General features: G+C 63.5%; 91 protein-coding genes, 1 tRNA gene and 2 pseudogenes (1 of these 94 only partly in view). 41 read left to right on the top strand and 53 right to left on the bottom strand.

Translation table 11 applies throughout. The features are described from left to right. The first annotated feature begins 160 nt into the window (after positions 1–160). A complete protein-coding gene (locus C8D95_RS13350; protein ID WP_241239714.1) occupies positions 161–532 on the top strand; it encodes an H-NS histone family protein in 372 nt (123 codons plus the stop codon). Between the two features lie 1,537 nt (positions 533–2,069). Then, positions 2,070–3,299: a PAS domain-containing protein gene (locus C8D95_RS21740; RefSeq protein ID WP_126918603.1), complete on the top strand. Its 1,230-nt coding sequence runs from the start codon at positions 2,070–2,072 to the stop codon at positions 3,297–3,299. A gap of 795 nt (positions 3,300–4,094) precedes the next feature. On the opposite strand, the pseudogene C8D95_RS13325 reads toward C8D95_RS21740, so the two are convergent. The 3 genes and pseudogenes from C8D95_RS13325 to C8D95_RS13315 all read right to left on the bottom strand — a co-directional run. Next, a pseudogene (locus C8D95_RS13325) lies at positions 4,095–5,188 on the bottom strand (site-specific DNA-methyltransferase); the annotation flags it as partial. A gap of 169 nt (positions 5,189–5,357) precedes the next feature. Beyond that, positions 5,358–5,915, bottom strand: coding sequence for a hypothetical protein (locus C8D95_RS13320; RefSeq protein ID WP_109759668.1), 558 nt, complete (start codon positions 5,913–5,915; stop codon positions 5,358–5,360). 76 nt (positions 5,916–5,991) lie between these two features. Further along, positions 5,992–6,345 (bottom strand): hypothetical protein, encoded by a 354-nt coding sequence (locus tag C8D95_RS13315; RefSeq protein ID WP_109759667.1) that lies wholly within the window; start codon positions 6,343–6,345, stop codon positions 5,992–5,994. 420 nt (positions 6,346–6,765) lie between these two features. Between C8D95_RS13315 and C8D95_RS13310 the strand changes: the two genes are divergently transcribed. From C8D95_RS13310 to C8D95_RS13300, 3 genes are all read left to right on the top strand, one after another. Then, on the top strand, positions 6,766–7,116 hold the full coding sequence (locus tag C8D95_RS13310) for an OB-fold nucleic acid binding domain-containing protein (protein ID WP_109759666.1): 351 nt from the start codon (positions 6,766–6,768) through the stop codon (positions 7,114–7,116). Positions 7,117–7,743: 627 nt separating this feature from the next. Then, the gene (locus C8D95_RS13305; protein ID WP_109759665.1) at positions 7,744–7,947 is read left to right on the top strand and encodes a dodecin family protein; all 204 of its coding nucleotides are present in this window, start codon (positions 7,744–7,746) and stop codon (positions 7,945–7,947) included. Between the two features lie 28 nt (positions 7,948–7,975). After that, positions 7,976–8,479 (top strand): hypothetical protein, encoded by a 504-nt coding sequence (locus C8D95_RS13300; RefSeq protein ID WP_109759664.1) that lies wholly within the window; start codon positions 7,976–7,978, stop codon positions 8,477–8,479. Between the two features lie 259 nt (positions 8,480–8,738). Here the strand turns inward: C8D95_RS13300 and C8D95_RS13295 are convergent, their stop codons facing one another. Continuing rightward, on the bottom strand, positions 8,739–9,284 hold the full coding sequence (locus C8D95_RS13295; protein ID WP_109759663.1) for a peptidoglycan-binding domain-containing protein: 546 nt from the start codon (positions 9,282–9,284) through the stop codon (positions 8,739–8,741). Between the two features lie 382 nt (positions 9,285–9,666). On the opposite strand from C8D95_RS13295, the gene mscL reads away from it, so the two are divergent. Next, on the top strand, positions 9,667–10,095 hold the full coding sequence (gene mscL, locus C8D95_RS13290) for a large conductance mechanosensitive channel protein MscL (RefSeq protein WP_109759662.1): 429 nt from the start codon (positions 9,667–9,669) through the stop codon (positions 10,093–10,095). Positions 10,096–10,328: 233 nt separating this feature from the next. Here mscL and C8D95_RS13285 read toward each other — a convergent pair whose 3' ends face one another. Both C8D95_RS13285 and C8D95_RS13280 read right to left on the bottom strand, forming a co-directional pair. After that, positions 10,329–10,868: a sensor histidine kinase gene (locus C8D95_RS13285; protein WP_241239914.1), complete on the bottom strand. Its 540-nt coding sequence runs from the start codon at positions 10,866–10,868 to the stop codon at positions 10,329–10,331. Then, a complete protein-coding gene (locus C8D95_RS13280; protein ID WP_126918605.1) occupies positions 10,811–11,317 on the bottom strand; it encodes a hypothetical protein in 507 nt (168 codons plus the stop codon). The genes C8D95_RS13285 and C8D95_RS13280 overlap by 58 nt, the downstream gene beginning before the upstream one ends. 439 nt (positions 11,318–11,756) lie before the next feature. Between C8D95_RS13280 and C8D95_RS13275 the strand changes: the two genes are divergently transcribed. The 9 genes from C8D95_RS13275 to C8D95_RS21735 all read left to right on the top strand — a co-directional run bounded on the left by C8D95_RS13275 (position 11,757) and on the right by C8D95_RS21735 (position 17,227). Next, entirely contained in the window at positions 11,757–12,065 is a 309-nt protein-coding gene (locus C8D95_RS13275; protein ID WP_346243137.1) for a response regulator, read from the top strand. 249 nt (positions 12,066–12,314) lie between these two features. Next, on the top strand, positions 12,315–12,947 hold the full coding sequence (locus tag C8D95_RS13270; RefSeq protein ID WP_109759658.1) for a trimeric intracellular cation channel family protein: 633 nt from the start codon (positions 12,315–12,317) through the stop codon (positions 12,945–12,947). Positions 12,948–13,569: 622 nt separating this feature from the next. Then, positions 13,570–13,878, top strand: coding sequence for a DUF1127 domain-containing protein (locus C8D95_RS13265; RefSeq protein ID WP_109759657.1), 309 nt, complete (start codon positions 13,570–13,572; stop codon positions 13,876–13,878). A gap of 85 nt (positions 13,879–13,963) precedes the next feature. Further along, the gene (locus tag C8D95_RS13260) at positions 13,964–14,245 is read left to right on the top strand and encodes a hypothetical protein (protein ID WP_109759656.1); all 282 of its coding nucleotides are present in this window, start codon (positions 13,964–13,966) and stop codon (positions 14,243–14,245) included. Between the two features lie 101 nt (positions 14,246–14,346). After that, positions 14,347–14,829 carry a Dps family protein gene (locus C8D95_RS13255; protein ID WP_109759655.1) on the top strand — a complete coding sequence of 161 codons (483 nt, stop codon included), beginning with the start codon at positions 14,347–14,349 and terminating at the stop codon, positions 14,827–14,829. A 308-nt stretch (positions 14,830–15,137) separates the two neighbouring features. Continuing rightward, the gene (locus tag C8D95_RS13250; protein ID WP_109759654.1) at positions 15,138–15,605 is read left to right on the top strand and encodes a hypothetical protein; all 468 of its coding nucleotides are present in this window, start codon (positions 15,138–15,140) and stop codon (positions 15,603–15,605) included. Positions 15,606–15,686: 81 nt separating this feature from the next. Further along, entirely contained in the window at positions 15,687–16,130 is a 444-nt protein-coding gene (gene rnk, locus C8D95_RS13245; protein ID WP_109759653.1) for a nucleoside diphosphate kinase regulator, read from the top strand. 579 nt (positions 16,131–16,709) lie between these two features. After that, on the top strand, positions 16,710–16,952 hold the full coding sequence (locus tag C8D95_RS13240) for a hypothetical protein (RefSeq protein WP_146203000.1): 243 nt from the start codon (positions 16,710–16,712) through the stop codon (positions 16,950–16,952). Beyond that, positions 16,949–17,227 (top strand): hypothetical protein, encoded by a 279-nt coding sequence (locus C8D95_RS21735; RefSeq protein ID WP_126918606.1) that lies wholly within the window; start codon positions 16,949–16,951, stop codon positions 17,225–17,227. The genes C8D95_RS13240 and C8D95_RS21735 overlap by 4 nt, the downstream gene beginning before the upstream one ends. Positions 17,228–17,259: 32 nt before the next feature. Here C8D95_RS21735 and C8D95_RS13235 read toward each other — a convergent pair whose 3' ends face one another. From C8D95_RS13235 to C8D95_RS13220, 5 genes are all read right to left on the bottom strand, one after another. Beyond that, entirely contained in the window at positions 17,260–18,057 is a 798-nt protein-coding gene (locus C8D95_RS13235) for a universal stress protein (RefSeq protein ID WP_109759651.1), read from the bottom strand. Next, a complete protein-coding gene (locus C8D95_RS13230) occupies positions 17,985–19,043 on the bottom strand; it encodes an SLC13 family permease (RefSeq protein WP_241239915.1) in 1,059 nt (352 codons plus the stop codon). Before C8D95_RS13230 ends, C8D95_RS13235 begins: the two co-directional genes overlap by 73 nt. A 50-nt stretch (positions 19,044–19,093) precedes the next feature. Then, positions 19,094–19,291 carry a hypothetical protein gene (locus C8D95_RS22540; RefSeq protein WP_241239715.1) on the bottom strand — a complete coding sequence of 66 codons (198 nt, stop codon included), beginning with the start codon at positions 19,289–19,291 and terminating at the stop codon, positions 19,094–19,096. Between the two features lie 865 nt (positions 19,292–20,156). After that, on the bottom strand, positions 20,157–20,906 hold the full coding sequence (locus tag C8D95_RS13225) for an anti-sigma factor (protein WP_109759650.1): 750 nt from the start codon (positions 20,904–20,906) through the stop codon (positions 20,157–20,159). A 40-nt stretch (positions 20,907–20,946) separates the two neighbouring features. Next, positions 20,947–21,438 carry an RNA polymerase sigma factor gene (locus tag C8D95_RS13220; protein ID WP_109759649.1) on the bottom strand — a complete coding sequence of 164 codons (492 nt, stop codon included), beginning with the start codon at positions 21,436–21,438 and terminating at the stop codon, positions 20,947–20,949. Between the two features lie 81 nt (positions 21,439–21,519). On the opposite strand from C8D95_RS13220, the gene C8D95_RS13215 reads away from it, so the two are divergent. The 4 genes from C8D95_RS13215 to C8D95_RS13200 all read left to right on the top strand — a co-directional run bounded on the left by C8D95_RS13215 (position 21,520) and on the right by C8D95_RS13200 (position 25,055). Then, positions 21,520–22,947 carry a S8 family serine peptidase gene (locus C8D95_RS13215; RefSeq protein ID WP_249033319.1) on the top strand — a complete coding sequence of 476 codons (1,428 nt, stop codon included), beginning with the start codon at positions 21,520–21,522 and terminating at the stop codon, positions 22,945–22,947. Positions 22,948–22,962: 15 nt separating this feature from the next. Further along, entirely contained in the window at positions 22,963–23,673 is a 711-nt protein-coding gene (locus tag C8D95_RS13210) for a DUF6065 family protein (protein WP_109759648.1), read from the top strand. Positions 23,674–23,774: 101 nt separating this feature from the next. Beyond that, the gene (locus C8D95_RS22055; RefSeq protein WP_164721745.1) at positions 23,775–23,966 is read left to right on the top strand and encodes a hypothetical protein; all 192 of its coding nucleotides are present in this window, start codon (positions 23,775–23,777) and stop codon (positions 23,964–23,966) included. Between the two features lie 570 nt (positions 23,967–24,536). Beyond that, the gene (locus tag C8D95_RS13200) at positions 24,537–25,055 is read left to right on the top strand and encodes a GFA family protein (RefSeq protein WP_109759647.1); all 519 of its coding nucleotides are present in this window, start codon (positions 24,537–24,539) and stop codon (positions 25,053–25,055) included. Positions 25,056–25,069: 14 nt separating this feature from the next. Here C8D95_RS13200 and C8D95_RS13195 read toward each other — a convergent pair whose 3' ends face one another. Together C8D95_RS13195 and C8D95_RS13190 are read right to left on the bottom strand one after the other, a co-directional pair. Next, on the bottom strand, positions 25,070–25,768 hold the full coding sequence (locus C8D95_RS13195) for a glutathione S-transferase family protein (RefSeq protein ID WP_109759646.1): 699 nt from the start codon (positions 25,766–25,768) through the stop codon (positions 25,070–25,072). A 608-nt stretch (positions 25,769–26,376) separates the two neighbouring features. Further along, positions 26,377–26,592 carry a hypothetical protein gene (locus tag C8D95_RS13190; RefSeq protein ID WP_109759645.1) on the bottom strand — a complete coding sequence of 72 codons (216 nt, stop codon included), beginning with the start codon at positions 26,590–26,592 and terminating at the stop codon, positions 26,377–26,379. A 433-nt stretch (positions 26,593–27,025) separates the two neighbouring features. On the opposite strand from C8D95_RS13190, the gene C8D95_RS21730 reads away from it, so the two are divergent. Further along, positions 27,026–27,658 carry a hypothetical protein gene (locus C8D95_RS21730; RefSeq protein WP_146202999.1) on the top strand — a complete coding sequence of 211 codons (633 nt, stop codon included), beginning with the start codon at positions 27,026–27,028 and terminating at the stop codon, positions 27,656–27,658. A gap of 12 nt (positions 27,659–27,670) precedes the next feature. Here C8D95_RS21730 and C8D95_RS22955 read toward each other — a convergent pair whose 3' ends face one another. Then, positions 27,671–27,826 carry an excalibur calcium-binding domain-containing protein gene (locus C8D95_RS22955; protein ID WP_428842850.1) on the bottom strand — a complete coding sequence of 52 codons (156 nt, stop codon included), beginning with the start codon at positions 27,824–27,826 and terminating at the stop codon, positions 27,671–27,673. 791 nt (positions 27,827–28,617) lie between these two features. On the opposite strand from C8D95_RS22955, the gene C8D95_RS13180 reads away from it, so the two are divergent. The 3 genes from C8D95_RS13180 to C8D95_RS13170 are packed head-to-tail and all read left to right on the top strand — an operon-like array spanning position 28,618 to position 30,966. Then, positions 28,618–28,929: a DUF3489 domain-containing protein gene (locus C8D95_RS13180; RefSeq protein ID WP_109759644.1), complete on the top strand. Its 312-nt coding sequence runs from the start codon at positions 28,618–28,620 to the stop codon at positions 28,927–28,929. Then, on the top strand, positions 28,922–29,329 hold the full coding sequence (locus C8D95_RS13175; RefSeq protein WP_109759643.1) for a DUF2924 domain-containing protein: 408 nt from the start codon (positions 28,922–28,924) through the stop codon (positions 29,327–29,329). The genes C8D95_RS13180 and C8D95_RS13175 overlap by 8 nt, the downstream gene beginning before the upstream one ends. Next, the gene (locus C8D95_RS13170) at positions 29,326–30,966 is read left to right on the top strand and encodes a recombinase family protein (RefSeq protein ID WP_109759642.1); all 1,641 of its coding nucleotides are present in this window, start codon (positions 29,326–29,328) and stop codon (positions 30,964–30,966) included. The genes C8D95_RS13175 and C8D95_RS13170 overlap by 4 nt, the downstream gene beginning before the upstream one ends. A 172-nt stretch (positions 30,967–31,138) precedes the next feature. On the opposite strand, the gene C8D95_RS13165 is transcribed toward C8D95_RS13170, so the two are convergent. The 7 genes and pseudogenes from C8D95_RS13165 to C8D95_RS13140 form a co-directional block, all read right to left on the bottom strand. Then, positions 31,139–31,213: transfer RNA gene (locus C8D95_RS13165), tRNA-Gln, on the bottom strand. Positions 31,214–31,275: 62 nt separating this feature from the next. Beyond that, the gene (locus C8D95_RS13160) at positions 31,276–32,937 is read right to left on the bottom strand and encodes a KpsE/RkpR family capsule polysaccharide export protein (RefSeq protein ID WP_109759641.1); all 1,662 of its coding nucleotides are present in this window, start codon (positions 32,935–32,937) and stop codon (positions 31,276–31,278) included. Continuing rightward, entirely contained in the window at positions 32,912–33,574 is a 663-nt protein-coding gene (locus tag C8D95_RS13155; RefSeq protein ID WP_109759640.1) for an ABC transporter ATP-binding protein, read from the bottom strand. The genes C8D95_RS13160 and C8D95_RS13155 overlap by 26 nt, the downstream gene beginning before the upstream one ends. A gap of 200 nt (positions 33,575–33,774) precedes the next feature. Beyond that, positions 33,775–34,176, bottom strand: a pseudogene (locus C8D95_RS22535) (Na+/H+ antiporter NhaA); the annotation flags it as partial. Then, complete coding sequence (locus C8D95_RS22530; protein WP_241239717.1) at positions 34,173–34,379, bottom strand: hypothetical protein; 207 nt, start codon at positions 34,377–34,379, stop codon at positions 34,173–34,175. The pseudogene C8D95_RS22535 and the gene C8D95_RS22530, both read right to left, overlap by 4 nt. Positions 34,380–34,444: 65 nt before the next feature. After that, complete coding sequence (locus C8D95_RS13145) at positions 34,445–35,500, bottom strand: permease (RefSeq protein WP_109759639.1); 1,056 nt, start codon at positions 35,498–35,500, stop codon at positions 34,445–34,447. Beyond that, positions 35,493–35,837, bottom strand: a complete 345-nt coding sequence (locus C8D95_RS13140) for an ArsR/SmtB family transcription factor (protein ID WP_109759638.1) — start codon at positions 35,835–35,837, stop codon at positions 35,493–35,495. The genes C8D95_RS13145 and C8D95_RS13140 overlap by 8 nt, the downstream gene beginning before the upstream one ends. A 72-nt stretch (positions 35,838–35,909) precedes the next feature. On the opposite strand from C8D95_RS13140, the gene C8D95_RS13135 reads away from it, so the two are divergent. Next, the gene (locus tag C8D95_RS13135) at positions 35,910–36,506 is read left to right on the top strand and encodes a uracil-DNA glycosylase family protein (protein ID WP_109759698.1); all 597 of its coding nucleotides are present in this window, start codon (positions 35,910–35,912) and stop codon (positions 36,504–36,506) included. Further along, positions 36,503–37,276, top strand: coding sequence for an SseB family protein (locus tag C8D95_RS13130; protein WP_109759637.1), 774 nt, complete (start codon positions 36,503–36,505; stop codon positions 37,274–37,276). Before C8D95_RS13135 ends, C8D95_RS13130 begins: the two co-directional genes overlap by 4 nt. Before the next feature lie 4 nt (positions 37,277–37,280). Here the strand turns inward: C8D95_RS13130 and C8D95_RS13125 are convergent, their stop codons facing one another. The 14 genes from C8D95_RS13125 to C8D95_RS13060 all read right to left on the bottom strand — a co-directional run bounded on the left by C8D95_RS13125 (position 37,281) and on the right by C8D95_RS13060 (position 54,056). Beyond that, complete coding sequence (locus tag C8D95_RS13125; RefSeq protein ID WP_109759636.1) at positions 37,281–38,219, bottom strand: 2-hydroxyacid dehydrogenase; 939 nt, start codon at positions 38,217–38,219, stop codon at positions 37,281–37,283. Further along, entirely contained in the window at positions 38,216–39,361 is a 1,146-nt protein-coding gene (gene rodA, locus C8D95_RS13120) for a rod shape-determining protein RodA (RefSeq protein WP_109759635.1), read from the bottom strand. The genes C8D95_RS13125 and rodA overlap by 4 nt, the downstream gene beginning before the upstream one ends. Continuing rightward, positions 39,358–41,301, bottom strand: a complete 1,944-nt coding sequence (mrdA, locus tag C8D95_RS13115; protein WP_109759634.1) for a penicillin-binding protein 2 — start codon at positions 41,299–41,301, stop codon at positions 39,358–39,360. Before mrdA ends, rodA begins: the two co-directional genes overlap by 4 nt. Beyond that, the gene (locus C8D95_RS13110; protein WP_109759633.1) at positions 41,298–41,828 is read right to left on the bottom strand and encodes a rod shape-determining protein MreD; all 531 of its coding nucleotides are present in this window, start codon (positions 41,826–41,828) and stop codon (positions 41,298–41,300) included. Before C8D95_RS13110 ends, mrdA begins: the two co-directional genes overlap by 4 nt. Beyond that, positions 41,821–42,738, bottom strand: coding sequence for a rod shape-determining protein MreC (gene mreC, locus C8D95_RS13105; RefSeq protein WP_109759632.1), 918 nt, complete (start codon positions 42,736–42,738; stop codon positions 41,821–41,823). The genes C8D95_RS13110 and mreC overlap by 8 nt, the downstream gene beginning before the upstream one ends. 64 nt (positions 42,739–42,802) lie before the next feature. After that, on the bottom strand, positions 42,803–43,840 hold the full coding sequence (locus tag C8D95_RS13100) for a rod shape-determining protein (protein WP_109759631.1): 1,038 nt from the start codon (positions 43,838–43,840) through the stop codon (positions 42,803–42,805). Positions 43,841–44,065: 225 nt separating this feature from the next. Further along, on the bottom strand, positions 44,066–44,857 hold the full coding sequence (locus C8D95_RS13095) for a hypothetical protein (protein ID WP_109759630.1): 792 nt from the start codon (positions 44,855–44,857) through the stop codon (positions 44,066–44,068). A gap of 16 nt (positions 44,858–44,873) precedes the next feature. Next, positions 44,874–45,263 carry a hypothetical protein gene (locus C8D95_RS13090; RefSeq protein WP_109759629.1) on the bottom strand — a complete coding sequence of 130 codons (390 nt, stop codon included), beginning with the start codon at positions 45,261–45,263 and terminating at the stop codon, positions 44,874–44,876. Between the two features lie 110 nt (positions 45,264–45,373). After that, the gene (locus C8D95_RS13085) at positions 45,374–46,387 is read right to left on the bottom strand and encodes a dynamin family protein (RefSeq protein WP_109759628.1); all 1,014 of its coding nucleotides are present in this window, start codon (positions 46,385–46,387) and stop codon (positions 45,374–45,376) included. 22 nt (positions 46,388–46,409) lie between these two features. Further along, positions 46,410–48,473 (bottom strand): dynamin family protein, encoded by a 2,064-nt coding sequence (locus C8D95_RS13080; RefSeq protein ID WP_109759627.1) that lies wholly within the window; start codon positions 48,471–48,473, stop codon positions 46,410–46,412. 142 nt (positions 48,474–48,615) lie between these two features. After that, positions 48,616–49,899, bottom strand: a complete 1,284-nt coding sequence (locus C8D95_RS13075; RefSeq protein ID WP_109759626.1) for a P-loop NTPase family protein — start codon at positions 49,897–49,899, stop codon at positions 48,616–48,618. Continuing rightward, on the bottom strand, positions 49,896–50,969 hold the full coding sequence (locus C8D95_RS13070) for a PP2C family protein-serine/threonine phosphatase (RefSeq protein WP_109759625.1): 1,074 nt from the start codon (positions 50,967–50,969) through the stop codon (positions 49,896–49,898). The genes C8D95_RS13075 and C8D95_RS13070 overlap by 4 nt, the downstream gene beginning before the upstream one ends. Further along, complete coding sequence (locus tag C8D95_RS22525; protein ID WP_241239719.1) at positions 50,962–52,713, bottom strand: FHA domain-containing protein; 1,752 nt, start codon at positions 52,711–52,713, stop codon at positions 50,962–50,964. Before C8D95_RS22525 ends, C8D95_RS13070 begins: the two co-directional genes overlap by 8 nt. 11 nt (positions 52,714–52,724) lie before the next feature. Further along, positions 52,725–54,056 (bottom strand): serine/threonine protein kinase, encoded by a 1,332-nt coding sequence (locus C8D95_RS13060; RefSeq protein WP_206508357.1) that lies wholly within the window; start codon positions 54,054–54,056, stop codon positions 52,725–52,727. A 269-nt stretch (positions 54,057–54,325) separates the two neighbouring features. Here C8D95_RS13060 and C8D95_RS13055 point away from each other — a divergent pair, with 269 nt between their 5' ends. The 3 genes from C8D95_RS13055 (at position 54,326) to C8D95_RS13045 (ending at position 56,723) form a co-directional block, all read left to right on the top strand. Further along, the gene (locus C8D95_RS13055) at positions 54,326–54,925 is read left to right on the top strand and encodes a thymidine kinase (RefSeq protein WP_109759624.1); all 600 of its coding nucleotides are present in this window, start codon (positions 54,326–54,328) and stop codon (positions 54,923–54,925) included. Between the two features lie 77 nt (positions 54,926–55,002). Next, entirely contained in the window at positions 55,003–56,364 is a 1,362-nt protein-coding gene (locus tag C8D95_RS13050; RefSeq protein WP_109759623.1) for a sensor histidine kinase, read from the top strand. Further along, positions 56,364–56,723, top strand: coding sequence for a response regulator (locus C8D95_RS13045; RefSeq protein WP_109759622.1), 360 nt, complete (start codon positions 56,364–56,366; stop codon positions 56,721–56,723). The genes C8D95_RS13050 and C8D95_RS13045 overlap by 1 nt, the downstream gene beginning before the upstream one ends. A gap of 101 nt (positions 56,724–56,824) precedes the next feature. Here the strand turns inward: C8D95_RS13045 and C8D95_RS13040 are convergent, their stop codons facing one another. The 4 genes from C8D95_RS13040 to C8D95_RS13025 form a co-directional block, all read right to left on the bottom strand. Continuing rightward, a complete protein-coding gene (locus tag C8D95_RS13040; RefSeq protein ID WP_109759621.1) occupies positions 56,825–57,157 on the bottom strand; it encodes a tRNA-binding protein in 333 nt (110 codons plus the stop codon). Further along, positions 57,154–57,969, bottom strand: a complete 816-nt coding sequence (proC, locus tag C8D95_RS13035; RefSeq protein WP_109759696.1) for a pyrroline-5-carboxylate reductase — start codon at positions 57,967–57,969, stop codon at positions 57,154–57,156. The genes C8D95_RS13040 and proC overlap by 4 nt, the downstream gene beginning before the upstream one ends. A 143-nt stretch (positions 57,970–58,112) precedes the next feature. Further along, positions 58,113–58,610 carry a type III secretion system chaperone family protein gene (locus C8D95_RS13030; protein WP_109759620.1) on the bottom strand — a complete coding sequence of 166 codons (498 nt, stop codon included), beginning with the start codon at positions 58,608–58,610 and terminating at the stop codon, positions 58,113–58,115. Between the two features lie 249 nt (positions 58,611–58,859). Beyond that, entirely contained in the window at positions 58,860–59,111 is a 252-nt protein-coding gene (locus tag C8D95_RS13025; protein ID WP_109759619.1) for an accessory factor UbiK family protein, read from the bottom strand. Between the two features lie 97 nt (positions 59,112–59,208). On the opposite strand from C8D95_RS13025, the gene lgt reads away from it, so the two are divergent. From lgt to C8D95_RS13005, 4 genes are all read left to right on the top strand, one after another. Then, positions 59,209–60,105 carry a prolipoprotein diacylglyceryl transferase gene (gene lgt / locus C8D95_RS13020; RefSeq protein WP_109759618.1) on the top strand — a complete coding sequence of 299 codons (897 nt, stop codon included), beginning with the start codon at positions 59,209–59,211 and terminating at the stop codon, positions 60,103–60,105. Continuing rightward, complete coding sequence (locus C8D95_RS13015; protein ID WP_241239720.1) at positions 60,102–61,169, top strand: class I SAM-dependent methyltransferase; 1,068 nt, start codon at positions 60,102–60,104, stop codon at positions 61,167–61,169. The genes lgt and C8D95_RS13015 overlap by 4 nt, the downstream gene beginning before the upstream one ends. Then, complete coding sequence (gene pgeF, locus C8D95_RS13010; protein WP_109759617.1) at positions 61,166–61,918, top strand: peptidoglycan editing factor PgeF; 753 nt, start codon at positions 61,166–61,168, stop codon at positions 61,916–61,918. Before C8D95_RS13015 ends, pgeF begins: the two co-directional genes overlap by 4 nt. A gap of 291 nt (positions 61,919–62,209) precedes the next feature. Next, the gene (locus C8D95_RS13005) at positions 62,210–62,995 is read left to right on the top strand and encodes a Hint domain-containing protein (RefSeq protein WP_109759616.1); all 786 of its coding nucleotides are present in this window, start codon (positions 62,210–62,212) and stop codon (positions 62,993–62,995) included. Here the strand turns inward: C8D95_RS13005 and C8D95_RS13000 are convergent, their stop codons facing one another. After that, the gene (locus C8D95_RS13000; RefSeq protein WP_109759694.1) at positions 62,996–63,496 is read right to left on the bottom strand and encodes an Lrp/AsnC family transcriptional regulator; all 501 of its coding nucleotides are present in this window, start codon (positions 63,494–63,496) and stop codon (positions 62,996–62,998) included. A 188-nt stretch (positions 63,497–63,684) separates the two neighbouring features. Between C8D95_RS13000 and trxB the strand changes: the two genes are divergently transcribed. Continuing rightward, positions 63,685–64,689: a thioredoxin-disulfide reductase gene (trxB, locus tag C8D95_RS12995; protein WP_109759615.1), complete on the top strand. Its 1,005-nt coding sequence runs from the start codon at positions 63,685–63,687 to the stop codon at positions 64,687–64,689. 66 nt (positions 64,690–64,755) lie between these two features. On the opposite strand, the gene C8D95_RS12990 is transcribed toward trxB, so the two are convergent. Then, entirely contained in the window at positions 64,756–65,313 is a 558-nt protein-coding gene (locus tag C8D95_RS12990; RefSeq protein WP_109759614.1) for a fasciclin domain-containing protein, read from the bottom strand. Between the two features lie 322 nt (positions 65,314–65,635). Here C8D95_RS12990 and C8D95_RS12985 point away from each other — a divergent pair, with 322 nt between their 5' ends. Beyond that, positions 65,636–67,342 carry a bifunctional sulfate adenylyltransferase/adenylylsulfate kinase gene (locus C8D95_RS12985; protein WP_109759613.1) on the top strand — a complete coding sequence of 569 codons (1,707 nt, stop codon included), beginning with the start codon at positions 65,636–65,638 and terminating at the stop codon, positions 67,340–67,342. 135 nt (positions 67,343–67,477) lie between these two features. Here C8D95_RS12985 and C8D95_RS12980 read toward each other — a convergent pair whose 3' ends face one another. Together C8D95_RS12980 and C8D95_RS12975 are read right to left on the bottom strand one after the other, a co-directional pair. Then, positions 67,478–68,818 (bottom strand): ammonium transporter, encoded by a 1,341-nt coding sequence (locus tag C8D95_RS12980; protein ID WP_420902677.1) that lies wholly within the window; start codon positions 68,816–68,818, stop codon positions 67,478–67,480. A 36-nt stretch (positions 68,819–68,854) separates the two neighbouring features. Further along, positions 68,855–69,193, bottom strand: a complete 339-nt coding sequence (locus tag C8D95_RS12975; RefSeq protein ID WP_109759611.1) for a P-II family nitrogen regulator — start codon at positions 69,191–69,193, stop codon at positions 68,855–68,857. A 269-nt stretch (positions 69,194–69,462) separates the two neighbouring features. On the opposite strand from C8D95_RS12975, the gene C8D95_RS12970 reads away from it, so the two are divergent. Then, the gene (locus C8D95_RS12970; RefSeq protein WP_109759610.1) at positions 69,463–71,601 is read left to right on the top strand and encodes a transglycosylase domain-containing protein; all 2,139 of its coding nucleotides are present in this window, start codon (positions 69,463–69,465) and stop codon (positions 71,599–71,601) included. Here the strand turns inward: C8D95_RS12970 and C8D95_RS12965 are convergent. The 5 genes from C8D95_RS12965 to C8D95_RS12945 all read right to left on the bottom strand — a co-directional run bounded on the left by C8D95_RS12965 (position 71,598) and on the right by C8D95_RS12945 (position 74,359). Beyond that, positions 71,598–72,047 carry a GNAT family N-acetyltransferase gene (locus C8D95_RS12965; RefSeq protein ID WP_109759609.1) on the bottom strand — a complete coding sequence of 150 codons (450 nt, stop codon included), beginning with the start codon at positions 72,045–72,047 and terminating at the stop codon, positions 71,598–71,600. The genes C8D95_RS12970 and C8D95_RS12965 overlap by 4 nt on opposite strands. Next, entirely contained in the window at positions 72,044–72,685 is a 642-nt protein-coding gene (locus C8D95_RS12960) for a phosphoribosylanthranilate isomerase (protein WP_109759608.1), read from the bottom strand. The genes C8D95_RS12965 and C8D95_RS12960 overlap by 4 nt, the downstream gene beginning before the upstream one ends. 21 nt (positions 72,686–72,706) lie before the next feature. Beyond that, complete coding sequence (locus tag C8D95_RS12955) at positions 72,707–73,051, bottom strand: LapA family protein (RefSeq protein WP_109759607.1); 345 nt, start codon at positions 73,049–73,051, stop codon at positions 72,707–72,709. 1 nt (position 73,052) lies between these two features. Then, positions 73,053–73,334, bottom strand: coding sequence for an integration host factor subunit beta (gene ihfB / locus C8D95_RS12950; protein WP_109759606.1), 282 nt, complete (start codon positions 73,332–73,334; stop codon positions 73,053–73,055). A 221-nt stretch (positions 73,335–73,555) separates the two neighbouring features. Then, a complete protein-coding gene (locus tag C8D95_RS12945) occupies positions 73,556–74,359 on the bottom strand; it encodes a sulfotransferase family protein (protein WP_109759605.1) in 804 nt (267 codons plus the stop codon). Between the two features lie 140 nt (positions 74,360–74,499). On the opposite strand from C8D95_RS12945, the gene C8D95_RS12940 reads away from it, so the two are divergent. The 3 genes from C8D95_RS12940 (at position 74,500) to C8D95_RS12930 (ending at position 76,739) form a co-directional block, all read left to right on the top strand. After that, positions 74,500–76,077: a DUF5928 domain-containing protein gene (locus C8D95_RS12940; RefSeq protein ID WP_109759604.1), complete on the top strand. Its 1,578-nt coding sequence runs from the start codon at positions 74,500–74,502 to the stop codon at positions 76,075–76,077. Positions 76,078–76,085: 8 nt separating this feature from the next. Further along, a complete protein-coding gene (locus C8D95_RS12935) occupies positions 76,086–76,463 on the top strand; it encodes an HIT domain-containing protein (protein ID WP_109759603.1) in 378 nt (125 codons plus the stop codon). A 96-nt stretch (positions 76,464–76,559) separates the two neighbouring features. Beyond that, a complete protein-coding gene (locus C8D95_RS12930) occupies positions 76,560–76,739 on the top strand; it encodes a zinc-finger domain-containing protein (protein ID WP_109759602.1) in 180 nt (59 codons plus the stop codon). A gap of 6 nt (positions 76,740–76,745) precedes the next feature. Here the strand turns inward: C8D95_RS12930 and C8D95_RS12925 are convergent, their stop codons facing one another. The 4 genes from C8D95_RS12925 to ilvD all read right to left on the bottom strand — a co-directional run bounded on the left by C8D95_RS12925 (position 76,746) and on the right by ilvD (position 80,355). Continuing rightward, positions 76,746–77,120, bottom strand: a complete 375-nt coding sequence (locus C8D95_RS12925) for a hypothetical protein (protein ID WP_338143068.1) — start codon at positions 77,118–77,120, stop codon at positions 76,746–76,748. Between the two features lie 20 nt (positions 77,121–77,140). Next, complete coding sequence (locus C8D95_RS12920; RefSeq protein ID WP_109759600.1) at positions 77,141–77,902, bottom strand: DUF6478 family protein; 762 nt, start codon at positions 77,900–77,902, stop codon at positions 77,141–77,143. 106 nt (positions 77,903–78,008) lie between these two features. Beyond that, positions 78,009–78,608 (bottom strand): hypothetical protein, encoded by a 600-nt coding sequence (locus C8D95_RS12915; RefSeq protein WP_109759599.1) that lies wholly within the window; start codon positions 78,606–78,608, stop codon positions 78,009–78,011. Beyond that, entirely contained in the window at positions 78,589–80,355 is a 1,767-nt protein-coding gene (ilvD, locus tag C8D95_RS12910) for a dihydroxy-acid dehydratase (protein WP_109759598.1), read from the bottom strand. Before ilvD ends, C8D95_RS12915 begins: the two co-directional genes overlap by 20 nt. Positions 80,356–80,496: 141 nt before the next feature. On the opposite strand from ilvD, the gene C8D95_RS12905 reads away from it, so the two are divergent. The 3 genes from C8D95_RS12905 to C8D95_RS12895 all read left to right on the top strand — a co-directional run bounded on the left by C8D95_RS12905 (position 80,497) and on the right by C8D95_RS12895 (position 83,680). After that, complete coding sequence (locus tag C8D95_RS12905) at positions 80,497–81,384, top strand: CPBP family intramembrane glutamic endopeptidase (protein WP_164721746.1); 888 nt, start codon at positions 80,497–80,499, stop codon at positions 81,382–81,384. 57 nt (positions 81,385–81,441) lie between these two features. After that, entirely contained in the window at positions 81,442–82,377 is a 936-nt protein-coding gene (gene accD, locus C8D95_RS12900; RefSeq protein WP_109759596.1) for an acetyl-CoA carboxylase, carboxyltransferase subunit beta, read from the top strand. A gap of 64 nt (positions 82,378–82,441) precedes the next feature. Then, on the top strand, positions 82,442–83,680 hold the full coding sequence (locus tag C8D95_RS12895) for a bifunctional folylpolyglutamate synthase/dihydrofolate synthase (protein WP_206508543.1): 1,239 nt from the start codon (positions 82,442–82,444) through the stop codon (positions 83,678–83,680). Between the two features lie 3 nt (positions 83,681–83,683). On the opposite strand, the gene C8D95_RS12890 is transcribed toward C8D95_RS12895, so the two are convergent. After that, positions 83,684–84,282 carry the 3' portion of an amino acid aminotransferase gene (locus C8D95_RS12890; protein ID WP_109759594.1) on the bottom strand. 586 nt of this gene lie beyond the right edge of the window, so 599 of the gene's 1,185 nt are visible here — the last part of the coding sequence; the start codon falls outside the window, past its right edge; its stop codon occupies positions 83,684–83,686.

Genomic DNA, 84,282 nt, shown 5'->3' with positions numbered 1-84,282 from the left:
ATGGCAATGAAGGGGCTGGAAATGCGCGCCGCGTAGCCCCAGAAATCAACCTGCGGATTCTCCGAATGGCCGGGGGAGAGTCGGGTCTCGGGTCACAGCCGCAGAAGGACCTGAAGATCGTCCGATCGGCGAGAACTTAGCTCCAATTGATAAGCCATGAATGGCGCTGTATCGTCGTTGCTGGGACAACAAGGACATCATCATGGCGAAAACTCCTGACCTCGAGAAAATGACGCTGACGGAACTCACGAAGCTAAGTGATAATGTGGACCAGGCCATTGCAGACGCCGAGAAGGCTCGGCGAACAGATGCGTTGAAAGCGGCGAATGAGGCGGCGAGGAACTATGGTTTCAGCCTTTCGGATCTAACCAAGAGATCACGGTCGAAGTCGCCCAAAGCGAAATCCGCGCTGCCACCAAAGTACCGTCACCCTGAGAACCCGGCGGTGACCTGGACGGGACGCGGACGTCGGCCTGCATGGATCGCCGAAGGTCTGGCATCGGGGAAAGGGCTTAAGGACTTCGCGCTTTAGCTTGGCACATCTTGACGCCGCGCAAGTGAGGGTGCCGGACGGTATCCACGATGGAGCTCGAAATGCGTGCAACACCGCCCGGCGATGAGGGTGATGAAGACCCTCCTGTGCTGACTTAGCGCAGCGGCCCCGCCGATCATCGACATAGGCAAGAAAGCACCCACTCATCATATGAACGGTAACTGTCAGGCGGCTCCGCGTTGAGTCTCTTGCCACAGAGCCGCCTGACAAGGCGGAACACTCTTCCGCCAAGACGGACGCTAACTTTCCCGAGACGCTGGTCAATTAGGTCGTACCGCTCGGCGCGGAAACAGCTTGTTTCGTCACTGGAACGTGCCAGGTGCAAGAACTGGACGGTGTCGCGCCTAACGAGAACGTACCTAATCACGCGGCCGAGTCGCCCTCACGCGATGCGGGAGATTGGGATTTCGTCCGGGCGGCTCAGCACAAAGCGGGCTGATATGTATTAAAAGCGAGCCGCCCGGCCAGACAGGGATGTCTTGAGGATTTAGCTAGACCGCTCATCAGCGGGTGCAAATCGGCCGGCGAGATTGAGCCGAGAGGCGGATTAATCGCGCCCGATGACCTCCGCTCATGACGGGTTACTGTCATTAAGGATCAGGGTTTCGCGGAGCAGTAGCAGCCGCAACACTCAGGAATGGATACCTTCCTTTGCACGAGCCGGGCGGCGCCCCACCAAATTTGCGTGACGAGGCATCGCCCGGGGGACAGGAGAGCGCAGTGTCGTCCCGGAGAAGATACTAGAACTAAAACTTGAGCGAGCAAGGCTTTAGAGGTATTCCGCTCAGCCGTATTGTTGCCAGTATTGCGCCTAATTCCCGCCGCGGAGCGCCATCAGTGACAGACTGCTGTTCCGAATTGACCCGTTCGGACCGGGGCGCAAGGCCTGTCTCCAACTCCGTCTTGCGCCCCAACCCGAGTGCCTCGGCCAAGGTCTCAGCCGGGCTCGCTGTCGTCTTTTGTACGCAATGCATACCGGAACCCCTTGCCCGCACCGTACAGACCGCCTCTGTAGGCTGTGACGAGACCGCGATCCACCAGACGCGCGAGCGCCCTCGATACGCTTGCGTGCTTGGCTGGCGTCGGTTCGCCTCCCAGAGCTTCGACCACGTCTGAGGAGCGTGCGAGGTTGCCCACAAACATGTGAGCGTTCTCGTGGATTTCTGTGCGAGGATACTTCGACAGCACGTCCAATATATCCCGCTGCATCTGACCAAGTCTGGTCCGCGATCTGTATCGAGCGGTGATGCCGGAGTTTAAATCTTTCTGGCCATATTCTTACCTGAACGTCACGCCGTTCCAGCTTTCAGCAAGCGCCTCAGTCTCCGCGAAACTGAGAGTGGCTAGCCCACCGAGCGTCGGAGGGTCTGGAGGCGCCTCCGTAGCGAAGGATGGACCGCCGACACAGTCGGCTCAAGATCGGACGGCTGCTACTGGACAAAAGATCGTCGCTTGCAGAATGGCTGAACTCTTGTCGTATCTGCCCGTGACGCTCCTCCTAACTTGCTTGGAACCGATGGAACAGACAGTCGACCGCCCCGTTTCACTCGACGATGCTGACCAGTACGAGCTTGCCTGTCGAGCGGCAGGTATCGGTGTCTGGGAACTGCATGTTGGTGACGACCGCCTCGCCTACTCGGACATCGCCCGGTCGATCTTCAGTTTTCCACAAGAGGGTCCAGTGACCCGGGAGATGGTGCATGGCTCGATACATCCGGACGATCTCGATGTGGTCCTGTCTGCGGCGCGACGTGCAATGGATCCCGGTGTCCGTGCAAACGAGCATTATGTGTATCGTGTCAGACGTCTCGACACCGGCGAACTGCGTTGGCTTCGCGGCCGCGGCATCGCTCAGTTCGATGGCGAAGGAAGCAACGCCAGAGCGGTGCTTTACGCCGGGTCCGTTCAGGATATCACTGGTCGGGAACTGACCCGGCAGTCGCTTGCCGCAAGCGAGGAGCGGCTGCGGCTTGCGATTGATGCCGCGGAGATGGCGGTCTGGGATCTCGACCTCGAAGCCGGTGTGGTTGCGCATTCGCCGGAGTTGAACCGTCTGCTCGGCTTCCCCGAAGACGCAAGCCCTTCTCTCGACGAACTGCGCTCACGATACGCTCCAGGAGAACGCGAGCGACTGGAAGCCGAGGGCGCCGCCGCGCGCGCCCGCGGCGAAACCAGCTTGCAGACAAGGGTCCGCTACATCGTACCCGGCAGGGGCGAGGTCACCTACGTCTTGCGTGCTGCCCTGGCGCAAACGCCCATGCTGAACTCGAGCCGGCAGCGGGTGATCGGTGTTCTTTTCGATGCCACCGAGGAGGCTCGAGCGGAGCGACGGCTGGTCACGATGACCCAGGAGTTGCGTCATCGTCTCAAGACATGGCAAATATGGCAGGAATATTCGCGCGACAAACCTGGCGCGGAGATGCGAAGCTCGACAGCTACCTGGGCCGCGTTCGCGCCCTTACGATGTCGACAGAGCTCATGTTTGGAGAGCGAGGCGACAGCCTGCGGTTATGTGATCTTGTCGAGCGGTCGCTCACGCCCTTTCGCAGCGACGGTCACGATCCGTTTGAGGCGAATGGCCGGACACCGACCTTACCGATGCCGCGTTCACCGGCATCGCGCTGGTCATTCACGAACTGGCGACGAACGCACTGAAGCACGGTGCGCTATCCACGACGGATGGGCGTGTGGTTCTAACCTGGGATGTGAAGGAGAACCTCCTTTGCATGGAGTGGCGGGAGCTTGACGGTCCTCCCGTTCAGGAGCCGGAAAAGCGCGGCTTCGACTTCACACTCCCGTCGCAGGGCGCACTACCCCCGCCGGACTCGGTCGCGCTCGACTTCAGGCCCGAAGGTGTGGTGGCGACAATTACAGCCAGACCGGATCGTTAGCCACGGTACTGCCGTCGCTCGCTGAACGGGGAATTTCAGGTTCAGATTGCACAGTCGATAGGAAGCTTCGGAGGTCTTTTTTTATGGACCTTGGGAACCGGACGGCCCGGCCCCGGGGGAGATTGGGCCGTCCGAAAAACAATTTACGATCGTACAACTGTCGCGAAGGGTAGACCGAGTCTGCGTGGGATCAACTTGGTGCACGACCCCTCAAAAAGAGTATGTCCTTGTTCCCAACTTGCTTGTGGGTGAACGCTTCCGCTGAGCCCGTCAGAGCGGTGAGATAAGCAACTCGGCGAGCGGACAGCGGTGGAATTCGCCCGGGCCTGAACTCTCGGACCTCGCCTCCGAGCAAAGAAGCAGTCGAGCGTGCGGAAATTCGCCGGCTTCGGCTGTTCTACCTCCGAAATCTTATGCTGATGCCGTTCATAATACGCTTCAAGACGACCTTGAGGGCGAAGGGCGTCAGGACGTCAGGTTCGACATCGATCTTCTCGCCGTCACGACCCATCAGAAAGTGAGCCATGAAGGCGGTGCCTGCTGCGATGAAGAACACCAAAAAGACGGCTGTGGCCTCCGGCGCTGAGGCAGACGACAGATCTCCAAAGGCGAAGACGCCTGCGATCAACGCGATGACGCCAAGGATGGTAGCTCTCCGCGGCGATGATCGAGGTTCCCGACCCGGAGAAGGGCTCGTAGACCGCCTGGCCCGGTGACGAGTTGTTCAGCATCGGGCGGCGCATGCACTCCACCGGCTTCTGCGTCCCATGGATGGTGGCAGCGTCCTGGTCCCGGCTGGGTATGGACCAAAGAGTCGACTGCGTCCGGTCCCCGCTCCAGTGGCCTTTGCCACGCACGGCGTACCAGCAGGTCTCGTGCTGCCAGTGGTAGTGTCCCCGGGAGAGAACGTGCCGCTCCTTGGCCCAGATGATCTGGCTCCGGATCTCGAAGTCGCAGGCGAGGAGGCTGTCGGCCACCGTGCCGGCATGCAGCGCGCCGTGCCACACATAGGCCACCTCGCCGGGGAAGAGCGCCCAGGCTTCCCGCCAGTCGGCCCTGTGGTCGTTCAGGACCTTCCCCGTGCGCCTGGTCTCCGAGGCCCCGGCACGGTTGCGCCAGTCGGGGTCGTAGTTCACGCCAAAGGGAGGATCCGTGGCCATGAGATGCGGCCGCACGCCGTCGAGGAGACGCTCGACCGTGGCCCTGTCCGTGGCATCGCCGCAGATGAGCCTGTGCTTCCCCAGCATCCAGAGGTCGCCCGGACGGGAGACGGGAACCTCCGGCACCTCCGGCGTTGCTTCCTCCCTCGCGTTAGGGGCGCCGTGGTTCAGGAGCGCGTCGAGCTCTGCCCCGTCGAAGCCGAGGTCGCCTATGTCGATGCCGAGGTCGCCGAGGTCCCCCAATTCGAGCGCCAGGAGCTCCCGGTCCCAGCCGGCCTGTTCCGCAAGCCGGTTGTCGGCGAGAACGTAGGCCCCGCTTCTCAGCCTCCGAAAGGTTGGTGAGCTCGATCACAGGGACCTCGCTCAGCCCGAGCTTCCGCGCAGCCAGCACCCGACTATGGCCCGCGATGATGCCGCTCGCGCCGTCGATGAGCACCGGTTGAAGCGAACTCGCGGATGGAGCCTGCGATGAGGGCAACCTGCGCCTCGGAGTGGGTACGGGCATTCCGCGCGTAAGGGATGAGGCTCTCGACCGGCCTCTGTGCGACCGCCGTCGCGCCGTGGAGTTGTCTCTGTCCTGCCATGCCCCGCCCCGGGAAATAGGTTGCCTGTCCGGGCCAGTATATCGCGAGGCTCAAGTCATTGAAAATATCAGATTAAATGACAAGTGGCGACACGGGACGACATGCCGCCCGAAAGGTTGAAAGCGGCTTACGGCGCGGCGGTCTGGCGATACCGCTCACAATGCGCGCGTCAGGAGGTCCGGACGACAGACATCCTCTCGAGTACCCAGCGGCTCAGGTCCGGCGAACGAGGGTTGGGCGTGAACACGACGTTCGGCAGGTCATCCTCGCGCCTGGAGATCTTCCAGAGCGAGGTCCGGTGCACCACGACAAGCCGCTCTCCTCTGGCAGCCGCGGGAATCAATTCGTTGCGAAGCCAATCTCGATGCACCTGCGTCGAGGGCAGCCGCTCGGCGATGCGCCGGTTCTCCGGCTCGCGAGAGATGCCTCGGGAACGATACGGCACCGCATTCACCACGGCCAGTCGACCAGAGGCGATGAGCGAGCGGTAGTTCCGCTTCCCGTAATATGGCGCGATGGACGCGGGCTCGACGGGACAGGGCTCGTGAAGCAACTGGACGAACCGCACGTAGGCTTCACGATTGGAAAACCCAGACGGTGTCAACGTGGGGTCGTATGCACAATTGGCATCCAGCAGAACGACCGGCGCATTGACGATATCCCCGATGAAGGCAGGAGGCGGGTAGTCGACATTGAAGCTGTGAGGCAGGTTGGCGAGCACGTGCATGTCGTCCGGATGGACGGGCCCGTGAAGGCGTCTCCAGTGTTCGACGAGTGAATTCCGACCCATCCTCCGAGGCCGCTCAGTCGCAGCCCAGGATCGCGGTCCTGTGCGCCTTCCCGATGTCGTTCGTTGTCTTCAGCAGGGCACGTCGGTCCATGCCACGTTCGGAGGCTGTCTCTGCAATTGCCCCGTCCCATGCCTCCACCATGGCTTGGCCCGATGACAGCTTCTCCAGGTAACGCGTCCCCACGGCGTCATAGAGGTTCAGGGCGTCCGCTTCGACTTCGCCAGCCAGAGCCTCCGTCGCGCAGGCGCATCGCTCGTCTGTCATTCCAGCCATGTTGAGGCACATGCCGGTCGTGTCCGTGAAGGCCGACTGCGCGCTGCTAACCATGAAGGCGGTCAAGATCACGACCTTCGTAACGGTGCTCATGCGTCTAACTCCCTTCGTCGAAGACACACTACCCAACATCCGCGCAAAATCGAGCCTGGATTGGCCGGCCGACAAACAGGTCTGAAGACGACATGGCCGCGTCAGGGTCGTAGGGGCGCGGAGGCGGCCGCTTTGGGCGAACAGATGAAGGAAAGGGGACACGTGGGACAGATGAGACAGAAGAATCCATTAGGTCTTTCGTGCGCGCGCGTGAGGGACAAACGAATTCTCGTGTCCCTTCTGTCCCATCTGTCCATCCGAGACGCAGAATTGGTAATGTGCACAGCCTCTAGAGCACGGGGAACAGCGCTGCTTGCTGGTGCGGCAATGCATGGCTGCTTCCATCGTCCTGCTTCGGCCTCACTCTCGTCAAATCGATGAGCTACTCGAACCCTGAGTCTGGAGCTTCAGGAGATCAGCATGTTTCGTATCGCCCTCGTATCGCTAGGCATCGCTTTGATGGTTGCCACTTCAGCCCATGCTGAGAACGTCCGCCCCAAAGACGCCGGACACTACGTTGGCGTCCATTCGACTATCGAGGGCGAAGTCAGCCAGGTATCGCGCAGCGGCGGCGGCACAACCTTCATCAACTTCGGCGGCAGGTTTCCAAATCACGTCTTCTATGGCGTGATCTTCCGGGACCACGCAGATCAGTTCCCAGACGTTTTCGCGCTGGAGGGACGGACGATCGTGATTGAGGGCGAGGTGCAAGTGTATAAAGGCAAGCCTCAGATCATTCTGACCTCGCCGAGCCAAATTCATGTTCGCTAAGGGCTAAGGCCCGATGCGCCTCCTGTTGCTCGTTGCCGCGTTATTGTCCGCGGCACTCCGGCGGCCGGTATCGGAAGTACGCAAGAGGCGAGGCGTTACATCAGACAGGCGAAATATTGTTAGGCATGTACGTCTCCCCTGCGGGACGAAGTTGCCGAACGTTGCAGACTTTGACACCCTCAACGATTTCCCTCCAATTCTACGAGAGTCAAAGATCCGCATGAATTCGATCAAGATCAAGAATCCTTATTGGGATCTATCGTTCTGGTCATATAGACTGGGGGCAGAGGCGGAACTTCAGCACAGGAGCACAACACTCAACAAGGTTCATCGGTGACTTTTCTCTCCTGACGATTATCCCTCAGCACCTCGTGACGTCGGGAGCCCTTCAGAATGAGCCGCTGGGCATGCGTGTTGCATGTCGAGCATTGTATTTCTGACTTACTGCCCTAGGTCTCTTGCTTACATCTGAGCACCGCTACGAGAAGGCGGCCGAAATTCCTACCAGGACCGTAGGAAATTACTTGGATCTGACGACGCCCCCCCAACCGCCAGCTGAAAGTCGGCGTGGAGGTAATAGGCGAGCTCCGCAGACCGGGGCCGCTCCGACAGCAAGGGAGAATGAGAATGAGCGTTGCACGCGTAACCGAGATATCCGCGACATCGACGACGGGATTTGAGGATGCCGTTCGTGTGGGCATCAAACGAGCATCCGAAACCCTTCGTGGCGTTCGTTCGGCCTGGGTAAAGGAACAGCAGGTCCGCGTCGAAGACGGAGGAGTCATCGAGTATCAAGTCAACATGATGGTGACCTTCGTTCTCGACGACTGACGAGATCAAAATCACAGGACGAATCAGAATGACTTTGAAGGACAGATTTTCGAGTGACGACTGGTCACGCGTCCTCGAAGCCCCGATGTTGGCGGGGTTCTCGATCACGGCCGCCGATCCGGGCGGCCTGATCAGCGCGGTGCAGGAGAGTGCCGCGATGGCCGGATCGCTAAGATTGGCCGCCAAGGACGGCGGCGAGGGATCGTTGGCTCACGCGGTTGCCGAGGCCTACACGACGTCGGAAGGTCGGTCCGCAGCGACGGACGGACTGAAGTCGTTGGTGAAGGGCAAGCGTCCAGCGGAGGCCTCGGACGCCGCCGTCTCGCGGCTCGGCGAGATTATGGCCTTGGTCGAGCGCACAGTCCCGGAACATGCGGCGGGGTTCAGGAAGTTCCTGATCGACACGGCAACCAAGACGGCCGAGGCAAGTACCGAGGGCGGCTTCCTCGGATTTGGTGGCGCGAGAATCTCTGAGGCCGAGCACAAAACTCTCGCCCAGCTTAGGACGGCTCTCGGCGGTCCCGTCACTTGACCTAATGCACGGTCCCGGGAACGTGTCGAGGACCGCCTTCACTTTGCGGGCGTCGCAGACCAACCATGGCAAGAAATGCAACAAAGGGAGCGCCAAACGGTGTTGTCGGTTGCGCCGGCCTCAAGCGCGTCCGACGTAAGCCTGATCGGACCCGATGAGCGTTCAGGACTGGCCAGGCGCACCTGAGCCGCGGTGCTTTTCCGGTCCACCGGTCGAGCACGATGTCCGCCCAGCGTGTCATCGATCCGATGCCTGAATTTCAGGAAAACCAGCCCTTTACCTTGCCCCAGACCGACTTCGATTCAGGAACTTCTATGGTAGAGCCGGCCACCGCGTCGCCTCCCTTGATTTCAGGCAGGGGCTCGCCTTCGAATTTTTCCTCACCCGGCTGAACCGCTGCCTTCTTCGCGACCTCCGGTGTCATTTCATCAAAGTCATCAAGCTTTGTCAGTGTCTCCGGCCCGGCGAGCCCGTCGGCCTCCAAGCCGTTCCTGGTCTGAAACTCCCGCACCGCCTTCTCCGTCCCCGCGCCAAATATCCCATCAGCATGGATGCCAAGGGCAGACTGAAGCTTCTTCACCGCAGCGCCACCCAGCCCCCGGCGAAGTAGCACGAGCTCCGGAAGTCCTAGGGCGGAGAAAGTATCGGGGCCTGCGATACCGTCCACGGCAAGGTCGTGCGACGCTTGAAAGTCCCGAAGTGCCCTTTCGGTACCTGGGCCGAAGTCTCCATCCGCCTCGATGCCAAGTTTCGTTTGAAGCCGCTTGACGGGCGCTCCCTTGAGGCCGCGTTTGAGAATCGACATGGCAAAACCTTTCAGGTTGGGTGCTCGCTTGCGTCCCGCGACGCGATCGTGCCCCACGGAGCAAAGGAATGGTAGCACAACTATGATGGAGACAAAATGGACAGGGGACGCGGTCATCTCGATTGTCCGAAGACATCGAATGCTGCGGAAGCAGTGCATCGCACGCTGACGATGTAGTAACGGAAGATGTGAGATCCTCCCCCTTTTTTGTTCGCGAAGCGACCCCACCCTGCCGTAAGCGACGCCAAAGAGCTGTTAACGTATTTTAATAGTATTGCGGCAAGTGGGCATGAGGATGCAGTCTTGTCGGCGTTCGAAAGCGGTTCCTGAGACTTGGAGCGCCCGGACAAGAACGATGTCGGAACACAGGGAGAGGGAGAACATGATACAGGAGTTCAAGGACTTCATTGCCAAGGGCAATGTCATGGACATGGCTGTCGGCATCATCATCGGTGCGGCCTTCACGGCCATCGTGACGTCGCTCGTCGACGACCTGATCAACCCGCTTATCGGGCTCTTCACCGGCGGGGTCGACTTCTCTAACCTTTTCGTCACGCTCGATGCCGGCGAGTATGCGAGCCTGCAGCAGGCCCGCGATGCCGGGGCGTCCGTGTTTGCCTACGGTTCGTTCATCACGGCGATCATCAACTTCCTGATCATTGCCTGGGTGGTGTTCATGCTGGTGAAGATGGTGAACCGGGTGAAGGCGTCGGCAGCGAAGGACGACGATGTCGCGCCCGCGGTCGATACAGGTCCGTCCGAAAAGGATCTTCTCATCGACATTCGGGATGCGCTCCGCGTCCGCGCCTGAACTAATGGAGACAATGGCCTGCGTGAAAGCGCGGGCCAACTTTCCAAAAAGCCGCTAAAGGTATTCTGACCGAAGCTGATAGAAGGTTGGATATCGCAGCCTTTCCCCGGCCCGTGTCATTATTCTTGAGGAAGAACCTTCGTTGGCAAGAGCCAGAAGGTCGCACCTGGCGATCTACATCTCGCTTAGTAGGTTGGCCGTGCTGCAGATGCCGTTCATCCGGAGAATTTCGTCTAGGCCGTTCGTTCAGAGGGTGACGCGGCCACGAGGGAGGCGTCCGGCCAGGAAAACTCGGCATGCACGCGCCCCGCGGCCACATTATACTCGACGCGCCCCCCCCCCCGCACCCCCACAAGCGAAGATCGAATGAGACGCGTACCGAAGCTCTCGCTTGCGTCGGGATCAGTGGGAGCGCTCTCCTCCCATTCCAGGACGACAGTCTGACCATGAACGGACCGCGACAGGACGACGGGGCCACGGCCTTCAGCGAGCGCCCCATACTTCATCGAGTTCGTGCACAGTTCGTAGAGCGCCATCGCGAGCCCGCCGACCGCCTCCGCCGGGATCGTCGCATCGGGTCCGCGATCAAGAGTCAGACCCGGATTACTCAGAAAAGGTGCGAGGGAGGTGTCGATGACAGTGTTAAGTGAAGCTGCCTGCCAGTCGCCCTGCACCAGCACTTTTTGGGCTACATCAACGCCATAAAGACGAGCGGTCATGAAATCCCGGAACTGGTCGACGCTGTCGACTTCACGCGAGACCTTCCGAACCAGCGCGAGAACGACCGCGATGAGGTTCTTGATCCTGTGGACCGACTCCCGCCGGTATACTCCTGCCGCTCACGCAACGCACTTGCTAATTCCAACGCCAGACGGGCCCGGCCGACGGACCACGCCAAGAAGACAGACGTGACCGTGTAGATCATCTCGGACGAGAGATTCACGAGCGCCTGCGGAACGGATCCGTAAAGTACCCAAGCGGCAACGACAGTTCCGAGTGCCGTGACGACGCCGACGATCGGCCCGCCGCCGAAGGCCGCGATGACGACTGCCGGATAGAAGGTAATGTAGGGCGGCAGGGGCTCCCCGCCGGCGTACTCGAGCAGAGGCTTGAGGATCGACGCCGCAACAATCAGTCCAGCAGCCCGGAGCCAGGCCGGCCAAGATCCCGGAGGCGGCCAATGAACGCCGAGCACGTTCTCTGCCGGGTGCAGCTTCTTCAAGATGACGACCCCTGGCGTTGGGTAAGACCACAATGGCTGCAGAAGAGCAGACGCAAACCGAACCGAGTAGAAAGAAGCGAAGCTGAAAAATACCTTGCACCCAAAAATACAGGGGCCCCAGACAAGCACAACCACTTTGGCAAGGTGTGAAGCCATCCAGCCTCTCAAGGTTCAGCGTCGGATCTGCAATGACGGTGGAGCAACCCGTGCGGGAGCATTTCTCAGACGAAGCGTGAGGCCAGGCCGGGTAGTGCAGGTCTCGCCGAGACCGGAGCCTCGCTGAGACGCACCATCCGGGCTGCAATGCACATCTGGGAACCGCGAGACATCAGGGCTGTTCAAGCTCTAAGCGTCGCATTTCCCTCATCCGTCGACGGACCAATAGGGTGGCACGGCGAGCTGGAGGTTCAGGTGAAAATCCTTCTAGGACGAGTCTCTCATCCGTATGGACATGGCCTGGACCCTGGAAAGAGAGGGATTCGAGGTGTGGGAGGCAGGAGATGGTGGCCAGGCCCTTGCCATTCTCGAAGATGTCGGGACCTTTGACTTGGTCGTGACCGACGTGGACATGCCTGGACCGGTGAATAGGCTGACGCTTGCGTTCAGAATCTGCGATCATCTCCCGAACTGCCGGATCCTCATCCTTTCCGGTGGCAGGGAACCGACAGCGAGTGAGATGCCGGAGGGTAGCTTGCTCCTCTCGAAGCCGGTGAGCCCAACCTCACTGAAAATGGCGGTCGGCGCCTGAGCGCAAGGTGGCGGCCGAGGTGATCGAACATGCGTTGCATCGCAGAATCCTTACAGGCCGTCTTGTCGATTGGACAGGTAACTTGCAGAATGATGGCTGAGACTTCGTGCCGGCCTCCCAGGCGAATGCCAATCTGGAGAGTGGGCCGCAACGAAGTAGTTGTCTCCGCTATTCCTCCATCGGGTGTATCGTTCCGGGAGTGTTCGTGACGGCAACCATCATGTCCATCTTTTGCCGAGGAGTGCAGCGATGAATGCCATGGTGGTGCTTGATTTCGTTGGCGTCGGTCTATTCGCCGCCACAGGCGCCCTTTCCGCGTCCCGTAAACAGCTCGATATCATCGGTTTCCTGTTCCTGGCAGCCGTTACTGGTGTCGGCGGAGGAACTGTTCGAGACCTCATCCTTGGCGTCAGCGTTTTCTGGGTCATTGAGCCCATCTACATTCTGGTCTGCGGAATCACGGCCACGATGATCTATTTCACGGCGCATCTCTTGGAGTCACGCTACCGATGGCTTCTGTGGCTGGATGCCGTCGCGCTGTCCGCCTACTGCGTCTTCGGCGCCTATAAGGGTCTTCTCGCAACGGGTTCGCCCGTCGTCGCCATTGTCATGGGTACGCTGACGGGCACCCTAGGCGGGATTCTTCGCGATGTGCTCGCGAATGAACCCTCGGTCCTTCTCCGGCGTGAGATCTACGTAACAGCTGCCCTCGCCGGAGCCGTTGCTTTCGTTGTAGCTGACGTTGTGGGTCTGACAGAACCCGTTTCTGCTGTCGCAGGATTCGTCGCCGCCCTTGCAATCCGAGGCATCGGGCTGGCACTAGGCTGGGCCTTGCCGACTTACAGATCGCGTCCGGGCTGCAACCCCGACAATATGGGCTGAACACCATTAGTCGTGACACAGCTTTGTTCCACGCCCCCCGGTACGACCACCACGCGGATGTAAATCCGCCAGAGTGCCTTGGCCAGGACGCCCTCGACATCCCTGCTTTTTGCCCACGGACGTAAGATAGTTATCTGCGAGAGGAAATGTCTCGGAGGACGCCAAAACCAACCGGCCTCCGAAAACGTATCAAACCCGACGGTTCTTCTGAGAAGACGCTTGAAGGGGTCGCGTCGTCATCGGGTGACGGAAGGTGAGGTCATTGGACGGTCTCCAAGGCAATTGGCCAAGACCCTCACACACAAGCACTGGTGGAATGGCGCCAGAACGTCGCAGGCCGCGTCGCGCCCTTGATAAGCATTACCGGATGGCCGATATGCAAGTCATGACCAAGTTCAGTCTTCATACGAGGTTCCTGCTTTACGCAGGAAACACACTGAACCGCCGGTAGCCCCGGGCCGGACTGGGCCGCTTGCCTGTCCGCGCCACGGGGTATTTCTCGATCTCATACAGATCAGTCGGAATGACGAACGTGCCAAAGTGGCCGGTTTGCGCCTGTGCGGCCGGACCGTCGGTCGTTGCGCGAGCGTCTCGGTTGTAACTCCTTGTCACGGAGCACGTCATGCACACCTACATCTTCAAACCTCACACTCCTCCACTGCCCCGATCTCGCACCTCCGGTCAGCGCGACGGGGTCTGCAGGCCCGGCGCCATACGTCTCTGGTTCCGGACAGCCATCCGCAACTGGAAGCGCCGCAAGATGTTCGCGACGCTGCAAAGAATGGACGACCATCTGCTGCGGGACATCGGGATAGAGCGAGGCGATATCGCGCGCGTCGTTGACGGTTTCACCAATCGCGAGCTGGGCATGCGCCCGGTCTCTTCGGAAGTGGAGCGCGTCGAGACGCGTTGCGTCCGTCCCGCAACTTAGCATTCACGGACAATGCGAGCGCCACTGCATAGCAGCGGGCGCTCCCATCGCGTGGAAACGCTGTTCGAACGAATGGAGTGTAGAAATGATGATCTGCAAAGCAGATTTCGAAGATCTGTTTCCGCTAATGTTCCAGCCAGAGGACAAAGTCTGGGTTGTGGAGCCGAGCGCCAAGGCCTTGGCCCGGTGGGAAGATGATGGTGGTCGCGCCGCCCCGGTGGAGCCCTCCTGCCGACCCGCCACGAACTGTTCGAGACCGCTCTATCTGTCTCACCCCGCCATAACCGCGCTCACGATGAGCTTCATCGCCTACGGCGTCATTGGCGGTATGTTCGGAGTCACCGCCGCGCATCCAATAGCACGTTAATTCGCGAATGCGGCAAGCTTTCCGCATTCCAAGAGCATCACGGCTAAAAATAGAGGCCAGGTCTCTTTGCAGATCTGGTTCGTAGATGACTGGAGAAACAAATGCGAATTGATCATGAGTTGGGTGAAAAAGAGCTGCCAAACGTTTACAATACAGCAGCTGTGGCACGAAAGCTGGCAGAAGCCCTTGTCGAGACATATCAACTCGTTCTCGAGTCTCAGCTTTGTCGCTGGAACGTAACAGGGTCGCTATTTTACTCGGTTCGCCGAATGACCGAAGTCCACGTAACAGATATGTTTGCGGCAGTGGATGCGATGGCTGAGCGAATAAGGACACTGGACCATCCCGCGCACATCGGTTCGGCAGCACTTTTCGGACAAATGGTCGGTTCGCAACATACTGAAGTAACGGCAATCGAAATGGTCGAAAGTCTTGTGTTCAGTCACAATCGGCTGGCAGCGCGTCTACGCGCGCTCGTCGAGACCGCCGAGTGCGCGGGCGACCCCGTGACCGCAGATCTCGCGGCAGCGCGGGGAGCCTTCCACGAGAGGGCCGCCTGGATGCTGGGCGCCACGGCTAAATGAACTCAAGGCACCGATCACGGATAAGGAGAATGCCACGAATTCGGTCTGTTTTTTCTTGCGACGCGTGCAAGTGAATGGCGTTTTGGAAGTCTCATGTAATTGATGTCAGGTTCGAGTCTTTGGGATTGACAAATTACGCTTAGTGTTTACGTTCTTCTGATGGTCAAGCATGAGAATCTTTTCCGGTTTCTGCTTCTGAACCGCCCGCGTCCCCGGGTGGTCCGCGCATAAGTGCGCCTTCCACCACCCGGGGCTTTCTCACATTCTTGAATTGAGAACGAGGGCTTCGTCGCCCCGGGAGATACATCATGACCGTCACCAGGATCACTCACCTGCCTTCAGGCAGTGACTTTCGATCACTATTCGAACCATCTGCTATCGAGACCGGGTTCTACCTCACGGTTGACGACCGCGTCGGTATCGAGCGCCTGCTGCGTCATCTGAAGACCAGGAATGCGCCAAATCCACCCCTTCTGAACGGGCTCCTGCACCACAAGCTGCGGATATCGCGCGGCGCAAGGGAACCGGCCCCGCCCGAGATGGTCGTGGCTGGACGCCAGGTCACCTACATGATCAGCGGCGAGGGATCGCGCTCGGGCGTGCTCACCATGCGTCCGGTGCCGCTGCCAGGACACGTTCTCGTTGCATCCCTGCTGGGGGCAACCCTGATCGGGATGCGGAAGCTACAGAAGGTGCCACTGCTGCGAGACGACGGGAGTATAGACGTGCTCGTCGTGCTCGATGTGAGCCCGCCGTCAGATCAAGACGCTGGCTGACCGTCATCCGCCACCGGCGGTCTCAGTAGTCTGCATACCCACATCACATTCCGCGCCAACGGTGCCGGAAAGGAGAACTCAATGACCTTACCACGCTCCGCCTCACGCGATACCGCCCGGCGACCCAGGATCATCATCGGCGCCAACTGCCTGGATAGGCTCGAGGCACTTGCCGAGGGCGCGATCCGGCGAAACCCAGACCTCGCCGACAGGCTGCTCGACGAGATCGTCCGTGCCCGTATCGTTCCAATGGCGAAACTTCCGCCTTACGTAGTGGCAATCGGCCGCGCGGTCACTTACCGCGACGAAACTACCGGTCAGGAGAAGACGGTCACCCTGGTTTTTCCCGAGGACGCAGACATCGCGCGCGGCCGGATTTCGATCCTGACGCCGATCGGGGTCGCCCTGATCGGCCTGGCCGAGGGTGCCTCGCTTCACTGGGAGATCAGGGATGGTAAGCGTCGGGTGCTGACCGTGCTTCGTGTAGATCCCCACGATGCCGCTGAAGGGCAGAAGGTCCAATGATCTCTTATTTCAGAAGCCCTGCCGACTGACACGATCTCCTCGGAAAGAGCCGTTCGGTGGGTACTGTCATTTGAAGACGGTTCCGTTGTTGCTAGGGTCTCGTGAGCATGGGGAGCGAAGCAGGTTGCGGTCATTTCTCCCGCCTTTATGCGGGTACATCTGACCGCTGGCCCTGATGAAGTCCGCTTGCAGGTCTCGATCAGATCATCGAACTTTGATTTCCGGGTAGAAGCTCGGGTGTCCTGGCAGCAGCCTCGCTCGATCATCACCCCTCACGTCTGCCCTTGTATCTCGTCGCGGTGCCCGTGGCGCCGCCGTGTCCTCATACCGTGTTTGCGGGTGCGTTCAGGGCGATCGCCAATCCGCGCCAACTTCCGGCAACGCCGCCTTCCTCCCCGCTTTCGTCGCCGAGTAGAAGGTCACGTCCTTCGTCCGCGCAGTACACCGTTGGCGTGGTGTCAATCGATGTAATCTGGTAAGAAAGAGGCATGAACAAGACGAGACTTTTGGGGCGGGCTCGTGGAGCGACTGCAAAGAACTGGGATTGACGCAGGTACGCTACCTGCCACCGGCGCGTTGGTGTGGCGCGGCATTCTGCTTGGGACGGCGCTCTATCTACTTATCGGTGAGGATGCAGAAGCCAACCTTAAGCTTAACGGCGTTTCCTACATAGTGGCGCTCGTCTGGGCCTACTATGACGGCATGTTTATAAGGAGGATCTGGGCAATGGCTTTCGTGGAGGCGGCCTTCATGCTTCTTATCGGGGTCCAAGTTGCCAATCTCCTCGCAGCGGTCTTCGGCAATCCGATGCTTGGGACATGACCGGCGACGGCCGCCACAAGGGCGACGACGTTCCCCGATCGCTAACGCGTATCAGGAGGTTGCATGATCGGTTGATTGATGAAGGCAGCAAATCACGCCGAGAGACATGGTCTCTTGTGGAGGCGGACGGCAAGCGTAAGGTGCTCTTTGAGGCCCACGAGTCCGGGAAACCGAACGCTTCTCAGCCTATCGAACAACGGCTCATGACCGTTCGCGAAGCACTACGCGGGCCCCGCAAGATCGCGCGACGGATCTGGCTTTCCCTCGAAGATTGAACGGTTCTCCACTGCGGTCCAGATCGTGCCCTTTACCTCTGTCGCCGCAACGGGACGGCGAGGACGTCCACATATGAGTTCCGGAGTACCCGCTCGGTGACGCTGCCAATCAGTACCTTTGCGATCCCGCCCCTGCCGTTCGTGGACAACACGATCAAGTCAGCGTGTTCTTCTTCGGCTACTTTCAGAATCTCGTGTTGCGCCGCCGTTGCCTCGTAACGCGCAAGATGACGAACATCGTGCAAACCAGCCAAAGCAGAAAAAGCTGCGAGTTCACGTGCGGCATCGGTCAATTCGTCCATGAGATACTTTTTTTGGTCGTCCTGAGGCATCGTATGCACCATGGCTAGTCGAAGCGCCGGCGCGTCGAACAGGTACAGCAATGAATTGCGGGCTCCCTCGCCTACGCCGAGGGCCCTAAACCTTTGCAAGCCGTCGCGAGAAGGATCGGATAAATCGGTCGTCTGCAGCACATGCCGGTAGTGCCCGGCCGGTGTGGCGTTCACCATCAGGACGGGGCAATCAACCGACCGGATCGTCCGCTCCGCAGTGGTTCCGACAAACACGTCCCTGAGCACCTGCCGTCGATGCGACCCGAGGACAAGAAGGTCGGGTACTGTGTCGGCCACCGCCTGAACGATGCCCACGAAGGGGGACGCGAGGATTATGCGCGTCTCGCACGCCACGCCGTCAACATCTCGGAGCGTCGACGCCATCTGGCGCAGAAGCCTCGAGGCCACGTCCCGCCCTGCGTCCACTAGCCGGCGCGGCTGATCGTCGTCGACGACATGGACGAGCCGGATGGCGGCTTCGAACTGGCGGGCAAGCAAGGTCGCGCGCCGTAGAGCCCGATCGCGACAGAAATCCCTGCCTTTCCTCGCTGAATGACTTCGGTACTGCGACCTTCGATCGGCAGGACGCCCAACCATTCTGTAGCCGCCGCGACGCGTTCAGGGTCGCCCAGAAGGAGCAGGACGTCGCCGCTGCGGATCGGCAGCAATCGGACGCGGTCACGAAACCTCTTGCCGCTGCGTGCGACGCCAAGCAGCGTGACCGAATGACGTTGCAGAAGGCCCAGGGCGCGGGCCGTCCGGTTTTGAATCCTCGCGCCGTCGGGCACGATGGCCTCAACCAGCGCAAGTCCCGTCGATGTGACCCCGCCCTCATGTTTCTCGGATCCCGCAAAATCGAGTCTGACCTGCCCCATGAAGCTCTCGATTGACTTCGGCTCGCCTTCGACCACCAAGAAGTCACCTGGAAGCAACACCTCTCTGCGAGCCAGCCCCGGGCGCCGACGACCTCTGCGGATGAGGCCGAGAATATTGATGCCCGCATTTTCCGCCTGCGGGTAGAGGTCCTGCACCATCAGGTCGCCGTCGGCGGCCTCATCGCCTATGCGGAGCTCAGCGACGTAGCGCCCCTTATTCAGGTCGACCTGATGTCCTGCCAACTGCGTGCGCGTCGGCAAGAGCCGCCAGCCGACAAGGGATACGAAAGCGATACCAGCAATGGCGACGGTCAGTCCCACCGGCGCGAAATCAAACATGTCGAACGGAGCGCCAAGGGCGTCCTGACGATACTCTGAGATCACGATGTTCGGCGGTGTGCCGATCAGAGTGATCATGCCTCCTAGAATGGTCGCGAAGGATAATGGCATCAAGCTTTGGCCAGCCGCTCGTTTTGCCTTCTCCGCGGCCTCGACATCGAGTGGCATCAAGAGGGCCAGCGCAGCGACGTTGTTGATGATCGCTGACAATCCGGCCGCAAGCGTTGCCAAGACCGCGACGTGGAGGGGAAGAGGTCGCTTGGGATCGATCAGGCGCGCCGCGATAAGTTCAACGGCACCGGAAGCGGACAGACCACGGCTCAGATGAGGACAAGTGCGATGATCGCGACGGCGGAATGCCCGAACCCCGAAAACATCTCATCGGTAGGCACGAGCCCGATGGCGGTGGCGACGATCAGGGCCGAGAAGGCAACAAGATCATACCGTATGCGCCCCCAAATCAGCAGTACAAAGACGGCTCCGAGAACAACGAAGATCAGCATTAGTTCGGTTGTCATGGGTTCTCTATATTGGCTTCCAGATCGGTGGTCTCTTGTTCTTTTATGCCGATTGTCAGTTGTGTCCTGAACTCCAGGCGAAAACTCTCGAGCGTCATGCGCGCGCATCTCGAAAGCGACGGGAGTTAGAGACCATGCCCGATAAGGGGTCAGCTCCAGCGAAGCACGCAGTGCCACCTTAAGACCTTCGTTGCGCAGCGTTGCGATTGAATTTGAGCGTACGACCGGGACCGCGGATACGGGGTGCGGGCATTCCGAGCGTCATATACTGTTACGGCGCGGCCCTATGTATAACGCGCACGAAGACGTGCCTAAGAACGCCAGACTCACAACAGCCCCGCGCCGGGATGATGAAGTGACGCGGGGCTGTTGGGTTGGAATCCGCTCAATTGCCTCGGGGAAATGGTAGTGCACGATAGGACCATAAACAATGGGCTGTTGGCGCTGCGTAAGCAGATCATCTGTGGCGACGGTGAGAATTTGGCGCACGTGATGCTGCAGGCGCGCGGTGTGGCCATGCCAGCCGTACTACCCGCGAAGAAGAAAGAGGCCGCTCGGCACGGCCGGATGTAAAGGTTTGTCGCTTGGTGCCCTTGATTCATATGGCTGTTGCGTCGTGCTCTTTGCTGCTGGCTGAGCAATCCTGCGAAAGAGGAGCTTTGTGCCACCCACCAATCGTTCAGGGCAAATTTGACATCTCTGGCTCAGATTCCATGTGTTGCGGCGCGGTCCAAAGCGAACTGCAGCGAAACCTCTCGGCTCCCGATCTGTCCCGTAAGTTGCCGTTAACTCCTTCTGCGGCGCAATTTCTCTTCGTGACCCAACGCAAACAGCCGAGCGGCTCAAGACGATTTCGCCGCTTCAGTCACAGGAGGTCGTCGAGTGCCGCCGCTTCTTCTTCGATGGGCAAGGGTGCGCTGGCGCCGATGGCAGCCAGATAGGCGTCCAGAGTCTCAAGCGACGAGGCCGGCGCGTACTGGGTTCCATCATCGGCCGGGGCGACCACGGCGAGCTTCGGATCCCAGCCTGCTTGGGAGCGACAAGCGACAGAGACGACGGTCGTCGCATCCGGGGAGTCCACCTCGAACTCGCGACAAAGCGCACCGGTTGCATCGCGGAAGGAGGCTATGATGGCCACCTCTCCACCTTCGATGGCAGCCCGCCCCCCCGCCGGAAGCCGGTCCAATTCTTCGGACAGGCCCGTGGTGCCCAGGATCGCGAAGCGAGGGTCTTGCGGCTCTACCCGCGCATAGGGGGACAGGACGTATCCGCCAAGAAAGCCTACAACCGCAAGGCTGGCAGCCAGCGACATCGGCAAGAAGCGAAGCCGACGATCCGGGCGGGCCAAGGGCACAACCTTGGCATCGCTCTCCAAATCTGCCGCCGTCTCGATCGCGACCTGGGCGCGGGAAAGAACTTGCCCGGGCAGTGGATCCGCACGTCGGACAGCGGCTGCGGACACCAACGCCTCGCGCGTCCGCGAGAAGACAGCGAGCCGCGTGACAATGCTCGGATCGTCGCTAAGCACCGCTTCGACCCTTGCGGCATCGTGCTCATCAAGCTCGCCGTCGGCGTAGGCCATCAGCATCTCGTCGTCGATGTCGGTGCCGGTCATGGCGTCGCTCCTTGGCCCCCGTAGGACAACGTTCCTGTCTTCAATTTATTCCCAGCCTCTCCGCGAGCGCGATCCGCGCTCTTGCTAGACGGCTCATCACGGTACCCTTGGGTATGCCCAGAACCTCCGCCGTCTCGGCATAGGAAAGCTCCTCGAAACAGACGAGGTGCAAGACTTCTCTCTGGTCGTCCGGAAGCGCCGCCATCGCCCGTTCGGTCTCGTGCAGGAACAGAACGGCTTCGGTCACGCGAGCTCCATCCTGGATGGCGGCCTCCGGCGTTTCCGTGACGTCGATCTCGGTGCCTCTCGTCACCATGCGGCGGGTCATGTCAAGCCAGGCGTTTCGGAGGATACGGAACAGCCATGGATCAAGGCGCTCTCCGGGATCATAGCGGACCCTCGCCGCCAGCGCGCGTTCCACGCAGGTCTGAACAAGGTCGTCGGCAATGTCGGATTTCCGGCACAGTGACAGCGCATAGCGTCTGAGAGCCGGGAGAGCGGCAATGAGATCGCGTTCGAAGCTGTTCGTCATTGTTCTCCGATCCGAATTGCCGCGAGACTGACACGGAATATCTTCCGTTGCGACACGTATACTTGGAAGACCCTGGGCGAGTTGGAGAAGAACCGGATGAAAAATCGCTTTCTTGCCCTCTGGATCGCGCTGGTGGTCTCGGCGGCGCAAGTTCTGCCGCTAGCGTTCGTCGTGACACTGGGAACGGCATTTCCGACTTTCGCGCAAGACGACGATGATGACGGCGATGACGATGACGACGATGATGACGATGACGACGACTACGACGACAGTTGGTCGGGCCGCGATGACGATGACGACGACTCTGGTGTGAGACGGCCGTCTGGCGGCAGCGGAAATGCGCTTCGTAATCTCTTCAATCCCGGACAGCGTCGCCAGATGGCTCCTGCTCCCCTCGCGTCAGCACCTCTTCAGATTTCGGCACCAGGAGAAGTCGTCGCCCTAGCCCTGAGCGACGAGGACCTGGGGGTCCTCACAGCCCAGGGCTTTGCCGTCATCGAGGAACTGCAGCTTGCGGCTTGGCCCGGCGTCTCCCGCCGTCTTCGTATCCCCGCAGGGCTGTCGCTGAGTGAAGCACGTGCGGCGGTTCGCGCCCTGCCAACGGGCGAGGACGCAGATTTCAACCATTTCTATCGCTCGGAACAGGGCTTCTCCCAGACCTGCAGCGGGGCCGAGTGCCCGGCGCGGCTGTCTATCGGCTGGCCCGTACTTCCCGACCGGCGATCGGGCTGCGGTCGCGGCGTCACAATCGGGATGATCGATACCGGCATCAACGAAGGCCACGAAACGTTTGCTGGGGCGCAACTCGACGTGCATCGGCTGTCGCCGCAGGATTTCGATCCCTCTCGTGCCGTCCACGGCACAGCGGTCGCGGCGCTGCTGGTCGGCGATCCTGGAACGCGTTCGCCTGGCCTCGTCCCTGCTGCACGCTTGGTCGCCGTCGACGCTTTCCACCGGCGAGGGTCGGACGAGCGTGCGGACATCTTCACGTTGGTCGAAGCTTTGGACTTCCTGGCGGACCGGGGCGTCGAGATTCTCAACCTCAGTCTCGCCGGTCCGGAGAACGCGGTGCTGGCGGAGATTGTGGAGCGGCTTGTCGTCGAGCGGGATATCGTCATCGTCTCTGCCGTTGGCAACGATGGCCCTAGGGCGAACCCAGCCTACCCCGCGGCTTACGAAAAGGTGCTCGCGGTGACCGCAGTCGACCGTGAAAGGCGGGTTTATCGTCGCGCTATCCAGGGCGAACACGTCGACATCGCCGCCCCCGGCGTAAACGTCTGGACCGCCGCCTCTATCAGCGGGGCGCGACACAAGACCGGAACCTCGTTTGCCGTGCCGTTTGTTTCGGCCGCCGCGGCGATCCTGAGAGAGGAACAGCCAGAACTTAGCGCGACGCAGATCGCTGAGACCCTGCGCGTACGCGCCCTCGACCTCGGTGACAGTGGGCCCGATCGGGTCTTCGGTGCGGGTCTCCTCAACCTCGATGCTTCCTGCCTTGGCAGAACCTGATCTGGAGACAACACGATGAACCTCTTTCAACGCTCCAACAGCAAGATCCGTTTCCTGTGCGCGCCCGAGGACGACGGCGTGATCGCGCCGCCGGTCCCGGCCAAGAACTATCTCCCGGACTGGTTTCGCAGGCTGCCGGCCGTCGATGAGGCAAAGCTCGGGACCACCGATACGGGCCTGACGATCAAGCGCTGCCTGCCGTTTCTCGACGCGATGAGCACCGGATGGATCATTCCGCTTCCGGCCACTGTCCGGCTCGACGTGAGGGACGCAGGAGCCCTTGTCGACGCGGGATGGGACTTCGACCGACCGCTCGTCAGTTTTCATGGCTCTCACCAGGTGAAGGGTAATCCATGGGGCAAGCGCGCTGCCTGCAAGTTCCACAACTTCTGGACCATCGTCACGCCGCCGGGCTGGAGCTGCCTGTTCCTCAATCCCCTCAATCGCCCCAATGGGCTTTTCGAGGTCCTGGCGGGCGTCGTCGACACAGACACTTACCGCGCGCCGGTGCATTTTCCTTTCTTCCCGGTGGCGAAGGACGGACTTCACGTGATCGAGAAGGGCTCGCCGATGGTACAGGTGATCCCTTTTCGGCGCGATATGGTCGAGCTTCAGGCCGAGATCCGCGTGGAGCAGAGCGATGAAGCTGCGGACCGGAAGACGGTCACCCGCAGTACGCAGGCTTCTCCCGGCTGGTATCGGACCGAGGCACGCGCCACGCGCTGACGGCCGACAAACGAAAAGCGCCGGCCCATTTTCGGCCGGCGCGCTTTGTTTGGGTTTTCAGGCCGCCTCAATCGTCGTCGTCGGAGCTGTTCGAAGACGAGTTGCTGCTGCTGTTCGAACTCGAATTGGAACTCGAGTTGGACGACGAGTTCGAACTGAAATTGCTGTTCGAGTTCGAGTTGCTGTTTGAACTGGAGTTGCTGCTGGAATTCGAATTGCTGTTGCTGTTGCTGTTGCTGTTCGAACTCGAACCGCGCCGGCCCCGGTCGTCATCGTCGTCGTCGCGGTCGTAGCTCCGACTGCGGAACTGGGTCTCGCCGCGATAAACGGTCTGACCCGACAGAAACTTCTTGAAGAAGCCGCGGATCGTGTCGTCAAGGTCGTCGGCCTTCGCCGGGGCAGTCAACGCTGACGTGGCCACAACGGCTGTGGCGAGAAAAGTTGCGAGAGTTTTCATGTCTGCGGTCCTTCTGATGATGGAACTTGTTTCGACAAAAGGACTACGATTGGGTGATCGCTTTATTCCATGCCGATGAGAAAACGGTTCGCTCGCAGTTGTCGCTCGTCACTGAAAGTCTCAAAGTGCGCTTGCTAAGGGTTCAAGGTAATTCTGCGCAGCACTCCAAGAGCACTTGGGTCGAACGCACTGCCAGACGAAGCTTCCTGCCTATACCGGACCTTCGAGGCGCTGGCCGATGGGGCCCGCTCTCGGCCTGACCAGACCTTGACGACCGCGGCAGTGGCCGCAGTGCGAGACCTCTCAGTAGCGGTCGTTCGCTGCATATATTTAGTCTGCGGATCGGCCACCCGGACGAAGCGGCCGTTTTGTGCTATGATCGCTGCGGCAATTCCGGGGTGAGTGGATGCAACATGGAAGATGTCTTTGCGGAGGCCTTGAATTCACCGTCGAGGGGCAGCCCAACGAAGTGGTTCACTGCCACTGCCACTTCTGTCAAAGGGCGACAGGCAGCGCCTACTTGATCGAAACTTTGTTCGACAAGAACCGTTTCCACCTCCTGCGTGGCACGCCGCGTGTGTTTGGGCACGTGAGCGAAGGAAGTGGCAAACTCGTCCACATTCATTTCTGCGGCACCTGCGGGACGAAGACCCACATGCTGTTCGAACGGTTTCCCAGCTCGGTCGGCGTCTATTCGGGCACCTTTGACAACAAGGACTGGTTCGAGCGTCGCCCGGACAACAACCTACATTTCTATCTGAGTTCCGCCCCCGTAGGCACGGTAGTCCCTGCCGGGCACCGAGTCTTCGATGCCCACTACTGGGAATCCGATGGCGTAATCGCAGAGGCTCAAGTCTTCGACACCCACACTCTCGTGACAGAGCAACTGAAGGCCGCGAGTCAAGGGCGCTTGCGGGACCGCTAACCCATGCTCCCAGTTCAGTATATTGGGGTTCCGTCCGGCGCGTAATCGAGAACGTCCGGGTCCCACCATAAAATCCGATTCGAGCGGAAGCTGGACCTGCGGTCCAGCTCGTCTGCAAGAATGCTGATCTTCTCGTGCCGCGAGAGGTCGAACGTAATGCCGAGCGGGCGAGCCTGAACAAAACGAATATGGCAGATCAGGAAGATGTCCTGCATCGACACGCAGTTCGGGAAGAACCCACCGCCATCTGCCAATGCCAGTTCTTCTTCAAGCCAACCGAGAATTAAGGTCATCCGTTGCGCACAGCGCCGGAGATGAGGGTTCCCGTCGACGTGCACACCCGTCCAGGTCATTTGCGATATCGTCGTCACAGCAGTCCCGAACGTCTGGATGGTCGAGAATAGCAGCTTGTCCTTCCATAGGAACTCGGGACGCCAGGGAACCAAAGCCAGGGGGCGGTCGTCCTGTGGTCGATGGGTGTAACGGGTCATCAGATATTCAGCGATCAGCCCGCTTTCCCAGAGCGTTACGTCACCATCTCGTAGTGTCGGAACTTGCATTGTGGGCGTGACCGTACCGAGTTGGATCTCAGCCGGAGAATCGTCGGGTTCGTGGCCGTCATAGGCCAACCCAAGCTCGTGGAGTAATATCCGGACGGCGCGCGCAAATGGCGAGCCGCGGGAGAACATGAGCGATCGCGTTTCGTTCCGCATGATGCCCGGTAGCTTACTACAAGTCTATTGATTGGCGAAAAAGAATGCCGGAATGTCCGTTGCGGGCTCTGCGGGAAAATTGTGCCAGCGGGCGACCGTCAAAGTAGGGAGGGGCCCTGAGCGGACGTCCGGAAGCGCGGAGCTCCCGGGCGCTTCCGGCCCTTAGCCGACGTTCGGCAGTCCTACGATCCTCGTCCGCTTCGGCCCTAAGTTGCCGTCCAGCGTTCAATACATCGCGTCCGCTTCCCGCCCACTAGACCTTCGCGCCGCCCGCCATGAAGGACAGCGTCGGCCCTTCCCCGACCTTTACCTCGCCCAGCACGCTTACGCTCGTCTCAGGCGGCGGAAAGCGTTTACATCTCTGTCGCAAGTTGTTGACAAGTCGATGCCGAAGTTGATTCCCGTTTACAGGAAAAGGTTAGTCGGTACACGGCATGTAGCGGATCGCAAATCCGTGCACACCGGTTCGATTCCGGTACTCGCCTCCAAATCTTTTCAATGGGTTAGGCGGTTGTCGCTTCGCGCCCGGAGGCGAGTCTAAAAATTCGTCTAAACATTCTGTTTTTGTTCCGTTCTCTTTCTCTACTCAGAACGAGGCTCACGGGGACCTATGCGTCCGGGCCAGGTCCGCGCCTGCCGAGGTACAGCAGCGCCAGGAGCGAAAGGGCGGGGCTGACAATGAGCGAGATCAGAATCCAACCGAAGACGCTGCGGTTGCGTGATCGTGCCATCTGAGCGGGGAGGATGATGTAAAGCCAAACGGTTCCAATGAGAACGACGAGGCTTAAGCCTATGATGACTGCGGCGTCCGCTGCGTTGTTCATAGGTTCTCCTGTTTTCGCTCAACGCCGTCGCGCCAGACGGAACAGGAGCTAGGCTAAACTACACTTGGCTTTGTTCAGTACGCTTCTGTTGCGCCTGAATGGCCCTGATCCTCTGCCGAACCTTCTTAGTGTAGTGCTGGACCATGGCAGGACTTTGACCGGTCACGGCCGCGATCAGGTCGTCCGAGCATCCCGCTTCCAGAAGCTCACAAGCGGCGTTTTAGCGCCATGAGTGGATATCGTATTCCGAGGCCCCTATCCCGAGCTTGATGGATATCCCGACACCGAAATAGAAGCTGAGCCAGTGAGGGGTTCAGCTGATGGGTATGACGACTACGATCAGGGCTATTACGAATGGCTAGAGCAACAGGAACAGTTGTCTCGCCCGGTACTTCGCGCCTTTAAGTAAACGATCAATGACGTAAGATCATGGGTGGTTGAGGTGCACGCCGACACGAAATCTCAGATGCTTGCGCGAATGCTATTGGCTCAAAGCATTACAGCGCTCGAAGTATTCTTGTCGGACTCACTTATTGTCACAGTGGCGAACAGTCCGCATGCTCAAGGAAAGTTGCTTGCATCCAAGGATATCGGGATTGGCAGTAAGCAAATTCGACTTTCTGACGCCGTTGGCGTCGAGGATTTCGCGACGACCGCGCTACTAGAATATCTGCGCGCGGTTTCCTTTCACGAACTAAAGAAAGCAAATGCATTCTATCGTGTTGGCCTTGGTTTCAACATACTACCTGAAGCAGATTCACTGGAGGCGATCCAAAGATTTACACGAATGCGTCACGATTGCGTTCACAAGAACGGTGTCGACAGAGAATCGGGTGAGCTGCACCAGATTGACCAAGAAAGCCTATTACAATTAACAAATGAATTATCGAAGATGGTGGAATCGGTGGACGAGAACGTGGAAAATTGCAGCCCCCCCCCAGTAATTTTCCTTCCAATTGCCTTCAGGCAATTGAGACTTCCGATAGCCTTTCGCAAATTTACATTTTTTTCCAACGCGATCCACAATTTGTTTCGCAGGGCGAACACATTCGTTCTGCAATATTGATCTTACTATCGGTCATCTCCATCTCTGCGAATTGAACCTCCGAACAAATGGCTCGCACGCTACCCCGTCTTGATTCCTATCGTGCCTCGGATAGTAGCCAGGTTGCCCTCGATTGGAGGGCGCCAAGCCCACCATTCGCGCAAAATCGCAGTTTGGCGCCGCAGCCATATGCCGAACTGTCGTCCATGCTGGCCATTGGCTGACGTAGAACTTCCAACCAAGCATTGAGATGATGGCCACAACACATATCGCTCTGAGATAACGACGAGGGAAACGCCGTCGCCGGTAGCCTTGTTGCGGTGTCGCCCACTTTGAGCGCGCGGATTGCGCTCGGCGAAAGGATGAGATGTTGTCACGTTTTTTTCTCATGGAGCTCAATTCGACCAGCCCTTTTCGTGATCTCAACTTCGCTTTCTGAGGCCTGAAAACTGTCCACGAGCGGGTCTAAACATTCACGCTCTGTTCTTATCATTTCGAACCCAAGTCTAAACATTTTATCGATATATTTCATCGTTATACCCACTTTTGCAAATCTGTGCACACGGGTTCGATCCCGATACTCGTCTCCACCACACAAGCTTCAACATGTCGGCAGGATCGGCTGCCACGTGCCGCACTTGGTGTAAGTTTGAAGGTACTCCCAGTTCTGGCCGTCGCGGCCTTTCTTGAGTGCTGGTCGGTCCCGCGCACCTCGGCTCATCGTCGGGTTCGGTGGTTGAAACCTGAGAGGTAACCACGGCTTGCGCGCGTCGCACGGCGAACGTCGCCTTTCCGCCCTTCTTGCGGGTTTCTGCTATCGCAAGACCGCTACATGGCTAACCATTTTTCCGGCTGGACTTCTCCTGGAACCAGAGCGGTAGTGTCCACGCGACGATCTAGCCGTCAGTCTCCGCCCGGCCCTCCGGGCTTTGCCTGGTAGCAGGGGCGAGATGCTCCTGCACATGTAAGAGGAGACAGAGATGACCACTAAAAAAGAAAGCGTGGAAACCAAGCGCCTTGCGCCAACGAAAGCCGGTAGGCCCAGGGACACCAAGACAGCCCAGCTGATCCGGCTGCTCTCGACGAAGTCGGGCGCGGACGCCACCGCAATCAGTGCCAGACTCGGCTGGAAGCCGCACACGACGCGAGCGGCGATCAGCGGGCTGAAGAAGGCCGGGTACGAGATTGCGGCGGAGAAATCGGACCGTGCCAGGCGAACGCGATACCGCATCATTGGAAAGCCCAAGCCAGGCCCCGTAACGACCTCCTCAATGGAGCCCTTGCATGGGTAAGGCGGATCCCGACCGCATACATATCTTGCAGGATTGGGAGGAGGCGTTCGGGTCTCCTCCGCCGCCCTACCTGTCGGTGGCATTCATGCGGAAGGCCCTGTGCCATGAAGCCCAGTGTCGTCGTCATGGTGGGCTTCCGCCGGACATACGGCGGGCTCTGCGCCAGATCGCAAGAGGCCATTCGGTCTCCGACAGCACCCGCCGGGTCGCACGGCCGGGGTCCCGTCTCGTTCGCGAGTGGAACGGACGCACCTATCACGTAGAGGTCCTGAAGGAGGGCTACTGCATGGATACCCGGACCTGGCCATCCCTCTCTGCGATCGCCAAGCACATCACGGGAACGACGTGGTCCGGACCCAGGTTCTTCGGACTGGTCGACCGGACAAGGGACACGTCGTGAGGAAGATCCGGTGCGCCATCTACACAAGGAAGAGCTCGGAGGATGGGCTGGAGCAGGAGTTCAACTCGCTTCATGCGCAGCGAGAGGCCTGCGCAGCCTACATCCTCAGTCAGAAGCACGAAGGCTGGGTGCTCTTGCCGGAGCCCTACGACGATGGCGGCCTGTCCGGCGGGAGCCTCGAGCGACCTGCACTGCTGCGCCTGCTCGACGACATCCGCGCTGGCAGGATTGACCAGATCGTCGTCTACAAGATCGATCGGCTGACCCGGTCGCTGGCCGATTTCGCGAAGATCGTCGATGCACTGGATGCGGCCGGAGCTTCCTTCGTCTCTGTCACCCAGTCCTTCAATACCGCCACCAGCATGGGGCGTCTGACGCTCAACATGCTCCTGTCGTTCGCCCAGTTCGAACGCGAAGTCACAGCAGAGCGGATACGGGACAAGATCGCGGCCTCCAAGCGCCGGGGCCTCTGGATGGGTGGGAGCGTCCCTCTGGGATATGATCCTGACGGCCGGACACTGAAGACCAATGAGCAGGAAGCGGTGACCGTCCGGACCATCTACGACCTCTATGAGAGACTTGGTACGGTACGGGAGGTCCATGCAGAGGCCGATCGGCTGAACCTCCGTAGTCGGCGCCGAGAGAGGTCGGGCGGCAAGATGACTGGAGGTGGTCCGTTTGATCGCGGGCATCTGCACTACATCCTCACTAACCCTCTCTATGCGGGTCGCATCCGGCATCGGAAGAAAGTGTACGATGGTCAGCACCCCCCGATCATCGATCCGGAACGGTGGGATGCGGTTCAGAGCAAGCTTCAGGAGGACTCGGCACGCGGGCGCGGCAGGGCTCTGGCGTCTCCTAAGTCACACCTCTGCGGGAAGTTGTTTGATGAAACCGGGGACCGGCTGACACCGACGCACTCAAGGACCCGAAAAGGCGTCCGGCTCCGGTACTACATCTCTCACCGGCTTGCAGCGCAGAGCGGGCAGCCGCATCCGGGAGCCTGGCGTCTGCCGGCCGAGGAGCTTGAGAGCACGGTTGCCACTCTCCTTCAGGCCACCTTCTCCCGGCAGGGCTTCGCCGCCACACTTGCTCCCTTGGCACCTGCGGAGACGATCGCCCAGGCTGCTGCCGCTCTGAAGAGACTTGGCGCCGATCCCGACCGGTCCGGCATGTTGGCACTGGTCGAACGCATCGACATCGCACCCGGATTGATGATCCTCAAACTTGATGCCGACAGCGTCGCGGCGCAACTCGCGATGGATGCAACGCAGATAGACGCTGCTGCCTTGTCCAGGAGCCATCCGTTCCAGCTCCGCAAGCGCGGCGTGGAGACAAGGATCGTTCTCGCGGATACGCCGACGGGTCAGGATGAGACTCTTGCCCGTAACATTGCACGGGCGATCGAGTGGCTGGAAAGGATCAAGGCGGGCGAGACCTTCGGCGAAATCGCTGACGCCGAAGGCACTCACAAGAGCCGCGTTCAGCAGATCATCCGGCTGGCGTTCCTGGCTCCTGACATCGTCCGGGATGTTCTTGATGGCAGGCAGCCGTTGGGCTTCACATCCGAATGGTCCCTGCGCAATGAGCTGCCGTCGGACTGGCAGGAACAGCGTGCCCTGCTAGCGACCCTCTGAAACGCTGTAATTCAACCTCGTATGGCGAAAATGCCCCGTGCAGACCCAGGCCAGCCAAGGCGCCTGTTGCCGGGCTTGCTTTGGTCTGCGCCGAAGAGTGCTCCCGGTAACTTACGGAAAGGGCGGCAGATTATCTGCCGCACCTTCAATCGTCAAAGTTACTTGGAGTGCCTGGCTGGGGAGGCAGGATTCGAACCTGCAACCTGCGGTACCAAAAACCGTTGCGCTACCGTTGCGCCACTCCCCAAAGGCAAGCGTGTCTTACTCAGACGCGATGGCCTGTGCAAGTCCCGCCGGACACGAATCCCGTCAGCTCGACACCTGCTCCCGCAGCACCTGGACGGTCACCGAAACCAGCAGGTAGATCGCACCGAAGATCAGAAGAGCGATCAGCGTGTTCTCGAAGACCTTGGGATAGGTCGGCTCGTCGGGCGCAACGGGGCTCACACCGATCGACAGGAAACGGACCTGGCGGTTCGCCTCGATGCGGGCGGCTTCGAGCTGCTGGAGCGATTCCTGCATCATCATCGTCCGGGTCTCGAGTTCGACCTCGGCCATGCGCAGGCGCGAGGTCATCGAGGCCAGAGAGCCCTGCGTCGATCCTTGCTCCGTCAATTGCGAACGCAGATCCGCGATCAGCGTCTCGAGCCGTTCGATGTCTCCCTCGGCGCCAGCGACACGAGCCTGGTTCGGACGGGCGTTGTCCATGAGCTGACTCAGCTGCAGCCGCTTCTCGGTCAGCTGGGTTTCAAGCGCGTTGACCTGGCTCATCACGCCGGCGGTTTCGGACTGCGGGTCGAGCACGCCCATCTGCTCCTGGAGGGCCAGGACCTTTTCCTGCGCCTCGAGCATCTTGCGGTCGGCGTCCTCGAACGTCTCGTTCGCGCCGCGCATCTGGTCGGCCCGCTTGCGCTCGGTGATCTGGTCGACCCGTTCCTCGGAATAGCCGATCAGCGCCTCCGAGAAGACGCGGCTCATCTCGGGCGACAGGGCCGAGACCTCCATGCGAAGCACGCCTTCCGTGGGGTCGTAGCCAACCTTCACATGCTTCTGGTAATGCTTGTAGAGCGCCTCGTTCGTCGCATCGGGCATGACACGCTGAAGAGAATCCACCGAGGGATCGCTGAAGTGCTCGCGATAGCCGTATTCGCTGTCGAGCCGTTGCAGCGCCCCGCGCGATGTCAGGTAGTCCTGCACCAGGATCGAATCCTGGCTCGTCGCCATCGCCGTGCCGCCGAGAAGGCCGCCTGTGCCGGACGTGACCTCGGCCTGCTGTACGATGAACTCGGACTTGGTCGCATAGCTGGGTGTCGCGAGATAGGCGAAGTAGTAGCCGCAGATCATCGTCGGCAGGAAGACGAACAGCGTCAGCCTGAGGCCGAGAAGCGCCAGTTTCCGCCGTCGACGCCGGATGATATCGCGCTGAATGCGCTCGATGTCGTGCAGATTGGCCGGACCGGATCCGGCCGGGATGTGCTCGCCCGGCAGGTTCCGCTTCGGATCCACCGTTTGCGGCAGACCGGCGCGGCGCGGCGCATCGCCCGGTTGCGCGGGTTGGGCCTGCTGTCCTTGTGGCTGCGCTTGCCCGGCTGCGGCCGCCGGTGCGGGGCTGTCCGACGTGTCGCGGGCGTGGACGAGTTCGATCATGTTCGCGCGGTCGAAGGGGTCGATGCCCCGATCGCGCAAGAGGCGCACGGCGTCGAAGTCAGACGACGGCGTCATCCCGTGCTTCTGCGCCAGGCGTCGCGCCATGCGAAGCTGGCGCCCGGTCAGGCCCTCGCGCCGGATCTGCGAGATCGACGTCTCGGAGGCGGCCTCGGTGTCGGCCTTGGCCGAGCCCGGGAAGGCCATGTCGCCGAAGCCGTCCTCGGAGGTGCCGGGGAGCGACCGATCCTCGCCGCCCTCGGTGCCCGGGGCGCGCCCCGAGCTGCGACGGATACGGAACTTAGGCGCTTTGGGGTTGGTAGTCATAGACTGCTTTCGCCTCTTCAAGCGTGTCGAACATCAGCATCCGCCCATTGCGCAGGACGGCTGCCGTCTTACAGAATTTCTCGAGCGTGGTCGCCTGGTGAGACACGATGATCACCGTGGACGTCTTAAGTCGCTCGTAAAGGATCTGGCCGGCCTTCCGGTTGAAGTCGGCATCGGTCGTCGCAGGCATCCCTTCGTCGATCAGGTAGAAGTCGAAATCGAGAGCCAGGAGCAGCGAGAACGAGAACCGCGCCGCCATTCCGGCGCTATAGGTCCCGACGGGCATGTCGAAGTATTCTTCCAGCCCGCAGACCCAGCGGCAGAACGCCTCGAGATAGTCGGGGTCCTTGTCGTAGATTCGCGCGATGAACCGGCAGTTCTCCATCGCCGACAGACGCGGCACCAGACCGCCCATGTAGCCGAGCGGAAACGAGATGCGCGACCGGCGGACGATCTCGCCCTCGTCCGGTTTTTCCAATCCCGCCATCATGTTGACGACCGTCGTCTTGCCGGTGCCGTTCGGCGCGAGGATGCCGAGCGACTGCCCGCGTTCGACGCGAAACGACGCCCGGTCAAGGATCACCTTGCGCCGTTCGCCAGTCCAGAAGGACTTCGAGACGTTCCGAAACTCGATCATGCGGACATGTTGCCTGACGTGCCGTACTGCGCCTTGCGGCCGGTTTGTTCCGACCTTAGCCGAAAATGGTGCGAATGTGTGGCGTTTTGCCAATTAAATCGCAGGTGTTCCAGCACGGAATCCTGGAGGATCGCCATGATCAGCGGCCCTTGGCCATCGGGAAGGACGAACCGGCGAGGCTCCGCCGGTTCGTTGGCTGATCAGTTCTCCTGCTTCTGCACGCGCGTGAGCTTGCCCGCTGCAATCGAGAGCGCCGCCGCGAAGAAGCTGAAGAGCGCGCCCATCTTCGCCGCATCCTGCACTGGCCCCGGTTCGAAGGCCACGGAGGCAATGAAAAGCGAGACCGTGAAGCCGATGGCGGCGACGCACCCGACGACAAAGAGGTCGATGGTCCGCATCCCCTTCGGCAGCCCGAGCCCGAGCGGGCCTGCCGCAATCCAGCCGAACAGCAGGACGCCTGCAGGTTTGCCCACGATGAGCCCCAGAAGGACAAGCCAGGTCGGCGACCCGATGGACGAGAACTCGACGCCCGCGTTCAGGAGGCCGAAAAAGAACAGGACGACCTCGACCGGGTGCTTCAGCAGGTGCTCGGCATGGTTCAGAGGTAGTGGAGCGTCAGCGAGCGGTATTCGACCTGCCCTGCGGCATCGTAATGCGCGTGACCGACGATGAAGTCGTGGATCAGCTCGAATTCGACGAAGTGGTGATAGCTCTCGGCATCTATGTTCGCCCACACCAGCGCGATCAAGGCCCCTGCGATCAGCAGAAGCGAGTAGTTGGTCACGAAGTTCCAGACGTGATACATGCCGCCCTCCCGAAAGGTTTTGGAAGGGAATAGTTTAGGCTCCGGCTCCCATCAACTGAAACGGTTCAGGCCGCGACGATACCCCACAGGAGGCCGGCCACGATCGAGCCCGACAGGGCGATCCCGAGATAAGCCGCGAAGACCCGCGGCTTGACCAGCGCCCAGACCGCGATGGCGGCGGGAATACAGCTCACCCCGCCCGCGAGGACGAAGGACATCGCGGCGCCAGGCGCCATGCCCTGCTGCAGCAGGGCATCGACCAGCGGCACCGCAGCATAGCCGTTGAGGTAGGCCGGCGCGCCGATCAGCGCCCCGAGGACCACCGGCCCAACGCCCGTCCCGCCCAGAAGACCCGCGACCGATTCCGCCGGAACCCAGGCCAGCATCAACGCCTCGACCATGTAGGCCACCAGAAGCCACTTGCCTAGGAAGAGCGCGTTGTCGACGGCGGTCGAGCGGAATGTCTCGCGCCGATCCGCCTCGCGCCAGAAGCCCCAGGTCACCTCGCCCTTGAACGCCGCCGGCTTCGAACCGCCGCAGCACGACCCGCAAGCGGGCTTCGGCGCGACCTTGAGCGGGTTCGCGAAAACGGGCGACGTCGCGAAGGCACGGACCACCATGCCGCCCGAAAGACCAAGCGACACCGCCGCAATGGTCTTGCCGATGGCGAACGGCAGTCCGAGCGTGCCGGCCGTCACGAGGAACATCGCCGGGTCCATCAGCGGCGAGGCAAGCCAGAACGCCATCACCGCCGACAAGGGCGCGCCGACCGCCAGCATCGCGGCGATGAACGGAATGACCTCGCACGAACAGAACGGCGACAGCCCACCCAGAAGTGCTGCAACCACGATCATGCGTGTCTCGCGTCCCTCGAAGGCGCGGGCAAGCAGGACTTCCGCGCCCGTGGCCTTCAGCCAGGCGACGGCGAGAACGGCAAAGAGAAGGAAAGGCGCCGTGTGAAGCAGCGCGGCCAAGGCGAAGCGCACCGTCTCGACCGCCTGCGCCGGGTCGATGACGGCGACAGCGAGCGGCAAGAGAGCGGCGAAGACCCAGACGCGGTCGATCCTGAGCCTCGGCCCGCCCGAATGCGCAGGTCCCTGCGGGTGCGAGACATCAGCCATGACGGTGATCCTTGTGGGGATGGCTGCTGTCGGCGCAGCAGTCGGTCAGCAGGAACTCGGACAGCGACTTCATCCGCGCATAGGCGGCTGCGATGCAGATGATACGCCTGCCCTCGCGCACCTGCCGCACGAGGTCGGCCGCCGAGAGTATCTTCATGTGGTGCGTCAGCGTCGATCCGGTCACACCGGACCGCGCCCCAAGCTCGCCGATCGACAGTCCGTCCGGCCCAGCCCGAACCAGCGTTCTCAGGACACCCAGCCTCTGCTCGGACCCGAGCGCGGCGAAGGTCGAGGCGGCTTCGGCAAGGGTGCTGTCATCTGTCGGCGTCATGTCCATGCTTCTATATTTCTAGAAACATAGAAACGAGTCAAGGTGGAAATCTGCGCCGGCCGCCTCTACATGCGCGACATGAGTTTCTCCCGTCTCGCCACCGACATCTCGGCCTGCCGCCTCTGCGCCGACCGCTTCGCCGCGACGGCCACGGCGCATCAGCCGCGCCCGGTGGTCTGGTTCGGCCCCGACGCCCCGATCCTGGTCGCGAGCCAGGCGCCTGGCCTGCGCGTGCATGAGGCGCAGAAGCCGTTCTGGGATCGCTCCGGGGTGCGGCTGCGCGACTGGATGGGCGTGGACGAGGACACGTTCTACGATCGCTCGAAGGTTGCCATCGTGCCGATGGCCTTCTGCTTTCCTGGCTATGACGCCTCCGGATCCGACCTGCCTCCGCCCCGCATCTGCGCCGCGACCTGGCGCGCTCGGATCGTCGAGGCCATGCCGCGCTTCCGGCTCGCCCTGCTGATCGGCGGCTATGCCCAGACTTGGCATCTGGGCGCTGCAGCCAAGGGCGGCGTCACGCGGACCGTCTCGCGCTGGCGCGACTTCCTACCGGACGCGATCCCCCTGCCCCATCCGTCCTGGCGCAATACCGGCTGGATCAATTGCAACCCGTGGTTCGAGGCCGAGCTTCTGCCCGTTCTCCGCACTCGCGTGTCCGAGGCGCTGGCATGACTCCGCTTGACCGCGCGCACGCCGAGATGGATGCGGCCCCCGCCGACGACGCGGCGCGGCTTCGCTTCTTCGCGCAACTCGCCGATGCAGAACTCGTCCTGATGATCGAAAGCGACGGCGGCGGTCCCGTGGTGCCCAAACTCTTCGACACCGAGGAGGGCACCTTCGTCCTCGCCTTCGACGGCGAAGACCGGCTTGCGGCCTTTGCCGGAGGCCCCGCGCCCTATGCCGCCCTGCCAGGTCGCGCGCTCGCGGCATTGCTGTCGGGCCGCGCCATCGGCATCGGTCTCAACTTCGAGGTCGCGCCCTCCGCCATCCTGATCCCGCCCGAGGCGCTGGCCTGGCTGACCGATACGCTCGGGATAGCACCCTCCCAGGTAACGGCGACGCCGACCGAGTACCTTCCGCCCTCCGGCCTTCCCGAGACACTCCTGAAATCCCTCGACGCGCGCCTCGCCGCGGCCGGGGGCCTTGCCGAAGCCGCCTGGCTCGTCGCGGTCCGCTACCGCGGCGGTCGGCGGGGGCACCTTCTGGCCATCGTCGACGCGCGCGACGGGGCCGAACCCGCCATTGCGCGGGCTGTACGCGAGGCGCTCGTCTTCTCGGACCTCGCCGCCGGGGAACTGGACGTCACCTTCCTGCCGCCCGACGCCCCGGCGCTTGCGCGGCTCAGACGTGTCGGCCTGCGCTTCGATTTGCCAAAGGTCGCGCCACCCGAACCGCCGCGCGCTCCGGGCACGGACCCGACCCGACCGCCAAAGCTTCGCTGATCGGTCAGTATCCCCGCGCGCGGTCGACGAGGTACAGGAACGGCTCGCCCGCCTCGCCTCGCCGGATGTTCTCGGCAATCACCCGCGCCGCACTTCTGGGACGGGTCGCCGACGCGATGTGAGGCGTCACCGTCACGCGCGGATGGGCCCAGAACGGATGTCCTTCGGGCAGCGGTTCGGTCCGGAAGACGTCGAGCGTCGCGTGACCGACCCGACCGGCATCCAGCGCCGCGAGAAGGTCGTCGTCGACGATCAGCGGTCCCCGGCCGGGGTTCACGATCACCGCTCCCTCGGGCAGAAGCGACAGGCGCGCGGCGTCGAGCAGATCCCGCGTCCCCTCCGTCAGGGGCAACAGCAGGACAAGGATCTCGGCCCGGCGCAGCGCCTCGGCGAGCCCGTCGTCGCCCGAAAGGCACGTCAGCTCCGGAATGCGCTTCGGCGTCCTGCTCCACCCCGTGACCCGGAAGTTCAGCGCCGCCAGCGCCTCTGCCACCGCCCGGCCCAACTCGCCAAGCCCCAGCACGGTCACCTCCCGGTCACGCGCAAGCGGCGGCGCCACGGGATCCCAGACCGCATCCCTGCGGAGGATGTCGCGATCCATGCCCAGGTGATGCCGCAGCACATGGCCGACGCACCATTCGACCATCCCTTCGGTCAGACCAGGATCGACCATCCGCGCCAACGGCTGCGTGAGCGTTTCATTGCCCACGATGCCCTCGACCCCTGCCCAGAGGTTCAGGACGGCCTTCGCCCCGGTGAAAGGCGTGAAGTCCTTCAGCCGCGATGAGGGCGCATAGACGACATAGTCGACCGACGCCGGGTCTTCGGGGTCGAGAGCGTGTTCGATCGTCGCCTCCACGCCTGCATCGGCGATGGCGGCGGGCAAGACATCGCGATAGTCCTCCCAGTCGCTCCGGGGGGCGGAAAAGAGAATGCGGGTCATCGGCTCCGGGGTCTGTGGATGTGGGCGGACTGGACCAGCCCGAAGGCGGCGAGAAGGACAAGCATGGCCGAGCCGCCGTAGCTGACCAGCGGCAAGGGCACGCCCACCACCGGGGCAAGTCCCATCACCATCGACATGTTGACGGCGAAGAAGAGAAACAGCGTCGCGCCCATCCCAAGCGTCAGAAGCGAGCCGAAGCGGTCCTTGTTCTGAACCGCCGACAACACGCAGAACAGCACTACGAGGCCGTAAAGCGACAGAAGCGAGATGCCGCCCAGAAAACCGAACTCCTCGGCCAGCGTCGTGAAGATGAAATCGGTATGCTTCTCCGGCAGGAAGTTCAGGCGCGACTGCGTGCCCTGCATGTATCCCTTGCCGCCCCACCCGCCGGACCCGAGCGCGATCATCGCCTGCGTGATGTGATAGCCGGACCCGAGCGGATCGGTCGACGGATCGAGGAACGTGTCGATCCGCTTGAACTGGTAGTCCTTGATCAACTGCCAGTCCGTCCCGCGCGAGGCGAATACGGTATAGATGAGACCTACGCCCGCGCCCACGACCGCGAGGAAATACAGCCAGGACACGCCGGCGCAGAACATCACGATGCCCCCGCCCGCGATCAGCAGGATCGCAGTCCCCAAGTCGGGCTGCTTCAGGACCAGCGCCGTTGGCAGAAGGATCATCACCAGGGGCGGGATGATCCAGAAAGGCCGCGATACCTTGTTCAGCGGCAACCAGTCGTAGTAGGCGGCGAGAATCATCACGAGCGTGATCTTCATCAGCTCGGACGGCTGAAGCCGGATGAACCCCAGGTCGATCCAGCGCTGCGCCCCCATGCCGACGAAGCCCATGATCTCGACGAGGACGAGAAGGCCGAGCGCGACCAGATAGGCCACCGGCGAGATCGAGCGCCAGAACCAGATCGGCACGAGGCCGATCAGCAGCATCGCGACCATGCCGACCGCGAACCGCTTCATCTGCGGCTCGGCCCATCTGGACAGGTCGCCGCCCGCCACCGAATAGAGCATCAGGAATCCGACACAGGCGACCGCCGTCAGCAAAAGGACGATGGCCCAGTTGGCATAGAGGATCTTCCGCGCGCCCGTCGGGACGCTCTGGACCTTGCTCTCGAGGTAGGTCATGCGCGGGTGGCCTTGGCCTCGGGCTGGAGGCGCGGACGCAGGACCATCTCCTCGTGCTGGACGCGGATACGCTCGCGCTGGTCCTTCGGATAGGCCTCCAGCGGCGGAATGTCCCCATAGAGCGCATAGAGAAGGATGTCGCGCGAGGGCGGCGCCGCCGCCGTCGATCCGCCGCTTCCGTGTTCGATGATTGTCGCGACCGCGTACTTCGGCCGGTCATAAGGCGCATAGCAGACGAAGAGGCCGTGGTCGCGCCGGTTCCAGGGAAGCTGCTCGTTCCGGGTGACGCCCCGCGCCCGCTCGGCGGCGGTGATGTTGCGGACCTGGCTCGTGCCGGTCTTGCCCGCCATCTCCAGCCCTTCGGTCACGATCCGCGACCGCGCCGCTGTGCCCCGCTGGCCGTTCGAGACGCTCCACATGCCCTTCCGGACCGCGTTCAGGTGCGCCGCCGAGACGTTCAGTTCCGGAGCTTCCTCGATCGGGACTTCAACCCCGTCGATCGACTTCACAAGCCGAGGCTTCACCGCCCGTCCCGAGGCGATGCGCGCCGTCATCACCGCAAGCTGCAAGGGCGAGGTCAGCACGAAGCCCTGCCCGATGGCCGAGTTCAGAGTGTCACCCGGCTGCCATCGCTCTTCGCGCGCGCGGATCTTCCATTCCGTTGAGGGAATAAGCCCGTCGGCCACCGCCGAGATCGGCAGGTCGTGACGCTCCCCCAGCCCGAATTCGTGGCAGAGCTCGGCCATGCGGTCGATACCGACCCTCTGCGCCACCTCGTAGAAATAGACGTCGCATGACTGCGTCATCGCATTGTTCAAGTCCATGTGACCATGGCCACCGCTTTTCCAGCAGTGGAACCGCCGACCGCCCAGGCTCATATAGCCAGGACAGTAGACGGTATCTCCCGTTCCGATGACGCCCGCGCGCAGGGCGGCGAGGCCGGTCATCATCTTGAAGGTCGATCCGGGCGGATAGGTGCCCTGCACCGTCTTGTTGAACAGGGGCCTGTGGTCATTGTCCCGCAGCGAACCGTAGTCCTTCGACGAGATCCCCTTCACGAAGAGGTTCGGATCGAACGACGGCGCCGAGGCCATGGCCAGAAGATCGCCTGTCTCGACGTTCATCACCACCGCACCCGCGCTTTCAGCCGAAAGCCGCGACTGCGCATAGTTCTGAAGTCCGTGGTCGATGGTCAACTGGATATCGCGGCCCGGCGTGAACTCGTCCCGGCTGAGCTCGCGCATGACGCGCCCGCCCGCGTTCACCTCGATCCGCCGCGTACCCGCCCGGCCCCTCAGGTCGCCTTCGAGCTTGGCCTCCAGCCCGATCTTTCCGATCTGGAACTCGGGGATCTGAAGCAGGGGGTCCGGATCCTCGATCTTCGACAGGTCATAGTCGCTGACCGGCCCGACATAGCCGATGATATGCGCAAAATCCTCGCCCAACGGGTATTCGCGGCTCAGACCCACGTCCGGCGTGACACCGGGAAGCGCAGGCGCGTTGATCGCGACTTCCGCCACGTCCTTCCACTCGAGCTGGTCGGCGAGCGTGATCGGCACGAAGGGGCTGCGGCGGTACATCTCTTTCAGAGACCGCTCCAGCTCGGCCGGTTCGATGTTCACCAGTCGCTTGACCTTGGCGATGGTCTCGTCGATGTCGCCCGCATCCTCGCGCACGATGACGATGCGGTAGTTCTGCGCGTTCTGCGCCAGGGGCACGCCGTGACGGTCGTAGATGATCCCGCGCGACGGCGGAATGAGCCGGACGTTGATCCGGTTTTCCTCGGCCAGAAGCTGATAGCTCTCGGCCTCCTCGACCTGCAACTGGCGCATCCTCAGCCCAAGGACGCCCATGACTCCAACCTGAGCCACGCCAAGCACGAAGGCCCGGCGCGTCACGAGGCTTGCGGCCTCGTCCGTTTCCTTCGGAGATCGCCTCATGCCCTTTGCCCCAGGATGTCGCTGACAGGCGCCTTGCGGACGCCGAATGCGCGGCCCGCCAGAACGACGATCAACGGATAACTCAACACGGTGAAGATCATGCGCATCAGGATCAAGCCTATCGCGGGCTGGCCCACGGCGAAAACCCCAAGGATCGCCGCGTTCGCCAATGTCATCACCAGGATCAGGCCCGACACCAGCAGCCACTCGACCGGAAACGACGTCGTTCTCAGCGTATGGCTGCGCGTCCGAAGGAACTCGGTCCCTGCCACGGCGAGCGCGGTCCAGAGACCGGGTGGCCGCATGTGGAGGAAGTCCGCCAGCAGGAACACCGCCGCGATCAGCCAGACCGGCAGGTACTCGGGCCGCATCACCGTCCAGGACAAGGCGATCAGGAGAAGGACGTCCGGCCCCGGGATCAGGCCCGGCCCGGGATCGAGCGGCAGAAGCTGGACAAAGCTGACCGCCGCGGCGAGGAACACGAACAGCAGGCGATAGCCCCAGATGCGGCCTGGACGGTCAGCCATCGGCGGGCTCCCCGGCGTTCGGCAGAAGGGCCGCTTCCGGCACCGGAAGAAGCGGGCCGATCAGATCGGGCGCCGCGTCCAGCCTCTCGGAGGGACGACTTCGCAGGACGCGCAGGAACTCCAGACGCTCATAGTCCGCCGCCAGCCTGATCCGCATCCGCCCGTCGCGGGCCAGGACGACGCTGCCCACGAGCAATCCGGCCGGAAACACCCCGCCGTCGCCCGACGACACGACCCGGTCCCCCGGTCTCACCTCCTCGGGCGCCTCGATGAAGTCGAGGGCGGGAAGCGCAGTGTTGTCGCCCGACAGAACGGCCCGCTGCCCCGATGGCTGAATCGTCACCGGCACGCGGCTCGCCGCGTCGCTCAGAAGCAGCACCCGGCTCGACCGCTGCCCCACGCCCGAGATACGGCCCACAAGACCCAACCCGTCGGTCACCGCCCAGCCATCCATGATGCCGTCCCGCGCGCCCCCCACGTTCAGCAGCACCGACTGGCGGAAGGGCGAGCCCGAGTCCGCCATGACCTGCCCCGTCACCACGGTCAGCGCCGGGTCAAGGCGCACCTTGTTCAGGTCCAGAAGCTTGGCGTTCTCCTGCTCGAGCTGAAGGGCGGCTTCCTTCCACGCCTTCATCTGCTGAAGCTCGTCGCGCAACTCGCGGTTCTGACGCTGAAGCGCGGCGTAGGACTGAAATCCACGCGCAAGGTTCGCCATCTCGGTCACGGGCACCATGGCCCAGTCGAGGTTCGGCACCACCACGTCGACCAGATGCGCCCGAAATCTCTCGGCGCGCGGACTGTCGATCCGCCACAGCACGAAGACCGCGAGGAGGCACAGCAAGAGAAGCCCCACTCCGAGCCGGCGGATGGGTCGGACGAAATCCTCGGTTGAGCCGTTCTGACGTGCCACATCGTCCTCTGAGGAAGGCCCGGGCCCAGACTAGCACGCGACGGTGCGGGCGTCAGTCCCTGCCCTAGCTGTCGTAGTCGATGACGTGCCGAAGCTGCTTTTCGTATTCCAGCGCCTTGCCCGTGCCCAGGGCCACGCAATTCAGCGCCTCGTCCGCGACGCTGATCGCCAGCCCGGTCTGCTCGCGCAGCGCAAGGTCGAGTTCGCCCAGAAGCGCACCCCCGCCCGTCAGCATCACGCCTCGGTCGACGATGTCGGCGGCAAGGTCGGGCGGCGTCGCCTCGAGGGCGATCATCACCGCTTCGCAGATCTGCTGCACCGGTTCGGCCAGGGCCTCGGCGACCTGGGCCTGGTTGATCTCGGTCTCTTTAGGCACGCCGTTCAAAAGGTCGCGTCCCCGGATCTGCATCGACTGGCCCCGTCCGTCATCGGGCATCCGCGCGGTGCCGATGGTCATCTTGATCCTCTCGGCGGTCTGTTCGCCGATCAGGAGGTTGTGCTGTCGCCGCAGGTAGCTGACGATCGCCTCGTCCATCCGGTCGCCGCCGACGCGCACCGACCGCGCATAGACGATGTCGCCCAGGGACAGCACCGCGACCTCGGTCGTGCCGCCGCCGATGTCGACGACCATGTTGCCCGTGGGATCGGTGATCGGCATCCCCGCTCCGATCGCGGCCGCGATCGGCTCGGCGATCAGACCCACCTTCTTCGCGCCAGCCGTCATCACCGAGGTCCGGATCGCGCGCTTCTCGACCGGCGTCGCGCCATGCGGCACGCAGACGATGACGCGGGGCTTCGAAAAGAAGCCGCGCTTGTGGACCTTGTTGATGAACGCCTTGATCATCGCTTCCGCGACATCGAAGTCGGCGATGACGCCTTCGCGCATCGGGCGGATCGCCTCGATCGAGCCGGGCGTGCGTCCCAGCATCAATTTGGCGTCCTCGCCCACGGCGAGCACCTTCTTCACGCCATCCTTGACGTGATAGGCGACGACCGACGGTTCGTTGAGGATGACGCCCTTGCCCTTGACGTAGACGAGCGTGTTCGCTGTCCCAAGGTCGATCGCCATATCGGTGGTGAAAAGTCCGCCGAACCAAGCCATGTGCTGCTGCCCCGTTCTCTCTTTTGGCCGCCACGCGCGACTCCGCGTCTCGCGTGCGACGGTTCCTCATATACGCCCGCCAGCCATTGTCCGAAAGGGCGAACCGCGGCCATGAAGGCGCGAATCTGCCGCCCGTTCCGGCTGTTCGATTAGCGACGATTCTCTATCAAACGGAAAAAAGCGGCGCGATTGTGGCCATACCACCAACAATCCGAAGAGCTGGGCCTATTCCGTCACCATCCGCTGCCAGGCCATGGCAAGTCGGGCGACATTGGTCGTGGGCGTCGCGATGAAGGCCGACGCCTCGCCGTACTCCACGAAGAGGACGGACGGTGCCTCGCCGATGCCGGGCGAGACGACGGTGACGCAGGACTGGGCCGGGTCGGGAAAGAGGCTGTCGAACTTGCCGAAGTAACCGTCCAGGAAAACGGCCGCCTGTTCGGCCATGCGCCCCACCCGCGCGGCGTCGCCGCCCTGCTCGGCGACCTCTTCGCCGTCGATCCTGAGCCAGGCCAGCGCGTCGCGGCCGAGAGCCGACAGGAAGCTGCGCATCCGTTCCTCGGGCGGCACCTCCGCCCTCTCGGTCGAACTCACGTTCCACACCCGCGCCAGCATCGGGGCCGGAACGCCCACGTCCGACGGAAAGGGCGAAGTCAGGCGCACCGCCGAGATGTGGATGGTCTCCGCTCCGGCGAAGGCCTCCCGAAGAACCTTGGCCAGAGCCGGCACGCTCGGGTCCTCCGCGTCAGGCAGGGGCTTGCCCGCCAGCGCCGCAGCGTCCCCGATGGCCGGGGCGAGCAGCGCCTGAAGCCGCCGGTTCGCGATGGCGAAGTGCCAGGGCGTGTCGTCGACCGTCAGCGTCAGGCGGCGCGGCAGGATCGTCTCGTCGATCTCGGTCACGAAGGCCGCCAGTCGCTCGGCGGCATCGCTGCCGCGCAGCTTGCGCGGCTCGCCGGGAGTGCGTTCACGCCCGCGCAGCTTCGTCAGCTTTTCCTCGAGTCGGGAGAAATCGCTCAACGCCGGTCCCCGGTCATCACGCAGCCGCCAGGATATCGTCAAGCGCCGCCTGCCCCCGCGCGATCACCGCGGCAAGGTCGCTGTCGGGCGTGCAGACGCAGACGAGCGCCTCGGCGGACGTACCGCCGGCGCGCAGGATCACCCGCGCCTCGCTCTCGGTCAGAAGAAGGGCCGTCCGCGCAGGCTCTCCCGCCGCTTCGTCGTCCCACACGGGCGCCGCCCCGTCCGCCAGCGTGCCATCGAGCGCGATCTGCGCCGCCTGCGACAGGGCGTCGAGCTGCTCCTGCATCGGCTTCACCACCGACGAGGTGGACAGAACCAGACGCGACGACAAGTCCGTATAGGCCACCAGAGAACAGCCCGGAAGGTCCGAGCGCATTGCGTCCAGGGCCTCTGAAACCGTCATACCGGGCGGGTCTCCGTGTCGCGCGAGTGTACAGGAGTCTTAATGGGCGCCAGCGCGCGCCTGTGCAAGCCCTCGGGCGCGACGCCAGGGGCAAGTGACGCCCCTGGACCTCAGTCGATCTGCGGACGCGCGCGCAGCGGGCGCGGACGGACGCGGGTCGGCATAACGATCTTGGTCTGCTGAACCTCGAACGTCTCGCCGATCGAGGTGTCGACGCTGCGCGACACGATGGCCGAGCGCACGCGCGACCGCGGCCGTTCCGCCGGTCCGTTCGCGACCTCGTCGATCAGTTCGACCAGCATCTCCAGAAGGACGTCGGCACCGCTCTCGGACCAGGCCTCGCCATCGCCCGCGGCCTCGAGCGCCTTGATGAGGGACACGGGCAGCACACAGCGGAACAGCCCCTGCGTTTCCTTCTGGACACGCTTCACGACCCGGGCGCGGTCGCGCTCGGACAGGATGCGGTCCATCCGCGTCAGAAGAAGGATGCTCTTGCTGAACAGCTCGGACGGCATCGTGGCCCACACCGCGGCCTCGCTCTGCCGCCAGGCCTGGGTGGCGTGGCTGCACCAGATCACGATGTCGGCGTTGTGGATCACGCGCTGCCAGACCTCGGCCGCCATGTTGGGGTCCGAGATGCCGGGCATGTCGATCAGGTCGCACAGCTCCAGGAACTTAGACTCGCGGAAGATGCGGACGTACTGCGTGTTCGCCACCTTCACCGACTTCAGCCCCGAAATCTCGAGGTCATGCTCCTCGCCGTCGAGATCGACCCGGAACGGGTCGTCGTCCCCGTGCGAAATCCATACGGGCGGAAGCTGGGTCGCGGTGACGTTCACCGGCAGCGCACCTTCGCCGATCAGGAGGTTCGACAGCGTGCTCTTGCCGGCGCTGAACTCGCCCATCAGGGCGACGCGCGGCTTGCGGGGGCCGGGCGCTGACAGGGGCCGGCGCGCTTCGGACGCGACGCGAGCGCTGTCCACCGCGTCGCTCTGGGTCAGGACCAGCGGACCCGGTGCGGGCTCGACGTCGTCCGACCCTTCGGCAACAGGGTCCGGCCGCAAGGCGTCGTCCGCCTCCGTCTCTGTCTCGAACCGTTGAGCAAGCTGATCGTAACCACTCATGGTGAACGTTCCTTGTCAGTCGTCAGGCAGCGAACCCGGTCAGGTCCGCCATGGTCTGCTGAAGCTGCGCCCGCTTGGACGCCGCCGTGTTCTCGTCGATCATGTCGCCGATCGAGTCGGGTTCGGACATCGCCTGATCGGCGATGCGGCTGAGGATCGCGCGTTGTTCGGTCAGGAATTCGTCCAGTGACTGCATCGCCGCCTCGCGCACGGATTCGGCATGGGCGCCGCGCAGCGCGTCGACGATCGGATCCGTCTCGGCCTTGATGATGTCAGCGAATTCGGTCGCGAAGTTGCGATAGCCCCGGCGCTTGTGCCACCAGCGCGTCCACCACGTCCCCTTGAGGTCAAGAGCGATGGTCTGGCCCAGAAGCACGGGCGACGGGATGCGCGGGGCCGAGGGGGATTCGATCCCGAAGCCCTCGTCCGACACATCGAACAGACGGTGATACAGCCCGGCATAGTCTTGCGCCGTCTTCAGAAGCACCTTCTTCGTCCCGGCCTGGGCGTTTCGCCCGAAGACCTGATAGGCGGTGCGCATCAGGATGCGCAGGCCCGTGGGATCGTATTCCCAAAGCTCGTCCTCGCCATGCGTGTCGAGGTGGTGCAGAAGCGAACCCGTGGCACGTTCGAGGAAGCTGCGGTGCGACCGTTCCAGCCGCTTGTGGAAGTCCGCGATGGCCTCGTCGAAGGTGTCCGACATCGCCTTGATCGCAGTCTGCTCGATCCTGTTCAGCGCGCTGTCCATCTCGGCGATGTCGAGCGGCGGCAGATCCTTGTCGTTCTCGCGCCGCGAGACGACCTGGTGCTGCGCGTTCAGCCCGTTGGCGAGGTTCATCGCGGATTTTGCGACACGGTCCAGAAGCTCCTGCCCCATGCCTTCCGAAATGCGCTCGCTGAGGGCGGCATAGATCGCGGGCAGACCCGAGATGCGCCACAGAAGCTGTGCATCCGAATAGTCGCGGCCGTCGAGCCTTCCCTCGGCGGTGGCCCATTCGACCATGGCGTCCAGCGTCCGCGCGTCCACCGCATCCGTCTGGCCGCGAAGGGCGGCATTGGCGCAGAACGCCGAGGTGAAGATGATCTGGGCGTCCTTCGGCCCGTCATGCTCGGCCAGGGTCTTGCGAATGCTCTCGCGGATCTCGGGGATCTGCGCCATGGGATCGGGAAGCTCGTCGACGCGGTTCACGACGATGACGACCTCGCGCGACTTCACGTTGGCGATCATGCGGATCAGCGCCAGGTCGACCGTCGACAGCGCCTGGTGCGCGGCCAGCACGACGACGCAGATCCGGCTTTCGCGGATCGCGCGGATGGTGATCTGCTCGCGGATCATGAAGGTATCGTTCACGCCCGGCGTGTCGCGGATGCACAGCGGCATCGGAAGCTCGGGGCGGTGCAGGAACAGCTCGGCCGACTTCGTGATGTCGGCGAAACGCCCCTGCGCCTCGCTCGTCTCGGTGTCGTCCTCGAAATCGTCGCCGAGGCAGACGTAGCGCTCGATCAGGTCGCCATCGACATAGGTGTAGTCGTGCTGCTGACCCAGCAGCATCTCGAATTTGTCGCCGAGGCGCTTCCGAGACTTCTCACGCATCTCGACGACCTGGGCGCGGACCTTCTCCAGTTCCTCCTCCGCCCCGGCGCGGGCGGCCAACTCGCCGATGCGGCCGCCACGGTCCAGAAGACGCGCCCACTCCTCCATGTCGAAGAAACGGAAGCTGGCCGCGTTGTCCTGCGGCGTGACGTTCGGGTTGAGGTGCAGCGAGGTGACGACCGACGTCCAGGGGTTGACGTCCGCGGGCAAGAGGTCCGGCGTTCCCACCATGGCGTTGACCAGCGAGGTCTTCCCGGCCTTCACCTGTCCGATCATCGTCACCGAGGGTTCGGCGTGCTTGAGCTGGTGGTGAAGCTTGCGTGCCGCCCGGTTCGTCGCCTTGTCGCCGATCTTGCCCAGCCGGACGAGAGCGTGGCGAAGGTCCTTCGACTTCTTTAGGAACGGCTGAAGCCCCTCGAACCCGACGGTGAGAAGGGCGGCGCTCGCGGTGCGAGGCTCGGCCCCGGCTTTGATGTTCGCATCCAAGTTCATCGTCGTCCTGCCAAAGGCCTTTACATCGAAACACTTGCCGGACTCTTTCCGGACTCCTGCAAGCCTGCACATTTCCCGGTTAACATGGCCATTTTGTGGCGTGTTTCCGGTCAATCTTTGCGAGCCCGGGCCTTTGTTTACGTCAGGCTGCGAGCTGCATTTCAAGGTCGCGTCGAAGTTGCAGAAGCAACGTCACGGCGTCCGCCGCGGGACCGTCCCCGTCCTCGACCTGCATCAGGATCATCATGTCCGATGCCTCGGCGAGTTCGTCCATGAAGGCATCCGCCGCGGCGCATCCGGTCTCGTCCTGCGCGAAGAGATCGGTGAGGTGCTCGACCACGTCGACGCAACTGTCGACCAGGTCCTTCGCATTGCCTTCGCCCAGGTCCGCGGCGATCCCCGCCAGCCCCTCGCCGCGCCGCTTCAGGAAACGGACGGCCTCGGTGAAGAGCGCCGCGTTGGCGACAGGCTTCGGCGTCTCGACGGCGACGGGCGCTGCGGGTTTCGAAACCGGCGCCGCCACGGGTGCGGGAGCCTCCCGCGCGTTCGCAACGGGCGAAGGCGCGGGTTCGGTTGCCTCGGCCGCCTCCGGCGCCGCGACGGCCTCGGGAACCTGATAGCGCGCCAGGAACATGTGCGCCGAATCCAGGTCCGCGCGACGGCCACGCTCGGCATGGCGCAGAAGCTCGGCGCGAAGCGCGGCCCCGCCCGAGGCATGGAACATCGACTCGTCGACCCCGGACGCGCCATGCGCTCTCAGCGCCTGCAGCGTCGCGACCGCGAACATCGAATGGAACTCCTCGGCGACGACGGACTCAAGCTCCGTCACCCGCGCCGACAGCAGCTTCTCGGCCGAAAGCACGTCCGCCTTCGACAGGATCAGGAACGCGTGGTCCTTCAGCCCGTCCGGCACACGACGCCAGACCGCCCGCTCGGCGGCGCCGAAGCCCTGCGTGCACCACAGCGCGATGTCGGTACGCCGCACGGCCCAGTCGACGGCCGACTCGATATCCTCGCGTCCGCCGTCGGTCACGACCTCCAACATGTTGATCCGCTTGAGGATCTCTATCGGCAGCTCGACCTTGAGAAACGCCGCCCGCGACCGCGCGACCTGATCGAAATCGATGCCGTCGATCCGGCTCACGATGCCGGTGGACGACGTCAGGGTGATGGCCTCGGTCGGCCCCCACACAAGTTCCGTCGTCGGCAGCGCGGCGTTCTTCGGCAGGACGCGATGGCCCGCGAACATGTTGACCAGCTCGGACTTGCCCGACCCCGGCAGACCCAGGACGGACACGCGCACCGGCTGCGACAGCCGGTTCACCAGGTGCGTGGCGTAATCCTTCGCGTTCGCGGGAAGCCTGTCCCCTTCCAGCGCCCAGCGCAGCCTGTCGATGACCCTATCGTCGTTTCCGTTGTCCTTCATGCCCCACCGTCGGTCGCAAGCCAGCGTCGCCGAAGGAAGATCGGCGAACCGGCGCCACCGTTGCCGCGACCGTTCGTATTCGCCGAACCGGTGCTGGCGGATGCGGCGGGAGCCGCTGGCACGTCGTCTTCCACGTAGTCGTCTTCGTCGTCTTCGCCCGTGTCCACGCCGGCGGTCTCGTTCACCGCCGCCACGACCGGGCGCGTCCTGACCCGAAGCGGCCGGTTGTCGGTCCGCTCGAACTCGTGCGTCAGGACATTCGTTCCGTCCGCCGCGCCGCCCCGAATCTCGACCTTGATGACCGAGAAGCAGACGTTGTCCTGTTCAGGATCGTCGAGGTCGCGCAGCTCTTCGAGAAGGCGCTCGGCGATGGTGATCGCGCCCTCTTCCTCGTGCTGGCGCACGATCTCGAGGATCTGTCCGTTCGTCAGGAACTGAAGACCGTCGCTCGCCACGATAAGGATGTCGCCGGTCTGAAGCCGGAACGGGCGGTCGGGGCAGTCGATCCGCTCGATCGTCTCGCCGATCAGGACCGAGGTCAGCGCGTTTCGGTCGGGATGGTTGCGGCCCACGTCTTCCGTCATCATGCCCGAACGGACCATGTAGTCGATGTGCGGCCCGAGCGAGTGATCCTCGTTCAACTGCCGCAGACGGCCGTTGCGGAACAGGTAGAGCGGCGAATCCCCGATCGAGATCCAGAACAGGGTGTCGCGGATGAACACCGGCGCCACCAGCGTCGCCCCCATGCCTGCCGTGTGCGGGTTCGAGGTGGCGTGCGCCGCCATGCATTCGTTCGCCGAGACGGCGGCGCACTTGAGCACGCTGCCGACGTTGGCGGCGAAGGTATCCAGATCCGAGGTCTGGAACTTCAGCTCGCTATAGACTTCGGTGACGACGATCTTCGAGGCCACGTCCCCCGCCGCGTGGCCGCCCATGCCGTCCGAAAGGACGGCATAGCCGAACTCCGCGCCAAGCGGGAAATCCGTGGCGATCGCGTCTTCCTGATAATCGCGATAGCCACGATTCAGGACCGACGCGACGTCGTACCTTATGTCCGGCGCGTCACGCATTCTGGCTGTCGTGGCCTTTCGATGCCCAGGTGAAGCTCTCGTCGCAAAGGGCGATGAACTTCAGCGTGGTCTCGCCGATGCGGATGATGTCGCCGTCGGACATCTCTTCGGTCGACAGGACGGGCCTGCCGTTCAGGCGCACCAGGTTCGACTTGCCGCCGTGACCGAGGAAGAATTTGCTCTGTTCGTCGTCGAAGGCCACCGCCGCATGGTTGTTGCGGCTGATCGAGGTGTCGCCGAAGTCCAGGCGAACGGCCTGCTCCTCGCCCCGGCCGATCTGGCTGACGCCCGAGCGCAGGGTGAAGGACGCGCCGCGGCCAGGTCCGTCGACGACGACGATCCAACCGGCGGGAAACTCGGCCGGACCGGCGGGAGCCATGCCCTCGGTCCGGGCGACCTCCTGCGTGGCGGCCTCGGCGAAGAGATCGCGCGGACCCGCGCCGTCCGCCTGGAAGCCCAGAAGGCGTGTCTTGACGCGACCGGCGCCACGACCTGCGCGCCCGGCCCGGCCGGAGATCGCGGTCGAGACCTCGACCATCGGCTCGGGCGCGTCGTCGTGAGCGACGCGCTTCACTTCGGTGGCGACGTCCTCGGCGATCTCCCAGATCTTGCGGCGCATGTCCGACGGCGGGGTCTCCCGGATGTCGTCGGTCTCGCCGCGCGCGAAGGCCACGGCTTCGGAAACGACGCGGCTCGGGCGCGGCGTGAAGTCGTCATCCTCGTCGTCGCTGTCGAAGCGGTCGGCCGCCCCGAAGGCATCGTCGGTTTCGTCGTCGAACTCTTCTTCGTCGATGTCGCCGAAGGCATTGTCGGCTTCGGGGGCAGGCTTGCTCCTGACCGGAACCGAGAAACCGTCATCTTCCCCGAAGTCGGCTTCGCTCAGTTCGGCAGGGGCGCGCGACAGACGCTCGGCCTCGGCGGCGGCGAGTTCCGCCTCGATGGACAAAGAGTCCGCGTCGAGACCTTCTCCGGCGGCCGCGTGAAGCGCCGCATCCTCGTCGCCCTCGCCCTGGTCCCAGATGGGCGAGCGGGTGTTGGGCCGGCTGACCTGGCGGCTGATCGGCCGACTGGTCGAATGCGGCCGGACGACCTTGGCGAGGTCATCGCGATAGGGGCTCTGCTCCTCGGGGTCGGCCGTGGGATCCCGGCTGGCGACATGGCTCAGGACGCGGTCGGCCTTCGTCGCGGCGGCGGCGGCCTTGAGGTGCGCCATCGCCGAACGGCGGCGGCTCGTCTCGCGGTCCGTCATCTGGGTTTCGGTCTTCTCGAGGATACGCTCCTCGGCCTCGTCGGCGAAGGTGTTCAGCTGGCTGCGCGCCCGGGCCTTGCGGCCTGACACGTCGGCATCGGACGCCGCGGCCTCAGACGTGACGCGGGGACGCGACGGGCTTGAGTTCCGGCTGACCGATTCCATCGCTTCGCGGATCTCGCCGACAAGGTGCTTGCGGTCCTGGGTCTGGCGCCGCGTCTCGGGATCGAGGTCGTCTTCGCCCCACGAGTCCTCGTCGTCCCACTCGTCTTCCCAGTCGGCGTCGTTCCAGCCCGAAGCCGCCACGTCGGGCTCTTCGCCGCGCGGACGCAGATCGTCCCGCGCCTCGGGGGCCGCCCCTGACGTGCTCTTGTTCACCGTGCCGGTGTCGTCCGCACGCGGAGACAGCTGGCCGAGCCTGTTCTCGAAGTCGAGATCGCGCATGGCGTCCTTCGGCTCGATCTTCTTTGACAACATCCTGGACAAAATCTTCATCTCGCTGCCTCTCACAGATAATCCGATCGCCGGCCGCTTCGGAACGTTCCGCGCAGCAGGCCGAAGGGAAGCACCCTGCTTAGAAGCGACCGCTTCTTGCGGGGAGTGCCGTTGATAGAGTCATGGGCCTTGTTCGCGGATCGCTGAGCGGAATATTCCCGCGCGCGGTCCTGTTGCTCCATGAAGGTGTGGTCGTCGAGCATCGCCAGTTCGTCCAACGTCTTCTTGCGTTGGCGCGCCTGTTCCTCGACCAGCTTCTGAAGGCGCTGCGCCTCCTTCCGCTCGGCCGCCTGCTTGGTCTCCTGAGCCTTTATGTCGGCTTCGACCGCGCGGTTCGTCTCTTGCACGAGACGCGAGATCGACAGCTCGATCCTGCGGTCGAGCTCGGCCTGCGCCAGGGCGGCGGACCTCCGGCGTTCGGTGTCGACCAGCTCGATCCATTCACGCGCCGACTGAAGCCGGTCGGGCGGAAAGACCGACAGCGCCTTGTCGATGGCGTGGAGGAAGGCGTCCTCGAACTGCGGGAATCGGCCCGAGACCGGCTGGTACGGGTCCGGCCGGTCCGCGGCGATCGAGCTGACGCGCGCCTGGCTGTCCGGCGGCGCGGCTCCGGTCAGGACGTGATAGAAGGTCGCGCCCAGGGAATAGAGATCGGACGAGGCATCCTGCGTGGAGCCCGCGATATAGAACTCGTGCGGCGAATACCCGTCCTTGACGACATGCAGCGCCGACAGCGCGCGCGACGCGCGCGTCGCCTCTTCCTTGGCTGCGCCGAAGTCGATCAGGACAGGGTTGCCCTTGCCGTCGATCAGGATGTTGTCGGGGCTGATGTCCCGGTGCAGCACGTCGTTGGTGTGGATATAGTGAACCGCCTCGAGACACTTCAGAAGGATGTCCTTCACGTCCCGGGGATGCAGCTTCATCCGGGGGTCTTCGATGGTGTCCAGCAGATCGCGTCCGCGCACGAAGTCGAGCGCCATGTAGGCGGTCATGTTGTCTTCGAAGACCTGGTGGATGCCGACGATGTTCTGGTGCTGAAGCTTGGACAGACGGCGCGCCTCGGCGCCGAAGTGCTTCACGACCGAGTCGAATTCCGCCTGATGCTGGCGCGACCGCGCCATGACGTTGCCGTTATTGCGGCAGCACATGGACGACGGGAAGCATTCCTTGATGACGACGATGCGGTCCAGACTGTCCCGCGCAAGGTAGGTCATCCCGAAGCCGCCGGCGTTCAGGAACTTCTCGATACGGAACTGGCCGTGCAGAAGCTCGGTACCCGGCTTCAGCGCGTCAGCGAAGGACTCCTGGTGTCCCGTATCGTGATGTTGCGGCCCTGCGTCCATGTCTCACCCAAGTCGGTGTCCCGATCAGAGGGGAGGCTTTCCGTCGGTCCCTGATTTCCCAAGGAAATATAGTCCGGTAAGCCGCCACCTGCTTGTCGTGACCTACCCGGGTCTATCGGCAGAATTGGCCGGAATTGTGGCGCAACCGGGCCTTTAGGTATTCAATCCTGCGGCATTTTTCGAATTGTTCGCGTCAGCGCGGGAAGCCGCCGTGATGCCCCCTGCCGCTCCATCTTTCCACGCCTCCGCGCCTCATGTAGGGCAGGGTCATGGCCAAGCTCTACTTCCATTACTCGACCATGAACGCGGGCAAGTCGACGCTTCTGCTTCAGGCGTCCTACAACTACCGCGAACGCGGAATGCAGACCTATCTCCTGACCGCCTCCATCGACGGCCGCGCCGGGCAAGGACGCATCGCCAGCCGGATCGGCATCACGGCGTCGGCCGACGTCTTCGACCGCGACAGCGACCTCTTCGTCCTCCTCGAACGGCGGCAGAGACAGGGTCCCGTCGCCTGCGTCTTCGTGGACGAGTCGCAGTTCCTGACCGTCCCGCAGGTCTGGCAACTCGCCCGCGCCGTCGACGACCTCGAATTGCCCGTGATGTGCTACGGCCTGCGCACCGACTTCCGGGGCGAGCTCTTTCCCGGCTCCGCGGCTCTGCTGGCGCTGGCCGACGAAATGCGCGAGGCGCGCACCATCTGCTTCTGCGGCCGGAAGGCGACTATGGTCGTCCGCCAGGACGAGGACGGCCGCGCCCTCACCGAGGGCGATCAGGTCCAGATCGGTGGCAACGAGACCTACGTCTCGCTGTGCCGGCTTCACTGGCGCGAGGCGACGGGAGACCGTCCGGCGGCGTCATCACCGTGAAGGCGAAGAGGCGCGTGACATGCCCTTTGCCGCATGACAAAATACACAAGAACCCGGAGCGTGATTGACCGTCTGACATGACAAGACCTTCCTCCCGAGACGTCGCTCGGCCGAGCTTCGCCGCGCCCGAGGATGCGTTCGTCGCGTTCCAGAACGTCACGCCCGACGGCTTCATGATGCTCAAGCCGGTCCGGTCCGACGAGGGCGCGATCGTCGACCTCGAATGGACCTTCGTGAACGCCGCCGCAGGCGACATCGTCGGCCGCAATCCCGACGATCTCGTGGGTCGCCTCCTTCTTGTGGAAATGCCGGGGAACCGGGACGAAGGGCTCTTCGACGCCTACGTCGAGGTGATCGAGACGGGACAGACCTGGCAACGAGAATTCCACTACGATCACGGCGGCATCGTCGCCTGGTTCCGCACCACGGCAGCCCGCGCGGGCGACGGCCTGGCGCTGTCTTTCGCCGACGTCTCCGAGGTCCACAAGGGTCAGGAAAGGCTCAGGAATCTGATCGACGGTGTGGTCGCCTTCGTGGGCGTCCTGTCGACCGACGGGCGGCTGCTCGAAGCCAACGCCCCCGCCGTCGCCGCCTCCGGGTTGTCCCGCGACCAGTTGATCGGACTGCCCTTCTGGGACTGCTATTGGTGGAACTTCGACGTGGCGACGCAGGATCGCCTGAAAGAGGCCGTCGCGACCGCCGCCAAGGGCGAGAGGGTCCGCTACGACGCCGAAATCCGCATCGCGGGCGATCAGCGGATCTGGATCGACTTCCAGATCGCGCCGGTGCGGGACGGTGCGGGCAATGTCGTCGAACTCATTCCCTCCGGCGCGGACATCACCGAACGCAAGAGAGCCGAGGCGCAGAAGGAACTCCTCATCAAGGAACTCGCGCACCGCGTCAAGAACACGCTGGCCACGATTCAGTCGATGGCCGGTCAGACGATCCGGAGCACCTCTTCGCCCGACGATTTCCGCACCTCGTTCGATGCGAGACTGCGCTCCATCGCCGCGTCGCACGATCTTCTTGTGGCGTCCGAGCATCAGGCCGTGGCGCTCGCCGCCCTCATTCGGGGGCAGGTCGGACCTTACGCCGCGGACGATGAACGCCTTGCCCTTTCGGGCGACGATATCCTTCTGCCTGGCGAGTTTGCGCACAGGGTGGGCCTCGTGCTGCACGAACTTGCGGCCAATGCGTCGAAATATGGTGCTCTTTCGACCGACGGCGGAAGCGTCGACATAAAGTGGCGCATCGACCCGGCGCCCGAGCGGGTCTTGCGCCTCGATTGGAGCGAACGCGGCGGACCCGAAGTCGAGCGTCCGACCCGGCAAGGCTTCGGCACGCGGCTGATCGAGCGGAGCTTCAGCCTCGACGGCGACAAGGCCGTCATCGACTACGCTCCCGAAGGCGTCCGCTGCCGCCTGGCGATGGCCTTGTGATGACCGGAATGCGCGTGCTGATCGTCGAGGACGATCCTCTCATCGCGATGGACCTCGAGGACGAGTTGTCCGACCGCGGTTTCGTCGCCGTCTGCGCCACCTCCGTCGCAAGGGCGCGCGCCCTCATGGATGGATCTTCGACCGGCCTCGCCATCCTCGACATGCATCTGGGCTCCGACACATCCTTCGCCTTCGCCACCGATCTGATGGAGCAGGGCGTGCCGTTCTTCTTCCTCTCGGGCAACGACGCCTCGGCCCTGCCTCCGCATCTCGCCGGATGTCACATCCTCACAAAGCCGGTCCGGACCGCGGACGTCGTGAAGCTGATCGAGATCATCACCGGCGCTCCCGGGTCCTGACGGATTTCCGTTTTTCGCGCACCGACGCGATACCGACGCGATACCGAAACCCTCTGACCGCTCGTTTCGATCCATTTCAATGACTTGGCCGAACTGCGCTGTCAGTACATCCGCCCACCGACCGGCACGTCCAGATCCGGGGTCAGAAGGACCACCTCGCCCTCCTCGTCCGGCACGCCCAGCACCAGCACCTCGGACATCACCGGGCCGATCTGGCGCGGCGGAAAATTCACCACCGCCAGCACCTTGCGACCGGGCAGTGTGGCGGGATCGTAGTGCTTCACGATCTGCGCCGAGCTTTTCTTCTCGCCAAGCTCCGCCCCGAAATCGACCCACAGCCTGATGGCCGGCTTGCGCGCCTCCGGAAACGGTTCCGCCCGCGTGATGACGCCCACGCGGATATCGACTTTCAGGAAATCGTCAAACGAAATCATTGCCTTCCCAGCTCCCGTCCCCGCTCGGCCGCCCGGTGGACAGCCTCTTTCAGAAGCGCCGGAAAGCCGCGCGTTTCGTCCATCAGCACCTCGAGCGCAGCCGCCGTCGTGCCGTTGGGACTGGTGACGTTGACCCGAAGCTGACCCGGATCCTCCTCTGCCTCCATCGCCAGCGCCCCCGCCCCGGCGACGGTCGTCCGCGCCAGTTCCAGCGCCAACTCCGCCGGCAATCCCTCGGCCTCGCCCGCCGCCGCCAGCGTCTCGATCAGGTGAAACACGTAGGCCGGTCCCGACCCCGACACCGCCGTCACCGCGTCCATCTGGTCTTCGCTCTCCAGCCGGACCGTCTGGCCGACGGCCGCAAGCAGTTGTTCCGCAAGGGAAACCTGCGCCTCGCTCGCAACCGCATTTCCCACGATTGCGGTGATCCCCCGCCCGATGGCCGCAGGAGTGTTCGGCATCGCCCGCACGATCGGCGTGCCCTCGCCCAGCATCTTCTCGAAAGTCGCAATCCGCGTTCCAGCGGCTATCGACACGAACAGCGTCCGTCCCCCGCCGTACCCGGTCTGCCCCGGCATCGCCTCGGCCATCATCTGGGGCTTCACGGCAACGACGATCACCGCCGGATCGGACGGCAGAGCGCCGTTGACCGAGACACCGGTGTCCGCAAGCCAGGGCGCCGGGTTGGGATCGACGACGCTGACCGACATTGGCGCCAAGCCCTTGGCAAGCCAGCCCTTAAGCATGGCGCCGCCCATCTTGCCGCAGCCGAGAAGCACGAGGCCCCTGTCCGAAATCGAGGTGAAATCCATCATCGTCCCTCCTGTTCCGTACTTACGGGATTTGGAGGATCAGGGGAACGCCTGCCGGACAAGACACCGGGCCGCGCGGTGGCGGCCCGGAGCGATGCCCATGTGCGACCGAAGGGAGGTCGGCCGCGCCGGGCGAAACGAGATCAGGCGCGCCCGTAGGTCTCGCCGATGGCGATCTTCATCGCGTTCGCGGGGTCCTCGTCGCCCCAGACCACGAGTTGGAAGGCGGGGTAGAACCTTTCGGCGGACAGGACGGCCGCACGGATCATGGTGTCGATCTGCTCGGGCGCGGCATACTGGCCGCCCGCAAGCACGAGGCCATAGCGCCAGACCATCAGCTTCTGCTCTTGCCAGTAAGCGAATGCGCCAGCCCAGCACAGGTCGTTGGCCGCGTTGAGCGTTTCGTACAGCTCCGGCCGCCGTGCCTTGGGGGGATCCATCTCGAAGGTGCAGATCAGACGCAGGGTCTCGTCCTGCGGTGACCAGGCCAAAGTGATCGAATAGGTCCGCCACTGGCCCTCGACCGCCATGGCGATCTGGTCGTCTCCCACGCGGTCGAAGTCCCAGTCGTGGTGCTCGGCCAGGGTTTCGACGATATCAATGGGATGAAGGTCTTCCGAGAAATGCTCGCTCAGCGACATGCGCCCTGCCTCATCGGTTGCGCCGGGTGCTCTTCTGGCCCCATGCTTTGATGACTGCTCTAGGTCCGGTAGTGATTAGCGCCCGACCTTACGAGATATGGTGTGCCTAAAGCGGGATCCTGTAAACCCCAAATTTCGGCAGCGCGGCATTTTCCGGGGGATAACGTCAGACCCACCTCGACCGACGGGTCCATCGGCGGGTTGGCAGGATGACGGAACGTGACGGGCAAGAAGCGGCCCGGGCAGACCTCAGGCGTCGGTCTTGCGCGCCTCGAGCGCATCGAGACGCGACTTCAGCGCCTCGTTCTCTTCCCGCGCCTTCTGAGCCATGGCGCGCACGGCGTCGAATTCTTCGCGGGTCACGAAATCGCGGTCGGCGAGCCAACGGTCGACCATGCCCTTGAAGGCCGTCTCGGCCTCGTCCCGCGCACCCTGGGCGACACCCATGGCGTTCGTCATGAGCTGCGACAGGTCATCGAGGATCTTGTTGCGGGTCTGCATCGTGCCATCTCCGGGTCGTGTTCCCCTCCTATATGGCCCACGCGCCCCGCTCTGCAAGGTTGACGCCACCCTCGCGCGCTGGCACCTCTCGCGCGTCATGCGCTTCGCGATCCCCTTCCCCGACATCTCTCCCGTGCTGGTCGAAATCCCGCTCGGCTTCGCCACCGTGCCGATCAGGTGGTACGCGCTGGCCTATATCGCGGGGGTGATCGCGGGCTACTACATCTTCCGCGCCCTGCGCGACCGCGCGCATCTCTGGGCCGGCGACACGCCGCCCCTCACCCGCCCGCAGATGGAGGATTTCCTGACCTGGATCGTGCTCGGCATCATCCTTGGCGGGCGGATGGGCTACGTCCTGTTTTACGGCGAGGGCCAGTTTCTCGAAGATCCGATGGCGATCCTTCGCGTCTGGGAGGGTGGCATGTCCTTCCACGGCGGTTTCCTGGGAGTCGTGATCGCAGGCCTCGTGTTTTCCTGGAAGAACGGCATCGACATCCTCAAGTTCGGCGATGGGCTTGCTGTGGCGGTGCCTCCTGGACTGTTCTTCGGCCGCATCGCGAACTTCATCAACGCCGAGCTTTGGGGGCGTCCAACGGACCTTCCTTGGGGCGTGATCTTTCCGGGCGCCGCAGCACAGACCTGCCCCCAGATTGCCGGCCTCTGCGCCCGCCATCCTTCGCAGCTCTACGAAGCCGCGCTCGAAGGCATCCTCCTCGGCGGTCTTCTTCTGTGGCTGTCGTTCCGCAGCGGGTGGCTCAAGCGCCCGGGATCGCTGATCGGCGTCTTCCTCGCAGGCTATGGCGTCTCGCGCTTCCTCGTCGAATTCGTGCGGCAGGCCGATCCTCAATTCATGTCGCCAGACAACCCCTTGGGCTATGCGGTCCAGTTCGGAAGCTGGGGCCTGACGCAGGGACAAAGGCTGTCGCTGCCCATGATCCTCGTCGGCCTGGGGCTTCTGGTCCTCGCGTGGCGGCGCGCCCGCCGGACGGCGTGAGCCTGAAGGACGTCCTGATCGCGCGGATCCGGGCCGCGGGTCCGATGACCCTCGCCGACTACATGTCGGAATGCCTGACGCACCCCCGGCACGGCTATTACGTCACGCGGGACCCGCTTGGGACGGCGGGCGACTTCACCACGGCGCCCGAGATCAGCCAGATGTTCGGCGAGCTTCTGGGCCTTTGCCTGGCGCAGGCCTGGACGGATCGCGGATCGCCCTCGTCGATCCAACTTGTTGAGCTGGGCCCCGGGCGCGGCACTCTGATGGCGGATCTTCTGCGGGCGACGCGCGGTGTGCCAGGCTTTCATGAGGCCCTTTCGCTGCACATGGTCGAGGCATCGCCCATCCTGCGCGACAAACAGCGCGAGACTGTGAGTCGCCCGATCTTTCACCATGACAGCCTCGGTGACGTGCCAGATGACGCACCTCTCTACCTTGTCGCCAACGAGTTTTTCGACGCCCTTCCGATCCGCCAGTTTCGCCGCGATGGCCCGGCGTGGCGCGAGCGGGTCGTGGGTCTGTCGGAGGGTGCCCTCGTCTTCGGGCTGTCCGGCCCGTCGCGTCCAGAACCGTTGGAGCCGCCGCTTGCAGACACCCGAGAGGGCGACGTGGTCGAAACCTCCGCGCCGTCTCTCGCCATCGTGCGCGACATCGCCCGCCGTGTGGCAGCGCGCAACGGCGTGGCGCTGATCGTCGACTACGGCGGCTGGCGCTCTCTCGGAGACACGTTCCAGGCGGTGAGCGATCACGCGACGGTCGATCCGCTCGACGCTCCGGGGGCTGCCGACCTGACCGCTCACGTCGATTTCGAAGCGCTGTCCCAAGCCGCTTCCGCAGATGGTGTCGCCGTCACGCCGATGACGCCGCAGGGCGTCTTTCTGGAACGGCTCGGGATCACGGTGCGCGCTGAGGTTCTCGCGGCGGGAATGAGCGGCGACGCCATCGAGCGGCACATCGCCGCGCATCGCCGCTTGACGCATCCCGAGGAAATGGGAACGCTCTTCAAGGCAATGGCCCTTTATCGACCGAAGACTCCCGCCCCCCCCGGATTCGATCCATGATCGAAGTCCTGACGTCCGAAGCGCTCGCGGCCGTGCGCCACGGCTTCTTCACCCGCAAGGGAGGGGCGTCGTCCGGCATATTCTCCAGTCTTAACTGTGGCTTCGGCTCGACCGACCAGACCGAGATGGTGGCGATCAACCGCAAACGCGTGGCGCAGGCCCTCGGGGTCGATCCAGACCGGCTGGCGACCGTACACCAGACGCATTCCGCACGGGCACTGACGCTCGACGCGCCGACCGAGCGCCCGGTCGAAGCCGACGCGATGGCCTCCGCCACGCCCGGTCTTGCGCTTGCCGTCCTCACCGCAGATTGCCAGCCCGTCTTGTTCGCGGACACGCAGAACGGAGTCATCGGTGCTGCCCACGCCGGATGGAAGGGCGCACTCGACGGCGTTCTCGAAGCGACGGTGGATGCCATGGAGGGCCTCGGCGCCGTTCGCGAGGCGATCACCGCCGTCATCGGCCCCTCGATCAGCCAGCGCGCCTACGAGGTCGGGCCGGAGTTCCTGGAACGTTTCGCGGACGAAGACGGCGCCAACACACGCTTCTTCGCGAACGGCGAAGGAGACCGCTATCTCTTTGATTTGATAGGCTTCGGCCTGCACCGGCTGCGAAGCGCCGGCGTCGGCGAAGCGCAGTGGATCGGCCACTGTACCTTTTCCGAACCGGACCGATTCTATTCGTACCGCCGCAGCGTTCATCGTCGCGAGGCCGATTACGGACGACTGATCTCGGCCATCCGTTTGTGAAAATCTGCGCGAAAGCGCGACCGAATTTCCTTCAATCCGTCATCACCTCGCCCAATTGCGCTGTCAGCAAGGTCTTGTCCGCAACAGGACGGACCAAGCGACAAGGACTGGCAGACATGACGTCGAAGCCGCGCTGGATGCGCAGTGTGATCGAAGCGGCCAAAGCCCAGAAGGGTCCCGTACTTCCGACACGCAGGGCGTCCGCCCGATCGACCGTGAGGTATGCCGCCGCGTCGAAAGCCTGAGGTCCCGCCGGCGCGTTTCGCCGGCCCGTAACGAGTAGAGGTTCTGATGAGTAGTAGGTCCTTCGCACAGTCGCGCCATGCCACGTCCACGCCCTGGACGGCCCGCCGCGACACCCGACCCGTTCCCGCAGCCCCGGCCCTGCCGAAGTCGCGCGTCACCCGCCGGTTCGAGATCGAATGGCTCGAAGACGGCGAGGTCCATAGCAGCACGACCGTCGCCCCTGCGTTGCCCGCCTTCGAACAGGCCTTCGGCGCCTTCTCCCACGGTGTTCTCTTCCAGACGACCGACGGGCCTGTCGCCATCGAGGATCTTGAACCCGGGATGCATCTGGAATGCGCGAACGGCAAGGTCAGCCAACTTCTGTGGAAGGGCGCCATCACCCTCGTGCCGGGGGCGCCGACGCTCGCCGACCGTCCGGACCGAATGTACCGCGTCATGCCCGATGCCTTCGGCCTTGCGCGCCCCGTTCAGGACCAGACCTTCGGTCCCCATGCCCGCAGGCTCGATCGCGACGCCAAGATCCGGGGCGCCATCGGGTCAGAAGCCGCCCTGGTTCCCCTGTCGGCGATGGCCGACGGAACGGCTGTCATCGAGGTCACGCCGCTGTCGCCGACACGCGTCTACCACTTGGCCTGCGAAGGGCATGAGACGCTTCTGGCGGCCGGGCTCGAGGTCGAGAGCTTCCATCCGGGGCCGGAACTTCCCCTGTCCCTGTCCGAGGAGATGCTGGCGCTTTACATGGCGTTCTTCCCGCACCTGTCGACAATCCGGGATTTCGGCAGGCTGGCGGCACCTCGCCTGACAGCGGAGGATTATCTCTCGATCATCTGATCAGGCCGACCGAACGAGCCTTTGCTCGAGCACGTCGAAGGGCACGCCGGGGTCGTCCTTGGCGCAGCGTATGACCAGCGAGGTTTTCACGCCGACCACGTTCGGCGCCGACGTGAGCTCTTCGGTCAGGAACCGCTGAAAGGTCGACAGGTCGGGTGCCACGCACTTCAGGATGAAATCCACCTCGCCGTTCAGCATGTGGCACTCGCGCACCAAAGGCCAATCGCGACAGCGCTTCTCGAACGCGGACAGGTCGCTTTCAGCCTGGCTCTGCAGCCCGACCATCGCAAAAACCTGCACCTCGAAGCCAAGGGCGCGAACATCGACCGACGCATGATAGCCCTTGATGTAACCCTGCTCCTCCAGGGTCCGGACACGGCGAAGACAGGGCGGCGCCGAGATGCCGACACGGCTGGCGAGCTCGACGTTCGTCATGCGCCCGTCGGCCTGAAGCTCGGCGAGAATCTTGCGGTCGATCGCGTCGAGTTTCTGGTGCGCCATGATGAGCCGCGTCTCCACCTGAGGGTTTTTCAAAAACTACAGGCGCACCGTGTCTTGCGCAATATAATTTCCCAATTGCGCAACATTGGAAAAGCCTTCGCGCCGGATTCACGGAAACGCAGCCGCAATCTTCAAATCGCTCACAGACGAGGATATCTCTCCACCGCAAGACGCCATAGGGGGACGACATGGCCGAGACGAAACACGCCAAGGTGCTGATCATCGGGTCCGGGCCGGCAGGTTATACTGCCGCGGTCTACGCCAGCCGCGCGATGCTCGACCCCGTCTTGATCCAGGGCATCCAGCCCGGAGGCCAGCTGACCATAACGACCGAGGTCGAGAACTGGCCGGGCGAGATCGAGATCCAGGGGCCGGACCTGATGGTGAAGATGGAGGCGCATGCCCGCTCGGTCGGCACCGAGATCGTGCCCGACATCATCATGTCGCTCGACCTTTCCCGTCGCCCGTTCACGGCGAAAGGCGACTCCGGCACGACCTACACCGCCGACGCTCTGATCCTCGCCACCGGCGCCCAGGCCAAGTGGCTCGGGCTTCCGTCGGAGGAGCACTTCAAGGGCTTCGGCGTGTCGGCCTGCGCAACCTGCGATGGCTTCTTCTACCGCGGCCAGGACGTCGTGGTGATCGGAGGCGGCAACACGGCCGTTGAAGAGGCTCTGTTCCTCACCAATTTTGCGTCGAAGGTCACGCTGGTCCACCGCCGAGACGAACTGCGGGCCGAGAAGATCCTCCAGAACCGGCTGTTCAAGAACCCGAAGATCGAGGTGCTGTGGAACCACTCGATCGAAGAGGTCGTGGGCAGCGACCAGCCGCGCGGCGTCGAAGCGGTGCGAGTGAAGGACGTCCATACCGGAAAGATCACCGAGATCCCCTGCAAGGGCTTCTTCGTCGCCATCGGCCATGCGCCGGCGTCCGAACTCGTGAAGGACCAGTTGGACCTGCATCACGGCGGATACGTCGTGACCGGGCCCGACTCGACGGCAACCTCGATCCCTGGTGTCTTCGCGGCGGGCGACATCACCGACCACGTCTATCGCCAGGCCGTCACATCAGCCGGGATGGGCTGCATGGCGGCGCTCGAGGCCGAGCGTTTCCTGGCGGAAGTCGGCGAGGTGCAAGGCAAGGACGAGACCGAGCCCCTGGGTTATGGCGCCCCGGTCGACGCCGCCGAATAGGAGACCGCCCTGCCGATCTTCCGGCAGGGCGGCTCCTCGCTTTTCACTCGTTACTCAGGGGGAAACTCAGGAAGCCGGCAGCAGCACCTTGTCGATGACGTGAATCACGCCGTTCGACTGGTCCACATCGGCGATCGTCACGGTCGCGACGTTGCCCATCTCGTCTTCGAGCATGATCTTGTCGCCTTCATAGGTCGCCTGCAGCGTGCAGCCGCCGACAGTCGGAACCGGGTGCTTGCCGGAGTCATCGTCGATCATGCCCATGATCGCGTCCGACATCGCGTCCGCAGCGACGACATGGCAGGTCAGGATCTTGGTCAGCTGATCCTTGTTTTCGGGCTTCAGCAGGTCTTCGACGGTACCAGCCGGCAGCGCGGCAAAGGCATCATTCGTCGGCGCGAAAACGGTGAAGGGGCCTTCGCCCGACAGCGTCTCGACAAGGCCGGCGGCTTGGACGGCGGCGACGAGCGTGGTGTGATCGGCCGAGTTGACGGCGTTTTCGACGATGTTCTTGTCGGCGAACATCTCGGCACCGCCCACCATCGGGTTGGCCATCGAGTGGCTTTCGGCGGAAACGGACGACGCGGCCAGCAGGGCGGCGAAGGTCAGGGCAACGGTTTTCATCTAGTTCTCCATCTCGTGGGGCAAGATGTTCGCCCCCTCTGCAGACAACCACGGGCGCTTCTGCCCCGCTGTTTCCGGGGTCACGGCGTCGTGATGTTTTCCCGGCTGCACCGCTGGAAAACCGCACGCGATGAGCCGTACGGGTGGGCTTTGCGGATGCTTCGGGAACAGTCTCCCGCTCAATCGAAGGATTGTGGAATGCCCTCGGCGGAAACTAGTGCAGGCGCGGTACAGCCCGACCTAATCGGGTCCGACATGCTTGCGTTCCGCAGGCACTGGCGTGTACCTGCGCGCGACTTCAATGAATTGACCGAGTGACCGAATGCAAATCGCGAACCACGCCCCGATCCCCGAGCTCTATGTCTCTTACGAAAGCGCGCAAAAGCTCAAGAAGGAAGCCGCCGACCTCAAGAGCTGGGACATGACGCCCCGCCAGATCTGCGACCTCGAGCTTCTGATGAGTGGTGGCTTCCACCCCCTCAAGGGCTTTCTGACGCAGGAAGACTATACGGGCGTTGTCGAGAACATGCGCATGGCGGACGGCACCCTCTGGCCGATCCCGATCACGCTCGACGTCGCGGAAGCCTTTGCCGAGGGCGTGGAGCTTGGCCAGGACATCGCCCTGCGCGACCAGGAAGGCGTGATCCTCGCCACGATGACCGTCACCGACCGCTGGACCCCCGACAAGGCACGCGAGGCCGAGAAGGTCTTCGGCGCCGACGACAGCGCCCACCCTGCGGTGAACTACCTGCACAACCACGCGGGCAAGGTCTATCTGGGAGGTCCGATCACTGGCATCCAGCCGCCGATCCACTACGACTTCAAGGCTCGCCGCGACACGCCGAACGAATTGCGCGCCTATTTCCGCAAGCTGGGCTGGCGTCGCATCGTCGCCTTCCAGACGCGCAACCCCCTGCACCGTGCCCACCAGGAGTTGACCTTCCGCGCGGCCAAGGACGCCGCCGCGAACCTGCTGATCCATCCGGTCGTGGGCCTGACCAAGCCGGGCGACGTCGATCACTTCACCCGCGTCCGCTGCTATGAGGCGGTTCTGGACAATTACCCTACCGCCACCACCACCATGTCGCTTCTAAACCTCGCCATGCGCATGGCTGGCCCCCGCGAGGCGGTGTGGCATGGTCTGATCCGCCGCAACCACGGCTGCACCCACATGATCGTCGGGCGCGACCATGCGGGGCCCGGCAAGAACTCGAAGGGCGAGGACTTCTACGGCCCCTACGAGGCGCAGGAGCTGTTCGCCAAGCACCAGGACGAGATCGGCATCGAGATGGTCGATTTCAAACAGATGGTCTTCGTCCAGGAGCGAGCGCAGTACGAGCCCCGCGACGAGGTCGAAGAAGGCGCGACGATCCTCGACATCTCCGGCACCGAACTGCGCCGCCGTCTGCGCGAGGGTCTGGAGATCCCCGAGTGGTTCTCGTTCCCCGAAGTCGTCAAGGAACTGCGCCGCCGCTATCCGCCACGATCGCAGCAAGGATTCACCGTGTTCTTCACCGGCTTCTCGGGCTCTGGCAAGTCGACCATCGCGAACGCGCTGATGGTCAAGCTGATGGAGATGGGCGGTCGCCCCGTCACGCTTCTCGACGGCGATATCGTGCGGAAGAACCTTTCGAGCGAACTGGGCTTTTCGAAGGAACACCGCGACCTGAACATTCGCCGCATCGGCTATGTCGCCTCCGAGATCACCAAGAACGGCGGCATCGCGATCTGCGCACCGATCGCACCCTATGCCACCACCCGCCGCGCGGTTCGCGAGGACGTCGAAGCCTTCGGTGCCTTTGTCGAGGTCCACGTCGCGACGTCGCTCGAAGAATGCGAGCGCCGCGACCGCAAGGGCCTCTACAAGCTGGCGCGCGAGGGCAAGATCAAGGAATTCACCGGCATCTCCGATCCCTACGACGTGCCTGCGAACCCGGAACTGAGCCTCGACACCGAGAACACCGAGGTCGACCACTGCGCCCACCAGGTTCTCCTGAAACTCGAACAGATGGGCCTTGTCGCGGGCTGAACCCTGAACGGCTGATGAGCGAACGGCCCGTCTCCTGACCGGAGGCGGGCCGTTCTCTTTTGTGTCCCTGTCCCGGGATTGAAAAGGCCCGGGCGCGAACGCCCGGGCAGATAGGCCACATCAGGGGGAGGACCGTCAGTAGCTGTAAGCGGATTCGCCGTGGCTCGTCTGGTCGAGGCCCTGGCGCTCTTCCTCTTCGGTCACGCGCAGGCCCATCAGGCCCTTCACAACCATGAAGAGGATGAAGGAGACCACACCACACCAGATCACCGTCACCAGCACAGCCTGGATCTGGATCATCGTCTGGCCAGCGAGCGAGTAGTCGTCGCCGCCGGTGCCGCCCAGACCCGGAGCGGTGAAGATGCCCGTGCCGACGGCGCCGATGATGCCGCCGATGCCGTGGATGCCGAACACGTCGAGGCTGTCGTCATAGCCGAACTTGTTCTTGATGACGGCCACGAAGAAGTAGCATCCGAGCGACGCGACGGCGCCGAGGACGATCGCCCCGATCGGGCCGACCGTGCCACAGGCCGGCGTAATCGCGACGAGACCGGCGATCATGCCCGAGGCGGCGCCCAGCATGGAAGAGTGCTTGCGGGTCATCTTCTCGATGATGTTCCAGGCGAGGATTGCACCAGCCGTGGCAAGGAAGGTGTTGATCATCGCGAGACCCGCACCGCCGTTCGCCTCGAGGTTCGACCCCGCGTTGAAGCCGAACCAGCCGACCCAGAGGATCGCGGCTCCGACAAGCGTCAGCGTCATCGAGTGCGGCGCCATGTTGTCCTTCCGGAAACCGACGCGCGGCCCGATGATGATGCAGCCGACGAGTGCCGCGATGCCTGCGTTGATGTGGACCACGGTGCCGCCAGCAAAGTCGATGGCGCCCCAGTTGAAGATCAGCCCGGAGGCGTCCCAGACCATGTGCGCGACGGGGAAATAGACGAAGGTCACCCAGAGCGCGATGAAGACCATCAGCGAGCCGAACTTGATGCGCTCGGCGAAGGCGCCGACGATCAGGGCCGGGGTGATGGCGGCGAATGTCATCTGGAAGGCGATGAACACGTATTCCGGGATCACGACGCCATCGGTGAAAGTGGCAGCCATGGAATCCGCCGTCACGCCCGAGAGGAACAGCTTGCCCATCCCGCCCCAGTACGGCGACGTGCCGCCGCCGAAGGCGAAGGAATAGCCCCAGAGCGCCCAGATCACCATGCACAAGGCAGAGATGGTCGTGCACTGCATGAGAACGGACAGCATGTTCTTCGACCTGACGAGACCGCCGTAGAACAGCGCGAGGCCCGGCAGGATCATGAACAGGACGAGAAGCGTCGCGGTCATCATCCAGGCGACATCGCCTTTGTCCATCGTCTCGGTAACCACTTCGGTGACTGCCTCGGCAGTGGCCGCCTCCTGCGCCAGCGCCGGAAGGGCCGAGAGAAGCGTCGCCGCACCTACCAGCCCGAGAGTTTTCTTCAGTTCCATCTATCTACCCCTTGGTCGGTATGGTGCGATTCAGATCGCGTCTTCATTGGTCTCGCCCGTGCGCACGCGCAGGGCGGACTGGACGTCGAGGACGAAAATCTTTCCGTCGCCGATCTTGTCGGTCTTGGCGGTCGAGGCGATCGTCTCGACGACCTGGTCGGCCATCGAGGACGGCACAACGATCTCGAGCTTGACCTTCGGCACGAAGTTCACGGCGTATTCCGCACCCCGGTAGATTTCAGTGTGTCCCGACTGTGAGCCGAAACCCTTGATTTCGGTCACCATCATGCCGCGCACCCCGATCGAGGTGAGCGCTTCGCGCACCTCTTCGAGCTTGAACGGCTTGATCGCTGCGATGATGAGTTTCATGGATCCCCTTCCGCATGATCGCGGCGCACTCCACGCCGCACTCGTGGACCGACATGACGGCTCAACGAACGGGCTCACAAGCGCGAGGCTGAGGGGGAAACGCACAGGAAAGGTTTATGTGGAACAATATTTGCACAATTTATGTGCTTTGATTAATTTTTGTGCGACATGAGGATGAGCGTGTCCCCGACCTCTGCACGTTTGCCGCTCCACTTCGGGGAGTCTTCGCATTATGTTGGCCTCCGAGGCAGGAACAATGGACCGGGCGTATGAGTAGCTCGAACGGGAAGCGGCCCTTGGTCGCCGACAAGCGCGCGACTTCGCGCAAACCGAAATCGAAGCCCGCACCAGCGCGAGCCAAGAAGCCGCGCCGCGTCCGCGCGGCGAGCCGCAATCCTGTGGTCTGGCTTTTCCGTGCGGTTGTTCGTCTTGTCTGGGGCGTGGGCTGGCGCGTCGGCGCGCTGGTCCTCATCGTGACAGCCTTGGCCGTCATCTATTATGCAGCGACCCTGCCTCCGGTCAGTGCGCTTGTCGACGGGCGCTCGCGCGGTTCTGTTACGCTTCTTGACCGCGATAACAAGGTGTTCGCCTGGCGGGGCGAGCAGTTCGGTGGCCAGATCAGCGCGGATACGGTGTCACCCCACCTGCGTAACGCAGTCGTTGCGACCGAGGACAAGCGGTTCTACGGGCACTTCGGCCTTTCGCCTCGCGGCATCGCCAGCGCCGTCCGCATCAACCTCGCCGAGGGGCGCGGACCTTTGTCGGGCAACGGCGGCTCTACGATCACGCAGCAGGTCGCTAAGCTTCTCTGCCTCGGCGTGCCCTATAGCCCGGAAAGCGGGATGACCGAGGCCGAGTACGAGACCGAATGTCGTCGAACGACTCTGGGCCGCAAGGTCAAGGAAGCCGTCTATGCCATGGCGATGGAGTTGCGATATTCGAAAGATGACATCCTTTCGATCTACCTCAACCGCGCCTATCTGGGCGCCGGCGCGCGCGGCTTCGAAGCGGCGGCGCAGCGCTATTTCGGCAGGTCGGCGAACGAGCTTCTGCCATCCGAGGCGGCGATGCTCGCCGGTCTTCTGAAGGCGCCAAGCCGCTATGCTCCGACCGCGAACCTTCAACTCAGCCGGGACCGTGCGGCCACCATCGTCAAGCTGATGGAAGAGCAGGGCTACCTGACTGCCGCAGAGGCCGAGGAGGCCCGCCGCACGCCCGCGACCCTGTCCGAAGCGGCCGAGGCGCGCGCAGGGGGCTATTTCGCCGATTGGGTCATGGACATGGGGCCGACCTTCCTGACCGAGGAGACGACCGAGGACGTGGTCATTCAAACCACCTTCGACCAGCGGATCCAGAAGGCGGCCGAGGAAGGTCTTCAGTACATCTTCGACAACAAGGTCCGCGACGGCTCCGAAGCGCAGGCAGCCATTGTCGTGATGTCTGCCGACGGCGCGGTGCGCGCCATGGTGGGCGGCCGCAAGTTCAAGGGTGTCGCGGGTCAGTTCAACCGGGCAATTCAGGCGAAACGCCAGACCGGCTCGGCGTTCAAGCCTTTCGTCTATGCTGCAGCACTGGATATGGGCTTTCCCCCGAACACGACCGTTCGAGACGAACCCTACTGCCTCGACGTGCCGGGATCGGGCGAATGGTGTCCCGAGAACTATACCCGCACCTTCGCGGGTACGGTCACGCTGACGCAGGCCCTGGCGCAATCGCTGAACATTCCCGCCGTCAAGGTCTTCGAGCGGGTCGGCCGCGAGGCCGTCGTCAAGATCGCCGCCGACTTCGGACTGGCAAGCGATATCGCGGTCGGGCCTGCCGTGGCGCTTGGCTCGTCCGAATCGACCCTTCTCGAAATGACGCGCGCCTATGCGGGCATCCTGAACGGAGGCTCCTCCGTCGATCCCTACGGACTGATCGAGCTGCGGCTCAAGGGCGAGGAGAAGCCGCTTCTGGTCCAGGAAGGCGGCATCGGCGAGCGCGTCATCCAGGAAGGCGCGGCCCGCCAGCTCACCTTCATGATGCACCAGGCGATGGAAGTCGGGACTGGAACGCGGGCACGGCTCGAGGGGCGGCCCGCAGCGGGCAAGACGGGCACGACCAGCGCGTCGCGGGATGCGTGGTTCGTCGGGTTCACGGCCGACTATGTCGCAGGCGTCTGGATGGGATACGACGACAACACGCCCCTGACCGGCGTAACAGGCGGGGGTTTGCCTGCCGAGATCTGGCACGAGGTGATGACCCGCGTCCACGAGGGGCTTCCCGTGCATGAGCTTCCGATGGAAGCGCCTCAGGCGGTCGCTCAACAGGCCGAGCCACGGCGCCAGCAGCCGACGCGAAACCAGCCCGGAAATCAGACCGAGCGTGTCATCATCAACATCCTGAACGAACTCTTCGGGTCGCGCTAAAGGGTCTTCTTGAAGCCGATGTGCGTGTCCTCGTAGCCCGCGCGGCGATAGAAGTCGTGTGCGCGGTCGCGGACGCGATTCGTCGTGAACTGAAGGAGCGTTGCACCGCCGGCCCTGGCCCGCGCTTCGGCGTCGGCCAGAAGCGCAGCACCGATCCCGCCGCCCCGCAGGTCGGTCGCCACGCGCACCCCTTCGATCTGCGCGCGCGTCGCGGCGTTCAATGAGATGCCGTGAATGATCGTCAGCTGATAGGTGGCGACGATACGACCCGCATCGTCCTGACCGACGATCAGCCGGTTGAAACCGTCTCGCGCCATGGTGCGGAACGCATCCCGGTAACGAACGAGGTCGCCCCCTTCGCGACCCCTCCCGAGCGCGTCATCCGTGAGAAGGTCGACCACGGCAGGCAGATCGCCCTCGGCAGCCTCGCGGAACGTCACGCTCACCGGAGTGCGTCCACGAAAGCCTTGATGAGGCTCAGGTCCTTGACGCCCGGCGCGCTCTCGACACCAGATGAAACATCCACCTGCGGCGCACCCGTCAGTGCGACGGCTTCCGCGACATTCGAAGGCGTCAGCCCGCCGGCCAGCATCCAGGGCAAGGACCAGCGACGGTTTGCAATCAGGCGCCAGTCGAAGGACAGACCGTTCCCGCCCGGCAGCGCGCCCGCGGTCGGAGGTTTCGCGTCGACAAGGATCTGGTCCGCGACACCGGCGAAATCGTCGAGCAGCGACAGGTCGGCCGCATCTGCGATTCCGATCGCCTTCATCACGGGCAGTCCATAGCGCGTGCGCACTTCGGCCACACGCTCGGGCGTCTCGCTGCCGTGTAGCTGAAGCATGTCCAGCGGCACCAGGCGGTCGATGTCGTCGAGAAGCGCGTCGTCTGCATCGACGAGGAGCCCGACCTTGGCGACACCGGAGGGTACGTCGACGGACAGTGCGCGCGCCTCGTCAGGCGTCAGGGCGCGCGGCGACCTGGGGAAGAACACGAATCCCACATAGGACGCCCCCGCCTCCGCTGCGGCGGCGACGGCTTCGGGGGTCCTGAGACCGCAAATCTTGACGCGGACGGTGGATTGCATGGGCGCGGTCTAGCGCGCCCGTCAGCGACCCTCAAGCAGCGCGAGGACGTCATCGCCCTTTTCCGGCGAGGGAGAGACGCGCTGCACTTCCTGTTCAAGCCGCACCCGCTCGCGCCGTTCCTGCACGGCCGTGGCGCGATGCTTGTGCTCTCGCACCCATTCCCACACGAAGCCGAAGAGAAGGCCGACGATAGCGGCCATGAGAAGATAGGCGAACGCCGGCAGCGTTGCTTCCCAGTTGAAGCCGAGAAGACGCGCCAGGTCATCGGGCAGAAGCCTGAGTGTCAGAGGTTGGATGTTAGCCACGGCCACCACGATCATGACGATCGCGATCAGGGCCAGGACGATCAGCTTGATCAGGCGCATGTCACTTCCCGTTCAGTCGGTCCCGCAAAAGCTTGCCCGTCTTGAAGAACGGAACATGCTTCTCTTCGACCTCTACGCTGTCGCCCGTGCGCGGGTTCCGTCCGACACGTCCATCACGCTTCTTGACCGAGAAGGCGCCGAAGCCACGAAGCTCAACCCGGTCGCCGCGCGCCATCGCCTCGATGATCTCGTCGAAGATCGTGGCCACGATCCGCTCGACGTCGCGCTGATACAGATGAGGGTTCTCGTCAGCGATCTTCTGCACCAACTCGGATCTGATCATGAGGTCCCCCCATTAGTGCCGTCGTTATCCGCGGCTTCGAACACGGGGACTATAGGCCCAAACCGCGCTGCACGAAACAAGACTTGCGTCAATTTCACGGGGATAAATGCGACTAAACGGCTGAATACGAGGGGGAAATACGCAAAGCCGAGCCTCGTTTCCGACACTTCGACCGCCTTGGCGACTTGCTGCGCCGCAGCTTTGGCCCGATTCGGAGGGGTCTACCCCGCCAGCCTGCGGTGAACCTCGTCGAGGTCGATCTCGCCAAGCGGCATGGGGTTTCCCGGGTTCTCGAAGTCATAACGGAAGAGCTCGAAGTCGCGCTTGTAGATCTCCCAGATCAGGTGCTTTGCCAGATCGTCGAAGAAGTCCTCCACTGGGTGGGCGCGCCTCGGGCCGTGTCCCTCACTCTCGTTGAAGCGCGGAATCGAGGCCAGATCGACCGGCACCTTGACGTGGATGCTGTTCAGCACGTCCTGCATTCCCTCGTCGAACTTCTCGGTCCAGAAGATGCGGCCATAGTGCCCCCCGTTCGCCACGAAGGTCGAGACGTGGCCGGCCTGAGCCGACCAGTGGATGTCGGGGTCCATCGGCTTGCGGAACCGGATCGTGTCGCGCGCGAACAGAAGAAAGCGGCGGAACATGGCGATCTGGTCGAAGTCGCCCTCGACCTCGATCCCGTATTGCTGTGCGAGTTGCGGGATCAGGCTGCCGCGATAGCGCTGGCCGTTCCTCTGGACCCCGCAAATCTTGTCGAAGAACGACGAGAGGATGCGGGTGTAGGGGTTTCGCACGCAAGTGAAGGCGAACGTGCCCTTGCTCCGCACGGCGTCCATGATCGCGGACTGGCTTTCGTCCTGCGCCCATTTGTGGATCCCCTCGCGGGCGTCGTGGATGTCGCCGTCGTAGAAATGCCCGTGATCCGAGAAGTACATGATCTGGCCGATGGTCGAGCAGGCACACTTCGGCACCACGCGATAGACGACGCTCTTGCTTTCGGTCATCCATGTGCCGGGGAAACCCACCGCCGAAACCCTTCCATTCCGCTTCCCGCTGTAATGCACCGGAGCGTGGCGGGAAAAAAGCAAACTTCCGAGGTTTCTTCAATCCTCCGACTCGGGTTAGACCGAAGACGCGGGCACAAGGGCAGGTGACGGGCGGAACAGTGGCGCAAATCGCCTATATTCTTCTTTGCCACAAGGACGTGGAGTCGATCATCGCGCAGGCCACCCGCCTGACCGCGACAGGCGATGCCATGGCGATCCATTTTGACGCCCGGTCGCCTCGCGGCGACTACGACAGACTGCGCGAGGCGCTGTCCGAAAATCCAAGGGTCGCCTTCCCCCGACGCCGCCAGAAATGTGGATGGGGCGAATGGAGCCTTGTGGGCGCCACACTTGCCGCCGTGGAGGCCGCCGTGGAGGCTTTTCCGCGCGCGACGCACTTCTACATGCTTTCAGGCGACTGCATGCCGATCAAGACGGCGGAGTACTCGCGCGACTTTCTGGACCGCCGCGACGCCGACTTCATCGAGAGCTTCGACTTCCACGACTCCGACTGGATCAAGACCGGCTTCAAGGAAGAGCGCCTGATCTATCGGCACTGGTTCAACGAGAGGACGCAGCCCAGGCTCTTTTACGGCAGTCATGCGATCCAGAAGCGCCTCGGCCTGACGCGGCGCGTGCCGCGCGACATCCAGATGATGATCGGAAGCCAGTGGTGGTGCCTGCGCCGTCAGACCGTCGAGGCGATTCTCGACTTCATCCGCGAGCGCCGCGACGTCGTCCGCTTCTTCAAGACGACCTGGATCCCCGACGAGACGTTCTTCCAGACCCTGGTCCGCCACCTCGTACCGGAAAACCAGATCGACAACCGCACGCTGACCTTCCTGATGTTCACCGACTATGGGATGCCGGTAACCTTCTACAACGATCACTACGACCTTCTTCTGGCCCAGGACTTTCTCTTCGCGCGCAAGATCAGCGCCGAGGCGACCGACCTGAAAGCGAAGCTCGGCCGCCTCTATACCCAAACCGGTGTCCGCTTCCGCGTCTCGAATGAGGGCCGGCGACTCTTTACCTTCCTGACCGGCCGGGGCCGCGTCGGAGAGCGCTTTGCGCCACGCTTCTGGGAGAAGGACGCGACCATCGGGCGAGAGAGATCGCTTCTGATCGTCACCTGCAAGAAGTGGCACGTCGCCAAGCGTCTGCTCGACCGGATTGCCAAGGTCTCGAACCTGCCGACAATCGAATATCTCTTCGACGAGGAGGCCACACCGATGACCGACCTCGGCGGCATCCAGGCCACACTCGCGAAACGGACGCGCCACCGTCGCGCGCTGATGCGGATGCTGTTCGATTACTATGGGACCGACAGCCTCCTGATCTGCCTGGACCCTGCGAACATCGATCTCTTCCGCGACTTCTACTCCGACCGCAGCGAGACCCGGCTTCTCGAGATCGAGTGCAACTACACCGACGATTACCTCGAGGGCCACGCCAAGCGCGTCGGCCTGGCGGGCGAGCACACGTCAGCCGAGACGTTCCGGACCCTCCTGCCCACGATCCGCAACGACGTGTTCCGCGAAAGCGAACTTATTCGTGACCAGAAGTTCCCCGAGTTTTATCGCATCCGCGAGAAGAACGATCCCGAGGACAATGCCGAGCCGCTCGCGGGCTTCCTCGGCATCGACCTTTCGAAGGCGCGCGAAATCGCTGCGACCGAATATCTCTTCGTCGACTGAGGACAGACATGGCTTACACCTATGACGACCAGAATATCTTCGCGAAGATCCTTCGCGGCGAAATCCCGAACCGGACTGTAATAGAGACCGAGCACACGCTCGCCTTCGACGACATCGCTCCCCAGGCGCCGCACCATGTGCTGGTGATCCCGAAGGGATTTTACGTCACCGCCGACCACTTCGCGGCCGAGGCGAGCGAGGCCGAGATCGTCGACTTCTGGCGGACGTTCGGCTCGATCTGCGCCGACCTCGGCGTCTCGCCCGATGCGGGGGACGGCTATCGCATCATCGCGAATTCCGGTCGGCACGGCGTCCAGGACGTGCCGCACTTCCACTTGCACATCCTCGCGGGCCGCCCGCTTGGGCGCATGCTGAAGGACGACTGAAACGGCGGGGCGGGGGCATCTGCGACACTGCCGCTCTTGCCCCTTCCACACCTCCGTCTACTATGCCTGGACCGAAAGACGAGGCCGGACCGATCCATGACTGCCCATTCCGCACCGCAACCGCCCGAGACCGAAACCGTGACACAGACTCGCGTCTCATGCGATGGCGGCGAGGGCGCGCTCGGTCATCCGCGCGTCTGGCTTTCCATCGATCCCAAGCTGGGCTGGGTCGAATGCGGCTATTGCGACAAGCGCTACGTCCTGGCCAAGGGCTGACGTCGCCTAGCCTTCGGAACAATGCCTGCGGAAAGCCCGCTTGAGCAAATCGAGCTCGGCGCGGAGGAGCGACACCTCGGCCCGCAGGTCATCGTCCAGCATCTCGCCTGCGACGACCGTCTCATGGGCCAGAGCGTCGCCCGTCGCGGCATCCTCGATCACGAATGTCTGCACCCCGTCCGAAAGGCGGTCGACGGGAAGGCGGAACCGGACCAGCCAGCGCGGCCCTCCGCCCTCGCCTGCTGGGGCGGCGACAGTCTCCGGCTCGCCCACAAGTTCGTCGCGATGTCGGATGCGAAGCCGCGGTGTCACCGTGGCGGCGCGCGCGGACAGAAGCCCTTCCCAGACCCCCTCGGCCAGGCGCATCCGCGTCAGTGTCATCTCGGCCACCGGCTCCCCCCTCAGATCTCGGCGCGGGGGCGACGCGAGAGCGTCACGTCCCGAAGGATGATCTGGTTCATCTCGGGCCCTTCGAAAATCAAGTCAAGCCACGCCCGTTCCACCCGGGCTTCGTTCATCCGCGTCGCCGAAAGGTCGAACTCGACCGAGAACTCGCCCGTCGATCCCGAGAACTCGCGGACGAGTTGCTCGACGTTCGGACCGTGCCGGACGTTGAGGCGACCGAAAATCTCCAGCGGCTTCTCGGTCTCGACCCTGATGTCCAGCCGGATCAGATGCCGCCGCGACAGGCCGGCAATTCCGGCGCGAGGCAGATCGACGACGAGGCTGAGGAAAGAGCCATCAAAGCGGAAGACGTCGAGCCGGACGCCATAGGCGGCCACGTCCTCGGCCCGCGTGTTGCGAATCTGGCGGATCGACAACTCGGACAGGGCGCAGTCGTGGAAGATCTTCGCTTCGGTCCCGACGGAGGCTCGGGTCTCGACGGAAGCCAGACCCGCGCCTCGGACAGGCCCGCACCACAACTCTGGACGCCAAGCCCAGTCCGAGTGCATCGGACGACGGATCGCCGCCTGATTGGCCAGTGGCAGGGCAAGACGCCCTTCGGCCGCGTGCAGGACCTGATCGATGCGCTTTCCCAGAGCCCGTGCCTGGTTGCGCAAGACCTTCAGATCCCGAGCCTCGAGCCGGTCGAGAGAACGCACCGCGCGGTCCCATCTGCGCAGGGCATTTCGTTCGATCAGTCCTAAAAACGGGCCGGGCATCACACGTCCAAATGCTGTGGCCAGATCGTAGCAACTCACAGCATATAGAGGCAACGCTGGAGCGGGAGGAAGGTCCACAAAGCTGTGGATAACATCATCGGACAATTCAGCCGTCGTTCGCGGCCTTCAGTTCGTCCACCTGCGCTGCCAAGGTCGAAAGCCCCTCGTCGCGCGCGATCGGTCGATCTTCCAACCCGAAGAGAGAGATCGAGACGACGCGGCCGTCCAGATCGAACAATGCTTTCCACACATCATCAGACGCGCCTGGCAGCGCGCTCATGTCCCGAGCGTGAAGGAAGAGAAGACTTCCTGTCCGCCTCGTCTCGACAATGCGGACGCTGCCCGGCTGTCCGTCCCGCGCCAGTGCGGCGCGTCCCCGCTCGGTGACGAAGTAGGCCTCCAGTTCCTCGGGCGACGGCGCATCGCCCCCGCCGGACGTGACCGAAACCGTCACGACCCCAGGCACATCCGGGCTCGCCGCCTCTGCCTTGCCGCCAATGGCAGCGCAACTTCCCAGGACGACGACCGACGTCACGCTCGATGCGCCCGTCGACCGTGTGTCGACGCACCAGCCGTCCGCGCCCGCGACGACGATACCGTCCGGGAGCACGATCCGCGTCGGCGCGCGGGAGACGATGCCTCCCGCGTCGCAAGCGGTCAGCCCAAGAGCAGAAAAGAGGACGAGACTAGAGGTCCGCGTAGACATGCGTCTCGGCCCGGGCCCCCGGATGCGTCACCGCGCCAAGCCGCGTCGAACCGACAAGCTGCGCGTACTTCCAGAGAGCGCCCGACTGATAGTTGGTCGCGCGCGCACCCGGCCAGGCCGCCTTCCGCTGCGCGAGTTCGTCGTCCGACAACGCCACCGAGATCTCGCCCTTGACGGCGTCGATGGTGATGACGTCCCCGTCCTTCAGAAGCGCGATCGGTCCCCCATAGGCCGACTCCGGGCCCACGTGGCCCACGCAGAACCCGCGCGTCGCGCCCGAGAAACGACCGTCGGTGATAAGCGCCACCTTCTTGCCCATGCCTTGACCGGACAGTGCCGCGGTGGTCGCCAGCATCTCTCGCATCCCCGGTCCGCCCGCCGGCCCCTCGTTGCGGATCACCAGAACCTCGCCTTCCTTGTAGGTTCGAGCCTTCACGGCCTCGAAGGCATCCTCCTCGCACTCGAAGACGCGAGCAGGTCCGGTGAAGACCTGCTCGGCCTCGCTCATGCCGGCGACCTTCACGATGGCGCCTTCCGGGGCAAGGTTACCCTTCAGGCCGACGACGCCGCCCGTCTTGGTGATAGGCGTTTCGATGGGGTAGATGACGCGGCCGTCCGCCTCGCGGTCGATCTTGTCCAACTCCACGCCGATGGTCTCGCCGCTGGCGGTCATGCAATCCTCGTGGATCAGCCCGGCCTTGCGCAGTTCCTTCATCACGACCGGAACCCCGCCCGCCTCGTAGAGGTCCTTGGCGACGAACTTGCCGCCCGGCTTCATGTCCACGAAATAGGGCGTGTCATGGAAGATGTCGCAGACGTCGAAAAGGTCGAAGTCGATGCCCGCCTCGTGCGCCATGGCCGGCAGGTGCAGCCCCGCGTTCGTCGATCCGCCCGTGCAGGCGACGACCCGGGCGGCGTTTTCCAGCGCCTCGCGCGTGACGACGTCGCGGGCACGGATGTTCTTCTCGATCAGGTTCATCACGGCGGCGCCCGAAGCCTCGCCGTACTGCGCGCGGCTCTCGTAGGGCGCGGGCATACCCGAGCTGTTCAGGAGCGCCAGCCCGATCGCCTCGGACACGCAGGCCATCGTGTTGGCGGTGAACTGGCCGCCGCACGCCCCGGCTGACGGGCAGGCGACACGCTCGAGGATGGCAAGCTGCGCGTCCGTCACGTCGCCCGCCTGGTAACGGCCGACCGCCTCGAACATGTCCTGCACCGTCAGGTCGCGCGAAGCGAAATCGGCGGGAACGTCCGCGCCCTCGGGCACCTTGCCCGGCAGGATCGAGCCGCCGTACATGAAGACCGACGGCACGTTCAGACGCAGCATCGCCATCATCATCCCAGGCAGCGACTTGTCGCAACCGGCCAGACCGACAAGTGCATCGTAACAGTGCCCGCGCATCGTCAATTCCACGGTGTCGGCGATCGCCTCGCGCGACGCCAGCGACGACCGCATTCCTTCATGCCCCATGGCAATCCCGTCGGTGACGGTGATCGTGGTGAACTCGCGCGGAGTACCGCCGGCCGCCTTAACCCCCGTCTTCACCGCCTGCGCCTGCCAGTTGAGCGCAATGTTGCAGGGTGCGGCCTCGTTCCAGCAGGTGGCGACGCCGACGAAGGGCTGCGCGATGTCCTCCTCGGTGAGGTCCATCGCGTAGTAATACGATCTGTGCGGCGCGCGGGCCGGTCCTTCGGTGACGTGTCGGCTAGGCAGCCTCGACTTGTCGAACCTGTTGTTTTTGAGCATGTGTCGCCTCCCCGATTTTCGTCCCGAGCCATAGCTCTGCGGCTCGGGAGGGGCAAGCGCAAGCGGGGTTTCGCGTGAGCCTGTGCCGTCCGAGGCGAACGCCCGTTGACGATGGGGCGCGCGAGACGCAGGGTCTGTCGAGTGTCCTATCAGAGCTACCGCCAGTCCCTCACGCGAACCGGCCTGCGTACCGCGCTTTGGCGACTGCCCGTCGGGCTGGCCCTTGTCGCCTGCCTTACGGTGCTTTGGGCCCTGGCGCTGTCCGGCGTGCTGTCGGTGATGCGCGGCGAGCCTCTGCCGGCGACATGGTTCGACATCCTGTTCTCGACCGGCACTCCTGCGGGGACCGTGGTGTTCCTCGGCCTCTACGCCGGTCCTGGCCTCGCCACGATCTACGTGGCACGAAACCTGCACGCGAGATCGGCCCGCAGCCTCGTTGGTCCCGCCCCACGTACGCTGCGCCACTTCGCCGTCGGCGTCGGTGTCACCGTGGGGGCCGCCGTGATCCTCGCGCTCGTCAGCCGCCCCGTCTATCCGGACGTCGAGCCAAATCTTCCGGCGAGCACCTGGGCGCTCTGGCTTCCCCTTGGCCTCATCGCCGTCGCCGCACAGACCGGATCAGAGGAACTGCTGTTCCGCGGCTACCTTCAGGGCCAGCTAGCGGCGCGACTGCGCTCTCCGGTCGTGTGGCTACTCCTGCCCGCCCTCCTCTTCGGAGCGCTCCACTACCTTCCGGACGTGGGGCCGCAGGTCGCCCTCACCTATGTCGGCGCCGCGACACTCTTTGGCGTCCTGGCGGGCGATTTGACGGCACGGACGGGAAGCATCGGTGCGGCCTGGGGAATTCACTTCGCGAACAACGCGATGGCCATCCTCGTCGTGGCCGCCGATCCCGCACTCGGCGGGCTCGCCCTCTATCATTCGGCGGTGGCGCTCGAGACCGGCCTGAGCGATCCGCGCCTTATCGCCGTGGACCTGACCGCCCTTGTAGGGGTTTGGATTCTGACCGCGCGTCTCCTGTCCCGCTGATTGCAATTCCCCGTCGCGCGGCTTAACTGGTCCCGGAGCAGGCGCCGAAAAAAGCTGATGAACTGGATTTCGAACTACGTCCGTCCGAAGATCAATTCGCTCTTCTCGCGCCGGGAAGTGCCTGAGAACCTTTGGACCAAGTGCCCCGAATGCGGCACGATGCTGTTTCACCGCGAACTTGCGGAGAACCTGAACGTCTGCACGAACTGCGATCACCACATGGCGATCTCGGCGCGGGACCGCCTGAGGACGCTCTTCGACAACGGCGTCTTCGCCGAGGTCGAGGTGCCGCAGCCGATCCAGGACCCGCTGAACTTCCGCGACCAGAAAAAGTACCCCGAGCGTCTGAAATCCGCGCAGCGAGAGACTGGCGAGAAAGAGGCGATGCTGGTCGCCGAAGGCGAGATCGGGCGCACGCCCGTTGTCGCCGCCGTTCAGGACTTCGGTTTCATGGGCGGCTCGATGAGCATGTACGTGGGCAACGCCATCATCGCCGCCGCCGAGCGCGCGGTGAAGCGCAAGCGCCCGCTCATCCTCTTTTCGGCCGCCGGCGGCGCCCGGATGCAGGAAGGCATCCTGTCGCTGATGCAGATGCCGCGAACCACCATCGCCGTCGACATGCTGAAGGAAGCCGGCCTGCCCTACATCGTGGTGCTGACGCACCCGACGACGGGCGGGGTTACCGCCTCCTACGCGATGCTGGGCGATGTCCAGATCGCCGAGCCGAACGCGCTCATCTGCTTCGCCGGCCCCCGCGTGATCGAGCAGACCATCCGCGAGAAGCTGCCCGAGGGCTTTCAGCGCGCCGAATACCTGCTCGATCACGGGATGCTCGACCGGGTAACGCATCGCAAGCACCTGAAGGACGAACTCGTGACCATCGTGCGGATGCTCCTCGGGCTGTCGCCGGCGGTGAAGGGCGACCTGCCGGCGCCGGAATTGACGCCGGCCGCCCTGCCCGCCTCGACCCCCGACGCTGCCGAAGGAAAGTGACGCGCCACAGCGTTCCTCGGAAACCGTGACACAGACAGTGACCTCCGACGCCATCCTCGAGCGGATGATGCGGCTGCATCCGAAGGTGATCGACCTCACCCTCGACCGGATGGGGCGCTGTCTTGCTTCCGTGGGCGACCCGCACCGGCACCTGCCGCCCGTGATCCACGTCGCGGGCACGAACGGAAAGGGGTCGACCCAGGCCATGATCCGGGCGGGGCTGGAAGGCGCAGGTCAGTCCGCGCATGCCTACACCTCGCCTCACCTGGCCCGCTTCCACGAACGCATTCGCGTCGCGGGCGAGATCATCTCGGAGCCCGATCTCACGCGCCTTCTCGACGAGGTCTACGAAGCCAACGGCGGCGAGACGATCACCTATTTCGAGATCACGACCGTCGCCGCCTTCCTCGCCTTCGCGCGCACCCGCGCCGACTGGACACTGCTGGAAGTAGGGCTTGGCGGCCGCCACGACGCGACGAACGTGGTGGACGAGCCGCGCTTGACGATCATCACCAAGGTCGATCTCGATCACCAGGCGTTCCTGGGCGAGACTATCGCCGAGATCGCCTATCAGAAGGCAGGGATCATCAAGAAGGGCGTCCCGGTCATCGTCGGGCCCCAACACGACGAGGGCCTCGCGGTGATCGAAGCCGAGGCGGCGCTCTTCCACGCTCCCGTCCTTGCTCACGGTCAGCACTGGCATGTGTGGGAGGAACGCGGGCGCCTGGTGTTCCAGGACGAGACTGGGCTTGTCGACCTGCCCCTGCCGAACCTGCGCGGCCCGCACCAGATCGGCAACGCCGGCATGGCGCTCGCGGCCCTTCGTCACCTCGGTTTTGAAGACGACGCACTTGAGGCCGCCGTCAGCCGAGCCTTCTGGCCCGCGCGGATGCAACGCCTCGCGTCAGGTCCGCTGGTCGAGGCGGCTGGCACGGCCGAACTCTGGCTCGACGGCGGGCACAATCCTGCGGCGGGAGACGCGCTGGCCGAAACGCTCGAGCAGATGCCGGACCGGCCGACCCATCTGATTTGCGGAATGCTGTCCACGAAGGACGTCGCGGGCTACCTTCGCCCCCTCGCACAAGTCGCCGCAAGCCTCCACGCGGTCGCGATCCCGGGCGAGACCGCCACGCTTCCCGCCGAGGAGACAGCGGCCGCCGCGACTGCCGTGGGGCTTCCTGCAACGGTGTCGGCCTCGGTGGCCGAGGCACTGTCCGACATCGTGGCTCGGGACCCAGGCGCGCGTGTCCTTATCTGCGGTTCGCTCTACCTCGCCGGATCGGTCTTGCGCGAGAACGGGTGAGCCTCAGGCCCCGACCGCGACCAGAGCTTCCGCCAGAACCGGCACCGTCCGCGCGTTCAAACCTGCGATGTTGATGCGGCTGTCGCCGACCATGTAGATGCCGTGATCCTTTCTCAGCGCCATCACCTGCTCGGGCGAGCATCCGAGGCGCGAGAACATGCCCCTGTGCTGCGCAACGAAGTCGAAGCGGTCGGAGTTGGTCCGCTGGCGCAGTTCGGCGGCAAGCTGCTGGCGAAGGTCGAGCATCCCCAAGCGAACGTCCTCCAACTCCTCCTGCCAGTCGGCGCGAAGGTCGTCATCGTCGAGGATCATCTGTACCACTCGCGCGCCGTGGTCGGGCGGGAAGGAGTAGTTCTGCCGGTTCAGGAAGGCGAGCGTGGCCTGCGCGCTGTCCCGGTCGGCACCGTTCCGCGCCACCGTCATCAGGACGCCCGTCCGTTCACGGTAGACGCCGAAGTTCTTCGAGCACGACGCGGCCAGCACCATCTCGGGCAGACGTCCCGCAAGCAGGCGCACCCCCTCGACGTCGGCGTCCAGGCCGTCGCCGAAGCCCTGGTAGGCGATGTCGATGAAGGGCACCGCGCCGGTCGCCTCGAGCAACG

This window comes from Silicimonas algicola, assembly GCF_003148765.1.
Classification (GTDB): Bacteria; Pseudomonadota; Alphaproteobacteria; order Rhodobacterales; family Rhodobacteraceae; genus Silicimonas; species Silicimonas algicola.
This window is presented reverse-complemented; position numbering and strand designations above follow the sequence as displayed.

Bases quoted from the DNA above. Each gene is read 5' to 3' on its own strand.
- C8D95_RS13350 (WP_241239714.1), top strand. From the start codon at position 161: ATGGCGCTGTATCGTCGTTGCTGGGACAACAAGGACATCATCATGGCG.
- C8D95_RS21740 (WP_126918603.1), top strand. From the start codon at position 2,070: ATGGAACAGACAGTCGACCGCCCCGTTTCACTCGACGATGCTGACCAG.
- C8D95_RS13320 (WP_109759668.1), bottom strand. From the start codon at position 5,915: ATGCACGTGCTCGCCAACCTGCCTCACAGCTTCAATGTCGACTACCCG.
- C8D95_RS13315 (WP_109759667.1), bottom strand. From the start codon at position 6,345: ATGAGCACCGTTACGAAGGTCGTGATCTTGACCGCCTTCATGGTTAGC.
- C8D95_RS13310 (WP_109759666.1), top strand. From the start codon at position 6,766: ATGTTTCGTATCGCCCTCGTATCGCTAGGCATCGCTTTGATGGTTGCC.
- C8D95_RS13305 (WP_109759665.1), top strand. From the start codon at position 7,744: ATGAGCGTTGCACGCGTAACCGAGATATCCGCGACATCGACGACGGGA.
- C8D95_RS13300 (WP_109759664.1), top strand. From the start codon at position 7,976: ATGACTTTGAAGGACAGATTTTCGAGTGACGACTGGTCACGCGTCCTC.
- C8D95_RS13295 (WP_109759663.1), bottom strand. From the start codon at position 9,284: ATGTCGATTCTCAAACGCGGCCTCAAGGGAGCGCCCGTCAAGCGGCTT.
- mscL (WP_109759662.1), top strand. From the start codon at position 9,667: ATGATACAGGAGTTCAAGGACTTCATTGCCAAGGGCAATGTCATGGAC.
- C8D95_RS13270 (WP_109759658.1), top strand. From the start codon at position 12,315: ATGAATGCCATGGTGGTGCTTGATTTCGTTGGCGTCGGTCTATTCGCC.
- C8D95_RS13265 (WP_109759657.1), top strand. From the start codon at position 13,570: ATGCACACCTACATCTTCAAACCTCACACTCCTCCACTGCCCCGATCT.
- C8D95_RS13260 (WP_109759656.1), top strand. From the start codon at position 13,964: ATGATGATCTGCAAAGCAGATTTCGAAGATCTGTTTCCGCTAATGTTC.
- C8D95_RS13255 (WP_109759655.1), top strand. From the start codon at position 14,347: ATGCGAATTGATCATGAGTTGGGTGAAAAAGAGCTGCCAAACGTTTAC.
- C8D95_RS13250 (WP_109759654.1), top strand. From the start codon at position 15,138: ATGACCGTCACCAGGATCACTCACCTGCCTTCAGGCAGTGACTTTCGA.
- rnk (WP_109759653.1), top strand. From the start codon at position 15,687: ATGACCTTACCACGCTCCGCCTCACGCGATACCGCCCGGCGACCCAGG.
- C8D95_RS21735 (WP_126918606.1), top strand. From the start codon at position 16,949: ATGACCGGCGACGGCCGCCACAAGGGCGACGACGTTCCCCGATCGCTA.
- C8D95_RS22540 (WP_241239715.1), bottom strand. From the start codon at position 19,291: ATGACAACCGAACTAATGCTGATCTTCGTTGTTCTCGGAGCCGTCTTT.
- C8D95_RS13225 (WP_109759650.1), bottom strand. From the start codon at position 20,906: ATGACCGGCACCGACATCGACGACGAGATGCTGATGGCCTACGCCGAC.
- C8D95_RS13220 (WP_109759649.1), bottom strand. From the start codon at position 21,438: ATGACGAACAGCTTCGAACGCGATCTCATTGCCGCTCTCCCGGCTCTC.
- C8D95_RS13210 (WP_109759648.1), top strand. From the start codon at position 22,963: ATGAACCTCTTTCAACGCTCCAACAGCAAGATCCGTTTCCTGTGCGCG.
- C8D95_RS13200 (WP_109759647.1), top strand. From the start codon at position 24,537: ATGCAACATGGAAGATGTCTTTGCGGAGGCCTTGAATTCACCGTCGAG.
- C8D95_RS13195 (WP_109759646.1), bottom strand. From the start codon at position 25,768: ATGCGGAACGAAACGCGATCGCTCATGTTCTCCCGCGGCTCGCCATTT.
- C8D95_RS13190 (WP_109759645.1), bottom strand. From the start codon at position 26,592: ATGAACAACGCAGCGGACGCCGCAGTCATCATAGGCTTAAGCCTCGTC.
- C8D95_RS22955 (WP_428842850.1), bottom strand. From the start codon at position 27,826: ATGGCTGCGGCGCCAAACTGCGATTTTGCGCGAATGGTGGGCTTGGCG.
- C8D95_RS13180 (WP_109759644.1), top strand. From the start codon at position 28,618: ATGACCACTAAAAAAGAAAGCGTGGAAACCAAGCGCCTTGCGCCAACG.
- C8D95_RS13175 (WP_109759643.1), top strand. From the start codon at position 28,922: ATGGGTAAGGCGGATCCCGACCGCATACATATCTTGCAGGATTGGGAG.
- C8D95_RS13160 (WP_109759641.1), bottom strand. From the start codon at position 32,937: ATGACTACCAACCCCAAAGCGCCTAAGTTCCGTATCCGTCGCAGCTCG.
- C8D95_RS13155 (WP_109759640.1), bottom strand. From the start codon at position 33,574: ATGATCGAGTTTCGGAACGTCTCGAAGTCCTTCTGGACTGGCGAACGG.
- C8D95_RS22530 (WP_241239717.1), bottom strand. From the start codon at position 34,379: ATGTATCACGTCTGGAACTTCGTGACCAACTACTCGCTTCTGCTGATC.
- C8D95_RS13145 (WP_109759639.1), bottom strand. From the start codon at position 35,500: ATGGCTGATGTCTCGCACCCGCAGGGACCTGCGCATTCGGGCGGGCCG.
- C8D95_RS13140 (WP_109759638.1), bottom strand. From the start codon at position 35,837: ATGGACATGACGCCGACAGATGACAGCACCCTTGCCGAAGCCGCCTCG.
- C8D95_RS13135 (WP_109759698.1), top strand. From the start codon at position 35,910: ATGAGTTTCTCCCGTCTCGCCACCGACATCTCGGCCTGCCGCCTCTGC.
- C8D95_RS13130 (WP_109759637.1), top strand. From the start codon at position 36,503: ATGACTCCGCTTGACCGCGCGCACGCCGAGATGGATGCGGCCCCCGCC.
- C8D95_RS13125 (WP_109759636.1), bottom strand. From the start codon at position 38,219: ATGACCCGCATTCTCTTTTCCGCCCCCCGGAGCGACTGGGAGGACTAT.
- rodA (WP_109759635.1), bottom strand. From the start codon at position 39,361: ATGACCTACCTCGAGAGCAAGGTCCAGAGCGTCCCGACGGGCGCGCGG.
- mrdA (WP_109759634.1), bottom strand. From the start codon at position 41,301: ATGAGGCGATCTCCGAAGGAAACGGACGAGGCCGCAAGCCTCGTGACG.
- C8D95_RS13110 (WP_109759633.1), bottom strand. From the start codon at position 41,828: ATGGCTGACCGTCCAGGCCGCATCTGGGGCTATCGCCTGCTGTTCGTG.
- C8D95_RS13100 (WP_109759631.1), bottom strand. From the start codon at position 43,840: ATGGCTTGGTTCGGCGGACTTTTCACCACCGATATGGCGATCGACCTT.
- C8D95_RS13090 (WP_109759629.1), bottom strand. From the start codon at position 45,263: ATGACGGTTTCAGAGGCCCTGGACGCAATGCGCTCGGACCTTCCGGGC.
- C8D95_RS13085 (WP_109759628.1), bottom strand. From the start codon at position 46,387: ATGAGTGGTTACGATCAGCTTGCTCAACGGTTCGAGACAGAGACGGAG.
- C8D95_RS13080 (WP_109759627.1), bottom strand. From the start codon at position 48,473: ATGAACTTGGATGCGAACATCAAAGCCGGGGCCGAGCCTCGCACCGCG.
- C8D95_RS13075 (WP_109759626.1), bottom strand. From the start codon at position 49,899: ATGAAGGACAACGGAAACGACGATAGGGTCATCGACAGGCTGCGCTGG.
- C8D95_RS13070 (WP_109759625.1), bottom strand. From the start codon at position 50,969: ATGCGTGACGCGCCGGACATAAGGTACGACGTCGCGTCGGTCCTGAAT.
- C8D95_RS22525 (WP_241239719.1), bottom strand. From the start codon at position 52,713: ATGAAGATTTTGTCCAGGATGTTGTCAAAGAAGATCGAGCCGAAGGAC.
- C8D95_RS13060 (WP_206508357.1), bottom strand. From the start codon at position 54,056: ATGGACGCAGGGCCGCAACATCACGATACGGGACACCAGGAGTCCTTC.
- C8D95_RS13055 (WP_109759624.1), top strand. From the start codon at position 54,326: ATGGCCAAGCTCTACTTCCATTACTCGACCATGAACGCGGGCAAGTCG.
- C8D95_RS13050 (WP_109759623.1), top strand. From the start codon at position 55,003: ATGACAAGACCTTCCTCCCGAGACGTCGCTCGGCCGAGCTTCGCCGCG.
- C8D95_RS13045 (WP_109759622.1), top strand. From the start codon at position 56,364: ATGACCGGAATGCGCGTGCTGATCGTCGAGGACGATCCTCTCATCGCG.
- C8D95_RS13040 (WP_109759621.1), bottom strand. From the start codon at position 57,157: ATGATTTCGTTTGACGATTTCCTGAAAGTCGATATCCGCGTGGGCGTC.
- proC (WP_109759696.1), bottom strand. From the start codon at position 57,969: ATGGATTTCACCTCGATTTCGGACAGGGGCCTCGTGCTTCTCGGCTGC.
- C8D95_RS13030 (WP_109759620.1), bottom strand. From the start codon at position 58,610: ATGTCGCTGAGCGAGCATTTCTCGGAAGACCTTCATCCCATTGATATC.
- C8D95_RS13025 (WP_109759619.1), bottom strand. From the start codon at position 59,111: ATGCAGACCCGCAACAAGATCCTCGATGACCTGTCGCAGCTCATGACG.
- lgt (WP_109759618.1), top strand. From the start codon at position 59,209: ATGCGCTTCGCGATCCCCTTCCCCGACATCTCTCCCGTGCTGGTCGAA.
- pgeF (WP_109759617.1), top strand. From the start codon at position 61,166: ATGATCGAAGTCCTGACGTCCGAAGCGCTCGCGGCCGTGCGCCACGGC.
- C8D95_RS13005 (WP_109759616.1), top strand. From the start codon at position 62,210: ATGAGTAGTAGGTCCTTCGCACAGTCGCGCCATGCCACGTCCACGCCC.
- C8D95_RS13000 (WP_109759694.1), bottom strand. From the start codon at position 63,496: ATGGCGCACCAGAAACTCGACGCGATCGACCGCAAGATTCTCGCCGAG.
- trxB (WP_109759615.1), top strand. From the start codon at position 63,685: ATGGCCGAGACGAAACACGCCAAGGTGCTGATCATCGGGTCCGGGCCG.
- C8D95_RS12990 (WP_109759614.1), bottom strand. From the start codon at position 65,313: ATGAAAACCGTTGCCCTGACCTTCGCCGCCCTGCTGGCCGCGTCGTCC.
- C8D95_RS12985 (WP_109759613.1), top strand. From the start codon at position 65,636: ATGCAAATCGCGAACCACGCCCCGATCCCCGAGCTCTATGTCTCTTAC.
- C8D95_RS12975 (WP_109759611.1), bottom strand. From the start codon at position 69,193: ATGAAACTCATCATCGCAGCGATCAAGCCGTTCAAGCTCGAAGAGGTG.
- C8D95_RS12970 (WP_109759610.1), top strand. From the start codon at position 69,463: ATGAGTAGCTCGAACGGGAAGCGGCCCTTGGTCGCCGACAAGCGCGCG.
- C8D95_RS12960 (WP_109759608.1), bottom strand. From the start codon at position 72,685: ATGCAATCCACCGTCCGCGTCAAGATTTGCGGTCTCAGGACCCCCGAA.
- C8D95_RS12955 (WP_109759607.1), bottom strand. From the start codon at position 73,051: ATGCGCCTGATCAAGCTGATCGTCCTGGCCCTGATCGCGATCGTCATG.
- ihfB (WP_109759606.1), bottom strand. From the start codon at position 73,334: ATGATCAGATCCGAGTTGGTGCAGAAGATCGCTGACGAGAACCCTCAT.
- C8D95_RS12935 (WP_109759603.1), top strand. From the start codon at position 76,086: ATGGCTTACACCTATGACGACCAGAATATCTTCGCGAAGATCCTTCGC.
- C8D95_RS12930 (WP_109759602.1), top strand. From the start codon at position 76,560: ATGACTGCCCATTCCGCACCGCAACCGCCCGAGACCGAAACCGTGACA.
- C8D95_RS12925 (WP_338143068.1), bottom strand. From the start codon at position 77,120: ATGACACTGACGCGGATGCGCCTGGCCGAGGGGGTCTGGGAAGGGCTT.
- C8D95_RS12920 (WP_109759600.1), bottom strand. From the start codon at position 77,902: ATGCCCGGCCCGTTTTTAGGACTGATCGAACGAAATGCCCTGCGCAGA.
- C8D95_RS12915 (WP_109759599.1), bottom strand. From the start codon at position 78,608: ATGTCTACGCGGACCTCTAGTCTCGTCCTCTTTTCTGCTCTTGGGCTG.
- ilvD (WP_109759598.1), bottom strand. From the start codon at position 80,355: ATGCTCAAAAACAACAGGTTCGACAAGTCGAGGCTGCCTAGCCGACAC.
- accD (WP_109759596.1), top strand. From the start codon at position 81,442: ATGAACTGGATTTCGAACTACGTCCGTCCGAAGATCAATTCGCTCTTC.
- C8D95_RS12895 (WP_206508543.1), top strand. From the start codon at position 82,442: ATGATGCGGCTGCATCCGAAGGTGATCGACCTCACCCTCGACCGGATG.